This is a genomic window from Hoeflea sp. EC-HK425 (assembly GCF_902498795.1).
In the GTDB taxonomy this organism is placed as follows: Bacteria; Pseudomonadota; Alphaproteobacteria; order Rhizobiales; family Rhizobiaceae; genus Hoeflea; species Hoeflea alexandrii.
Genome location: NZ_LR701572.1, coordinates 2758099 through 2873441, shown reverse-complemented (window position 1 = coordinate 2873441; position 115343 = coordinate 2758099). Strand labels below are relative to the sequence as shown.

General features: G+C 62.1%; 99 protein-coding genes and 1 pseudogene (1 of these 100 running past the window's edge). 51 read left to right on the top strand and 49 right to left on the bottom strand.

Going from position 1 to position 115343, the window contains the following annotated elements:
- Window positions 1–150: 150 nt before the first annotated feature.
- Both ileS and SPHINGO391_RS16600 read left to right on the top strand, forming a co-directional pair.
- Window positions 151–3159, top strand: a complete 3009-nt coding sequence (ileS, locus tag SPHINGO391_RS16605; RefSeq protein ID WP_152009873.1) for an isoleucine--tRNA ligase — start codon at window positions 151–153, stop codon at window positions 3157–3159.
- A 180-nt stretch (window positions 3160–3339) separates the two neighbouring features.
- Window positions 3340–3993 carry a hypothetical protein gene (locus tag SPHINGO391_RS16600; protein WP_193217326.1) on the top strand — a complete coding sequence of 218 codons (654 nt, stop codon included), beginning with the start codon at window positions 3340–3342 and terminating at the stop codon, window positions 3991–3993.
- A 21-nt stretch (window positions 3994–4014) separates the two neighbouring features.
- Here SPHINGO391_RS16600 and SPHINGO391_RS16595 read toward each other — a convergent pair whose 3' ends face one another.
- Window positions 4015–4461 (bottom strand): nucleoside deaminase, encoded by a 447-nt coding sequence (locus tag SPHINGO391_RS16595; protein ID WP_152009872.1) that lies wholly within the window; start codon window positions 4459–4461, stop codon window positions 4015–4017.
- A gap of 201 nt (window positions 4462–4662) precedes the next feature.
- On the opposite strand from SPHINGO391_RS16595, the gene SPHINGO391_RS16590 reads away from it, so the two are divergent.
- The 3 genes and pseudogenes from SPHINGO391_RS16590 (at window position 4663) to SPHINGO391_RS16580 (ending at window position 7664) form a co-directional block, all read left to right on the top strand.
- Window positions 4663–6192, top strand: coding sequence for a pseudouridine synthase (locus SPHINGO391_RS16590; RefSeq protein WP_152009871.1), 1530 nt, complete (start codon window positions 4663–4665; stop codon window positions 6190–6192).
- Window positions 6173–6724, top strand: a pseudogene (gene rsmD, locus SPHINGO391_RS16585) (16S rRNA (guanine(966)-N(2))-methyltransferase RsmD); the annotation flags it as partial. The gene SPHINGO391_RS16590 and the pseudogene rsmD, both read left to right, overlap by 20 nt.
- 61 nt (window positions 6725–6785) lie before the next feature.
- Window positions 6786–7664 carry a patatin-like phospholipase family protein gene (locus SPHINGO391_RS16580; RefSeq protein WP_152009869.1) on the top strand — a complete coding sequence of 293 codons (879 nt, stop codon included), beginning with the start codon at window positions 6786–6788 and terminating at the stop codon, window positions 7662–7664.
- 2 nt (window positions 7665–7666) lie between these two features.
- Here the strand turns inward: SPHINGO391_RS16580 and SPHINGO391_RS16575 are convergent, their stop codons facing one another.
- Genes SPHINGO391_RS16575 through SPHINGO391_RS16565 form a run of 3 tightly spaced genes read right to left on the bottom strand, consistent with a single transcriptional unit; the run spans window position 7667 to window position 11372 of the window.
- Window positions 7667–9121, bottom strand: a complete 1455-nt coding sequence (locus tag SPHINGO391_RS16575) for an MATE family efflux transporter (protein WP_343200313.1) — start codon at window positions 9119–9121, stop codon at window positions 7667–7669.
- Entirely contained in the window at window positions 9118–9534 is a 417-nt protein-coding gene (locus SPHINGO391_RS16570; protein ID WP_193217325.1) for a VOC family protein, read from the bottom strand. The genes SPHINGO391_RS16575 and SPHINGO391_RS16570 overlap by 4 nt, the downstream gene beginning before the upstream one ends.
- 20 nt (window positions 9535–9554) lie before the next feature.
- On the bottom strand, window positions 9555–11372 hold the full coding sequence (locus SPHINGO391_RS16565) for a monovalent cation:proton antiporter-2 (CPA2) family protein (RefSeq protein ID WP_152009867.1): 1818 nt from the start codon (window positions 11370–11372) through the stop codon (window positions 9555–9557).
- A 102-nt stretch (window positions 11373–11474) separates the two neighbouring features.
- Between SPHINGO391_RS16565 and SPHINGO391_RS16560 the strand changes: the two genes are divergently transcribed.
- The 6 genes from SPHINGO391_RS16560 to lpxK all read left to right on the top strand — a co-directional run bounded on the left by SPHINGO391_RS16560 (window position 11475) and on the right by lpxK (window position 17091).
- Complete coding sequence (locus SPHINGO391_RS16560) at window positions 11475–12818, top strand: TldD/PmbA family protein (protein ID WP_152009866.1); 1344 nt, start codon at window positions 11475–11477, stop codon at window positions 12816–12818.
- Window positions 12818–13627, top strand: a complete 810-nt coding sequence (locus tag SPHINGO391_RS16555) for a 3'(2'),5'-bisphosphate nucleotidase CysQ (RefSeq protein WP_152009865.1) — start codon at window positions 12818–12820, stop codon at window positions 13625–13627. Before SPHINGO391_RS16560 ends, SPHINGO391_RS16555 begins: the two co-directional genes overlap by 1 nt.
- A 66-nt stretch (window positions 13628–13693) precedes the next feature.
- The gene (locus SPHINGO391_RS16550) at window positions 13694–13942 is read left to right on the top strand and encodes a DUF4170 domain-containing protein (protein WP_152009864.1); all 249 of its coding nucleotides are present in this window, start codon (window positions 13694–13696) and stop codon (window positions 13940–13942) included.
- A gap of 19 nt (window positions 13943–13961) precedes the next feature.
- The gene (locus SPHINGO391_RS16545) at window positions 13962–14729 is read left to right on the top strand and encodes a lysophospholipid acyltransferase family protein (RefSeq protein ID WP_152009863.1); all 768 of its coding nucleotides are present in this window, start codon (window positions 13962–13964) and stop codon (window positions 14727–14729) included.
- Window positions 14726–16069: a lipid IV(A) 3-deoxy-D-manno-octulosonic acid transferase gene (gene waaA / locus SPHINGO391_RS16540; RefSeq protein WP_152009862.1), complete on the top strand. Its 1344-nt coding sequence runs from the start codon at window positions 14726–14728 to the stop codon at window positions 16067–16069. Before SPHINGO391_RS16545 ends, waaA begins: the two co-directional genes overlap by 4 nt.
- Entirely contained in the window at window positions 16063–17091 is a 1029-nt protein-coding gene (gene lpxK / locus SPHINGO391_RS16535) for a tetraacyldisaccharide 4'-kinase (protein ID WP_152009861.1), read from the top strand. Before waaA ends, lpxK begins: the two co-directional genes overlap by 7 nt.
- A gap of 11 nt (window positions 17092–17102) precedes the next feature.
- On the opposite strand, the gene SPHINGO391_RS16530 is transcribed toward lpxK, so the two are convergent.
- Window positions 17103–17327 (bottom strand): DUF2093 domain-containing protein, encoded by a 225-nt coding sequence (locus SPHINGO391_RS16530; protein ID WP_152009860.1) that lies wholly within the window; start codon window positions 17325–17327, stop codon window positions 17103–17105.
- Between the two features lie 90 nt (window positions 17328–17417).
- Window positions 17418–19247: a DNA mismatch repair endonuclease MutL gene (gene mutL / locus SPHINGO391_RS16525; RefSeq protein WP_152009859.1), complete on the bottom strand. Its 1830-nt coding sequence runs from the start codon at window positions 19245–19247 to the stop codon at window positions 17418–17420.
- 297 nt (window positions 19248–19544) lie between these two features.
- Here mutL and SPHINGO391_RS16520 point away from each other — a divergent pair, with 297 nt between their 5' ends.
- Window positions 19545–21287: a response regulator gene (locus SPHINGO391_RS16520; RefSeq protein WP_152009858.1), complete on the top strand. Its 1743-nt coding sequence runs from the start codon at window positions 19545–19547 to the stop codon at window positions 21285–21287.
- A gap of 122 nt (window positions 21288–21409) precedes the next feature.
- Complete coding sequence (locus SPHINGO391_RS16515) at window positions 21410–22777, top strand: EAL domain-containing protein (RefSeq protein WP_152009857.1); 1368 nt, start codon at window positions 21410–21412, stop codon at window positions 22775–22777.
- Here the strand turns inward: SPHINGO391_RS16515 and SPHINGO391_RS16510 are convergent.
- A complete protein-coding gene (locus tag SPHINGO391_RS16510) occupies window positions 22767–23684 on the bottom strand; it encodes a LysR substrate-binding domain-containing protein (RefSeq protein ID WP_152009856.1) in 918 nt (305 codons plus the stop codon). The genes SPHINGO391_RS16515 and SPHINGO391_RS16510 overlap by 11 nt on opposite strands.
- Before the next feature lie 85 nt (window positions 23685–23769).
- Between SPHINGO391_RS16510 and SPHINGO391_RS16505 the strand changes: the two genes are divergently transcribed.
- Entirely contained in the window at window positions 23770–25341 is a 1572-nt protein-coding gene (locus SPHINGO391_RS16505; protein ID WP_152009855.1) for a trimethylamine methyltransferase family protein, read from the top strand.
- Between the two features lie 16 nt (window positions 25342–25357).
- Window positions 25358–27406 (top strand): NADH:flavin oxidoreductase, encoded by a 2049-nt coding sequence (locus tag SPHINGO391_RS16500; protein WP_152009854.1) that lies wholly within the window; start codon window positions 25358–25360, stop codon window positions 27404–27406.
- Between the two features lie 24 nt (window positions 27407–27430).
- Here the strand turns inward: SPHINGO391_RS16500 and SPHINGO391_RS16495 are convergent, their stop codons facing one another.
- The 9 genes from SPHINGO391_RS16495 to SPHINGO391_RS16455 all read right to left on the bottom strand — a co-directional run bounded on the left by SPHINGO391_RS16495 (window position 27431) and on the right by SPHINGO391_RS16455 (window position 37930).
- Window positions 27431–29404, bottom strand: a complete 1974-nt coding sequence (locus SPHINGO391_RS16495; protein WP_152009853.1) for a beta-galactosidase — start codon at window positions 29402–29404, stop codon at window positions 27431–27433.
- A 21-nt stretch (window positions 29405–29425) separates the two neighbouring features.
- A complete protein-coding gene (locus tag SPHINGO391_RS16490) occupies window positions 29426–30262 on the bottom strand; it encodes an SMP-30/gluconolactonase/LRE family protein (RefSeq protein WP_152011601.1) in 837 nt (278 codons plus the stop codon).
- Between the two features lie 50 nt (window positions 30263–30312).
- Window positions 30313–30951 carry a 2-dehydro-3-deoxy-6-phosphogalactonate aldolase gene (locus SPHINGO391_RS16485; protein WP_152009852.1) on the bottom strand — a complete coding sequence of 213 codons (639 nt, stop codon included), beginning with the start codon at window positions 30949–30951 and terminating at the stop codon, window positions 30313–30315.
- On the bottom strand, window positions 30948–31880 hold the full coding sequence (locus SPHINGO391_RS16480) for a 2-dehydro-3-deoxygalactonokinase (protein ID WP_280177929.1): 933 nt from the start codon (window positions 31878–31880) through the stop codon (window positions 30948–30950). The genes SPHINGO391_RS16485 and SPHINGO391_RS16480 overlap by 4 nt, the downstream gene beginning before the upstream one ends.
- Window positions 31877–32647, bottom strand: coding sequence for an SDR family oxidoreductase (locus tag SPHINGO391_RS16475; RefSeq protein WP_152009850.1), 771 nt, complete (start codon window positions 32645–32647; stop codon window positions 31877–31879). Before SPHINGO391_RS16475 ends, SPHINGO391_RS16480 begins: the two co-directional genes overlap by 4 nt.
- Window positions 32647–34779 (bottom strand): alpha-galactosidase, encoded by a 2133-nt coding sequence (locus tag SPHINGO391_RS16470; RefSeq protein WP_152009849.1) that lies wholly within the window; start codon window positions 34777–34779, stop codon window positions 32647–32649. Before SPHINGO391_RS16470 ends, SPHINGO391_RS16475 begins: the two co-directional genes overlap by 1 nt.
- Before the next feature lie 16 nt (window positions 34780–34795).
- On the bottom strand, window positions 34796–35644 hold the full coding sequence (locus SPHINGO391_RS16465; protein WP_152009848.1) for a carbohydrate ABC transporter permease: 849 nt from the start codon (window positions 35642–35644) through the stop codon (window positions 34796–34798).
- Window positions 35644–36576, bottom strand: coding sequence for a sugar ABC transporter permease (locus tag SPHINGO391_RS16460; RefSeq protein WP_193217324.1), 933 nt, complete (start codon window positions 36574–36576; stop codon window positions 35644–35646). The genes SPHINGO391_RS16465 and SPHINGO391_RS16460 overlap by 1 nt, the downstream gene beginning before the upstream one ends.
- Before the next feature lie 112 nt (window positions 36577–36688).
- Window positions 36689–37930 (bottom strand): extracellular solute-binding protein, encoded by a 1242-nt coding sequence (locus SPHINGO391_RS16455; protein WP_152009847.1) that lies wholly within the window; start codon window positions 37928–37930, stop codon window positions 36689–36691.
- Window positions 37931–37933: 3 nt separating this feature from the next.
- Between SPHINGO391_RS16455 and SPHINGO391_RS16450 the strand changes: the two genes are divergently transcribed.
- The 3 genes from SPHINGO391_RS16450 to ugpC all read left to right on the top strand — a co-directional run bounded on the left by SPHINGO391_RS16450 (window position 37934) and on the right by ugpC (window position 40243).
- Entirely contained in the window at window positions 37934–38194 is a 261-nt protein-coding gene (locus SPHINGO391_RS16450; RefSeq protein ID WP_152009846.1) for a hypothetical protein, read from the top strand.
- A gap of 160 nt (window positions 38195–38354) precedes the next feature.
- The gene (locus tag SPHINGO391_RS16445) at window positions 38355–39092 is read left to right on the top strand and encodes an IclR family transcriptional regulator (RefSeq protein WP_244615442.1); all 738 of its coding nucleotides are present in this window, start codon (window positions 38355–38357) and stop codon (window positions 39090–39092) included.
- A gap of 65 nt (window positions 39093–39157) precedes the next feature.
- A complete protein-coding gene (gene ugpC / locus SPHINGO391_RS16440; RefSeq protein ID WP_152009845.1) occupies window positions 39158–40243 on the top strand; it encodes a sn-glycerol-3-phosphate ABC transporter ATP-binding protein UgpC in 1086 nt (361 codons plus the stop codon).
- 82 nt (window positions 40244–40325) lie between these two features.
- Here ugpC and SPHINGO391_RS16435 read toward each other — a convergent pair whose 3' ends face one another.
- Window positions 40326–41954 (bottom strand): long-chain-fatty-acid--CoA ligase, encoded by a 1629-nt coding sequence (locus SPHINGO391_RS16435; protein ID WP_152009844.1) that lies wholly within the window; start codon window positions 41952–41954, stop codon window positions 40326–40328.
- Window positions 41955–42294: 340 nt separating this feature from the next.
- Here SPHINGO391_RS16435 and SPHINGO391_RS16430 point away from each other — a divergent pair, with 340 nt between their 5' ends.
- Window positions 42295–43005 (top strand): LuxR C-terminal-related transcriptional regulator, encoded by a 711-nt coding sequence (locus SPHINGO391_RS16430; protein ID WP_193217323.1) that lies wholly within the window; start codon window positions 42295–42297, stop codon window positions 43003–43005.
- A gap of 37 nt (window positions 43006–43042) precedes the next feature.
- Here the strand turns inward: SPHINGO391_RS16430 and SPHINGO391_RS16425 are convergent, their stop codons facing one another.
- The 3 genes from SPHINGO391_RS16425 to SPHINGO391_RS16415 are packed head-to-tail and all read right to left on the bottom strand — an operon-like array spanning window position 43043 to window position 47360.
- Complete coding sequence (locus SPHINGO391_RS16425) at window positions 43043–44692, bottom strand: CRTAC1 family protein (RefSeq protein ID WP_152009842.1); 1650 nt, start codon at window positions 44690–44692, stop codon at window positions 43043–43045.
- On the bottom strand, window positions 44689–46131 hold the full coding sequence (locus SPHINGO391_RS16420; protein ID WP_152009841.1) for a di-heme oxidoredictase family protein: 1443 nt from the start codon (window positions 46129–46131) through the stop codon (window positions 44689–44691). The genes SPHINGO391_RS16425 and SPHINGO391_RS16420 overlap by 4 nt, the downstream gene beginning before the upstream one ends.
- Window positions 46128–47360 (bottom strand): ROK family transcriptional regulator, encoded by a 1233-nt coding sequence (locus SPHINGO391_RS16415; RefSeq protein ID WP_152009840.1) that lies wholly within the window; start codon window positions 47358–47360, stop codon window positions 46128–46130. The genes SPHINGO391_RS16420 and SPHINGO391_RS16415 overlap by 4 nt, the downstream gene beginning before the upstream one ends.
- Window positions 47361–47727: 367 nt before the next feature.
- Here SPHINGO391_RS16415 and xylF point away from each other — a divergent pair, with 367 nt between their 5' ends.
- The 3 genes from xylF to SPHINGO391_RS16400 all read left to right on the top strand — a co-directional run bounded on the left by xylF (window position 47728) and on the right by SPHINGO391_RS16400 (window position 50921).
- Window positions 47728–48759 (top strand): D-xylose ABC transporter substrate-binding protein, encoded by a 1032-nt coding sequence (gene xylF, locus SPHINGO391_RS16410; RefSeq protein WP_152009839.1) that lies wholly within the window; start codon window positions 47728–47730, stop codon window positions 48757–48759.
- An 87-nt stretch (window positions 48760–48846) separates the two neighbouring features.
- On the top strand, window positions 48847–50148 hold the full coding sequence (locus SPHINGO391_RS16405; RefSeq protein ID WP_152009838.1) for a sugar ABC transporter permease: 1302 nt from the start codon (window positions 48847–48849) through the stop codon (window positions 50146–50148).
- Window positions 50145–50921: an ATP-binding cassette domain-containing protein gene (locus SPHINGO391_RS16400; RefSeq protein WP_210385788.1), complete on the top strand. Its 777-nt coding sequence runs from the start codon at window positions 50145–50147 to the stop codon at window positions 50919–50921. Before SPHINGO391_RS16405 ends, SPHINGO391_RS16400 begins: the two co-directional genes overlap by 4 nt.
- A 381-nt stretch (window positions 50922–51302) precedes the next feature.
- Here SPHINGO391_RS16400 and SPHINGO391_RS16395 read toward each other — a convergent pair whose 3' ends face one another.
- From SPHINGO391_RS16395 to SPHINGO391_RS16350, 10 genes are all read right to left on the bottom strand, one after another.
- Entirely contained in the window at window positions 51303–52196 is an 894-nt protein-coding gene (locus SPHINGO391_RS16395) for a LysR family transcriptional regulator (RefSeq protein ID WP_152009837.1), read from the bottom strand.
- A gap of 6 nt (window positions 52197–52202) precedes the next feature.
- Window positions 52203–53057: a formyltetrahydrofolate deformylase gene (gene purU / locus SPHINGO391_RS16390; protein WP_152009836.1), complete on the bottom strand. Its 855-nt coding sequence runs from the start codon at window positions 53055–53057 to the stop codon at window positions 52203–52205.
- 106 nt (window positions 53058–53163) lie between these two features.
- Window positions 53164–54591, bottom strand: coding sequence for a gamma-aminobutyraldehyde dehydrogenase (locus SPHINGO391_RS16385; RefSeq protein WP_152009835.1), 1428 nt, complete (start codon window positions 54589–54591; stop codon window positions 53164–53166).
- Between the two features lie 17 nt (window positions 54592–54608).
- Window positions 54609–55424 carry an ABC transporter permease gene (locus SPHINGO391_RS16380; protein ID WP_152009834.1) on the bottom strand — a complete coding sequence of 272 codons (816 nt, stop codon included), beginning with the start codon at window positions 55422–55424 and terminating at the stop codon, window positions 54609–54611.
- Window positions 55414–56373, bottom strand: a complete 960-nt coding sequence (locus tag SPHINGO391_RS16375; protein WP_152009833.1) for an ABC transporter permease — start codon at window positions 56371–56373, stop codon at window positions 55414–55416. Before SPHINGO391_RS16375 ends, SPHINGO391_RS16380 begins: the two co-directional genes overlap by 11 nt.
- Window positions 56370–57359 carry an ABC transporter ATP-binding protein gene (locus SPHINGO391_RS16370; RefSeq protein WP_152009832.1) on the bottom strand — a complete coding sequence of 330 codons (990 nt, stop codon included), beginning with the start codon at window positions 57357–57359 and terminating at the stop codon, window positions 56370–56372. The genes SPHINGO391_RS16375 and SPHINGO391_RS16370 overlap by 4 nt, the downstream gene beginning before the upstream one ends.
- A 139-nt stretch (window positions 57360–57498) precedes the next feature.
- Window positions 57499–58662, bottom strand: coding sequence for an ABC transporter substrate-binding protein (locus SPHINGO391_RS16365; protein ID WP_152009831.1), 1164 nt, complete (start codon window positions 58660–58662; stop codon window positions 57499–57501).
- Between the two features lie 191 nt (window positions 58663–58853).
- Window positions 58854–59369: an arsenate reductase ArsC gene (locus tag SPHINGO391_RS16360; protein WP_152009830.1), complete on the bottom strand. Its 516-nt coding sequence runs from the start codon at window positions 59367–59369 to the stop codon at window positions 58854–58856.
- 171 nt (window positions 59370–59540) lie between these two features.
- A complete protein-coding gene (locus SPHINGO391_RS16355; RefSeq protein WP_152009829.1) occupies window positions 59541–60263 on the bottom strand; it encodes a hypothetical protein in 723 nt (240 codons plus the stop codon).
- Between the two features lie 10 nt (window positions 60264–60273).
- Window positions 60274–62163: a VWA domain-containing protein gene (locus SPHINGO391_RS16350; protein ID WP_152009828.1), complete on the bottom strand. Its 1890-nt coding sequence runs from the start codon at window positions 62161–62163 to the stop codon at window positions 60274–60276.
- Window positions 62164–62268: 105 nt separating this feature from the next.
- Between SPHINGO391_RS16350 and SPHINGO391_RS16345 the strand changes: the two genes are divergently transcribed.
- Complete coding sequence (locus SPHINGO391_RS16345) at window positions 62269–62994, top strand: LuxR family transcriptional regulator (RefSeq protein WP_152009827.1); 726 nt, start codon at window positions 62269–62271, stop codon at window positions 62992–62994.
- Window positions 62995–63011: 17 nt separating this feature from the next.
- Here SPHINGO391_RS16345 and SPHINGO391_RS16340 read toward each other — a convergent pair whose 3' ends face one another.
- Window positions 63012–63920, bottom strand: coding sequence for a LysR substrate-binding domain-containing protein (locus SPHINGO391_RS16340; RefSeq protein ID WP_152009826.1), 909 nt, complete (start codon window positions 63918–63920; stop codon window positions 63012–63014).
- A 150-nt stretch (window positions 63921–64070) separates the two neighbouring features.
- Window positions 64071–64373, bottom strand: coding sequence for a hypothetical protein (locus SPHINGO391_RS16335; protein WP_152009825.1), 303 nt, complete (start codon window positions 64371–64373; stop codon window positions 64071–64073).
- Between the two features lie 389 nt (window positions 64374–64762).
- Between SPHINGO391_RS16335 and SPHINGO391_RS16330 the strand changes: the two genes are divergently transcribed.
- Together SPHINGO391_RS16330 and SPHINGO391_RS16325 are read left to right on the top strand one after the other, a co-directional pair.
- Window positions 64763–66160: an MFS transporter gene (locus tag SPHINGO391_RS16330; RefSeq protein WP_152011598.1), complete on the top strand. Its 1398-nt coding sequence runs from the start codon at window positions 64763–64765 to the stop codon at window positions 66158–66160.
- Window positions 66161–66329: 169 nt separating this feature from the next.
- Window positions 66330–68480 carry a DEAD/DEAH box helicase gene (locus SPHINGO391_RS16325; protein ID WP_152009824.1) on the top strand — a complete coding sequence of 717 codons (2151 nt, stop codon included), beginning with the start codon at window positions 66330–66332 and terminating at the stop codon, window positions 68478–68480.
- A 16-nt stretch (window positions 68481–68496) separates the two neighbouring features.
- Here SPHINGO391_RS16325 and SPHINGO391_RS16320 read toward each other — a convergent pair whose 3' ends face one another.
- Both SPHINGO391_RS16320 and SPHINGO391_RS16315 read right to left on the bottom strand, forming a co-directional pair.
- Window positions 68497–68715, bottom strand: a complete 219-nt coding sequence (locus SPHINGO391_RS16320) for a helix-turn-helix transcriptional regulator (RefSeq protein WP_152009823.1) — start codon at window positions 68713–68715, stop codon at window positions 68497–68499.
- Window positions 68716–68717: 2 nt separating this feature from the next.
- Window positions 68718–69251, bottom strand: a complete 534-nt coding sequence (locus SPHINGO391_RS16315; RefSeq protein WP_152009822.1) for a hypothetical protein — start codon at window positions 69249–69251, stop codon at window positions 68718–68720.
- A gap of 173 nt (window positions 69252–69424) precedes the next feature.
- Here SPHINGO391_RS16315 and SPHINGO391_RS16310 point away from each other — a divergent pair, with 173 nt between their 5' ends.
- From SPHINGO391_RS16310 to SPHINGO391_RS16290, 5 genes are all read left to right on the top strand, one after another.
- Window positions 69425–69937 carry a hypothetical protein gene (locus tag SPHINGO391_RS16310; RefSeq protein WP_152009821.1) on the top strand — a complete coding sequence of 171 codons (513 nt, stop codon included), beginning with the start codon at window positions 69425–69427 and terminating at the stop codon, window positions 69935–69937.
- Window positions 69938–70238: 301 nt separating this feature from the next.
- A complete protein-coding gene (locus SPHINGO391_RS16305) occupies window positions 70239–70706 on the top strand; it encodes a chemotaxis protein CheW (protein WP_152009820.1) in 468 nt (155 codons plus the stop codon).
- A 241-nt stretch (window positions 70707–70947) separates the two neighbouring features.
- The gene (locus SPHINGO391_RS16300; RefSeq protein WP_152009819.1) at window positions 70948–74304 is read left to right on the top strand and encodes a transglutaminase family protein; all 3357 of its coding nucleotides are present in this window, start codon (window positions 70948–70950) and stop codon (window positions 74302–74304) included.
- A gap of 3 nt (window positions 74305–74307) precedes the next feature.
- Window positions 74308–76707, top strand: coding sequence for a circularly permuted type 2 ATP-grasp protein (locus SPHINGO391_RS16295; RefSeq protein ID WP_152009818.1), 2400 nt, complete (start codon window positions 74308–74310; stop codon window positions 76705–76707).
- Window positions 76708–76709: 2 nt separating this feature from the next.
- Window positions 76710–77591, top strand: coding sequence for a transglutaminase family protein (locus SPHINGO391_RS16290; RefSeq protein WP_152009817.1), 882 nt, complete (start codon window positions 76710–76712; stop codon window positions 77589–77591).
- Between the two features lie 15 nt (window positions 77592–77606).
- On the opposite strand, the gene SPHINGO391_RS16285 is transcribed toward SPHINGO391_RS16290, so the two are convergent.
- The 5 genes from SPHINGO391_RS16285 to SPHINGO391_RS16265 all read right to left on the bottom strand — a co-directional run bounded on the left by SPHINGO391_RS16285 (window position 77607) and on the right by SPHINGO391_RS16265 (window position 83389).
- Entirely contained in the window at window positions 77607–78527 is a 921-nt protein-coding gene (locus SPHINGO391_RS16285) for an ABC transporter permease (RefSeq protein WP_193217322.1), read from the bottom strand.
- Window positions 78520–79527, bottom strand: coding sequence for an ABC transporter permease (locus SPHINGO391_RS16280; RefSeq protein ID WP_152009816.1), 1008 nt, complete (start codon window positions 79525–79527; stop codon window positions 78520–78522). The genes SPHINGO391_RS16285 and SPHINGO391_RS16280 overlap by 8 nt, the downstream gene beginning before the upstream one ends.
- Before the next feature lie 88 nt (window positions 79528–79615).
- Window positions 79616–81316, bottom strand: coding sequence for a peptide ABC transporter substrate-binding protein (locus SPHINGO391_RS16275; RefSeq protein WP_152009815.1), 1701 nt, complete (start codon window positions 81314–81316; stop codon window positions 79616–79618).
- Window positions 81317–81339: 23 nt separating this feature from the next.
- Window positions 81340–82377, bottom strand: coding sequence for a dipeptide ABC transporter ATP-binding protein (locus SPHINGO391_RS16270; protein ID WP_152009814.1), 1038 nt, complete (start codon window positions 82375–82377; stop codon window positions 81340–81342).
- Window positions 82370–83389, bottom strand: coding sequence for an ABC transporter ATP-binding protein (locus SPHINGO391_RS16265; protein WP_152009813.1), 1020 nt, complete (start codon window positions 83387–83389; stop codon window positions 82370–82372). Before SPHINGO391_RS16265 ends, SPHINGO391_RS16270 begins: the two co-directional genes overlap by 8 nt.
- A gap of 255 nt (window positions 83390–83644) precedes the next feature.
- Between SPHINGO391_RS16265 and argE the strand changes: the two genes are divergently transcribed.
- The gene (argE, locus tag SPHINGO391_RS16260) at window positions 83645–84805 is read left to right on the top strand and encodes an acetylornithine deacetylase (protein ID WP_152009812.1); all 1161 of its coding nucleotides are present in this window, start codon (window positions 83645–83647) and stop codon (window positions 84803–84805) included.
- A 7-nt stretch (window positions 84806–84812) separates the two neighbouring features.
- Here the strand turns inward: argE and SPHINGO391_RS16255 are convergent, their stop codons facing one another.
- Genes SPHINGO391_RS16255 through SPHINGO391_RS16240 form a run of 4 tightly spaced genes read right to left on the bottom strand, consistent with a single transcriptional unit; the run spans window position 84813 to window position 89054 of the window.
- A complete protein-coding gene (locus SPHINGO391_RS16255) occupies window positions 84813–86411 on the bottom strand; it encodes a 5-guanidino-2-oxopentanoate decarboxylase (protein WP_152009811.1) in 1599 nt (532 codons plus the stop codon).
- The gene (locus SPHINGO391_RS16250) at window positions 86411–87574 is read right to left on the bottom strand and encodes a pyridoxal phosphate-dependent aminotransferase (protein WP_152009810.1); all 1164 of its coding nucleotides are present in this window, start codon (window positions 87572–87574) and stop codon (window positions 86411–86413) included. The genes SPHINGO391_RS16255 and SPHINGO391_RS16250 overlap by 1 nt, the downstream gene beginning before the upstream one ends.
- 5 nt (window positions 87575–87579) lie before the next feature.
- Window positions 87580–88209, bottom strand: a complete 630-nt coding sequence (locus SPHINGO391_RS16245; protein WP_152009809.1) for a TetR family transcriptional regulator C-terminal domain-containing protein — start codon at window positions 88207–88209, stop codon at window positions 87580–87582.
- Entirely contained in the window at window positions 88206–89054 is an 849-nt protein-coding gene (locus tag SPHINGO391_RS16240) for an arginine deiminase family protein (RefSeq protein ID WP_152009808.1), read from the bottom strand. Before SPHINGO391_RS16240 ends, SPHINGO391_RS16245 begins: the two co-directional genes overlap by 4 nt.
- A 132-nt stretch (window positions 89055–89186) precedes the next feature.
- Between SPHINGO391_RS16240 and SPHINGO391_RS16235 the strand changes: the two genes are divergently transcribed.
- From SPHINGO391_RS16235 to SPHINGO391_RS16220, 4 genes are all read left to right on the top strand, one after another.
- Window positions 89187–89981: an ATP-binding cassette domain-containing protein gene (locus SPHINGO391_RS16235; RefSeq protein ID WP_152009807.1), complete on the top strand. Its 795-nt coding sequence runs from the start codon at window positions 89187–89189 to the stop codon at window positions 89979–89981.
- Window positions 89982–90027: 46 nt separating this feature from the next.
- Window positions 90028–90798 (top strand): transporter substrate-binding domain-containing protein, encoded by a 771-nt coding sequence (locus SPHINGO391_RS16230; RefSeq protein ID WP_152009806.1) that lies wholly within the window; start codon window positions 90028–90030, stop codon window positions 90796–90798.
- Between the two features lie 74 nt (window positions 90799–90872).
- Window positions 90873–91604 (top strand): ABC transporter permease, encoded by a 732-nt coding sequence (locus tag SPHINGO391_RS16225; RefSeq protein ID WP_152009805.1) that lies wholly within the window; start codon window positions 90873–90875, stop codon window positions 91602–91604.
- Entirely contained in the window at window positions 91604–92386 is a 783-nt protein-coding gene (locus SPHINGO391_RS16220) for an ABC transporter permease (RefSeq protein WP_152009804.1), read from the top strand. Before SPHINGO391_RS16225 ends, SPHINGO391_RS16220 begins: the two co-directional genes overlap by 1 nt.
- On the opposite strand, the gene SPHINGO391_RS16215 is transcribed toward SPHINGO391_RS16220, so the two are convergent.
- Window positions 92373–93389, bottom strand: coding sequence for a GlxA family transcriptional regulator (locus tag SPHINGO391_RS16215; protein WP_152009803.1), 1017 nt, complete (start codon window positions 93387–93389; stop codon window positions 92373–92375). The two genes, SPHINGO391_RS16220 and SPHINGO391_RS16215, sit on opposite strands and share 14 nt — an antisense overlap.
- Window positions 93390–93466: 77 nt before the next feature.
- Here SPHINGO391_RS16215 and SPHINGO391_RS16210 point away from each other — a divergent pair, with 77 nt between their 5' ends.
- From SPHINGO391_RS16210 to SPHINGO391_RS16180, 7 genes are all read left to right on the top strand, one after another.
- Window positions 93467–94384: a 3-keto-5-aminohexanoate cleavage protein gene (locus SPHINGO391_RS16210; protein ID WP_152009802.1), complete on the top strand. Its 918-nt coding sequence runs from the start codon at window positions 93467–93469 to the stop codon at window positions 94382–94384.
- A gap of 22 nt (window positions 94385–94406) precedes the next feature.
- Window positions 94407–95027, top strand: a complete 621-nt coding sequence (locus SPHINGO391_RS16205) for an HD domain-containing protein (RefSeq protein WP_152009801.1) — start codon at window positions 94407–94409, stop codon at window positions 95025–95027.
- Window positions 95024–96463 carry a carnitine 3-dehydrogenase gene (locus SPHINGO391_RS16200; RefSeq protein WP_152009800.1) on the top strand — a complete coding sequence of 480 codons (1440 nt, stop codon included), beginning with the start codon at window positions 95024–95026 and terminating at the stop codon, window positions 96461–96463. Before SPHINGO391_RS16205 ends, SPHINGO391_RS16200 begins: the two co-directional genes overlap by 4 nt.
- The gene (locus SPHINGO391_RS16195) at window positions 96460–97221 is read left to right on the top strand and encodes an SDR family oxidoreductase (RefSeq protein WP_152009799.1); all 762 of its coding nucleotides are present in this window, start codon (window positions 96460–96462) and stop codon (window positions 97219–97221) included. The genes SPHINGO391_RS16200 and SPHINGO391_RS16195 overlap by 4 nt, the downstream gene beginning before the upstream one ends.
- Before the next feature lie 4 nt (window positions 97222–97225).
- The gene (locus SPHINGO391_RS16190) at window positions 97226–98389 is read left to right on the top strand and encodes an acyl-CoA dehydrogenase family protein (protein ID WP_152009798.1); all 1164 of its coding nucleotides are present in this window, start codon (window positions 97226–97228) and stop codon (window positions 98387–98389) included.
- 191 nt (window positions 98390–98580) lie between these two features.
- Entirely contained in the window at window positions 98581–100626 is a 2046-nt protein-coding gene (locus SPHINGO391_RS16185; protein ID WP_152009797.1) for an acetate--CoA ligase family protein, read from the top strand.
- Between the two features lie 22 nt (window positions 100627–100648).
- On the top strand, window positions 100649–101431 hold the full coding sequence (locus SPHINGO391_RS16180) for a carnitinyl-CoA dehydratase (protein ID WP_152009796.1): 783 nt from the start codon (window positions 100649–100651) through the stop codon (window positions 101429–101431).
- A gap of 13 nt (window positions 101432–101444) precedes the next feature.
- Here the strand turns inward: SPHINGO391_RS16180 and SPHINGO391_RS16175 are convergent, their stop codons facing one another.
- Both SPHINGO391_RS16175 and SPHINGO391_RS16170 read right to left on the bottom strand, forming a co-directional pair.
- Window positions 101445–102146 carry a GntR family transcriptional regulator gene (locus SPHINGO391_RS16175; protein ID WP_193217321.1) on the bottom strand — a complete coding sequence of 234 codons (702 nt, stop codon included), beginning with the start codon at window positions 102144–102146 and terminating at the stop codon, window positions 101445–101447.
- Entirely contained in the window at window positions 102143–103507 is a 1365-nt protein-coding gene (locus tag SPHINGO391_RS16170) for a formimidoylglutamate deiminase (protein ID WP_152009795.1), read from the bottom strand. Before SPHINGO391_RS16170 ends, SPHINGO391_RS16175 begins: the two co-directional genes overlap by 4 nt.
- 74 nt (window positions 103508–103581) lie before the next feature.
- Between SPHINGO391_RS16170 and hutI the strand changes: the two genes are divergently transcribed.
- The 7 genes from hutI (at window position 103582) to SPHINGO391_RS16135 (ending at window position 112040) form a co-directional block, all read left to right on the top strand.
- Window positions 103582–104775 (top strand): imidazolonepropionase, encoded by a 1194-nt coding sequence (gene hutI / locus SPHINGO391_RS16165; RefSeq protein WP_152009794.1) that lies wholly within the window; start codon window positions 103582–103584, stop codon window positions 104773–104775.
- Window positions 104772–106313: a histidine ammonia-lyase gene (gene hutH / locus SPHINGO391_RS16160; protein WP_152009793.1), complete on the top strand. Its 1542-nt coding sequence runs from the start codon at window positions 104772–104774 to the stop codon at window positions 106311–106313. Before hutI ends, hutH begins: the two co-directional genes overlap by 4 nt.
- Complete coding sequence (gene hutG / locus SPHINGO391_RS16155) at window positions 106310–107110, top strand: N-formylglutamate deformylase (protein ID WP_152009792.1); 801 nt, start codon at window positions 106310–106312, stop codon at window positions 107108–107110. Before hutH ends, hutG begins: the two co-directional genes overlap by 4 nt.
- Window positions 107107–108789, top strand: coding sequence for a urocanate hydratase (hutU, locus tag SPHINGO391_RS16150; protein WP_152009791.1), 1683 nt, complete (start codon window positions 107107–107109; stop codon window positions 108787–108789). The genes hutG and hutU overlap by 4 nt, the downstream gene beginning before the upstream one ends.
- 37 nt (window positions 108790–108826) lie before the next feature.
- Window positions 108827–109915 (top strand): TRAP transporter substrate-binding protein, encoded by a 1089-nt coding sequence (locus SPHINGO391_RS16145; protein WP_152009790.1) that lies wholly within the window; start codon window positions 108827–108829, stop codon window positions 109913–109915.
- Window positions 109916–109980: 65 nt separating this feature from the next.
- Window positions 109981–110493 (top strand): TRAP transporter small permease subunit, encoded by a 513-nt coding sequence (locus SPHINGO391_RS16140; RefSeq protein WP_152009789.1) that lies wholly within the window; start codon window positions 109981–109983, stop codon window positions 110491–110493.
- Window positions 110490–112040 carry a TRAP transporter large permease subunit gene (locus SPHINGO391_RS16135; protein ID WP_152009788.1) on the top strand — a complete coding sequence of 517 codons (1551 nt, stop codon included), beginning with the start codon at window positions 110490–110492 and terminating at the stop codon, window positions 112038–112040. The genes SPHINGO391_RS16140 and SPHINGO391_RS16135 overlap by 4 nt, the downstream gene beginning before the upstream one ends.
- A gap of 27 nt (window positions 112041–112067) precedes the next feature.
- Here SPHINGO391_RS16135 and SPHINGO391_RS16130 read toward each other — a convergent pair whose 3' ends face one another.
- Both SPHINGO391_RS16130 and gntA read right to left on the bottom strand, forming a co-directional pair.
- On the bottom strand, window positions 112068–112658 hold the full coding sequence (locus tag SPHINGO391_RS16130) for an urea carboxylase-associated family protein (protein WP_152009787.1): 591 nt from the start codon (window positions 112656–112658) through the stop codon (window positions 112068–112070).
- A gap of 1 nt (window position 112659) precedes the next feature.
- A complete protein-coding gene (gene gntA / locus SPHINGO391_RS16125) occupies window positions 112660–113319 on the bottom strand; it encodes a guanitoxin biosynthesis heme-dependent pre-guanitoxin N-hydroxylase GntA (protein ID WP_152009786.1) in 660 nt (219 codons plus the stop codon).
- Window positions 113320–113472: 153 nt separating this feature from the next.
- On the opposite strand from gntA, the gene SPHINGO391_RS16120 reads away from it, so the two are divergent.
- Both SPHINGO391_RS16120 and SPHINGO391_RS16115 read left to right on the top strand, forming a co-directional pair.
- Window positions 113473–113754: a hypothetical protein gene (locus tag SPHINGO391_RS16120; protein ID WP_152009785.1), complete on the top strand. Its 282-nt coding sequence runs from the start codon at window positions 113473–113475 to the stop codon at window positions 113752–113754.
- Entirely contained in the window at window positions 113751–114836 is a 1086-nt protein-coding gene (locus tag SPHINGO391_RS16115) for an endonuclease/exonuclease/phosphatase family protein (protein ID WP_152009784.1), read from the top strand. The genes SPHINGO391_RS16120 and SPHINGO391_RS16115 overlap by 4 nt, the downstream gene beginning before the upstream one ends.
- Window positions 114837–114957: 121 nt before the next feature.
- Here the strand turns inward: SPHINGO391_RS16115 and SPHINGO391_RS16110 are convergent, their stop codons facing one another.
- On the bottom strand, window positions 114958–115343 hold the 3' end of the coding sequence (locus tag SPHINGO391_RS16110; protein ID WP_152009783.1) for an NAD-dependent succinate-semialdehyde dehydrogenase. It continues 1093 nt past the right edge of the window; 386 of the gene's 1479 nt are visible here — the last part of the coding sequence; the start codon falls outside the window, past its right edge; the stop codon is at window positions 114958–114960.

Genomic DNA, 115343 nt, shown 5'->3' with positions numbered 1-115343 from the left:
AGGCGCTCCGCCGATACGAATTATGGTCCCGGTTTCCCGCTGAGCTGAGCTCGCAGGGGACCGGGCAATCTGGCGCGCACACAGCGCCCGCTTTCGAATTCTCCGATACACTGTCTACCACGGGCCATCGGCCCAGAAGATTGCGACACCATGACCGACACCAACGACACGCTCGACTATTCCAAGACGCTTTACCTGCCGGAAACCGATTTTCCGATGCGCGGCGGCCTGCCGCAGAAGGAGCCCGAACTGGTTGCCCGCTGGCAAGAGATGCGGCTTTATGACCGGCTGCGCGCCAGCTCCGCCGGCCGCCCGAAATACGTGCTGCATGACGGCCCGCCCTATGCCAACGGCAACATCCACATCGGCCACGCGCTCAACAAGATCCTGAAAGACGTGATCACCCGCTCGTTCCAGATGCGCGGCTTTGACAGCAACTACGTGCCGGGCTGGGATTGTCATGGCCTGCCGATTGAATGGAAGATCGAGGAGGAGAACTACCGCTCCAAGGGCAAGGAAAAGCCCAACCTCAAGGAATCCGCGGCAATGCTCGAATTCCGCAAGGAATGCCGCGCCTATGCCGAGCACTGGGTGTCGGTGCAGTCCGAGGAATTCAAGCGTCTCGGCATCGAGGGCGATTTCGACAAGCCCTACAAGACCATGGATTTCCATGCCGAGGCGCGGATCGCCGGCGAACTGTTGAAGATCGCCAAATCCGGCCAGCTCTACCGCGGCTCCAAGCCGATCATGTGGTCGGTGGTCGAACGCACCGCGCTCGCCGAAGCCGAGGTCGAATACCAGCCCTACGAGAGCGACACGATCTGGGTGAAGTTTCCGGTGGTGCGGTACAGCGACCCTGATGGGACAATGGAAGCGGGTGAGGCATACCGCAAGGCGGTCATCGAACAGAACGCGGAGGGCGGCATCCTTGGCGACCTGCAAGGTTCATTCGTGGTAATCTGGACCACCACGCCCTGGACCATCCCCGGCAACCGCGCAATTTCATTTTCGGACCGCATTGCCTACGGGCTCTATGAGGTCACGGAGGCTGAGAATGATTTCGGCCCTCAGCCCGGCGAGAAGCTGATCTTCGCCGATGCGCTTGCCGAGGAGTGCTTCGCCAAGGCCAAGATTCAGTTCAAGCGCCTCTCGGACGTCAAGGCCATCGACCTTGAAGGTTTGGTCTGCGGCCACCCGTTGCGCGGCCTTGGCGGCGGTTACGATTTCGCCGTCCCGCTGATCGCCGGCGATCATGTCACCGACGACGCCGGTACCGGTTTCGTGCACACCGCGCCGGGCCATGGTCGCGAGGACTTTGAAGCCTGGATGGATGCTGCCCGCGATCTCGAGGCGCGCGGCATCTCCTCCGCCATCCCCTTCACCGTCGATGACGCCGGCTACTACACCAAGGACGCGCCCGGCCTCGGACCGGATCGCGAAGGTGGGCCTGCACGCGTCATCGACGACAAGGGCAAGAAGGGCGACGCCAACCAGGCCGTCATCACCGCGCTGATCGAGGCCGGGAACCTGTTTGCGCGCGGCCGGCTCAAGCATGAATACCCGCATTCGTGGCGTTCGAAGAAGCCGATCATCTTCCGCAACACGCCGCAGTGGTTTGTCCACATGGACAAGGATTTCGGCGACGGCACCACGCTGCGCACCCGCGCGCTCAAGGGCATCGACGACACCCGTTTTGTCCCTGCCTCGGGCCAGAACCGCCTGCGCGGCATGATCGAGGACCGTCCGGACTGGGTGCTCTCGCGCCAGCGCGCCTGGGGCGTGCCGATCTGCGTCTTCGCCGACACCGACGGCAATGTGCTTTTGGATGAAGCCGTCAACGCCCGCATTCTCGAAGCCTTCGAGACAGAGGGCGCCGACGCCTGGTTCGCGGAAGGCGCGCGCGCGCGCTTCCTCGGTAACCTCGCCAGCGATCCGAAATGGATCCAGGTCACCGACATTCTCGATGTCTGGTTCGATTCGGGCTGCACCCACGTCTTCACGCTGGAGGACCGTCCGGATCTCAAATGGCCGGCCGACGTCTATCTCGAAGGCTCCGACCAGCATCGCGGCTGGTTCCATTCCTCGCTGCTCGAAAGCTGCGCCACCCGCGGCCGCGCGCCCTACGACGCCGTCATCACCCATGGCTTCACCATGGCCGAGGATGGCCGCAAGATGTCGAAGTCTTTGAACAATCAGGTCTTCCCGCAGGATGTCATGAAGGAATCCGGTGCCGATATCCTGCGCCTGTGGGTGATGAACACGGATTACTGGGAAGACCAGCGTCTCGGCAAGACGGTGATCAAGACCAACATCGATGCCTACCGCAAGCTTCGCAACACCATCCGCTGGATGCTCGGCACCCTGGCGCATGACGGCGGTGACGCCATCGATCCGTCCGATATGCCCGAACTCGAGCGGCTGATGCTGCACCGGCTGAGCGAGCTCGATCAGCTGGTACGCACCGGCTACGACAATTTCGATTTCAAGCGCATCTCCCGCGCCTTGACCGATTTTGCCAATATCGAGCTGTCGGCCTTCTATTTCGATATCCGCAAGGATGCGCTCTACTGCGATGCGCCCTCGAGCCTGCGTCGCCGGGCTTCGTTGCAGGTCATCCGGAAGATCTTCGATTGCCTGGTGACTTGGCTCGCGCCGATGCTGCCCTTCACCATGGAAGAAGCCTGGCTATCTCACAAGCCGGATGCCGAATCCGTGCATCTCGAACAGTTTCCCGAGGTTCCCGGGGCCTGGCGCGATGAGGCGCTGGCCGCCAAGTGGAAGAAGATCCGCACCGTGCGCCGCGTCGTCACCGGCGCCCTGGAAATCGAGCGCCGTGAAAAGCGCATCGGTTCGTCGCTGGAAGCAGCACCCGTGGTCCACATCACCGATCCGGCGCTGGTCGAGGCCGTCGGCGACAGCGACTTCGCCGAGATCTGCATCACCTCGGGCGTTCGCATTGAAACCGGTGAAGGCCCTGACACTGCCTTCCGCATCGATGAGGTGAAGGCTGTGTCCGTGCTTCCAGCCCTTGCGAAGGGCGACAAATGTGCGCGGTCCTGGCGGATCACCGACGATGTCGGCTCCGACCCCGAGTTCCCGGACGTGTCGGCCCGTGATGCCGCCGCCTTGCACGAACTCAAGGCGCTTGGCCGGCTGTGACGGTCTGCCGGGCCCCTGACATGGGGGCCGGCGGGATTTGAACCGTGATCCTGCGGCAATTTTGCCGGGGTCAATTGCCCTGCCTGTCCCAATCCGGTAAAACCCTGCCTGAAAAAGGCCGGATTGTGCGGCAACAAGCAGTATGAAATCAAAGCGACTGTCCGAGACGGGATCCTGTGCATGACAATGAAGACCGAGTACCGCGCTGGCGTGACAATAGGCGCACTCATTGCCGCAAGCCTTGCGTTGTCTGGCTGCATGGGTCCGACCTATGGCACCGACAAGACATCCACCGCGCAGTTGATTGACGATCTCGGCAACATCGTGACGATCGGCTCCACCCGCAAGGGCGCCGATATCGAGTACAAGCCGCGTCCAGCCATCGTGAAACCGACGGAGACCGCCGGCCTTCCGGCACCGCAGGAGAACGTGACCGAGAACAACCCGGCATGGGTGGAGTCACCGGAAGAAACCCGCGCGCGGCTTCTGGCCGAGGCTGACGCAAATTCAGGCAACTCCGCTTTCAGCTCTCCGCTCGCAAAGCCCGAGATCACAAAGCGCACCACTTCTCTTGGCTCACCGCGTGCCGCAGAAGCCGCACCACCTGTGACCGGTGCGGCTCAGCGCCAGGCCTTTCAGCAAGCGCGCAAGGTTCAGTCAGGCGCCTATTCCGATCGGCGCCGGTTCCTGTCTGATCCACCGCTGGCATACCGCCAGCCCGCCGCGACCGCCCCAGTGGGTGAACTTGGCGAATCGGAGCGGGAAAAAGAGAAGCGCTGGAAGGAAGAGGCCGCGAAGGAAGGCACCGGCAGGCGCAAGTGGTGGCCCTGGTAAGGGAAGACTTCTTTCCCTGTGTCAGCGCTTTTCCCTGAAGAACCCCTTGAGCAGATCCATCGCGTCGGCTGATGCAATGTCCGGGTAGATCTCCGGTGCGTGATGGCATGTCGGCTGGTTGAAGAATCGCACGCCGCTCGTCACTGCGCCGCCTTTTTCGTCTTCCGCGCCGAAATAGAGACGTCTCAGCCTGGCAAACGAGATCGCGGCGGCGCACATGGTGCAGGGTTCGAGCGTGACGTAGAGATCCGCATCGGTCAACCGCTCGCTGCCGAGCTTTTCGGCGGCCTGCCGGATAGCCAAAATCTCTGCATGCGCGGTCACGTCGTTGAATTCCCGGGTTCGGTTGCCTGCGCGCGCCAGCACCAGGCCGTCGCGAACGATTACAGCGCCCACCGGCACTTCGCCGCGAGTGGCGGCAGCGCGGGCTTCCTCAAGCGCCAGGTCCATGTATCCATTGCTGATCATCAAATGTCCCGCGGTCGAAAGACCATGCATGAAACCTCTTAACCCGGCCCGTCCAACCTGATAGACAGCGATTTAAGCGGCCATACCCCATGACAACAGAACCGATCTGTCGAACGACGTATCGCCAAACCAAACATGTTACAGTGCCCGTGCGATCCTGAAGGAACGTGGGAACGCGCTGTAGAGGCAGGCAAACTACAAATGACAGAACAAGACAAGCCCAAACACGGCAAACAACAGCCCGCCAACAAGTCGCCGGACACGGCGGACAGCGCCACCGAAAGCGGCCGTATCGCCAAGATCCTGGCGCGCGTGGGCGTCGCGTCCCGCCGGGATGTCGAGCGGATGGTTGCCGAGGGCCGCATCAAGGTCAATGGCAAGACCCTGGAAAGCCCGGCAGTTGTTGTCTCCCTCTCGGATCGCATCGAGGTTGACGGTGAGGAAATCGCCGGCATCGAGCGGACCCGGCTGTGGGTCTATCACAAGCCCGCGGGCCTGGTGACCACCAACAAGGATCCCGAAGGCCGCGAGACAGTGTTTGACAGGTTGCCCAGGCACCTGCCGCGTGTTCTGACTGTCGGTCGGCTTGATATCAATACCGAGGGACTGTTGCTTCTGACCAATGATGGCGGCCTGGCAAGGACGCTGGAACTGCCGCAGACCGGCTGGCTCCGTCGCTATCGTGTCCGCGCCTATGGTGACATCGATCAGGCAAGGCTCAATGAACTGAAGGACGGCATCGCCGTCGAGGGCGTGCTCTATGGCGCCATCGAAGCGACGCTGGACCGCAAGCAGGGCCACAATGTGTGGATCACCATGGGTCTTCGCGAGGGCAAGAACCGCGAGATCAAGAATGTGCTCGGCGCCCTCGGTCTCGACGTCAACCGCCTGATCCGGATCTCCTTCGGTCCCTTCCAGTTGGGTGATATTCGCGAAGGCGAGGTTGTCGAGATCAAGAGCAAGACGCTACGCGAACAACTCGGCGAACGCATGATCGAGGAATCGGGTGCCAATTTCGATGCGCCGCTGAGCGAGCATCTCGCCAAGCCGAAGCCAGAAGCCAAACCCAAGCCGGCCGCCAAGCCGGCTCAGCGCGAATGGATTTCAAGTTCGGAGAAAACCGAGCGCGCCCGCGCCCGTCTCGATACCAAACCGGGCCGTCCGGGACGCGATGGCAAGGGCTTTGGCAAGGATCGTGATCGTGCTCCCGACCGTGACCGCGACCGCACCGACCGCAAACCTTTCGGTGCCGCCGCTAAAGCCGACAGGCCCGGCGGCCGAAACGAGGAACCTGGTGGCAAGCCCGCCAAGCGTAGCTTTGTCCAGCGCAGCCGCGCCAGCAATGTCTGGATGGCGCCCGGCGCACGCCCGGTCAACGAAAACCGCAAGGACGATGCCGTGCCCGCAGCCGAACGGCCCGCGCGAAAGCCTGCCAAGGCGGATGACCGCGCCGATACGCGCCGCGGCAGTTTTCCCAAGGGGCGGGCAAAGCCTCGCCCTCCACGTGAGGCCGATGAGGCAAGGCCGGGAGCCGAGGCCAGAAAGCCCGGCGGCAAACCGGGCGGCAAGCCCGGCATGAAACCTGCCGGAAAACCGGGCCGTGGCAAATCGTTTGACGGACCTCCAAAGGACAGCGGCAGACCAACGGGCGGACGGCCTTCATCGGACAAGCGGAGCGGCAAGCCTGCTTCCGGAAAGGGACGGGGCCCCGGTGCGGATCGTCGGCGGTGAGTTTCGCGGCCGCGGACTGGCCGCTCCGAAGTCAAACGCCATCCGGCCGACCACCGACCGGAGCAGGGAAAGCCTTTTTAACATTCTGAGCCACGCCTATCCCGAGGCGCTGGCGGAAACGCGGGTGCTCGATCTTTTCGCCGGTACCGGAGCCGTCGGCATCGAAGCCCTGTCGCGAGGATGCCGGACCGCGCTGTTTGTCGAAAGCGGCGTCGAGGGGCGCGGCTTGATCCAGAAGAATATCGAGACCTTTGGGCTGCAGGGCCGTGCGCGCATTTTCCGCCGCGATGCCTGCAAGCTTGGTGCCGCCGGCACGATGGGTCCGTTTGATCTGGTCTTCGCAGACCCGCCCTATGGCAAGGGACTGGGAGACAGGGCGCTGGTGTCCGCTGCTCGCGGCGGCTGGCTCGCGGATGGCGCTCTCGTTGTCCTTGAAGAGGAAGCTTCAGCCGAGCCTGATCCGGGGCGTGGCTTCCAACTTCTCGACACCCGTGAATTTGGCGACACAATCATGCGCTTCTTCCGCTATGATGCTTCAGGGTTGCCTGATAACGCAGTGATGGCAGAGGGAACCACTGAAACGGGGTTCAGGAATGACTGACACAATGCATGCCGAACCTGAGACCGCGTCGCGATTTTCCGAACCTACGGTCGCCGTTGCCTTTGGCGGCGGAGGAGCGCGCGGAATAGCCCATATCCATGTCATCGAGACTCTCGATTCCATGGGTATCAGGCCGGTTGCGATTGCCGGCTCCTCGATTGGAGCCATCATGGGGGCTGCGATGGCCTCGGGCATGACCGGCGAGGAGATCCGCGCCCATACGCTCGACACCATCGGCAAGCCGGCCAGCGCGCTCAGCCGGATGTGGAAGGCAGCGAGGCCCCGGGGCGTCAAGGACGCCATGGAGGGCGGGCTCAGGCTCGGCCAGTTCAATGTCGAACGGATCCTCGAAGGATTTTTGCCCGAAAAGGTCGCGCGGCGTTTCGAAGACCTGATCATTCCGACAAAAATCATGGTCACCGATTACTATGGCCATGCCGAAGTGGCCTGTTCGGAGGGGGATCTGCGCCAGGCGATTGCCGCATCGGCAGCCATACCCGCAGTGTTCCGTCCGGTGATGCTCGACGGCACCATCATGATCGATGGCGGCATCTTCAATCCTGTGCCGTTTGACCAATTGGCCGGACTGGCCGACATCGTCATCGGCGTCGATGTCGTCGGCCTGCCGTCGGGCGTTCCCGGCCAGCCGCCGACGACCATCGACATGATGTTTGGCGCCAGCCAGCTGATGATGCAATCGATCATAGAAATGAAGCGGCGCGCCCATCCCCCGCAGATCCTGCTCCGTCCAGAGGTGCACCAGTACCGGGTGCTCGATTTCCTCAAGGCCAAGGAGATCCTTGTCGGCTCCGAGAGTGTCGCAGAGCAGCTCAAGCGCGACCTTGACGCCGCCTTTGCCTTTTTCAAGTAGCGCTACAGCGTTGACGCCTTGCCGCTGGTAAAGGCCGACTGCCCTGCGGGTGGCGTCCGTACAACGAGCTCGTCCGGCCCGCCGCCATCGCGGTCCTCGATTTTCACAATCACCCGGAAACAGACGACGATCGATGCCAGACCGAACACCACGGCTCCCAGGCCATAGCCAGCAAGGGCCCCCTGAGCGCCGTACCAGTGAGAGCCGAGCCAGACGAAGGGTATGACACCAAGCGTTGAGCGGCTCCAGTTGAACACCGTCGAGTAGAGCGCATAGCCCAGATTGTTGAAAGCCGCGTTGGCGACAAACAGCATGCCGTTGAACACGAAGCTGCCGGCCACGAACAGGCAGAAGAAGACGATGACGTCGCGCGCCTCTCCGGTCGCGCCGAAGAGATCGGCGATCTGGTTTCGAAACAGCGCCAGCACTGCCCATGTGACCAGTGTGTAGAGCGTGATGAACACCAGGCTGTCACGCATCGTCGATATCAGCCGGTCATACCGCCTGGCACCGTAGTTCTGGCCGAGGATCGGCCCCACCGCGCCGGACAGGGCGAAGAGCGCCCCGAACGCGACCGGAATCAGCCGTCCGACCACCGCCCAGCCGGCAACGGCGGCATCTCCATGTTCGGCCATGGTGGCGGTGACGAAAGTGTTCCCGACAGGCGTTGCGATCTGCGTCATCAGCGCCGGCAGTCCGATCGCCAGAAACGGCCGGAATTCGCGTCCGATGATGGTTCTCGAGGGCATGGCGACAAGGTTGTGGATCCGCAACAGCGAGTAGAGACCGATACCAACCAGTGCAAAGCGCGAGATCACCGTGGCGATCGCCGCGCCGTGGATGCCGAGGTCGAAGCCGAAGATGAAAATCGGATCCAGCACCGCAGTCAGCGCCCCGGCGCCCAGCGTCACATACATTGCCCGCTTGGCATCGCCCACGGCACGCAGCAGGGCTGACAGGCACATGCCTGTTCCCAGAACCGGCAGCGACGGCAGCACGATCTGCATGAACTCCGTTGCAAGGTCTGCAGTCTGCCCCCGGGCGCCCATCATCAGCACCATGTCTCCCAGGAACGGATAGGCGAGCGCCACCGTACTGGTCATGATGATGATCATGTAGAAGAGTGAAGCGCCGGCGATCTCGCGCGCCTCGCTGCGGTTTCCCCGCCCCAGTGCGCGTGCGGTCAGCGCCGTTGCGGCAATCGACAGGCCAATGGCGATTGAGGTCGAAAAGAACAAAAGCGTGCCGGCATAACCGATCGCCGCTGCGAGTTCCTGTTGCCCCAAAAGCGAGATGTAGAACAGGTTGAGGGCGTCGACGATGAACACCGCAACAAGCCCGATCGAGCCGGTTGCCGTCATCACCACAACGTGCCGCATGGTCGAACCGGTGACGAATTTCGCCGGCTCGCTTTGCCGGGCAGACGGCGGCGCGGCCGCCGGTCTCTGTTCGCTCACGAGGCGAAGACCTGGCCGAGATCGGTAAAGCCCTTGAATTCGAGCGCATTGCCGGAAGGATCGCGCAGAAACAGCGTCGCCTGTTCGCCCGGCTGACCTTCAAAGCGAAGCGTCGGCTTCATGATCCAGTCAATTCCGTCTGCTGCCTCAAGCCTGGCCGCGAGTTCCTTCCACTGCTCCATTTGCAGCACGGCACCGAAATGGGGGATCGGCACCGAGTGCCCGTCAACCGCGCCCGAAGCGGCGCCGGTACCGGCATCCGGCCTGACATGCCCGGACATTTGATGGCCGAACAGGTCGAAATCGATCCAGCTGTCGGTGTAACGCCCCATCGGGCAGCCGAGCAGTTCGCCGTAGAAGCGGCGTGTCTCGTCAATATCTCTGATCGGGAAGGCGAGGTGAAATGGCGTCATGATGTTTTTCCTTCAACCTGTCACGCGGGATCAGACAGGGTGATATCGTCTTTCAGCGGTTTGTCCAGACGTTCGGATTCGCGCTTGGGTTTGACCAACGGTTCCGGCGTGACAGGCCTGGTGTGCAGCTTCTCGCGTCCGGCGAGAAGCCCCTCAACCGCCTGGATTGCCAGCCGCTCCTCGTCGCGGTGGCGCACATCCTCGCTGATGGCCGCCGCCTGATCTTCCGACGTGCCCAGCGCCTCGAGTGTTTTGCGGCCGAACAGCATCCCGGATTCAAACGTTTCCCGCGCCTCGTAATCCACGCCGCGGGCGCGCAGCGACAAGGTGTGGGTCCGGTCATACGCCCTGGCGAAGATGCGTGCGGTCGGAAAATCGGCCTGGATCAGGTCGACGATCCTGTCGGTGATCTCCTGCTTGTGCGTGCAGACCGCAACGATCTTGGCCCGCTCGATGCCAGCCGCCACCAGCACTTCCTTGCGGGTCCCATCTCCGAAATAGATCTTGAAGCCGAATTTCGAGGCGGATCTGATCCTGTCGGCGGACTGGTCGATGATGGTTACATCCGAGCCGCCTGCGAGCAGGATCTGCGAGGCGATCTGGCCAAAGCGCGAAAAGCCGACCATCAGCACATCGGAACCGGCGCCGGCGAAATCCTCGTCCATCTGCTCGTCGGCCGCCTCCCGCATCAGCCGGTTGGCCACAAACGCGGCCAGCGGCGTCAGGGCCATGGAAATGGTGACGATCGCCACCAGCAGAGACGCGGTCGCCTGGGCGAATACGCCTGCAGCCGCCGCCGCACTGAAAATCACGAAGCCGAATTCGCCGCCCTGCGGCAGAAGTCCCGCGATCTGCACACTGTTGTTGTGTGTTGACCCAAAAGCCCGGCAGGCGCCGTAGATGACCAGTGCCTTGATGATCATCAGCACCGGCACGGCAATGAGAATGACGACGATGTTGTCGGCGATCACACTAAGATCGAGCGACAGGCCGACCGCCATGAAGAATAGACCCAGCAGGATGCCGCGGAATGGCTCGATGTCGGCTTCGAGTTCGTGCCTGTAGGAGGATTCGGCCAGCATCACGCCTGCGATAAAGGCACCCAGCGCCATCGACAGGCCGGCAAACTGCATCAAGGTGCCTGACGCCAGAACCACGAAAAGGGCTGCCGCGATCATTGCTTCCTTGGCACCGGTTCCGGCAATGACTTGAAACAGCGGATTGAGAAGGTACCGGCCGGCAACCAGCAATGCCAGGATGGCTCCGACCGTAATGGCGATATCGGTGACAATCGAGCCGCCGCCGTCGCCAGTAGCGGGCGCGACAAGCGGAACGAGAGCCAGGATCGGCACGATTGCGATGTCCTGGAACAGCAGGATCGAGAAGGATTGCTGCCCGTAGCGCGTGTTCAGATCGCCGCGTTCGTTGAGGATCTGGACGCCGAACGCCGTCGACGAGAGCGCCAGTCCGAAACCGATAACGATCGCCGCTGTCCAGGGCTGACCGGCAAGCGACCATGCGACACCTATGATTGCCAGTGCTGATACCATGACCTGCACCAGCCCGAGCCCGAAGATGTCGCGCCGCAATTGCCAAAGCCGCGACGGCTTGAGCTCAAGCCCGATAATGAACAAAAGCAGCACCACGCCCAGTTCGGCGAAATGCAGGATTTCCTCGCCGTCGGTGATGATCCGGAGCAGGGGGCCGATGACAATGCCGGCGGCAAGATAGCCAAGAACCGTTCCGAGCCCGATTTTCTTGAACAGCGGCGCCGCCACGACCGCTCCGCACAACAGCACAAGGCCTTCGGTGTAAAGGGTGCCATCGACTGCAGCCATTCATTGCGCTCCTTTGACGTTAAACCGCCGGCTTGAGCCATGACGGGCTTGATGCTTGACCGTGGCGACAATACATGAGAGCCAAGCGAAAGGCCAAAAAACATGAGTGATACACAACAATCTAAAGGCTTGCTGGCGACGGCTGAGCGTCTCATCGGGCGAGCCCGGGCAGCTGGTGCCGACCAGGCAGATGCGCTGGTGGTTCGCAGCCGTTCACGCTCGGCTTCCGTGCGCAATGGCGAGGTGGAAAACACCCAGTCCGCCGAATCAGATGATTTCAGCCTCAGGGTTTTTGTCGGCCAGAAGGTCGCGACGGTCCACGCAGGCCAGGGAGCCGATGAAACCGCACTTGCCGAGCGCGCGGTGGCAATGGCACGGGTTTCTCCCGAAGATCCGCATGCCTGCCTCGCCGACGTAGAGATGCTGGCCAAATCCTGGCCCGACCTTGAACTGTACGACTCCACTGAACCGTCCGCGGAAAGCCTGATCGAGGCTGCGACTGCCGCTGAAACGGCTGCGCTGTCGGTACCGGGTGTTTCAAGCTCGGTCGGTGCAGGCGCGGGAACAGGTCTGTTCGGCATGGTGCTGGCGACCTCGCACGGCTTCTCCGGTACCTACGAAAGGTCCGGTTTCTCCCGCTCGGTCAGCGTCATTGCCGGCGAGGGTGTCAAGATGGAGCGCGATTACGACTTTGACAGCCGCGTGTTCTTCGCCGATCTCGATGAAGCCGAGGCAATCGGCCTCCGCGCCGGGGAGCGTGCCGCCGCGCGTGTGAACCCGCGCAAGGTCAAGACCGGTTCCAACGTCACTGTGGTGTTTGACCCGCGGGCCGCCCGTGGACTGATCGGGCACATGGTTTCCGCCATCAACGGCGCGTCGGTCGCCCGCAAGACCAGTTTTCTCAAGGACATGATGGGCAAGAAGGTGGCGATCGACGGTCTCACGCTGATTGACGACCCCTTTGTCCGGCGTGGCTCTGGTTCACGGCCGTTTGACGGCGAGGGCGTCTCTGTCGGTCCACTGACCATGGTTGAAGATGGTATCCTGCAACAATGGTACCTTACCACCGGGGTGGCACGGGAACTGGGTCTCACGTCTAACGGCCGCGCCGGTCGCGGCGGCGGCGTTTCGCCGTCTTCCACCAATGTGATCGTCGCTCCGGGTCAGCAATCGCCTGAGGATCTGATCGCCTCGGTCGGCACCGGCTTCTATGTCACCGAGCTTATCGGGCAGGGGGTCAATCCGGTGACCGGCGAATACAGCCGCGGCGCTTCAGGGTTCTGGATCGAAAACGGCAAGCTGAGCTTTGCCGTGTCCGAAGTGACCATCGCTTCCAACCTCAAGGACATGTTCAAGCGCATGACGCTTGCCAATGACATCGACGCCAAGTTCTCGATTGCGGCTCCCACGATAGCTGTCGAAGGTATGACCCTTGCAGGCGAGTAATGGGGTCTGAGGCGACACTTTTTTCCGATGATCTGGCGCTGATGCTTGAGGCGTCGCGCTTGGCGGCGGACATTGCCATGTCGCATTTCCGTCAGGACCCGGAAGTCTGGTACAAGAATGGCGGCCGTTCTCCGGTGAGCGAGGCCGATATCGCGATCGATGAACTCTTGAAGAAGCTTCTGCTTGCCGCCCGTCCCGATTACGGCTGGCTTTCGGAGGAGGCAGAGGACAGCGAACACCGTCTTGCCTACAAACGGGTGTTCATCGTTGACCCGATTGACGGCACGCGCGCCTATGTCGCCGGCCGACCCGATTGGTGCGTGAGTGTTGGCCTGGTGGAAGACGGAAGGCCGGTGGCAGGCGTTCTGGCAGCGCCGGCGCGGGGCGAAATCTGGCAGGCCCAGGCTGGGGGCGGCGCTTTCCTGAACGATGTCCGTCTTCCTGCAGGCATGTCGCTGTCTGGTGAAGCGCGATTGCGTGTGGCGATCCCCGACATGGTTGCCAAAAAGATGCTGCCCAAGGCCGAAAACGGTCTCGACAAGGTGGCCGGCGGACCTTCTCTTGCCTTGCGGGTTGCCGCCGTGGCGCGAGGCGAGCTCGACGCGGTTTTCGTCCGTCCCCACGCCAGCGAGTGGGACCTGGCCGCGGCCGATACGCTGCTTGCCGAAACCGGGCACGTTCTGGTCGATCAGGCAGGTGGCCGCATGCACTACAATCGGCCGGATCCATCGCGCGGGCTTCTGCTCGCCGCCTCCAGCGGGCATGTGCCGCAGTTGCTGGCGCTGCTGCAGACTGCCGACGGGCATTGACCTTTTAATCGAATTGCCGCAAACCGCGCTCTGATAGGTAAGTCCGTTTAATCTTGGAGTGATCCCATGGCGGAAGGCAACAACAAACAGCTTTTGCACCTTGTATTCGGCGGCGAGCTTGAGAGCTTGGAGTCAATGAATTTCCGCGACCTCGATGCGCTGGATATTGTCGGCATCTATCCCAATTACGCATCGGCCCATGAGGTTTGGAAATCCAAGGCGCAGATGACGGTGGACAACGCCCACATGCGTTATTTCATCGTGCACATGCACCGCATGCTCGATCCCAACAGCGAAAGCAAAACCGCCTCCTGAGGCGCAGGCGAAAGACGAGATGATCAAACCGGACGCCGACACCGCGCCGAAGCCGAGGCTTGGCGAGACGTTCAACAGGCGGCGTCTGGGCAAGAAGCTGTTGCGATCGGAACTGGTGCAGAGCGCAGGGTCCGCGCTGATCGGCTGGACCCTGTCCGCGATCTGGCGGTCGAACCGGGACAATGGCACATCGACCGATTGGGAAACCCTGTTGCAGGGTGAATGGCCGGCGATCTTTGCGCTCTGGCACGGCCAGCATTTGCTGGTTCCCTATGCAAGCCCTTCTGACAGAAGGTTTACTTCGCTGGTCTCGCGCAGCGCTGATGCTGAAATCAATGCCCGCGTGCTCGCCCGCGCCGGCATCGATGTGATCCGCGGATCGGGCGGACGTGAATCTTCGCGCACCGATACAGGCAAGGGCGGCGTCAAGGCGCTGCTGTCGATGCGAAAAGCGCTTCGGGATGGGGTCAACGTTGTCATGATCGCCGATATCTCCAAGGGCCAGCCGCGTCAGGCCGGCGAGGGGGTTGTCACCTTGGCGAAGATTTCAGGCCGTCCCATCGTTCCTGTCGCGCTGGCGACCAGTCGCCGCAAGGTGCTTGAGAAGACCTGGGACAAGACAACCATCAATCTTCCGTTCGGAACTCGCAGCGTCAGGCTCGCACCGCCGATCTATGTCGAGCCAGGGGCCGATGAGCAGCAATTGGCAGTTGCCCGCAAAAGGGTGACCGCGGAACTCAACAGGGTCACGGACGAGGCGATGCGGGCCGTCGGGGAGAGCACATGAGCCGTGGTTGGGCACGAGCGGCGCTCGTCGGATATCGATGGTTCGGTGCGGGAATCTACCCGCTGCTGGGACCGTATCTCGCCATTCGCGCCGCCAAGGGCAAGGAAGAGCGATCCCGGCGCAACGAGCGTTACGGCCGGTCGCGGATTCCCCGTCCGGACGGGCCGCTGGTCTGGTTTCACGCCGCGAGCGTCGGTGAAACGACCGCTGTTGTGCCTTTGATCAATGAAGTGCGCCGCCGCAACATTGCGGTGGTCCTGACCACCGGCACCGTGACCTCGGCAGGCGTGGCCCGTGAACGTCTCGGCGACACGGTCATCCACCAGTACGTGCCGCTTGATCTCAAGCCCGCCGTCTCCCGGTTTCTCGATCACTGGAAGCCCGATCTGGCAATCATCGCCGAATCCGAAATCTGGCCGATGACCATTCTCGAGCTCGGCGCCCGGCGGACACCGCAGGTGCTCGTCAATGGCCGGCTTTCCGACCGCTCGTTCGCGCGTTGGAGTAAACGCCCGAGCCTCGCCGACGCGCTGTTTGAAAACCTGTCCCATGTGGTTGCCCAGTCCGATCTCGATGCCGAACGCTTTCTCGCTCTCGGCGCCCGTCCCGTCTCGGTTTCCGGCAATCTCAAGGTCGATACCACGGCGCCGCCCTGGGATGCTGAAGAGCTTGCCAGGCTCAAGGAGCAGATCGGCAGTCGCAACACCTGGGCGGCCATCTCCACCTTTGAGGGCGAGGATGAGATAGCGGCGGCCGTGCACCGCGCGCTCTATCAGCGCCACAAGCAGCTGACCATTCTGGTTCCACGCCATCCCGACCGCGCGGATGCGATCGAGACCATGCTGGATCAGCGTGGCCTGAAAGTCGCCCGCAGGTCCCGGGGCGATCAGATTGACCCGTCGACGGATGTCTATCTTGGCGATACGATCGGCGAGATGGGGCTCTATCTCAACCTCACCGAAATCGCCTTTGTCGGCAAATCCCTGAAGGGTGGCGGCGGACAGAACCCGCTCGAACCGGCGATGCTCGGCTGCGCGGTTCTGTCCGGCAGCAATGTCGAGAATTTCCGCGAAAGCTACGCACGTCTGCTCAAGAACGGCGGCGCGCGTTATGTGCGTGATGGCGAGATGCTGGCCAAGGCCGTGCATTTCCTGTTGTCCAATCCTCAGGCACGGCAGGCCATGGCTGAAGGCGGCCAGAAGACATTGCAGGATATGCGCGGCGCATTGAAGGCCACCATTCGCGCGCTTGAGCCCTACATCAATCCCCTGACCGTCAAGGCCCGGCTTCTGCCGCGCGAGAACGAGAGTTCGGAGAGCCGCGGAGGCGGGCAATGGTAAGCGAAGCGCCACCCTTCTGGTGGCAGCCGCATGGCATCCAGTCCGCCTTGCTGTCACCTTTCGGCTGGGTCTACGGCCGGGTGGCCCGCCGTATCCTCGATCGCAGGGTGCGCAAGGCCGTCGATGTGCCTGTCATCTGCGTTGGCAATTTCACGGTCGGCGGTTCCGGTAAGACCCCCACAGCGCTGGCGCTCGCTGATGCCGCGCTCGCGCGCGGCCTCAAGCCGGGCTTTCTCTCCCGGGGATATGGGGGCAGTGTCCATCATGCGGCCCTCGTGGATCTTGCCCGGGACACCGCCCGGCTTGTCGGTGACGAACCGATGCTGCTGGCCGCAAAAGGACCGACCGTGGTTTCGCCCAACCGGGTGGAAGGCGCCGAAATGCTGGTCAGCGAGGGCGTCGATCTGATCATCATGGATGATGGTTTCCAGAGCGCCCGGCTTGTTTTCGATCAGGCGCTTCTGGTGGTCGATGCCCGCCGCGGTGTTGGCAATGGCTGCGTTTTTCCCGCCGGACCGGTGCGGGCACCGGTGATCGATCAGGTGCGTCATGCCGACGCTCTGATCGTGGTCGGTGAGGGCGACGGCGCCGATCCGATGATCCGGCTTGCAGCCCGCGCCGCAAAGCCGATCCACCTGGCCCGGTTTCAGCCGCGCAATGCTGCGCAGTTTCTTGGAAGAAATTGCCTCGCATTCGCCGCGATCGGCGATCCGGAGAAATTCTTCAGGACGCTTGAGGAAGCCCATATCCGTCTTGCTCGCTGCCAGGGCTTTCCTGATCACCACCCGTTCACCGATGACGAGATCAAGGATCTGCTCACCGAGGCCGAACTCTACGGTCTCGACCTGATCACCACCGCAAAGGACCATGTCCGGCTGCGGGCGGGCCACGGACGGGCACAGGAGTTGCTCGAAAAGACCTCCGTTCTGGAAATCGATCTTGCCTTTGACAGTCCCGATGTGCCGGCCGTGGTCGTCGAAGCGGCGCTCAGTGCTTTCCAGAGGCGCCGGAACGGGGCCTGAGTGCTGCCGCGCTATTTCGTGGGCAGCAGACCGGCGCGCTGCTCTGCAGCGATCGAGGCATGAACATCGACATAGGCCTCCTGCCGCGCCACGCTCCAGTATTTCAGTTCTTCGACCGGGATGATATCGCCGGTCACCGCGCAGACCACATGGTTGCCCGGCATAATGATCTGAAAATCACCGTCGAGATAGCGTATTTTGGCCGGCCGTTCGCCGGGGCCTTCAAAACGATTCATGGCAAATGCTCCGGTTTCGGTGTTGCTGTTCTATGCCGTCTCGGCACCAAATAGCAAGATTTGGCGCCAGAACCGCGCATCGACGCACGATCAGCGGCGCGAGAACAGTTTCTCGATATCAGTGAGTTTCAGCTCGATATAGGTCGGTCGGCCGTGATTGCACTGCCCCGAACCTGGTGTCCGCTCCATCTCGCGCAAGAGGGAATTCATTTCTTCTGTCACCAGCCTGCGTCCGGACCTCACGGATCCATGGCAGGCCATCGTCGAAGCCACCGCTTCCAGCCGGTCCCTGAGTGCTGACGAGCTGTCCCATTCCGCTATTTCGTCGGCCAGGTCCCTGATCAGGCCGCCAATGTCGGTTTCACCGAGCATGGACGGGGTTTCTCTGACCGCGATTGCGCCCGGGCCGAACCGCTCGAGCACCAGCCCGAGTTCGGCGAGATCCTCGGCGCGCTCCGCCAGCCTGTCGCAATCATCCTCCGGCAGGTCGATGATCTCGGGCAGCAACAGGATCTGCGAGGCGACCTTGCCTGCTCTCAGTGCTGTCTTGAACCGCTCGAACACCAGCCGTTCATGGGCCGCGTGCTGATCGACGATCACCAGTCCGTCGCGGGTCTGCGCCACGATGTAGTTTTCGTGGATCTGCGTCCGTGCTGCGCCAAGCGGGCGCTCGACAATGGACGGGTCGGCTTCGGCCTGCTCCATCCGCGCCGAAGGCAGAACTGTCTCGGTAATTTCGGATTGGCCGGTTTCGGCAAAACCGTTCGCCAAACCGGCGAGCGGTCGCGAGGGAGATGCTCCCATCTGCCAGCCGCCATGAGCGACCGCGCCGGTGGGACGGAAGTGAGTGGCGCCGGCTTGGGACACTGCGCTCGCGAACTGCGGCGACCGGAACGCCTCCGCCAGCCCGGTGCTGGCCGATGGTGAGGCGCGGTCTCCTTCCGCAAGCAGCGCCTGCCGGATGGCGCCGACGATCAGCCCGCGCACAAGCCCCGGATCTCGAAACCGGACGTCTGACTTGGCCGGGTGCACATTGACATCCACCAGCGCCGGATCGAGCGTTATCCAGAGCACGGCCACGGGGTAGCGCCCGCGCGGCAAGGTGTCTGAGTAGGCGGCTCGGATTGCAGAGAGGATCTGCTTGTCCTGCACGGGCCGGCCGTTGACGAAGGCGTATTGCGAAAGCGAGTTTGCCTTGTTCCAGGTCGGCAGCCCGATATGGCCGGCAAGGCCGACATCCTCCCGGGCCGCGTCCACGGCGATGGTGTTGGCGGCGAATTCCTCTCCCAACACCTGGGCGATGCGCGCCAGCCTGTCCTCGTCGGTTGATGGCAGGTCGAGGGTCGACCGGTCCGGTCCCGACAGGGTGAAGCGGACCGAAGGAAAGGCTATGGCGATGCGGCGAACGGTTTCGGTGATCGCGGCGGTTTCCGCGCGATCGGACTTGAGGAATTTCAACCGTGCCGGGGTTGCGAAGAACAAATCCCGGACTTCCACCGTTGTTCCCTGGTTGGCCGCCGCCGGTTTGAGCGGTGCAGGAATTCCTCCGGCCAGCGTGACCTCGTTAGCGTGGGGCGCGTCCTGCGGGCGGGACCTGATGGTCAGCCGCGCCACCGAGCCGATCGAGGGCAGGGCCTCGCCGCGAAACCCAAGCGTGCTGATGTCATCAAGCCGCTGATCGATCTTTGACGTGCAGTGTCGGCGGATGGCCAGCGTCAGGTCTTCGGCGTCCATCCCCCGGCCGTCATCGATGACCCGGATCAGGGCCTTTCCGCCGGCCGCAGTCGCAATCTCGATCCTGCGCGCGCCGGCGTCGATCGCATTCTCGACCAGTTCCTTCACGACGCTCGCAGGCCGCTCGATGACTTCACCGGCGGCGATCTGGTTGATCAGGGTTTCTGGCAGTTGGTGGACGCGCATGGTGCCATGTTGAGGGATTCGGTGTTGAGCGCAATGTTTGCCGGGCAATTCAAGCAGGAAAATGTCGGCCGGTCGCTGTCATGTTGGCTCCCGAACCTGCTTGGTCTTGCCGAGACCGCCGATCGCCTCGCCAATCGTGGTTAATCGAGGCTTAACCCTCGCATGGCATATTTACGATACATGTCGCACCTGTCCCCTGTCCCCTGTCACTGGAGCAAGTGCTTGAGAAAAAAACTGCCACGAAATGTGGCCTCCAAGTGGTGCCTGTCGAGAGTGTGGGTATCGGATTGAAGTAGAATGGCGTTGAACGACACCGAAAATCCACGCCGTTGGGGCGAAATCAAGAATATCGAATGTCTGGCTTCAGCACTGGACATCGGCATCATGGTCTACGACCGTGACGATCGGTTGATCGCGGCAAGTTCTCAGTTTTTGCGTTTCTTCGATGTGCCCCGCGAGTTGCTGAAACCCGGTGCGCGATTGCGCGATCTCTTCAACGCCACCTATGATGCCGGCGCCCGCGTGCTTGGTTCCCTGGACGGCAAACCGCGCTATGTCTCGCGCGAGGACTGGGTCGCCGAGCGGATCGCCATCCACTGGCGGGAGCGTTACGAAAGTGTCGAGAGGCTGGCTGACGGCCGCTGGGTGCGATTGTGCAAGCGGCGTATGCCCGACGGAATTCTGCTTGCCACCATTCAGGACGTCACCGACCAGAAGCGCAAGGATGAGGAAATGGCCGAGGTCTTGAAGAAGGCCGAACTCGTCCAGCTCATTCTCGACAATCTGGCCACACCGGTGGTGGTCAAGGATTCCGAGCTTTGCTACATCATGGTCAACGACGCCTTCTGCCGGATTGCAGGGCTGCATCGCAAGCAGATTCTCGGAAAGAAGGCGGTCGATCTCGTCAATCCGGAACTCGCCGCGCGGTTCGAGGCGGTGGAAAAAAAGGTGCTTGAAACCGGCGTTGCCTATGAAACACCCGAGGACATTTTCAGTTGTGACGGAACCGTCATACCCGTTGTTACCCGCATTCGACGCTCTGGAGCTTCGGGAAATCGCTACGTAACAATCTCGTTCGACGACGTCAGCGCTGTGACTGTTGGGAACAAGGTCGAGGCGGACTATCGCAGCGGCCCGAAGCCCGCAGCCGTCACTGGACCCTCGACGCCGTTCGAAATGGATGCCCAGGAGCCGCCAGCACCACAGGCATGCAAGGGGCGCATTCTGGTGGTCGATGAAGACCGGCAGCGCTCGGAAGCTCAGGTGGCTGCGCTTAAACGCGGAGGCTTCGATGCGGTCGCTACAGCAGGCGTCGGGGAAACATTCGCCTTCCTGGAGGCGGCGCGGGAGATGAAGCTCGCAATCAGCGAAGTCAGGATTTCCGCCAGGCTATCGCAGATGATTTCCATGGATGCCGCCCGGAGCCACCCCGTCCTTGAGCAGGCCTTGCGTGCAGCATTGCCCGCACCAACTTCGGTCAGGAACGCGCCGGAAAAAACCGCTGATGCTCCGTTGCCATCCCTGGTCGCTGCATCACGGAATTCCGAAGAAGCGGTTGTTGCATCCGCCCGGACTACAGTCTTGCCTCCCCGGAAACTGGCGTCTCAGGAACGGGCATCGTCACCGGTCCGTGGCCGTATCCGGGTGCTGGTCGCCGAAGACAATGACGTGAACCAGATCGTCTTTGAACAGATCCTCGAAGCCATGGATGTGGATTTCCGCATCGTCGCCAACGGGCAAGAGGCCGTTGCTGCCTGGACCGCCGCAGCACCGGACCTAATCCTTATGGATGTTTCCATGCCCGTCATGAACGGTCTGCAGGCTACCCAGGCAATACGCGACGCGGAAGCAAAGGCCGGCAACAAGCCGCACCCAGTGCCCGTGATTGCTGTCACAGCCCATGCCATGACCGGTGATCGCGAACGCTGCCTCGCTGCCGGAATGAACGATTACCTCTCCAAGCCAGTCAGTCCCGAAAAGCTGGAGGCGATCATCGCAAAATGGGTCAATGGTCCACAGCTGCTGAAGGCCGCTGGCTGAACCTCCATCCTGCTGAAAATCCGGAGTATTTTCTAGTCGGTCCCGTTATAGGACAATCTTAAGACATCTGCCGCATTTTGTTTCTGGAAGTTACATTCATTTTTGCGGACCAGTTTTTGTTAATGGCGCCTGAAGACACAAACAGCGACGCTTTGTCACCCAATCCCAACACCGTGTCCTACACCGACCCGTTGACGGGACTGGGCAATCGGCGCCGGTTGATGGACAAGATCCGCAAGCTGGCGTCCGAACGTGCGGATGATCCTGCGCCCTTCACCATCGGTATCGCCAATATCGACGGCTTCAAGCCGATCAACGATCTCTTCGGTCACGCCGCCGGCGATGAAATCCTGTGCCAGGTGGCACACCGGTTGCGCGCTTGCCTGCCTGACGGCGGCTTTGTCGCCCGGATTGAAAGCGACGAGTTTGCCTTCATCCTGCCGCTGGTCTTCGAGAAGAAGGGTGCGGAAAAGATTGGCCGGATGTTCAAGGATGTCCTGTCGGCGCCCTACGACCTTGGCGACCGCAACGTCCGCCTGTCGGCCTCCTTCGGCTTTGCCGTCTATCCATTCGCAGGCGAGCAGTTTGCCGAATTGCTCAAGAGCGCCGACACCGCACTCTACCGGTCGAAGCGACGGGGCCGCGGCCAGATAACGGTCTACTCGGAGGAAATCGCCGAGGAAATGCGCCGCGGCACACAAATCGAGCAGGCGCTGCGCAGGGCCATCATCGCTGATGAGGTGGCTGTACATTTCCAGCCGATCGTCGATCTTTCCGACGGATCCATCCAGGGGTTCGAAGCGCTTGCACGCTGGACCGACAAGGAACTCGGTTTCATCTCGCCGGGCCTTTTCATTCCGCTCGCCGAAGAACGCGGCTTTATCGATTCTCTCACTGAAACACTGCTCAAGAAGGCCGCTGAAACAGCCAGGCACTGGCCGGCAGGGGTCTTCCTGTCCTTCAACCTGTCTTCTGCCCAACTGATTGACCCGGCCACGGCCTTCAACGTGCTGGCGGTTATAAACAGGGTCGGACTCGACCCACGCCGTCTGGAACTCGAGATCACCGAGACCGCGATGATGAGCGATCCCGAGGTCGCCGCCAAGGTCGTTACCGAACTGCAAAGCGTCGGCATCCGTGTGTCTCTCGACGACTTCGGAACGGGACAGTCGAGCCTCGGCCGTCTGCGCGACTTTGCCTTCAACAAGGTCAAGATCGACCGCAGCTTCGTCAGCGAAATCACCGTGGACAAATCCGCCGAACATATCGTGCGGGCCATTCTCGCAATGTGTGAAGGCCTCAACCTCAAGGTGATCGCCGAGGGAATCGAGACCGAGGAACAGGCGCTGAAGCTTCAGGAACTCGGCTGCAAATCGGGGCAGGGCTGGTTCTATGGCAAGGCAGTCGACGCTGCGACAACCTTTGCCTTGATCGAAGCCGAGGAATTTGCCCGAGCCGGCGCCGCACGCCAGAACCTGGTCATTCGCTGACCTCGCGCCCCTCGTCTGCAAGCCAGTCCAGAACCAGTTTTGATTGTGATGAGAGCGGCCGTCCTTTTGGCCAGATCACATGGAACGCGGCCCCGGTAACCAGCCGGTGATCCGTTACCTTGCGCAGCAGGCCTGAAGCGACCAGCCGTTCGGTAAGATGCTGCCAGCCCAGCGCCACGCCCTGACCTTCCATCACCGCCTGGATCACCAGGACATAGTCGTTGATGGCCAGTCCCCGGTTTGCAGTCACTCCATTGATGCCCGCACTCGTCAACCACTGCCGCCAGTCGCAGGCGCTGCGAAACGGTTCCTCAAGATGTATCAGCCTGTGCTGGGTCAGATGGGCGACAGATTCCGGCATGCCGTGCTTGTCGAGGTAGGCGGAACTTGCCACCGCCCAGATCACTTCAGGCGCGATCAGCGCACTCTCGTAATCCGGCCAGTCTTCAGGCCGCCCGCCGCGCACGCCCAGTTCGATGTTCTCGTTGCGGATATCGATATCGCGATCGGCGGTCTGGATGCGCAGATCGATGTCGGGCAGGTCGTCCCGCAACCGGTGCAGCCGTGGCAGCATCCAGAGCGAGGCAAATGCGGTCGACGCGGCCAGCGTCACCGTGTTGGCCCGGCCGCGCGCTCGCATGTCCTCGGCCGATCTGCGAATATGGCTCAAGCCGAGACTGACGTCGGCATGAAAGCGTCGGCCCGCCTCTGTCAACGTCACGGCCCGGTGCGCCCTGTGAAACAGCGTGGTTCCGAGCTGGCTTTCGAGCGACCGGATCGCGTAGCTGACCGCAGCCTGGGTCATGCCCAGTTCCTGCGCCGCCCTGGTGAAGCTGAGCTGCCGCCCGGCCGCTTCAAAGACAATGAGATTGCCCGCCGAGGGCAATAGATGCCGAAGGTTGTCCATAAGCTCACCTTATCCAACACACATGAATTTTCCAGCATTACATTGCTTGGCAATGATCCTAGACTTGCCGTGCGGAGGGTTGAGCATGGATACTGCAGATATCGCGGAACCGAGGGGGTCAAGAGGGCAGCGGCGGGAGCGGGCCGGCGGACGCGACGGCCGCAGGGCTGGACAGAGCGCGCAGCCTCTGCACCATAAGGCACCCTATATCATCCGCAATATTCCCACCTACGACATCATGGGTGAGGAAAGCCTTCTCCGGATCGAGGATACCGCAGACCGGATCCTTGCCGAGATCGGCATCGAGTTCCGCGATGATCCTGTCGCGCTTGAGCACTGGAAATCGGCCGGTGCCCATGTCGATGGGCTGTTGGTGAAATTCGAGCCGGGCATGCTGCGCGAGATCCTCAAATCAGCACCGGCGAGCTTCACACAACATGCGCGCAATCCCGCCAACAATGTCGAGATCGGCGGCAAAAGCGTGGTCTTCGCTCCGGCCTACGGTTCGCCCTTCGTGATGGATCTGGACAAGGGCCGCCGCTACGGCACGATCGAGGATTTCCGCAACTTCATAAAGCTGGCGCAATCAAGCCCCTGTCTGCATCATTCCGGCGGCACGATCTGCGAGCCGGTGGATGTGCCGGTCAACAAGCGCCATCTCGACATGGTCTATGCCCATCTGAAGTATTCCGACCGCTGTTTCATGGGATCGGTCACCGCCGAAAACCGGGCCGAGGAATCGATCGAGATGGCGCGGATCGTGTTCGGCCGTGATTTTGCCGACCGCAACTGCGTCATCCTGGGCAACGTCAACGTCAACTCGCCGCTGGTCTGGGACGGAACCATGACCCACGCGCTCAGGGCCTATGCCCGCGCCAACCAGGCCGCCGTCATCGTGCCGTTCATTCTGGGCGGAGCTATGGGGCCGGTCACCAATGCCGGCGCGATCGCCCAGTCGCTGGCCGAAACCATGGCTGGCTGCGCGCTGACCCAGCTCGAGCGCAAGGGCGCGCCGGTGATCTTCGGCAACTTCCTCTCGTCCATGTCGCTGCGTTCGGGTTCGCCCACCTTCGGAACGCCCGAACCCGCCATCGGTTCGATGGTGATCGGGCAACTGGCCCGGCGGCTGAACCTGCCCCTGCGCTGCGCCGGCAATTTCTCCAATTCCAAGCTGCCCGATGCGCAGGCCATGAACGAGGGCACCATGTCGATGCTTTCGGCGGTGCATTGCGGGGCAAATTTCATCCTGCATTCCGCCGGTTTTCTCGACGGGCTCTTGTCGATGTCCTACGAGAAATTCGTCATGGATGCCGATTTCTGTGGTGCGCTGCATTCCTATCTGGCCGGCGTGGTGGTCGACGACAACACGTTGGCGCTCGATGCCTTCCGCGAAGTCGGGGTCGGCAAGCATTTCCTCGGTTGCGCCCACACAATGGAAAACTACCAGACCGCCTTCTGGGACTCGGCGATCGCCGACAATGAACCATTCGAGAAATGGGACATCGCCGGACGCACCGACGCTGCAAGCCGTGCCAACAAGCGCTGGAAGCAGACGCTGGCCGACTATGAGGCGCCGCCCATGGACGAAGCGACAGACCAGGCGCTTTTGGAGTATATGGAGCGCACCAAGGCCGCTCAGGCCGACGCCTGGTACTGACAAGAAAGGGGGATCCATGGCAACCCTGAACGACCCGCTGCTGCAACCCTATCAGCTCAAGCACCTGACGCTGAAGAACCGGATTATGACCACCAGTCACGAACCGGCCTATCCGGAAGACGGCATGCCGAAGGACCGCTACCGCGCCTATCATGTCGAACGCGCCAGGGCTGGTATAGCCATGACCATGACGGCAGGCTCGGCGGCGGTCTCGAAAGACAGTCCGCCGGTGTTCAACAATGTGCTCGCCTACAAGGATGAAGTCGTCGGCTGGATGAGAAAGCTCACCGACGAGTGCCACGAGCATGGCTGCGCGGTGATGATCCAGCTGACCCATCTCGGCCGCCGCACTCACTGGAACAAGGGCGACTGGCTGCCGGCACTGTCGACCAGCCACCAGCGCGAACCGGCGCATCGGGCGTTTCCCAAGAAGATGGAAGACTGGGACATCGCGCGCGTCATCACCGACTATGCCGACGCGGCCGAGCGCATGGCCGCGGCCGGGCTCGATGGCATCGAGCTCGAATGCTATGGCCACCTGATGGACCAGTTCATGTCGCCGCTTACCAATGAGCTCGACGGACCCTATGGCGGCAGCCTTGAAAACCGCGCCCGCTTCGCGCTCGATGTTGTGGCTGCGATCAGGGCAAGGGTTGGAGACAAGCTGCTCGTCGGCATCCGTTACACCGCCGACGAGACGGCCAAAGGCGGGATCGACGAGGAAGAGGGCGTCGCCATCGGCCACATGTTCAAGGCGTCAGGCCAGGTCGATTTCCTCAATGTTATCCGCGGCCAGATCCACACCGATCCGGCGATGACCGATGTGATTCCTGTGCAGGGCATGCGCTCGGCCCCGCATCTCGATTTCGCCGGCCGCATTCGCGCCGAGGTCGGGCTGCCGACCTTCCACGCAGCCCGGATTCCCGATGTGGCCACCGCGCGCCATGCGATCGCAAGCGGCAAGCTCGACATGATCGGCATGACCCGGGCGCATATGGCCGATCCGCATCTGGTCAGGAAGATCATGGAAGGCCGCGAGGACGACATAAGGCCCTGCGTCGGCGCCACCTATTGCCTCGACCGCATTTATCAGGCGGGAGATGCGCTTTGCATCCACAATCCCGCCACTGGTCGCGAGCTGACCATGCCCCACACAATCCCGCGCGCCGAGACTTCGAAGCGCGTCGTGATCGTTGGGGCAGGGCCTGCAGGCCTTGAGGCGGCCCGTGTCGCAGCCGAGCGCGGGCATAAGGTCACGGTGTTCGAGGCGCAGCCCGATGCGGGAGGGCAGATCCGGCTCACCGCCCAGAACCAGCGCCGCAAGGAGATGATCGGCATCATCGAATGGCGCATGGCGCAATGCGCCGCCCGCGATGTCGAGTTCCGTTTCAACACCTGGGCAGAAGCCGAAGACGTGATCGCCGAGAATCCGGACGTGGTGATCATCGCCACCGGCGGTCTGCCGCACACGGAAGTTCTGGAAGCGGGCAACGATCTGGTGGTCTCCAGCTGGGACCTGATCTCGGGCGATGTCAAACCGGGAAAACAGGTGCTGATCTATGACGACGCCGGTGACCATTCAGGGCTGCAGGCGGCTGAAGTGGCAGCTCAGGCCGGCGCCTCGGTCGAGATCATGACCCCCGACCGCAGCTTCGCGCCCGACGTGATGGCGATGAACCTGGTCCCCTATATGCGCTCGTTGCAGGACAAGGAGGTGACCTTCACCGTCACCTACCGTCTGACCTCCGTGGAGCGCGACGGCAACCGGCTCAAGGCCACCATCGGCAGCGATTACATGCCGCTCGCCAAGACCCGCAATTTCGATCAGATCGTCATCAATCACGGCACGCTGCCGCTCGATGAGCTCTATTTCGAGCTCAAGCCGCACTCGAGCAATCTCGGCCAGGTCGACTACGACGCCTTCATTGCAGGCAAACCGCAGACACTGAATGGTGGCCCCTCGGATGGTCCGGGCTTCCAGCTGTTCCGCATCGGCGACGCGATCGCAGCTCGCAACACCCATGCTGCCATCTATGACGCGCTGAGGCTGGTGAAGGAGATCTAGGCTAGTGTCAGGGCCTCCTGTGGATCAGTACCCGGCGTCTGATAGCTGCGTGACAGCGACGCCCGAGGGCTCGAGCCTGCGACTGCCTAGCAAAGGCTCCCGGCTCCAGCCTAAATCGGTAAGGTCGAATGGTGTCGCGCCATAGTTGAACGCGAAGACATGATGGCCGTGCCGCCGCAGCCGAACCTCGTCAGGCAGCTCCCGTACGGAGAGGCCTGCATTGGCGGACAGCCCTTGAAGGATTTCCAACAGCAAGTCAGCATCCGGCCAGCCGCCAAGATAGTGGCAATTTCCCTTGGCCACGAGTGCCGGAACCCCATCCTTGGCGGACAGGATAGTTTCGGTCTCAGCATTCACCTCGAGGTACTCACGCCAGAACTGGAAGGTTCCGCCGCCCTGTATGGGAACCGGCGTATCCGCCCGCAATGTCTCGATCCGGGCGACCCGTACCCCGAGTAGATCATCGGGCAATGCCGGTGGCAGGCCTTGGGGAATGGCAAAATCCGCCGTCTTCGAGCCGGACCGGGGACCGATCAGCACATGTCCGTCATGCGCCTTGATCGCTTCGAGCAGGGCCGGCGACCAGGTGAACAGGCCGGGGATCACGACAAGCCTGTAGCCTTCTAGACTCGGCGTATCGCCTGGCACGAAGTCGACCGAAAGACCAAGCCGCCGCAGGCTGCGGTAGAAGTCGAACACCAGCCGGAAATAGTCGAACTCACGGCCCTGCGGCTGGATCTCCCAGGCCCAGGCGGAGGGATAGTCGAAGACGATCGCCACATCGGCAAGCCCGGCCTTGTCGTCAAGCTCGCCCTCAAGTTCGCCAAGTTCCTTCGCCACCTGCGCCGCCTCGAAATAACCCTCGGCCTCGATCGAGTCCGGCCGCAGCAGGCCCGCATGCATCTGCTCCTGCGCGAAGGGCGCCTGGCGCCAGCGAAAATAGCTCACCGTTTCGGCGCCGTGGGCAAAGGCCTCCCAGCTCCACAGCCGCACCATGCCGTCGCGCGGTGCGGGATTGTGAGGCGCCCAGTTGACCGGTCCGGGCTGCTGTTCCATCACCCACCAGCGTCCCTTCGAGGTGGCGCGGTAGAGATCGTGGTGGAAGGCCTGGAAATCCGGGTCGCCGGCGCGGGCGAACTGACGCTTCCAGTCATCATTCTGGTCGGAACGGTCTTCGAGAAACCCGAGCGGATAGGAATCCCAGCTTGAAATATCGAGGTCAGCGCCAACAGCAAAATGATCGAAGGCCAGCGTTCGGCCCATGAAGTTGTGGATCACGTCCCGGCCCGGCGAATGCGCCCGGATGATATCGGCCTGCGCCTTGTTGAAGCGCACCACCATGTCCGAGGCGTAGCGGCGGAAGTCCATCACATGCGCCGGATTGGCTTCGGTCACCGTCAGGTTCGGCAGTTCGACCTCGCCGAAATCGGCCACCTCCATCGACCAGAACACCGTACCCCAGGCACGGTTGAGCGCATCGGGAGACTGGTATTTTCGTTGCAGCCATGCCTGGAAACCGGCGCGCGCCGCAGCAGAATAGGACAGCGTGGTGTTGTGGCAGTCATATTCATTGTCGGTCTGCCAGGCGGCAATGCCGGGATGCTCCCCAAAGGCCCTGGCGAGTGCAAGCGTAATGCGCTTGCATTCTTCCAGATAGCCGTCATGGGAAAAATCATAGTGACGGCGCGAGCCGAACCCGCGCACCGAACCATCCGCGCCGACCGGCAGCATGTCCGGCATCTCGTCCACCAGCCATTTTGGCGGCGTGGCGGTCGGCGTCCCCAGGATCACTTTGAGAGCCGCGCCATGCAAGGTGTCGATGGCGCGGCGCAGCCAGTCGAAATCGTAAGCGCCGCGCCTGGGTTCAAGCCGCGACCAGGCGAACTCGCCGATGCGGACATGGGTGAGGCCGAGCCTGGCCATCCGCGCGGCGTCGTCCGCCCATTGGGTTTCCGGCCAGTGTTCCGGGTAATAGCAGACACCGAGCGTACGGTTCATATGGGCAGGCTCCGCGTGAGGTCAGAGAATATAGTCGGGCTCGAACCGGCCCTTGACCGGATGATCGAGCAGGAATGTCGAACCGGCCTCGGGATCAGCGGCAAGAGCTTCGTCCGACAGGCCTTCGCGCGCCGATGTCACCAGCAACCGATCAGCATCGGGACCGACAAAGGCCGGGCAGCTCGACTGGCTGGCAGGCACCTTGAGCGAGAGGATCCGCTCGCCATCCGCGGAGTATCCATCGATGCATCCGGCGCCCCAGCGGGCGTTCCAGATCATCCCGTCACGGTCGCACACCGCGCCATCGATCCCCCCGTCGCCGCCGCGGTGATCGAAGAAGATCTCGGGTGAACCGGTGGGAAGGGCGGTTGCCGGGTCAATGGCCACGCGCATCAGCTTGCCGGACATCGTGTCGGTGAAATAGGCGATCGCGCCGTCGGGGGAGAAGCAGATCGCGTTGGGGATGGTGATGTCGGGAAACAGCGTTGTCACCTTGCCGCGCGCCACATGGTAGATCGCGCCGGCGTGTTTTTCGGCGTTCTTGCCCATGGTGCCGAACCACAGGGCGCCGCAGGGATGCACCCTTCCGTCATTCGACCGTGTTATCACGTTGTCCGCCTCGATCAGCGTGATCAGTTCCAGTTCGCCCGTCGCGACATGGCGCAGGTGCAGGCCGGTCTCGGTTGCAAGCACCTGTCGGTCATCATCAATCCGGGCCAGGACGCTGCCCATCACCGGCAGGTCGTGGACTTGGAGGGCATCGGAGGCGAGCCTGTATTCAAACAGCTTCCGCCCAAGGATATCGAACCACCAGGCCGTGCCGGTATGGGGGTCATAGGTGGGGCCTTCACCCAGCATGCAGGCGGGCGCATTCAGCCTTGTCCCCGAGAATGTGATCTCTTTCGCGCTCACGTTCCGCTCCCCTCAAGTGCATCATATGCGGCAATGGCCGCGCGACCGCGGCGCGCAACCTCGTCTGCCGGCATTCCCGCCTTGTAGAGGCTGGAGCCGAGTCCGAAAGTTCGAACGCCGACCTTTGCGTAGGCAGCGAAATCCTCGTTCGACACACCGCCGACCGCCCCGACCGGAACGTCCTTGGGAAGAACCGCGCCAATGGCGCTGATGCCCGATGGACCCAGGACACTGGCCGGAAAGAACTTTAGCGCCGAGGCGCCCGCAGCACAGGCCGCCAGTGCCTCGGTCGGCGTGAAAACGCCGGGCATGGTCACCATGCCGTGCGACGCCGCCTGCGCGATCACCTCGCGGTCGACATTCGGGCTGACCATCAGCCGTCCGCCGATGCTCTCGAGGCGGTCGACATCCTCGATCGACAGCACTGTCCCGGCGCCGATCAGCACCTCTTTCGGCGCGCGCTTGACAGCGATCTCGATAGAGCGGAACGGCTCGGGCGAGTTGAGCGGGATCTCGATGGCCGTGAAACCGGCTTCGACAAGACCGTCGACGATCCCGGCTGTTTCATCTGGCTTGATGCCGCGCAGGATCGCGACCAGGCCGCGCTTCATCGAAGGAAACTTGATCCGCATCATCGGCTTTGCACATCCCCGTTGGTGGTGGAAAAACGCTGCCAGGATTCCAGCAGCCCGCGACGCACGGCCACGTCAGCGTCAATGTCGCGAACCTGCACCCCGCATTCGGCCAGCGCCGCGTGATAGAGCCGCTGCAGCGCGCCGCTCGCCACCAGGCCGATCTGTTCGTCGCCCCGGATGCCGGCCCCGGCGAACTCGGCGCCGATCAGCAGGCCAGACAGCCGGGCCCGGTTTTCGCCTGCCTGATGATCGTAAAGCAATTGTCCGGCACGGATCGAGAAGAGGTGATGCGTTGTCTTCGCCGGCTGGGTCCATCCGTCGCGGACGCCCGTCAGAAACGCCGGGTCATTGGCGTCGACGTTGCCATCGCCGCCGGTGGAATGCTTGAGGATCGTCTTGCCGCTGATGACCGAAAACAGTTCTCCGGTCATGAAGGTTTCGAACCCGGTGACGATCGAGCCGTCCATGCTGACCCACTTCGAATGCGTCCCCGGCATGCAGTAGCGCTCCCCGCCGGGCATGTCGAAATGCGCACCGAGCAACTGGGTTTCTTCCCCGCGCATCACGTCCGGTTCGGCATCCGACCGCACCGCCAGTCCCGGAATGATGATGATCTGCCGCGCCGTGCCGGGCACGATGGTCGCCGTCTCGCCGATAGTGGTGACATCGGCCGGCGTATCGATGTAGCCCGCCTCGACCCATCCCTGCCGCGATCCGGCCATGCCGCAGATGACCACCGGCAGATGCTCCGGCGCCGAGAGCGCTTCGAGATGGGTTTCGAGCACGGCCTCGAATCCGCGCCCAGCAACCTCGCTCATGCCCTCGTGGCTGCGGTGTTCGGCCAGCACCGTTCCGTCCGCCGACATCAGCCAGAGCCGGAAGCTCGACGTTCCCCAGTCGACGGCAACGAGGGCGGGTGTGGTACTCACATCATGCCTCCGTCGGCGATCAGGACCTGCGCGGTGATCATCGCCGAGGCGCTGGACGCCAGGAACAGGCAGGGTCCGACCATGTCGTCCGGTTCGATCGGGCGTTTGAGACATTGCCGGTCGATCATCGCGGCAAGGCCTTCCTCGGTGACCCAGAGCTGCTTCTGCCGTTCCGTCATCACCCATCCCGGCGCGATGGCGTTGACGCGGATGCCGTCCGGGCCAAGCCGCCCGGCGAGCCCCTTGGTGAGACCCACGATCCCCGCCTTCGCGGCGGTATAGGCCGGCATCGAGCCGATGTTGAGCATGTAGGACGTCGAAGTGAAATTGACGATCGCGCCGCCGCCGGCCGCGATCATGCCCGGCGCCACGGCCTTGGCGGTAAACGCCACCGGCCGCAGGTTGATCGCGTGGTTGGCGTCCCAGTAGTCGCCGGTGATCTCGAGGAGTTCATGCCGGTCGTCGAGCGCCGCATTGTTGATCAGCACCCTGGCCGGACCGTGTGTACTTTCAGCCTGCGCAACAGCCTGCTTGAGGGCCTCAAGGTCCGTGAGATCGGCTTGGATGAACAGGGGCGCGTGCCTGCTTATGCCGGCCAGACGGTCGGCTAACTCCCGACTTGGCGCCCCGGCGACATCGATGAACGCTACCTTGGAGCCCTGCGCCGTAAAGCCTTCGGTCAACGCCGCGCCGATGCCGCTGCCGCCACCGGTGATGAGAACAGCCTTGTCCTTGAGATCTGGGAATGTCGGTACAGGCTCGCTCATCACTGGTCCTCCGGCTCGATTCGCTGTCCTTCGAGAACAGTCATGGAGGCCGGAACTGCATTGGGCAAGCGCAGGCCGTGGCTCATAAGGAAGGCTCCGGACAGCTGCATCGTTCCCCCATTTGCAAGGGTGTTGACCATCCGGCGGTTTGCAAGCGGGCTCACATCTTCCGGGTTCACCAGCCGGATCTCGTAAACCGCATCGGGATCGAGCCCAGCTGCAACCAGGGGCCGCCGGTAGATCTGCTCCGAAGCACCGGCCTGACCGGCAAACAGGATGAACCGGTCTGCCGCCCCGTCCACTGTCATCTCGGCGAACACCTCCGCATCGTCGCTTTCCAGCCGATGCAGAGCGCCCGAGAACAGGAAATCCCGGTTCTGCTTCCACCATGTGGTGACCCGGCGCAGCGTCTGGCTTTCGTCAGCTGTGAGTTCGCGTGGATCCATTTCGAAGCCCATGTGCCGCTGTGCGGCCACCCAGGCCCGGAACGGCATCGACAGCACCCGACCCGAAGTATGGCAATGGCGCGGGCCGACATGCGACCCCTGCACCTCCGGCGCGATCCAGCGGCTGGCCTCGTGCTGCATCCTCAGCCGCTCCAGCGCGTCATTGGAATCCGACAGCCAGACCCGGTTCGCGAGCTCCAGCACGCCGAAATCGATGCGCCCGCCGCCCGAGGAGCAGCTCTCGAAATCAACACCCGGGTGGGCCAGCACAAGGTCGGACAGCAGCATCATGAAGCCGCGCGCCTGGTCGGGGTCTCCGCCGGTCAGCGGGCGGTTGTGATCCCATTTGACGTAGTCGATCTCGTGCGAGGACAGGATCGCGTCGATCTGGCCGAACAGGTGCGCGCGCACCTCGGGTCTGGCTATGTCGAGCACATGCTGGTTGCGGCCGCTGGGCTGGTCGTCCGGCCCGAGCATGTAATCGGGATGCGCCCTGAACAGATCGCTGTCGCGGTTGACCATTTCCGGCTCGAACCAGAGCCCGAAGCGCATGCCCTCGCCGTGGACATGATCGATCAGCGGCGCGAGCCCATCCGGGAACTTGGTTTTGTCGATCTCCCAGTCGCCCAAACTTGAAGTGTCGTCATCGCGGCCGCGGAACCAGCCGTCATCGAGCACGAAGCGCTCTGCGCCAAGCTCGGCGGCCAGCGAGGCGATTGACTTCAACTCGTTAAGGTCATGGCGGAAATAGACCGCCTCCCAGCAATTGTAGTGCACCGGACGAGGTTCGCGTTTGCGGCGCGCATTAACCGGCGCCTGGACGGCGCGAAGATGCCCATGGAAAGCCCGCGACACGCCGTTGAAGCCGTCACCCGACCATGACAGCAGCATGGTGGGGGAGGCGACCTCGGCGCGCGCCAGAGCGTCGTCCAGGACACCGAACTGCACCTGCCGCCGCCCGTCGGGCAGTTCCTCGGCCAGCATCCGGTGACCGCCGCTCCAGGCAAGCGTGACGGCGAGACAGGCGCCTGTATGTTCACCGGTGGCAGGCGTCGCCAGCGTGACGCCGGGGAAATGCGCGTGCCCGGTGCGCCCCTCGCGGCTCTCCCGGCTGTGCGCGCCGGTCCTGAATGGCACTTCCTGCCGCTGGAACTCGCCGCACCAGCGGCCGGAATGGTCGATGATCCGGCTCATGCCGGTTGAAACCGGAACGGCAGGCGCAGCAAGCCAGCTGCAGCTCCAGCCGTCGGGTATGGTCACCGTCTGCCTGAGCTGCAGGATGCCGGTGCCCGGATCGAGCCGGGCCGAGATGACGAGCTTGACCCCGTCCGGCTTGCCACGGTCGAGAAGTGTGAATCGGATGCCGTCCGCACCATCGCTTTCGGTCTCGACAAGCTGCGGATTGGCAAGATAATCCCGGCCATCCGCCGTCTGCAGAATCATGCCTGGATGGCCCTGCCAGCCGGTGATGGCCAGCGGGCACAGCGTCAGCGGCAGGAACGGATCGATCTGCCCGGCCCCGACATTGGGTATGGTGGCGATTGCCAGCGTCGCAAGGTCGTCCGTCCGGGCCAGAGCCGGACCGAAATGGATCAGGCATGGCACGCCCTTGTTGAAGCTGGCGAAGGCGGCCGTCCGCCCGCCTCCGTCAAGCCGGCACACATCGCTGACGGCAAAGTCTGGCATGTCGGGGCGTGTCATCTTATCCCTTTGTCGCGCCGAGCGTCAGGCCGGCAATGAAGTGCTTCTGCATCAGGAAGAACATCAGCACCGGTGGCATGGCCGCGATGATCGACCCGGCCGATACCAGTTGCCACTGCGCGATCCATTGTCCGTTGAGCGAATAAAGGCCTGCGGTCACCGGCTGGGTTTCGGCGCTGGTGGTCAGCACCGTGGCCCAGAAATAGTCATTCCAGATGAAGGTGAAAACCAGCACCGAGAGCGCCGCGATCGCCGGCCGCATCAAGGGCAGCACGATGTACCAGAAGATACGGAACTCGGAGACGCCCTCGACGCGCGCAGACTCGATCAGTTCGAACGGCAGCCCCTTGATGAAATTGCGCATGAACAGGGTGCAGAAGCCGGACTGGAAGGCGATGTGGAACAGCGCGAGCCCGGTGATCGTGTTGTAGAGCCCGGTCGAGACCGTCAGGTCGCGGACCGGCACCATCAGGATCTGGAACGGCACGAAATTGCCCGCCACGAACAGGAAGAAGATCAACAGGTTCATCCGGAACCGGTAGACTGCCAGCGCGAAACCCGACAGGCAGGCAATCGCCACCGCGCCGATCACGGTTGGGATCGTGACCTTGAACGAATTGAGGATGTACTTGCCGATCGGCGAATTGTTGAACACGTCGGCATAGTTCGAAAACGCGATCTGGCTCGGCAGCCCGAAATAATTGCCCGCGGCAAGGTCGCTGGAAGGCTTGAGCGAGGTCATCGCCACCCCGAGCAGCGGCAGCAGCCACAAGATCAGGGCAATCGGTAACGCCACCTTGTAAAGGAGCTGGGTGGCTGGCGCTGTGTGTTCGATGGGACGTGGAAACATCACAGGCCCCTTTCGTCGCGGACCATCTTCCAGATGAACCCGGAGATGAAGATCATCATGATGGCAAACAGCACGACGGCGATGGCAGCGCCATAGCCCATCCGGAAGCCGTATTCCGACAGCGCCTGCTCATACATGTAGAACGACAGCACCCGGCTCGAGCCGTAAGGCCCGCCATCGGTCATGATCGAGACCAGGTCGAACGATCTCAGCGCACCGATCACCGTGACGACGACGGCGATAAAGGTCGCGGGTCGCAGTTGCGGCAGGATGATGTGCCAGAGCATCTTCCAGCCCCTGGCACCATCAAGCCGGGCGGCTTCGATCTGGTCGGGCGCGACATTGTTGAGGCCGGTCAGGTAAAGGATCATGCAGTAGGCGATTTGCGGCCACAGGCCAGCGGCGATGATGCCATAGGTCACGTAGCGGTCGTCTGCCAGCACGGCGATGCCGGTGCCGGTCAGCCACTCGATCATGTTGTAGAACAAGCCGAAATTGGGTGCGTAGAACCAGGAGAAGATCAGTCCGACAACGACCTGGCTGATGACGAAGGGGAAGAAGAACAGCGATTTGTAGATGCGGATCCCGGTGACGGTCTGGTTGAGAAACAGCGCCACGAACAGCCCGGCCGGAACCGCCAGCATGTAAAGAACCAGCCAGATGATGTTGTTGTACAGCGATGTGTAGAAGGCCTCGTCATCAAACAGCTCGACATAGTTGTCCAGGCCGAGCCAGGTCTTGGTGCCAAGTCCGTCCCAGTCGTAAAAGCTCAGCCACATCGAGGCGATGATCGGGTAAATGACATAGAGCGCGAACATCGCGATGCCCGGCGCAAGAAAGATCCAGGGCGCCCATGCACGCTGGTTCCGTTTCCAGATCCCGGGTGTGTTTGCTTGTGTTGCGGCGATGGCTGTGGTCGCTGAACCCGTCATGGCTGCCCTCCCGAATGCGCCGGCGATGGGCGGAGAGATCGATCTGCCCGCGCCCGGTTGTCAGGTCGTCTTGGAATGACCGGGCGGCAGCTTGGCCGCCCGGTCATGAGGCTTACTTGTAGATACGCTGGCGGGCTTTTTCGAGCCGTTCAAGGATCTTGTCGAGGTTTTCAGGCCTGACCATGAACTCCTGGAAGCCTTCCATGCCGACCTTTGCCATCTCCGCCGGCGCGTCGCGGTCGAAGAACTGGGCAATCCCGCCATCGGCCGTAGAGAGCATTTCAAAGCCCGCCTGCAGGAACGGATCATCACCGACCTTGGACTGGTTGTTGATCGGCAGCTGACCGAGGGCTTCGTTCAGCTTGGTCTGGACATCCGCAGTAGCGATGAAAGCAAGAAACTTCTTGGCGTCATCGACATTCTTGGCTCCGGCCGGAATATGGATCGTGTCGGTCGGAGCTTCCTCACCCCTGGGCAGGCCCGGCGTGATTTCCGGGAACTGCATGAAACCCAGCGTGTCGTTGGTCATGCCGCCATCCTTGAACACGGCCACGGCGAAGTTGCCCATGACATAGTTCGCGGCTTTGCCCTGGATCAGCAGCGATGCGGCATCCTGCCAGTCAAGCGCTGCGTGGTTGGCGGTTACGTAGCCGGGTTCGACCAGCTTGGCCCACTCGGCAAAGGTATTCTTCACCCGGTCATCGGTCCAGGCCACCTTGCCGGCGGTCAGTTCCATGTGGAAGTCATAGCCGTTGGTGCGCAGATTCATGTAGTCGAAGATGCCGGCTCCGGGCCACAGCGCCTTGGTGCCGGTGGTCACGCAGTCGATGCCGGCTTCCTTGAACTTGGCGCAATTGTCGATGAACTCAGCCCAGGTGGTCGGCACTTCGACACCGGCCTGCTTGTAAGCGTCCTTGTTGTAGTAGATGCCCCACTGGTAATAGGTGTAGGGCACGCCCCACTGCTTGCCGTCGATGGTCATCGAGCCCTTGGCCGAAGCCAGGCTTTCGCCGAGATTGTTGTCGGTCCATACGTCGGTGATGTCCATGAACTGGCCGGCATTGACGAAGGGCGCCATGCGGTTGCCGGCATACCAGTTGGCAAGGTCCGGAGAATCCGCCGACAGGAAGTTGCGGATCGCCGTCTTGTATCCTTCGTGGTCGAAATTCTGCAGCACGACGTCGATGTCAGGATTGGCGGCTTCGAATTCGGCGATCGCGGCCTCGAAGGCGGCCAGCGGCGCCGGATCGAAATCGGCGTAATATTTCAGTGTGCGTTGCTCGGCCACAGCCTGCGTTGCCATCAGGGCAAATGCAGCCGTGCCGAGGAGCGCGGATTTGCGTGAAAGCTTCATTGCGTGATCCTCCCGGTTGTTGACGAACCTGCCGTTCCCTCGGTGTATCCCGTCAAGGCGGGATCTCTACACCTGCCGGGCGGGCAATCCTCCAAGACCACCCCGGCAGCATCAATTGATGTTCCATTATTTGGAACTCAATTTGACTATTTAGAATTATCGATCTATGGTGTAGAAGTTGTCAAGCTGGAAAAGCGCGGCATTCGCTCGTTGACCGGCAAGATGAAATGCAAGTGTTTGGTTTTGGGAGAGCCAACCGTTTGAACAAACGACCGTTTTGCGGCGCACCGTGTGACCGGGCCGCAGGGTGGAGAGGGGAGGGGTTTTGGACAATCCGGGAGACGAGGCTGTTGAGGCCCCGCCGCAAGTTGATGAGACCGCGAGCGGACGCAAGCACGCCGACACGGGCACCCTCGGCAAGGCCATAGCCGTGCTCGATATTGTCGCTTCTGCTGATCAGCCAATGCGGTTTACCGATATTCTGGCGGTCTCCAGCCAGCCCCGTGGCACGTTGCACCGGCAGCTGTCCAATCTGGTGGAGGAAGGCCTGCTTTCGCTCGGTCGCGATCATTCCTATTCCGTCGGCATCCGCCTGCTCAAGTTTGCCGCCAGGGCTTGGGCCGGCAACCAGTTCCGCGCCATTGCCGAGCCGCATCTTCGCAACCTCCACGATCTCACCGGCGAAACCGTGCATCTGGGTGTGCTTCGGGGCAACGAGGTGATCTATCTGGACAAGGTCGAAAGCCGCCAGGCGGTGCGGATGTATTCGCAGATCGGCAACGCTTCGCCGGTCTATTGCACCGGTGTCGGAAAGGCCGGTTTGTCGGCTTTGCCCGATCCGGAGCTAAAGGCAGTCGTGGCGAGCATCAAGTTCCACCGCTTCACCGACAGCACGCTCGCCACGCCCGAGGAGCTGATCCGAGAGATCGGGGAAATCCGCGCCAGCGGCAACGCCTATGACCGGGAAGAGCACGAACCCGGCATCCGCTGTGTCGCCGCGCCAATCTATTCGGAAGATCGAGGTTTCGTCGGCGGGCTGTCGGTAACCGGTCCGGCCTACCGGATTTCTCCGGAGCTGCTTGAAAGCTGGGCGGTGCTGGTGCGCAACGCGGCAGACGCGATCATGGAAGATATGGGCGCACGGCTGGGTCCGCGCACCTGAATGTGGAGGCGGTGACCGCAGGATCACCGGGAACCGGCCAAGCCGGGATTGGAAGAGGGAATGTCATGGCAGGTCTTGAACTGCATCAAGTGAAGAAGTCCTTTGGCAGCGTTGACGTCATACACGGTGTTGATCTGACCGTCGATGATGGAGAATTCACCGTGTTTGTCGGCCCCTCCGGCTGCGGCAAGTCCACCTTGCTCAGGCTGGTCGCCGGGCTGGAAGCAACCACCGGCGGCAGTCTGTCCATCGGCGGCAAGGACGTCACCAATGTCGAGCCGGCCGACCGCGGTGTCGCCATGGTGTTCCAGTCCTATGCGCTCTACCCGCACATGACGGTCGAGGAAAACATGGGCTTCGGCCTGAAGATGACAGGTCATCCGGCGAGTGAAATCAAAGAACGAGTCAGCCGCGCCGCGTCGATCCTGCATCTCGAGCCGCTGCTGCAGCGCAAGCCGAAAGCCCTGTCGGGTGGCCAACGCCAGCGCGTCGCCATCGGCCGCGCCATCGTCCGGCAACCCGAAGTCTTCCTCTTCGATGAGCCCTTGTCCAATCTCGACGCCGAACTCCGGGTGCAGATGCGGCTCGAAATTGCCAAGCTGCACAAGGAGCTCGGCGCCACCATGATCTATGTGACGCACGACCAGGTCGAGGCCATGACGCTGGCCGACAAGATTGTCGTGCTGCGTGCCGGCGTCATCGAGCAGGTCGGCTCGCCGCTCGCACTTTATGATGATCCCGACAATGCCTTCGTTGCCGGCTTCATCGGCTCGCCGCGGATGAATTTTCTTCCCGCTTCGGTCGTTGCCTCCGATGGCGAAACGCTGACGGTACGGCTTGATGATCTTGATGGCATCGAGGTGCCGATGGCAATTCGCGGCACACATCCCAAGCCGGGAACGCAATTGCAGCTCGGCATTCGCCCGGAACATTTTGATGCCGCCGGCAGCGTTCAGGTCTCGATGCCGATTGATGTCATCGAGCACCTGGGTGGGTCGTCCTTTGCCTATTCACGGTCCGAAATGGAACTGCCGCTCACCATCGAGATTCGTGAAAACCGGAATGTCCGGGAAGGCGAAGTCCTTGAGACCGGCTTCAATCCGGAACGAGCCTTCCTGTTTGATGCCGGAACGGGCGCGCGCTTGCGCTGATTTTTCCCCCGGCGAGGAACGACAAAGGCCCGGACGCGCCAGGCGTCCGGGCCTTTTTCGTTCGCCGCGACCGGTTCAGCGATCAGGCGGTCGGCAGGCGGTAATCCTTGAGCGTCTCGCGCAAGGCCGTTTTCTGGATCTTGCCGGTTGCCGTGTGCGGGATTTCGTCAATGAACATCACGTCGTCCGGCATCCACCATTTGGCGATCTTACCTTCCAGGAATTCGAGAATGGATTGCTTGCTTGGCGAGCGTCCTTCCTTGACAACAACAACCAGCAGCGGCCGTTCGTCCCATTTCGGGTGGGCGACACCAATCACTGCGGCTTCCGCCACATCGGCATGTCCGACTGCCAGGTTTTCGATGTCGATCGAGGATATCCATTCCCCGCCGGACTTGATGACGTCCTTGGCGCGATCTGTGATCTGCATGTAGCCGTAGGGATCGACATGGGCGACGTCGCCGGTGTCGAACCAGCCCTCCGTGTCGAACTGCTCGGCCCCGCGGCCCTTGTAATAGGAGGACGAGACCGCCGGTCCGCGAACCTTGAGCCTGCCGAAGGTCTTGCCGTCCCACGGCAGCTCGTTGTTCTCGTCATCGGTGATCTTCATTTCCACGGTGAACGGCGGGTGGCCCTGCTTGGCCTGAAGGTCGAGCTTTTCGTCACCGGCAAGATGGCTGTATTCCGGCTTGATGGAACACAGGGTCCCCAGTGGGCTCATCTCGGTCATGCCCCAGGCATGAATGACCTCGACGCCGTAATCGTCCTGGAAGGCCTTGGTGATGGCGCGCGGGCAGGCCGACCCGCCGATCACCACCCGCGATAGCTCCGGAAGGTTGCCGCCTTGTTTTTCCATGTGCTGCAGCAGCATCAGCCAGACCGTGGGCACGGCGGCCGTGATCGTCACTTTTTCCTGTGTGAGGATCTCGTAGATCGAGGCCCCGTCCATGCCCGCGCCAGGCATGATCATCGAGCAGCCGCACATCGGGCCCGAGAAGGCCGTCGACCAGCCATTGGCGTGAAACAGCGGAACAACCGGCATCAGCCGGTCGCGCGACGCGAGGTTGAGCATGTCCGGCTGGAGCGCTGCCATCGCATGCAGGACGTTGGAGCGATGCGAATAGACCACGCCCTTCGGATCACCGGTGGTCCCCGACGTGTAGCACATTCCGGCCGCGGTTCGTTCGTCGAACTCCGCCCAGGTGAAATCGCCGTCGGCTTCCGCGAGGTAGCTTTCGTAAGACACCGCGTTCTTGAGCGATGTTTCGGGCATATGCGCATCATCGGTCAGGATCACCACGCGTTCCAGGCTCGGAACTTTTGGCGCGATCATCTCGACCAGTTTGACAAAGGTCAGGTCGACGAAGAGCATCTTGTCTTCGGCATCATTCATGATCCAGGCGATCTGGTCGGGAAACAGGCGCGGATTGAGCGTATGGTAGACCGCTCCGATCCCGAGGATCCCGTACCAGGTTTCCAGATGCCGCCAGGTGTTCCAGGCCATGGTCGCGATCCGGTCGCCGACACCGCAACCATCACGTTCCAGGCGCTGCGCCAGCTTCAGCGAGCGGGCGCGGATTTCGGCGTAGTTCGTGCGGTGAAAGGGCCCTTCGATCGAGCGGGATACGACTTCTCTCTGGCCGTGATAAATTGCCGCATGATCGATGACCTTGTGGCACAGAAGCGGCCATTCCTGCATCATTCCAAGCATATGATCCCCTTTGGATTTTCTCCTCGTCCAGCCACAAACACTAGCGCCATCAGGGGAGTTCAGACAACCTCAAATTATTGCCAATTAGGCGTTTTGCATATGAATGAATTTAGTATAGTCTTAAATAAAGTTTGGCAGATGCGGGTCTATCAAAGCCGAATTGCTTGTCGGGTTCTTTCTCAATGAAAGGTTGTTTTAACAAGCGCATGAATTGGGGGGCTACAGTGATAATCGACGGCTTTGCAGGCGAGCATAATTCCGCGAAGAGCCATCATCTTTCCTTGTCAAAGGTCTGTATGCTGGGACTGTGCCACGTATGACCGTTGATGGTCACAAGAAAATGGGTGATTTTAGCCTGAGTGATCAGGTGGTGAACTGCGAGACACAGTTCGACGTCCTCAGGCTTCTGCGCGAAGTCACCAAGGGGTTTGGCTACCAGTATTTTTTTGTGGCCGGCAGTCCTTCGGCAGAGGTCAAAACCTTCGCTGAAGCAATTGTCATCACCTCAGCACCGTCCGAAATGGTGCAGAAACAGGATGCCAGCCAGCCGCCGCCAAGCAATCCGCTGACTGGCGTTCTTCGCCAGTTCAGTGCACCTTTCGAGTTCAGGCTCGATCAACCGGACCAGACTGTCCCGGCTAACTTCAAGGATTTTGCCGAACGCGTGGCGGCCAGCTACGGTCTTGAGTGCTCATTTGTCGTTCCTGTCTATCATCCGGACCATGGCCCGGCCGCGCTTCTGTTCATCGGCAAGCGGGCGCCCCTGAGCTTTGTGGAAGCCGCAGAACTGTCGCACTATGGCCAGCTGCTGCACGAGAAACTGCGTCACGTTTCGGCAAGGCCGCCGAAACCCGATTCTCCACTGACCGAGCGCGAGCGGGAGTGTCTCGTCTGGACCTCGGTCGGCAAGACCTCGATCGAAATCGCGCAGATTCTCAACCTCTCGGAACACACGGTCAACCACTACCTCAACAATGCGGCCCGCAAGTTCAATGCCGTCAACAGGACCCAGGCCGTGGCTCACGGCCTGCGCTTTGGCTTCATAGACTGATTGCCTGGCGTCAGGTTTTTGCCAGACTGCGCCGGCGCTACTGTGCCACCGGGTACCAGTAGCGCGCATTGGCCTCCCCGCGGATGATCCTTACATGCTGATTGGCGAAGACCCGGTAGGGATGGCTCCACTCGCCGTCCGGCCATTGCACCCGGATGGTTGCGCGTTCGGAGACGCCCAGGCCCAGATGGACGAAACCGGTTTGCCCCGAAGCATGCCCGCCGCCGATCTGGATCCTGCGGGTCTGGGTGCGCGTCCCGGTGCGCACCGAGATCAGCGATCCGACGGCGGACGGATTGATCTTGCCGTTGTCGAGTTCGATCTTGATCCAGTTGCCGAGCGCCCGCTGCCCCCAGTCCGTTGCCACGCCCAGGTTACGGAAAAGACTTGCCGGATGCTCCCGGTTGACCACAAGCAGATCCAGCATGCCGTCCATGTTGAAATCTTCGACGATCGCACCACGGCCCCTTGTGTTCAGGGCGATACCGGCCTCCATACCTTTTTCGTGGAACGTGTCGTCAAACCCGCCCAGCAAGAGATTGTCCGGGTCGAAACTGGCGAAATCGGGCATCGCCTGCACGTTGCCCTTGGCAATGAAGAGATCGGTCTTGGTGTCATTGTTGAAATCGGCAAACTCGCTGTGCCAGCCGGTTGAGGGTTTCGAATCCCCGCCGGCATAAGGCCGGTGGGCGGTGGCACCCTTTTCGAACGCGATGTCGCGATATGTCGGCCGATCCTCGCCGGCTTCCTCGTCAAGCTTCTGCAACTTTGTGTCGCCCATCGAGGTCAGCGCATATTCGGGCAGACCATCGGCATCAAAATCCGTTTCGGCGATTCCCATGCCCCATACGGTCAGCCTCTGCCAACCCTGCGAGGCGGTGTAGAGCCGCGGTGGTCGGCCCTGGTTCATTTCCCAAAGCTGTTCCTGTCCACCGCGGTAATATTGCCGGTCATTGGTGATCCTCAGATCAGGCTCGCCCGAGCGGTTCCAGTCTGTAAACAGCAGCGATAGCGCACAGTGGCCGGGCTCTAGCCTTAGGGCATCCGAGTAGTCGGGCACGTCGCCGGGGCGTGGTCGAAGCAGCTGGTTCGGCTCGCAGGTACCAAATGGGGTTCCCGGTGCCGAGCGATCCACATAATTGCCGATCGCTATGGTCGGAAAACGGTTGCCCTTTTCCCATATTGCCGACATGCCGGTCGACCACGCCCGGCCCCCGTCGATCGAGAAGCTCCTGTTGGCTTTCTCGAAACGGCAATCGGGGCCGCCCTTGAGCACCAGGTTGCGCCCGAGCCGCAGCAGCACCAGGTCCGTATGCCGGTCATTGTCGATATCGAGCGGATAGGCTCCCAGTACACCGGTGAGATCCTCCGCCTTCAATCCTGTTTGCATCGGTTTGAACGCCAGCGGGCCGCCGGTCATACTTTCGTTGACGAAGAACTTCGCTGGTGCGGATCCGCCTGCAATCAGCAGATCGGGAAGGCGGTCCCCGTTACAATCGAAACTCGCCGCACCGCCGCCGACAAAAAACTCCCATCCGCCGGTGTAGCTTTGATCGATGCCCGCGCTTGCCGCCTCCTCATGAAGGGTCGGCACGTCGGCGGTAAAGGCTGTCTGGGCGCTCGCGGATTGGCCAAGGGCCGCGAGCCACACCGCGCTGATGGCGAGCAGGGTAGAGATGGTCTTCATGGGACAATCACCAGGGTCTTGAGAAAGGCGATCAAGGCTGATTTCTCCGATTCCGATGCCGCGGCATAGGCATCGCGGGCCTCCCGGCCATTGCCGCCATGGGCGAGGATGATCTCGTCAAGCGTGGTGAAATCATTGCGGTGTCCGTAAGGCTGTGTGGAGCCCACGCCCCACAGCTCCGCCGTCATGAAGATGTTGCGGTCGACGAAACGCTGTGAAAGCAGTTCATTGCCTAGCACATCGATCTGGTTGTCGGTCATCATGTGCCGCTTCAGATCGCCAAACAGCGGCACCAGCACCCGGCCGTCCTCATCGCGGGGAAGGCTTTTGGCCCAGTCCAGCAGCGCAATGTCGTAGATCGCACTGGCGCTGACCTGGCCGTCATTGAGCGTGCCGGCCTGATCGAAGGGCCCCGGATCGGTAAAGGAGAGTGTCTCCAGCGGCAGGGCAGGGCGGTGGCAGGATGTGCATCCGAAATCGGAAAAGCTTGTTTCTCCCTGCGCCGCGGCTTCGGCCCAGCCGCTGGCTGCGGGGATCAACTGAACCGGCGCCGGCAATGTCGCTTGCCAGGCCACGAGAGCGGAGACATCGGCGGAGGAAATCTCCGCCGATTTGCCGTCGCCATCAAAGTCATCCGACCCGGTCCAGCGAGGGCCGAAACGTTCGTCTGCCTGCATGCCGTGATGGTGGTTGAGCGCGTTGATGGTGAACTGCCTCAGCGATGTCATCACCCCCTTCTGCGTGAAAGGCCGGATGACAAGGTCGGTGTCGATGCCATCGAGTTCATCGAGATTGACCGACCCGTCCGGATCCGCCGATACATGTCCGAAATCGACACCCTTGGCTTCCAGCGGCAACCGGACCGTCGTGCCGCTGGACCGTGCTTCCGAAAGCGCCCGGGTCCGGATCGACTGCAGCTCATCGCTCATTTCGCGGGCCAGCAGCTCCACCAGCCCCGCGCCGAAGAGATGGTTGGTGCCCCGCTCACTGGAAAACTGCGGGTCGAGCGAATCGAAATCCGCGCTTTCAAAACCTTCCGAGGCAAACACGTTGGCGACGAAGTCGCCGGAGCCGCCGGTGGCAGGCTGGTTGTGGCAGGCGGCACAGGATCCCGCGTCGGGGCCTGCGGTTCTGAAAAACACCTGCTCGCGCGGATGCCTGCGTCGTGTCGGATCGATCGCCTGTGTCGCCTCAGGCCGGCCGACACCGTCAAGCGTGGTGAAATGCGCTTCGAACAGGTCCTTGCCGGTATTTGTCAGAACCTCGAGCTGGTCCTTTGAAAGCGGGCCGCTCGGCATCGTCTCCGTGGCGCCGAGCGCCCGTGTTCGCTCCGCCCATGGCTCGTCGGCGGCCACCGCAGCTGCAGCCAGTCCCACTTGCAGGACCGCGACGGCTGCGATCCGGCAGCTCCAGCGCGTTCTTTGAGCCCGGTGATTCATGCTGTTCCTCCCTGAGCAAGGATCTTGGGTGCGATCACGTCACGGTCGATCGCCGACATGGTATGATTGAGGTGGCCTTCGAAGACGAGGCGTTCTTCATCTGGCGAGGCCGACATTTCGGGCGGGCCTTCGATCTGAACACCGAGCGAGGCGGAAAGGCCTTCGTCGATTCCCGGCCGCATGAGGTCAAAGAACCGGACGCCCGGGCCGGTGAAGACGATCGGCATTTTGCCGTGAAGACTGATCAGCCGCGCCAGCCCGTTGCCGATGGCCGTGCCGGCGTCGCGAAAGGCGGTCTTGGCCATGCGGTCGCCGCCGCGCGCAAGCACCGCGATCCTCTCGATTTCGACAAATGGCACGAAATGCGCCGGCAAGGTGTTTGGCGGAACCCTGAAGGCTGCGCGCAGGATGGCGTAGGAGCCGGCATAGGCCTCGATGCAGCCTTGCGAACCGCAGCGGCAAAGTGCGCCGCCATGGCTGTGTATCATGTGTCCGAAGCCTGGAGCCCGGGCCCGCGGAGATTCATAGCCGTCGGCATGGACCACTCCCAGGCCGATCGAATGGCCGAGCGACAGGGCAGCCAGCCGTGGGATAGGCTTGCCCGCCTTGCGGCTGAGCGAGGTGTGCAGCGCGCTGGCCACCAGCAGGCTCTCGTGGCTGAGCGTGATCGTGGCCTGCCAATCGGGCTCGAGCGTCTTGTGCATGTCGATCTGCTGGCTGCCCAGCACGGAAGACCACAGCAGCGTCCTGTTGTCGTCGGCGACGAGACCCTTCGACGAGATCGAGATGGCTTTCAGAGCATGATTCGGGATTCGGGATTTCTCCGCGAGCCGTCCGAGAGCAGCCCGGATGTCGGCGGCAAATGCATCCACCTTCTGCCCGGCATTGTCGCGCTTTTCCTCGATGCGGTAGATCAGGGTGCCTGAATAGTCGACCATGGAATACTGCAGTACATCGGACGATATCCGGACAAAGGCGGCATAGGCCGCCGAGCGGCGCTGCTTGAAAAGGATTCGCGGCCGGCCGCGTCCACCGGCCGGCGCCGCCACCGTGCGCTCGATGACGTTCTCGTTCTCCAGTTCCTGCGTGATGGCAGTCACCGTTGCCGAGGCGAGCCCGGTCTCGATGGCAAGCTCCGTATGCGACTGTCCGTTCTTGCGTCGCAACGCCGCAAGGATGCGGGCGCGGTTTTGCTGGCGGATGAGCTCGGTGCTCGACTTCGTCAGCATTTTCGCTGCCGCCAATTCATTGCTGCAAATCCACTTCCGTTCCTCACTGCATGAGGGACAGGCTCTCCCGGCCGTTCCTCCCACGCCTCCCTTGTCATTCCGGCTCTTGACCCATGATACCGGCCGCCGGTTTGCCTGTCTTCAGCTTCGCCAGGGTTTTCCCCTTGCAGGCGATGCCGTTGCAGGCAGTGCGGTCTCGATCGGGCTGGTCCGGCGCTTGTCTTGCCCGTGTTGACAGCCTGAGTGAAGCCTGACATTAATTTTCTCGACTGTCGAGAAAAAGCTCGCCACCGAGCTGCGGGTCGTGCAGTTGAACAGTGACCGGACTGGAACACTCCATCCGATGTGAATTTTTTGGGAGGACTACATGAAATCGATTATCCATCTTCTGGCCGGATCGGCCCTTGCTCTGACCATGTCCACAGCCGCTTTCGCGAAGGACATGGTGATTGGCGTATCCTGGTCGAACTTCCAGGAAGAGCGCTGGAAAACTGACGAGGCAGCAATGAAGGCTGCGATCGAAGCGGCTGGCGACACCTATGTCTCCACCGACGCGCAATCGTCTGCCGCAAAGCAGCTTTCGGACATTGAAAGCCTGATGGCCCAGGGCGTCGATGCGCTCATCGTTCTGGCGCAGGACACCCAGGCGATCATTCCCGCCGTCCAGGCGGCCGCCGACGAAAATGTGCCGGTCATCGCCTACGACCGTCTCATCGAGGACAGCCGTGCCTTCTATCTGACCTTCGACAATGTCGAGGTTGGCCGCATGCAGGCCCGTGCGGTGCTCGCCGCTGCGCCGAAGGGTAACTACGTGATGATCAAGGGTTCGCCCACCGATCCGAACGCAGACTTCCTTCGTGGCGGCCAGCAGGAGGTCCTGCAGTCGGCCATCGATGCCGGCGATATCACCATCGTTGGCGAGGCCTACACCGACGGTTGGCTTCCGGCCAACGCCCAGCGCAACATGGAGCAGATCCTGACTGCCGAAGACAACAAGGTCGACGCTGTTGTGGCCTCCAACGACGGCACCGCCGGCGGTGCAGTGGCTGCGCTGACGGCGCAGGGCATGGAAGGCATTCCGGTCTCGGGCCAGGACGGCGACCATGCCGCCCTCAACCGCGTTGCCAAGGGCACGCAGACCGTCAGCGTCTGGAAGGATGCCCGTGCGCTCGGCAAGGCTGCCGGTGAAATCGCTGCCCAATTGGCCAGCGGCACCGCCATGGCCGACATCGACGGCGCTTCCGAATGGACCTCGCCTTCCGGCACCACGATGACCGCGATGTTCCTCGCACCGGTTCCGATCACCAAGGACAACCTCGCCACGGTTGTCGATGCTGGCTGGATCAGCAAGGAAGATCTGTGCCAGGGCGTCTCCGGTGGTCCTGCTCCCTGCAACTAAGGGTTCGACCTCAGTCGCTTGAATTGTGAACAGTGTCCCCATCCTTCGGGGTGGGGGCGCATCTTTGCATCTATCCGGAAGACGGCCATGACCGATACGCCCCCTGCTGCGAGCGCGCCGCCGAAGCCGCGAAACTTCTTCTCCGCCCTGGAAATTGACACACGTCTGCTCGGCATGATCGGCGCTTTCGTGGTGATCTGCCTTGTCTTCAATTTCCTCACCGAGGGGCGTTTCATGACCCCGCGGAACCTCTTCAATCTGACGATCCAGACCGCCTCTGTTGCCATCATGGCGACCGGCATGGTGTTCGTGATCGTCACACGCAACATCGATTTGTCAGTGGGGTCGCTGTTGGCGACCTGCTCGGCGATGATGGCGATGACCCAGACCTGGTTCGTTCCCGACTGGCTCGGTTTTGGGCTCAACAATCCCGCCACCATGCCCATTGCAGTCGTTGTCGGCATCCTGACAGGCCTGCTCATTGGCGCCTTCCAGGGCTGGTTGATCGGCTATCTGGCCATCCCGGCCTTCATCGTCACGCTGGGCGGTTTTCTCGTCTGGCGAAACGTTGCCTGGCACCTGACCAAGGGGCAGACCATCGGGCCGCTGGATGAGAACTTCCAGTTGTTCGGCGGCATCAACGGAACGCTCGGGGAGACCTGGAGCTGGATTTTCGCCGTCGTTGCCATCATTGGCTCGCTCTACGCGCTGATCCAGTCCCGGCGTACCCGGGTGGCGCACGAGTTTCCGGTCAAGCCGGTGTGGGCGGAAGCGCTCATAGGCGCAATCATGGCGGCTACGATCATCGGCTTTGTCGCGATTCTCAATGCCTATGAAATCCCCACTGCACGCCTGCAGCGTATCTACGAGGCCCGAGGCGAGATCCTGCCCGAGGGCACGATCGCAGGGTATGGTATCCCGATATCTGTCCTGTTGTTGATCCTTATCGTCATCGTCATGACCATCGTTGCGCGGCGCACCCGGCTGGGACGCTACATCTTTGCCACCGGCGGCAATCCGGAAGCCGCGGCTCTGGCGGGTATCAACACCCGTCTGCTGACGGTCAAGGTCTTCGCCATCATGGGCATGCTGTGCGCCATTTCGGCCATTGTCGCCTCGTCACGCCAGACCTTCCATTCCAACGACATCGGCACGCTCGATGAGTTGCGGGTGATCGCGGCAGCTGTGATCGGCGGTACCGCTCTGGCGGGCGGTATGGGCACGATATATGGCGCCGTGCTGGGTGCCCTGATCATGCAAAGCCTGCAATCGGGCATGGCAATGGTGGGTGTCGACGCGCCCTATCAGAACATGGTCGTGGGTTCCGTCCTTGTTCTCGCCGTCTTCATCGATATCCTCTACCGCCGACGCACGGGAGACAGGACATGACCGCACCACTCGTTGAAATGCGTGACATGGTGAAGTCGTTCGGCGGCATCAAGGCTGTCGATCACGTCACCATCGACCTCTACCCTGGTGAAGTGGTCGGCGTGCTCGGTCACAACGGTGCTGGCAAGTCGGTGCTGATGAAGATGCTGTCGGGTGCTCTGCAGCGCGACAGTGGCGAGATCTACATCAACGGCGAGAAGGCTACGATCAACAATCCGCGCGACGCGCGCAATTACCAGATCGAGACCATCTACCAGTATCTCGCGCTCGCCGACAATCTGGACGCGGCGTCAAACCTCTTCCTTGGACGTGAGCTGATGAGCCCGACCGGTTTTGTCAATGACGCCCAGATGGAAGCCGAGACCCGAAAGATCCTTGCCCGCCTCAACCCGAACTTCAGGCGCTTCCATACGCCTGTTGCCGGACTGTCCGGAGGCCAGAGGCAATCGGTGGCGATCGCCCGCGCGGTCTATTTCAATGCCAGGATCCTGATCATGGATGAGCCGACCGCGGCGTTGGGCGTTCAGGAAACCCAGATGGTGGCGGAACTGATCGAACAGCTGAAGTCGGAAGGCATCGGCATCTTTCTGATCGACCATGACATCCACCAGGTCAAGATGCTGTGTGACCGGGCCAATGTCATGAAGAACGGACAATTGGTCGGGACCGTGAAGGTCGACGAGGTCAGCGAGGATGACATGCTCGGCATGATCATCGCCGGCAAGTGTCCCGCCAACGCGATCCCCGGACCCGGGGCGCTGCAAACCGCCTGACAGACCGAACAAAACCGGGGCCCAAGGCCCCGGTTTTTTGTTGCGGCGCGATAATTTCTCCATTCGAGCTAGCCAAGTAAGGGCTGTAGCCTGAGAAAACACGATATATTACAAATAGTTCTGCAAGTTTATCGGATGATAAATTTTTTCGGATTTTCCTATTGCAATGCAGCATAAACTGTTCCATATATCAATCAACGCCACGCCGAACTCCTCCTCCTCCCAATTCGGCATGGCAGTAGTCGGGGCGACTAGGCCGGGATCCTCCTCCCAAGCACCGGTCCGAGCGTCACGACGAAGTACAAACGCCTGCCTGGCTCCGCCCGGCAGGCGTTTTGTTTTTCAGGCCTCAGAGCAACGTTGCCACAGATGGCGATTTCCTCAGCCTCGTTCGGGGAAGAAAGATGCCCTGTGCTCCTGAGCTACGGCGGAGATGTGATCTGCCACGGTTCGCACCCGCGCCAGGTCGCGGGCTGATTCATGATAGACCATGAAATAGGACCGCTCGATGCGGTGGTGCGGCAATACCCGCACGAGGTCCGCATCAAGCCCGGCGATGTAATCATGCAGAACGGCGATGCCCGCGCCCGAGCGCACAGCCTCGGTCTGCCCGGTGGCGCTCGATATCTCGAACTGGGCTGTCCAGTTGCGCAGGATTTCCCGAGTGAACTGTAGCGAAGGTGAAAAGATCAGATCCTCGACGTAACTTATCAGCCGGTGCTGCTTGAGATCGTCGGCAGTCTCAGGCGTGCCGTGTTCGGCCAGGTAGGACCGCGCGGCATAGAGCGACAGTGAGTAGTCGACCAGCTTGCGCGCAACCAGCCGTCCTTCCGCCGGACGTTCGACGGTGATCGCGATATCGGCTTCGCGCTGCGGCAGCGAAAAGCTGCGCGGCACCGGCACCAGCTGCAGCCTCAGGTCGGGATGGCGGGCAATCAGCGCGCCCAGCCGGGGCGCCAGGAATGAGACCCCGAAACCATCCGGCGCGCCGATCCGCACCGTGCCCGAGATGGCGCTGTCGGTGCGACCGAGATTGGCCTGCGCCGCCAGCATCTCGGCTTCCATGCGCTCGGCATGAACCAGAAACGCCTCGCCTTCGCCGGTCAGCCCGCAGCCATTGGTGCGGCGGACCACCAGCTGAGCCCCGAGGTTGGTCTCAAGCGAGGTGATCCGGCGCGCGGCGGTTGCGTGGTTAATCCCCAGCCGCCGGGCGGCGGCAAGGATCTGCCCGGAGCGGGCGACAGCAAGAAAGACCCTGATGTCGTCCCAGTTCACCGCCACTTATCCGAAGACAACGGTCTTGTGACCGTTGAGCATGACACGGGATTCAAGGTGCATCTTTACTGCCCGCGCCAGCACCCGGGCTTCGATGTCACGGCCTGCGGCTACGAAATCATCCGCGGTCATGGCGTGCGTCACGCGCTCGGTTTCCTGCTCGATGATCGGACCTTCATCGAGGTCGGCGGTGACGTAGTGCGCGGTCGCGCCGATCAGCTTGACGCCGCGTTCGTGCGCCTGGTGATAGGGCTTGGCCCCCTTGAAGCTCGGCAGAAAGGAGTGGTGAATGTTGATCACCTTGCCGAACAGCCGGCGCGACAGGGTGTCTGACAGCACCTGCATGTAGCGCGCCAGGATCACCAGATCGGCGCCGCTCTTGGTGGCGAGATCAAGCAGTTTTTCTTCCTGAGCGGTTTTGGTTTCCTTGGTCACCGGCCAGTAGTGGAATGGAATTCCCTCGATCTCCGCTGTTCGGCGGCTGTCCTCGTGATTGGAAACAATGCCGACCACCTCGGCATCGAGCCAGCCGACACGGATCTGATAGATGAGATGCAGCATCGCATGGTCGAATTTCGACACCATGATGATGATCTTCGGGCGCTTGGCGACCGTGTTGATATCGAGCCGCATCTCGAACCGCGCCACCGGCGCCTGCAGCGCCCGCTTGACCGCCTCGGCATCGACGCCATCCGGCGTTTCGATCGCAATCCGCATGAAAAACCGGTTGGTCTGGCGATCCCAGAACTGGCTTGATTCAGCAATGTTGGCGCCAATGGCCGCAAGTTCGGTGGTGATCGCCGCGACGATGCCTGGTTGGTCGGCACAGGCGATGGTGATGACAAAATGCGGATGCGCCATGGAAGTCTCCGGTTTCAAATGGCCCCGGTTTCCGGCCACCTTCCAGCGGCTTTGCAGCATCCTCCCGGGACGGTCAAGCCCGTCCCGGGATCGGGTGTCCGGCCGTTCAGCCGTGGGCGATCATTACATGCCGCACTGCAGTATAATCCTCAAGGGCATAAAGCGACATGTCCTTGCCATAGCCCGACTGCTTGATGCCGCCATGCGGCATCTCGTTGACCAGCATGAAATGGGTGTTGATCCAGGTGCAGCCATACTGCAGCCGCGCAGCACAGGTCATCGCCTTGGAAATATCCTTGGTCCAGACCGAGGAGGCGAGGCCATACTCGGAATCATTCGCCCAGGAGACTGCTTCCTCTGCCTCGGTAAAGCGGGTGACGGAGACCACCGGGCCGAACACTTCGCGCTGGACGATCTCGTCTGACTGAAGTGCGCCTGCAATCAGGGTCGGCTGATAATAGAAGCCGTTGCCGTCGCCGGGCTTGCCGCCCGTGGTGATTTCCATGTGCTTCATTTCCGAGGCGCGCTCGACGAAGCTCGCGACCCGGTCACGCTGGCGCTTCGAGATCAGCGGGCCGATCTCGTTTTCGGCGTCGTCGCCATGGTCATACTTGATGCTCGACACCGCGCTCGACAGGCTGGCGACGAGCTTGTCGTAGATTTTCGGACCCGCATAGATCCGGCAGGCGGCGGTGCAGTCCTGTCCGGCATTGTAGTAGCCGAACGCGCGGAGCCCATCGACAACCGCATCCAGATCGGCGTCGTCGAACACGATCACCGGCGCCTTGCCGCCCAGTTCCAGATGCGTGCGCTTGACCGACTTGGCGGCCGCCTGCAGCACCTTCTTGCCGGTGGCGACGTCACCGGTGATCGAGACCATGTTGATCTTGGGATGATTGATCAGCGCGTTGCCGACGCTCTCGCCACGGCCGAGTACGACGTTGACGACGCCTTCGGGCAGGATGTCGGCGAGGATCTTGGCAAACTTCAACGCCGTCAGCGGCGTCTGCTCGGAAGGCTTGAACACAACCGTGTTGCCGCCGCCGATCGCCGGTGCCAGCTTCCACGCCATCATCATCAGCGGATAGTTCCAGGGTGCGATCGAGGCGATGATGCCGACAGGATCGCGGCGGATCATTGAGGTATGACCTTCCATGTATTCACCCGCCGCCTGGCCCGGCATGCAGCGCACGGCGCCGGCGAAGAACCGGTAGCAATCGACGATGGCCGGGATTTCGTCGTTCTTGACGGCATTGATCGGCTTGCCGCAATTGAGCGCCTCAAGCGCTGCGAACCCGTCCGCTTCCGCTTCGATCCGGTCGGCTATCTGAAGCAGATAGGCCGAGCGTTGCGCAGGCGTGGTCCTCGACCATGTGGCAAATGCCTTCTCGGCGGCGTTGACCGCGGCCTCGATCTGGATCGAGGAGGCTTCGGGAAGGTTGAGAATGGTCTCTCCGGTGCGCGGATTGAAGATCTTCTCTTCCGCCTCCGTCCCGGCTTCGAAGCGGTTGCCGATCAGCATTTGGGTGTCCATGGTGTCTCTCCCGTGTGTTATTTGCCCTGTCCGGAAATCTGGTCTCCGTCCCGGGTCAGGTAATAGGCGGCAAGGATAGGCAGGAAGGTGACCAGAACGACCACCATCGCCACCACATTGGTAACGGGGCGTTGGCGCGGCCTGACCAGTTCCTCAAGCATCCAGATGGGCAGCGTGGCTTGCTGTCCGGCGGTAAAGGTGGTGACGATCACTTCGTCGAAGCTGAGCGCGAAGGCCAGCATTCCGCCAGCCAGCAGCGCCGTGCCGATATTGGGCAGGATGACATGGCGGAAGGTCTGGAACCCGTCGGCGCCGAGATCCATTGAAGCCTCGATCAGCGAGCCCGAAACCCGCCGGAACCGCGCCACAGCGTTGTTGTAGACCACGACCACGCAGAAAGTCGCGTGACCCAGTACGATGGTCCAGAACGAAAACGGGATCTCGGCGAGGTTGAAAGCGGACCTGAGCGAGATGCCGGTGATGATGCCGGGCAGGGCGATCGGCAGGATCACCAGCAGCGAGATCGCCTCGCGCCCGAAGAACTTTGTCTGCGAGATGGCGGCTGCGCAGAGTGTGCCGAGCACCAGCGCCACCACGGTCGAAATCGAGGCGACGCGGACCGACAGGCTGAGCGCCTCCCAGACATCGGGCCGGTTCCAGGTCACCGCCAACCATTTGAGCGTCAGGCCCGGCGGAGGGAACTGGTAGCTCTTGTCCTCGGTGGTGAAGGCGTAAAGAAAGATCAGCAGGATCGGCAGGTGCAGGAAGGCCAGGCCGATGCCCGCGGCGATCTTCAGTCCCATCGGGGTGCGGTTTTGCTTGTCAGAGCGCATTGAAGGCTCCCGCACGTTTGGCCAGCCACAGATAGATCCCCATGATCACCACCGGCACCACGGTGAAGGCTGCGGCAAGCGGAATGTTGCCCGCCGTGCCCTGATGCGCATAGACCGCCATGCCGATGAAACGGTGCGATGTGCCGATGATCTGCGGGATGATGTAATCGCCCAGCGTCAGCGAGAAGGTGAAGATCGAGCCGGCGATGATTCCCGGCAGCGCCAACGGCAGCAGCACATTGACGAAGGTCTGCCGCGGCGAGGCGCCAAGATCGGCGGAGGCTTCGAGCAGATTGCCGGGCACCCGCTCAAGCGCCGCCTGCACGGGCAGGATCATGAACGGCAGCCAGACATAGACGAAGACCAGGAAAGTGCCAGTCAGGCTGACCGACAGCGAGTTGCCGCCGACCACCGGCAGCGCCAGCCATCCCTCGATCAGGAAGGTCAGGTGAAGCTTGTCGAAGATCCAGCTGAGGATCCCCTCCTTGGCCAGGATCAGCTTCCAGGCATAGACCTTGACCAGATAGCTCGACCACAGGGGCAGCATCACGCCGAGATAGAACACCGCTTTCCAGCGCCCTTTCGCGTAACGGGCGGCGAAATAGGCGATCGGAAAGGCGATGATGGCGGAGGCGATGGTCACCAGCCCTGCCATGGTAACGGTGCGGACAATGATGTCGAGATTGGAAGGGCGCAGCAGTTCGCCATAGGTCTTGAGCGTGAACTCGCGCACCACAAGACCGGAGAATTCATCGATCGAAAAGAAGCTCTGGATGAGGAGCGCGAACAGGCTGCCGAGATAGATGATGCCGAGCCACAAAAGCGGCGGCGTCAGCATGACGAACAGCAGCAGTTTCGGATTGCGCCAGAAGGCATCCGAAAGCGCCCCGCCGATGCCGCCGCGCCCGGGCAGCATGGCTGCGGACGGAGCGCTTGCAGCAGAACTCATGCCCCGGCTCCCATCAGGTGCAGGGTGTTCATGTCCCAAGAGAAGCGGACGCTTTCACCCTGTGAAGGCACCGGCGCGCCCGAAGGCAGCAGCACGTTGATCTTCTCCCCCGAAACATCCAGCGTAACGCGGGTGGCACTGCCAAGGAAACTGGTTCCGGTAACGGTGGCGTCATGTCCGCTTTCGCCTCCAAGCCGGATGTCTTCGGGCCTGAGGCTCGACCATTCCGCCACGCCTGCGAGCCTCTCGGTGAGTTGCGGCGAAAGCACGTTGGAAGAGCCGACAAAGTCCGCGACAAAACGGGTTCTCGGACGGCGGTAAATGTCTTCTGGCGTGCCGGTCTGCATGATCCGGCCTTCGTTGAAGACGGCGATCCGGTCCGCCATCGACAGCGCTTCGCCCTGGTCGTGGGTGACGAAGACAAAGGTGATGCCGAGCGCCTTTTGCAGAACCTTCAATTCTTCCTGCATCTGTTCGCGCAGCTTGAGGTCAAGCGCGCCGAGCGGTTCGTCCAGCAAAAGCACTTTCGGTTTGTTGACCAGGGCCCGTGCCAACGCCACGCGCTGCCGCTGGCCGCCCGACAATTGCCCGGGCTTGCGCGCGCCGTAACCGGGCAGCTTGACCATTTCGAGGGCTGCTTCAGCCTCGCGGGTGCGTTCGGCCTTGCCGGCGCCGCGGATCATCAGCCCGTAGGCGACATTGTCGGCCACGTTGAGATGCGGAAACAGCGCATAGTCCTGGAACACGGTATTGACGTTGCGCCGGTAGGGCGGAACGCCTTCCGCGGTCTCGCCAAAGATCTCGATATGCCCGGAGGTTGGCTGCTCAAATCCGGCAATCAGCCGCAGACATGTTGTCTTGCCCGATCCCGACGGCCCGAGCATGGCGAAAAACTCGCCCGCTTCGATCTCCAGATCGACGGCGTCGACAGCGCGAACGGTTCCGAAGTGTCGGGAGACCTGTTGAAATGAGACAGCATACGGCATGGAAATTCCAAATCAGTCCTGATGTGCCCTGCAAGAGGGAACCGGTCCGGACGAGAGTACATCACGATGGTGTGGCGAGGCACCGGTCTCCCTCTCCGGATCGGAGAGGGAAAGGTTTTTTCAGGTTACGGTCGCCGGATCAGCGGCCGCCGATAACGCCGATGTAATCGGAGACCCAGCGATAGTAGGGAACGCACTCGCCCTGGCTTTCGCACTTCGAAACCGGTGTGGTCCAGAAGTTGATCTTCTCGAAATCATCCAGGCCGTTGGCGGTGCAGCCTTCAGCGGTCTGCATGCCGCGGCCGTCAGTGCAGGCCGCGGGAACGGCGGGGTTGGCGCCGAACCAGACCGAGAGATCGGACTGAAGATTCGAGGCCAGCGAATGCTCCATCCACATGTAGGCGCAGTTGGGGTTAGCGGAGTCCACATGCATCATCGTGGTGTCGGCCCAGCCGGTGGCGCCTTCCTGCGGGATGGTGGAGGCCACGGGCTGGTTGTCGGCCTTCAGCAGGTTGACCTGGAACGGCCAGGTGCCCGACGCCACCACGCCTTCATTCTTGAAGTCGTCGATCTGGATGAAGGCGTCATGCCAGTAACGTCCGACAAGCGTGCGCTGCACCCGGAGCAGGTCGAGTGCTTCCTTGTACTGGGCATCGTTGAGCTCATAGGGGCTCTTGATGCCGAGTTCCGGCTTGTGGAACATCAGGTACTGCGCAGCGTCGGCGATGTGGATCGGGCCGTCATAGGCCTGAACCCGGCCCTTGTTGCTCTGGCCGTCCGGGAGATCCATTTCCTCAAACACGACGTTCCAGGAAGTCGGAGCTTCCTTGAAGACTTCGGTGTTGTACATCAGCACGTTCGGGCCCCACATGTAGGGGGTGCCGTAATGCACGCCGTCGACCGTGTGCCAGGGCGCGTCCTTGAGCCGGTCGTCGACCGTTGACCAGGACGGGATCAGATCGATGTTGATCGGTTGCACCCGCTTGCCTGCGATCAGGCGCAGCGAAGCGTCGCCCGATGCGGTGACGAGGTCGAAGCCGCCTTCGTTCATCAGCGCCACCATCTCGTCGGATGTGTTGGCGGTCTTGACATTGACCTTGCAGCCCGAGGCTTCCTCGAACTTGGTCACCCAGTCGAAAGCCTTGTCGGTTTCCCCGCGCTCGATGTAGCCTGCCCAGGCAACGATGTTGACCTGGCCTTCACCGGGTCCGACCTCGGTCATCATTTCAGCCGATGCCAATCCCGGCGCCATCACCGAAAGCGCCATCGCCATCGCCGTGCATGTATTCAAGATCTTTTTCATTGCTTGAGCTCCCACCGTTGGTGGCCGCCGAAATGGCAGCCAGCGTCGGGAGCCAAGATTGATGCGGCCCGTGTGACTCCGCAAATTCTTTTATCAGAATGATGATATCGGAAAAACCGATAGCCTATGCAAGTCCACGTCGGTGCGTATCGCGGCGATTGAGGCCGCTTGGCTGCAATCCGAAGGACTGATCAGGCGGCACCATCCATGTCGGACGTCCGGCCAATGGCATCAAGCCGCTTTTGCAATGCAAGCCTATCGATGCTTTGCAATGGCAGGCTGGTGAAAATCGAAATCCTTGCATTGAGCATCCGGTATGCTTCCGAGAATGCCAGATGCTTCTCGGCTTCCGTTCCTTCGGCGGCGGCTGGGTCGGGCACGCCCCAATGGGCGGTCATCGGTTGACCGGGCCAGACCGGGCAGCTTTCGTTGGCGGCGTTGTCGCAGACGGTGAACACGAAATCCAGTTCCGGCGCGCCGGGCAGGGTGAATTCGTCCCAGTCCTTCGATCGGGCGAAGCCGGTGTCGAAATTCATCTGCCGAAGCAGATCCAGCGTGTAGGGATGGACTTCCCCTTTCGGCTGGGAGCCGGCCGAATAGGCCTTGAACCGGCCCTGTCCGACCCGGTTCATGATCGCTTCCGCAAGGATCGACCGGGCCGAATTGCCGGTGCATAGAAACAGGACGTTGAAGACCTTGTCTGCCATGGTTCTCTCGCTTCTCTGATAATCGTGAACTTGAAGTGCATCCCTGTCGCGGGCACATTAAATCAATATATCAAGAATACTAGATAAAAATGATTTGGCAAGGCTGTACTTTGTATCCGCGGCATTGAAACGATGAAGTGGTGGAAAGCGTGCTTCCAGGCACTGATCGATTCAGTCGCCGATCCAGGTCGAAACCGAATCCGTGATCACGCGGCAGTCGCCGGAGATGTTCATGACCTTTTGTGCGAACTTTGGCAGTGTCATCTTGACCGAGCCGGAGGTGCGGATCTCCGTCTCAGAGACCAGTTCCATGGTCAGGCGAACATCCGTTTTCTGTGCTCCCTCCGCACCGTAATCGATGCCTTGCGTGAAGATCGAAGCGGTCCAGCGATTGTTGCCTGCGGCACTCCAGCTGTGGCCGGGATTGAAATCCCGCGGCAGCTTGTTGGGATCGAAAGGTTTGGGGAAGCTGACACGCCGCGTTGTCGTTTCCGGGCCCTTGTTCTGAGCCGCCATCGCGCTTGCCAGCATCTCCGGACATCCTTCCATGCGCGTGGCCTTGACCACCGTGCGCCAGTTCCCGTCGCGCGGCTGCAGCCCGCCGGGGAACAGTTCGACCTCCTCCTGTCCCTGTCCGCCGCACTCCCGGTCGATCTGCCTGCGGGAGGCCGTTGACCATTCCGGCTTGCGCCCGGCGCCGATGATCAGGATCCCGCCGGAGGCCGATGGAAGTTCCGTACCCGCTGCCACCGACGCCTCGTCAATGGTCAGATCGGAGAGAAAGAAGCGTGCGCCGTTTCCGGTGCATTCGGCGACCAGCGCCTTTTCTTCAGCCATGGCCTGAGAAGCCACACCGCAAGCGATGGTGGCCGTTGCCAGAAAGATCTTCCACATGGTCTCGTCCTCAATTGGCAGGTTTGCGGTTCGGAACGAGCCGGTCGAGCAATTCGGCAGCGCCTTCCTCGGTCAGGGGACCGCCGGGATCAGATCCGGGTTCGGGCGCCAGCCCGATCTCGAACACATTCGGGCCTTCCGCGGTGATCTCGACATCGCCGGCAAACTGCAAGTCGCCGGCATCTCCGGTCACCCGGTAGCGCCCAGGCAGGAAGGAGCCGCTCATGCTCGGCGCGAAGTCGCTCGGCGCCCAGGCATCGAGCGGCAGGCTGTCATCAAGCGGGATCGCCGACCATTGCACCTGAAAGCTCTCAAACGCCTCTCCGACTTTGAACGTCGCCTCGACCTCGCCCGATGGCGATGGCGGGCTTGGGGGTGTCGCTTGCTCCTCCGGTTGCGCCGGCAAGGCATTCAATGTCCCGACCTGAAACGGGACACGGGCTTTTTCGACCTTGTCGTTGCCCATCTCGTAGACGAGTTCGTACGAGCCGGTCTCTTGCGGGGCAATCACCGGATTGCCCTCGGCGATGCTTCCAAGCGTCAATGCCCAGCCAACGGCGACGCCGTCCTTGTAAGCGCTGATGTAGTCGCTCGAGCCCTGGCCGCCAAAGCTTTCGAACGCGATTTCCGCACCTAGAGCGACGACCGACGGCACGACAAGACGAACCGCGGGATCAGCCTGGCTTTCGATGCGGGTCGAGCCGACGATCGTTCCATCGCCGCGTTCGAGCGTGACGATGAATTCGCCCGGCTCGGATGGCAGGGCCAGTGCATTGGCTTTCCTGCCTGCGCTGCCGCTGACATAGGACCAGGTGATCGCCGCACCGTCGGGGTCGCCGTTGGGCTTAGCCTTGTAGAGCGTCAACTGGAAATCGGCGCCGCCGACGTTCAGCCCTTCGCGGTTGATGGTCAGATCGATCAATGCGTTGTGCCCGGCGAGATAGGGTCCGCGATTGATCAGGCTGATATCGGGCAGGTCACCTGCGAGGGCCACCTCGATGGACCTGGCTTCCGGGTCCCTGATCTCGAAACCGGTTTCTCCCGAGCCGTTGGCGGTCGACAAGAGAGCCGTGTAGCGGCCCTGGTCCAGATTGAGGACAAAGGGCGAGTACCGCGCATCGCCGGTCAGTTCCGCAAGTTCGGTCACCGTGCCGGTATCCTCATTCCGGAGCGACCAGCTGTATCGCTCCGGCATGCTGTTGTTTCCAAGCAGGATGAACAGCTTAACCTCCGCAGAAATGGCAGGCTGCTCCACCGGAGCTTGCGCTTCCGTCTGTCTCAACGCGTCAGCCAGTTCTTCGCCGGTCGTTGGGCGCAAGAGCTTGCCGCCGGTCCTGTCCGGGATGCAGGCAAGAGTATTCGCCTCGGCTTCCGACAACCCGAAACCAACCACGTGCGCCCGTATCTTGATGCCTGACTGAGCGAGTTCATCCGCAATCGCGCAGACATCCGGAACGCAGGTTTCGATGCCGTCGGTGATCAGGACGATATCGGCCTCCTCGGCCGTACGCGGGACCTGTCGCGCGGCCTCCCGGAGTGCGCCGCTGATTGGCGTCTTGCCTTTTGGGTTGAGCGCGTTCAGGCGGGCAGAGACATCGTTCGCCGCGTAGACGCCCGACGGAAACAGGGTTTCGATATCTCCACAATCGCCCCGTCTTCGGTGCCCATAGGCGACAACACCGAGTGGTCGGCTCATGTCACGCCCGGCAAGATAATCGCCCAGAACCTCGCGGGCGACCTCGATACGGGTGCGGCCCTCGAGCTCCGCCCACATCGATCCCGATCCGTCGAAGACGAGGATGGTCGCGCTGTCCTCCTGAGCCTTGGCCGGCGGTTGCAGCAACAGCAGGAGGCCGGCGGCCAGTCCCAGGCCGTATCGCGAAGAGAGATGACGAAGCATGATCAAACCCGGTTGTGTTTCTTGCGCCGGATGGTTGCCAAGCTTGGTCCACTTGGCAATATATGGAAATCCTTAGGTGTGGCCCCGGTGTGACAGGAGCAGTCTATGCAGGCCAACGCGGTGGAAGACCTCCTGACATCGATGCAGACCGCGAAGGGCACGCCGGCGGTATGGGAAACCGCCGCCGCCTTTTTTGATGCCTGTGGTTTCGACCGGATCATCTATCTCGACATGGGCCCGGGCAGGGACAGGGTGATGGCCACCATGCCGGACGCCTGGATGGCCCATTACACCGAGCGCAATCTTGCCCGCATTGACCCGTTCATGCGCTATTGCGCGGCCTCGCTTATGCCGGTCGGCACCGGGGTCGACTATCTTGAGGAGCATTCCTACCTGGACCCACGCGAACGCGGCTTCATCCGCGAAGCCGCGGAGACCGGTTTTCGCTCGGGCATGAGCTGCATGATCCGTGTGAAGGGGCCGATGGGCGCTGCGGGCTGGAACCTGGGATCAACCATGCCGCGCCATCAACTAGAGAAGGTCTTCGCCCGGCAGGGGGACGTTATCCGCCTGGCCGCGCATTTCAGCCATGAAAAACTCGCGCAGTCAGACGGGGCCGCTGAGACGGCAAGGGTCGAGCTTTCGCCCCGTGAAACCGAATGCCTGCATTGGCTGGCGGCCGGGTTGCGGACCAAGGAAATCGCGGACCGGATGGGAATTCGGCCGATTACCGTCGAGCTGCATCTTCGCAATGCGCGAACAAAGCTTGGTGCCCAGACCCGCGAGCAGGCGCTTGCGCGCGCCATCGCGGCCGGTCTCCTGGCGGTCTGATCAGTGGATTGAACTGCTTAGCGTTGCCGGATGGCTCTTTGAGCCTGCGACAGGTCAATGAAGTCCCGCGCGGCCTGGTTCATCTGGCTGCCGCGACGCCAGGCGACGCCGACCTGCACCATCGGCAGGCTTCCCGACACGTCACGGCTTTCGATCCGGTCGCCTTCGAGCGACCAGGGCCGGTAGACCAGATCCGGCAGCAACGCCACGCCGGCCCCGGTTGCAACAAGGCTGCGCACCGCTTCGACCGAGCGCGTTCGGAAAGCGATTTTCGGGCGGGATCCGATGGCGTTGAGCAGCTTGGCCGTACTTTCCTCGATTTCGTCAATCGTCAGCATGATCACCGGTTCCTCGGCGACGTCCGAGACGTTGATGCTTTCAGCCGATGACAGGCGATGGCCCAGCGGCAGCCACAGCCGGTAGGGCGAGACTTCGAGGATTTCGGTCTGCAACGCCATGCGGTTGCGCAGATTGGAAATCACGATCACTGCCACATCGAGTTCGCCGCCGATCAGCAGATGTTCGAGATAGTCCCCGTTGTCCTCGATCGCTGAAACCGTCACGCCTGGAAACGCCCGCCGGTAGCGCGCCAGCAGGTCGGACAGCACATAACCGGCGACCAGTGACGTCACGCCGAGGTTGAGGGTTCCCGTGATGTTTTCCTTGTCATCCGAGAAGGTGCGACGCGCGTCGGAGACGTCCGACAGGATCTTGGTGGCATGGCGCAGGAACTGGTGGCCTTTGTGGGTGATGGTCAGCCCGCGCGAATGGCGGTCGAACAGCTCTACCCCGAGGTCGCCTTCGAGCTCCTTGATCGCTTCGGTCACCGCCGATTGGGAAATCGACAGGTTCTGCGCTGCCCCGGAGACTGTGCCCTGGGCGGCGACGGCGACAAAATACTGCAATTGGCGGAGCGTGAAGGCCATGCCGCATAACAATCAGCATTCTGTGCGGCTGACAACCGGGCTAACCGCCCGGATGGCGGGCAAGGCCTATCTGGGGCGAGCAGATGGCACCGTCAGCTGAATGCCGGCTCGGTGTGCTGGTTGCGCCAGTCGCGTGAACCGGAGGATGGTTTAAAGCCCCGCGGTTTCAACGCGATTGAGGCATTCTGACGGATAGTACGGCCAGTATGCAGCGTCACATGAGTTCACCGAGGCGATGCCCGGGGCAACAAGGCGCACCTTGCGCTCGATGGGTTGATGCGCAAGCCGGGCGCCGCGAACCGGTGCGGCAATCGGGCTTTCTGCCGGCGTCAAGGAGGCTTCGACAGCCAGGCTCGAAGTGGTCGAAAGCTCGGACATGCTGTCCGCGTCGGCGGCAATGGAAGCCGCGCCCAGAGCGAGGACAGATGCGGATATGATGGCGATCTTTTTCATGCCACATCAACGCCGCAGAAGCGCCTTGGTTCCCGCCATGGCGAGGGTTGCAGCGTCTGAAACGGTTCCCGATGCATCCGCCATGTCTATGGTTTCGCGTCGCAGCTCCTCTGTTTTAGGAAATCTTTTCAGTGGTTTGAGATACGACTTCGGTAAGATTGCACCACTCTGAACGAAGGGTCTGACGCGGGCCCCCAGTCTCCCGTGCTCGAGGGCCGCCATCCTGTTTTGCGGGCACTGTCATCGTGCCATTGCGGTCGCTGGGCGGCTTTCTTTTTTCAGCGATCAGCCCTAGGTGTTGCTGACCGAACCGGAGCAAAGATCCAATGAACGTTGCAGCCAGGACTGACGGGAGCCGCCATGAACATCATGAGCGGCGCTGGATCGCAATGGCGATCTTGCTCATCGCCGGCTTCATGAACCTGATCGACGTCACCATCGTCAACGTGGCGCTGCCCAGTCTGCAGTCCGGCCTTGGTGCCACGAGCGCCGAGATCGAATGGGTCGTTGCCGCCTACATCATGGCCTTCGCGATCGGTCTCCTGCCGTTCGGCCGTCTCGGTGACATGCTCGGCCGCCGCAGGATTTTTCTCTTGGGTGTCGGCGCCTTCACCATCGCCTCGGCGCTTTGCGGTCTGGCTCCCGGGATCAACACGCTGATTGCTGCCCGCGTGTTGCAGGGCATCGGCGGAGCGATGATGACGCCGCAGACGCTGGCCATTGCGCAAGTGATCTTTCCACCAAAGGAGCGCGGCCTCGCCTTTGCGCTGTTCGGTGTCACCGCTGGTCTGGCCGCCGTTTCCGGCCCGTTGATCGGCGGGTTGTTGATCGATGCCGATATCTTCGGCCTGAGCTGGAGGCCGATCTTCCTGGTCAACATCCCGGTCGGGCTCTTCGCCATCCTTGCAGGGCTGAAATACATTCCGGCCATGGAAGGCAACCGGGATGTCGGCATCGACATCGGCGGGATCGCGCTTGCAGGGCTGACCTTGCTCCTGGTCGTCTTTCCGCTGATCGAAGGACGTGAACTGGGCTGGCCAGCCTGGATCTTCGCCCTGTCAGTCGCAGCAATTCCGGCGGGTTGGCTCTTCGTCCGGTGGCAGCATCGTCAGGCCGATGCGGGCGGGCCGCAGCTCCTGCCGGTGACCTTGATGACAAATGCCAGCTTCATGGGCGGCGTGCTGACAGCGAGCCTGTTCTTCTCGGCCGTTCCCGGTTTCTTCATGGTGTTCGCGGTGTTCCTGCAGACCGGTTTCGGTCTGACCCCGCTGCAGTCCGGTCTGACCACGGTTCCCTTCTCCGCGGGCGTCTTTCTCGCCTCGATGCTGTCGGGAAGGCTTGGGCCGCGCTGGCAGCGTCAAAGGATTTTCATCGGCTCGGCCATGCTGTTCTCCGCCATGCTCTGGTTGCAGTCCCTTGTCGGAGGACTGGGGACGAGCGTGCATTCAAGCCTCTTCCTGCCGCCATTTCTCATTGCCGGCCTTGGTCTGGGAACGGCGGTGTCACCCTTGTTTCAGCTCGCGCTGTCCAGCGTGCCCGACCGTGATGCCGGATCGGCTTCGGGCGGAGTGCAATCGTTCCAGCAGGTGGGGGGAGCCTTGGGCGTCGCAGTCATGGGCCAGCTGTTCTTCGGCCGGCTGATGTCGGGAACTGTGCCGGGTGCAGATTACCCGACCTACATCGATTCACTCTACCATGCCCTGTTCTATCCGGTCTTCGCCTTCGGCTTGACCGCGCTGGCAGTGTTCTTCCTGAAGCCGCAAGCTGCCCAGCACAAACCTGGCTGACAGGAAACGGCCTCAGGCAGATTTACCTCAAAGCAACTTTCTTGCCTGGCCCCGTTTCTTCTTGCTGCAATGTGCTTTATGTAGGCCCCAAAGAAAGCCGTGGCCCGACGGTGACCCGCGCCCGGCGCCCGCTCCAGCGGGCCTAAACACGAAGTCCGAAAGACCCGACATGACAGACCTTGCGACCATCCAGCCGGCGATAGCCCGGGCTCTGGCCAAACGCGGCTATGAAACACTCACTCCGGTTCAGGAAGCCGTGCTCGCGCCGCAACTGCGCGATGCCGATCTGCTGGTCTCCGCCCAGACAGGGTCCGGCAAGACGGTGGCCTTCGGCATTTCGCTTGGACCGACACTGATGGGTGACGAGGAAGCGCTGCCGCGGGCCGAGGCGCCCCTGGCGCTCGCCATCGCTCCGACCCGTGAGCTGGCGCTGCAGGTCGAGCGCGAACTGGCCTGGCTGTACGGCGAAGCGGGTGCCCGGATCGCCACCTGTGTCGGCGGCATGAACATGATGACCGAACGCCGCACGCTTGAACGCGGCGCCCACATCGTCGTGGGAACGCCCGGCCGCTTGCGCGACCACATCGAACGCGGGTCGCTCGATCTGTCGGCCATTCGCGCCGTGGTGCTCGATGAAGCCGATGAAATGCTGGATCTCGGCTTTCGCGACGATCTGCAGTTCATACTTGATGCCGCGCCGGACCAGCGCCGCACGCTGATGTTTTCGGCAACCGTGCCATCCGGCATTGCCAATCTTGCCAAGCGCTACCAGAACAAGGCGGTCCGGGTGACCACCGCGGGTGACCAGAAACAGCATCTCGACATTGAATACCGGGCGCTTTCGGTGGCCCCCAATGACCGCGAAAACGCTGTCATCAATGTCCTGCGCTATTACGATGCCAAGAATGCCATCGTCTTCTGCAGCACCCGCGCCACCGTCAATCACCTGACCGCGCGGTTCTCCAACCGTGGTTTCTCGGTTGTCGCGCTGTCGGGCGAATTGAGCCAGAACGAGCGCACCCACGCTCTTCAGGCCCTGCGCGATGGCCGGGCCAAGGTTTGCGTTGCGACTGATGTCGCCGCTCGCGGTCTCGATCTGCCCGATCTCGAACTGGTCATTCACGCAGACCTTCCGAAGACTCCGGAAACCCTGCTGCACCGCTCCGGCCGCACCGGGCGCGCTGGCCGCAAGGGCGTTTCGGCGCTGATCGTTCCCTACAATGCCCGCCGCCGGACCGAACGTCTGCTCTCGGATGCCCGCATTGCCGCTGCCTGGGCGCGCCCGCCTTCGGCGGATGAGATCCTGGCGCGCGATGATGAGCGGCTGATGGCTGATCCGTCGTTCGAGGCTGAGATCGGTGAAGACGAGAAGGCCATGGTGACGGCTTTGCTGGAGAAGCACGGCGCGGAGAAAGTGGCGGTTGCGCTGATGCGCATGCACCGTGCCGGCCGCTCCTCGCCTGAAGAACTGATCGAGCAGGGACCCGTCTCCGCGCCTGGTGGAACCTACCCGGAGCGCGCGCCGCGCGAACATGTTCCGCTCAAGGATGCGGTCTGGTTCTCGTTGTCGCTCGGTCGCAAGCAGTCCGCGGAGCCGCGCTGGCTGCTGCCGATGATCTGCCGTGCAGGACACATCACCAAGACCGAAATCGGTTCGATCAAGATCCACGATCTGGAAACCCATGTGGAAATCTCCGGAGCTGCCGCCGACAAGTTCGAGGCTGCCATTGGTCCAACCCGCAAGATCGAGAAGAACGTCACCGTCACCCGCCTCGATGGCGTGCCCGAGATGCCGGCCCGTTCCCCGCGTCCGCCCAGGGCCCGCGACGAGTTTGCAGCAGCGCCGGCGCGCGCGCCAAAGGAGGAATGGCCCTCCACCGATGAACGTCCCCGGGAAAAGCCAAAACCGGATTACGCCAAGAAGCGGCCCTTTACCGGTGGCAAGAAGCGTGATGACCGTCCACCGCGCCAGAACGCCTATGCCGACCGCAAGCCCTCGGACCGCGACGACCTGCCGGCAAACGCAACGCCGGGTGTCTGGCCCTATGATGATTTGCCGCCCGCGCCGAAAGCAGGGTCCGACAAACCCAAGGCGGCTGCGAAACATGGCAAGCCCGTCAGGGAGCAGACGAGAGCGGATGCCAGCGATTCCCGGCCCGCCTTTGCCAAGGACAAGAAGCCGAAACGCGACAAGCCCGGCTTCAAGGCGGCCGCCAAACCGGCCAAGCCGCATCGCAAGGGTCCGCCGTCCGACGCCGCCAGATCGGACACCGGGTCCGAAGGTGGCAAGGGCGGCTTGAAGCGCAAGCCGAAAAGCTAGGCAATTCCGAGCCGTTTCAATCTTGGTCTTGTTCGGGCTCGAAAGTCAGCAGGTCACCGGGCTGGCAGTCGAGCTCGGCGCAGATCCGTTCCAGCGTTTCGAAACGGATGCCCTTGACCTTGCCGGATTTCAGCAGCGACAGGTTCTGTTCGGTAATGCCGATCCGAGCTGCAAGCTCCTTTGACCGCATCTTTCTCAGTGCAAGCATGACGTCGAGGCGAACGATGATGGCCATGGTCACACGATCTGCCGGTTGTCATCGCGCACTTGTGCTGCGAGTTCCTGGATGCTTGCGACCGCATAAAGTACAAGCGAGGCAAGTACGCCGCTGGCGTGGCTGGTGCTCAGGCCCAAGGCAATAAAGCGGGCGCCCTCAGGCTGGTTCAGGCTGGCAACAAGGCTCGCGGGGATCTGCGCCACCATAGCATAAAGTGTCGCGGCCAGCAGCCAGCGACTGGCCCGCCGCATATGCGCGGCGGCCTCGAGGCTGAGCGGTTCCTCGCCCGAAACGCTGCTGAACATCCGCGCCAGCCACCACAAGGCAATCGTGGTCAGGCCCAGTTGCGCCGTCGCAAGAAGCGCGAGCAGGACCACCTGCCACTCCGACACATCGGTGACTTGCGGATACACATTGCGTATCCACCCCTTCCAGAGCTCAGGCGCCAGCACCGATCCTGCCAGCAGCGCCAGACCGGCAACAAGCGCCAGAATCACCACCGCCCGCAACAACAGCGCCAGCTTCTGGCTTGTGCGGGTCACCTTGGTTGACATCGAATACTCCATTGCCGTCTCTCCAAAAATAAACTATGAGGACTATAAATTATCGTAAAACAGTAAAAAATCAAGGAGAAAATGAAATGGCGCGAATCCGTTCCCTTCTGCTGGTCCCCCTCGTTGTGCTGCTTTCCGGCTGTCTGTCGGTGACCCCACGTGGTCTGGTCGCAATGGCAGGTTTCAATCCCCTGCAAATGAACCCCGCGGAGCTTGGTGCTGGCCTCGGTGTGCCTCAATCCATCCGTCTTGCGGATGGCGACGCGATGATTGCAATGACATGGCAGGTCCGGGGTGAAGCGGCCCCCAGGGTCAATGAGAGGTTCTTGCTGCAGATATCGGATTCGTCCGAGATTGTCGGAATGCCTCCGCCCCTCCGCGGCGAGCGGATCTATGTCGGACGCCTCTCTAGGCTCGATTCCGTTCGCATGAGGGATGTGCAAGAGCGCATTCTTCGCCACAAGTCGGAGGGACTGGTAGGGCAGGGCAGTTTCTCGATCAACCTGCGCGGCGGCTGCACCACGGCCTCGCCGCTCACGGAACTTCCCTTCCGTACATTTGTGAAGACCGGTTCAGACAGTTCCTGGATCGAAACGACCCGGCGTTCGGACTTTGTCGCTACCCTTCCGGCGCATGAACGGAAAGAGTTTCTGCAGTCAGTTCGGATCTGCAACGGAACGGGATAGATCCGCAGCCTCTGCCCGGAGTGAATATCGCCGCATGGTGGCTGAAAAAGTGCAATATTGGGTGGTTTACTGTGGTCACTTGTTTCCGTATTCTTAACGAAAGCATGTTTAAAGTCGAATATGGGAAGGGGTTTGGCCCCATGCATGATGCGTTTCCCGTCGCGGCCAGGCGCTGCAAACGGCACATGCCTTCTTTCGAAAGGTGCCGCGTTCCAAACAGATTAACCGGTTAGGCCGGTCCGGAAGACTGAAGGCGCGTGTGCGTCCGGTCGCGGAAAGGCCAACTTGACGCGAGGACAAGATGAACGAGACGCAAACCGGCAATAAGACTTCAGGTCTTGAAATTATTTCGTTTTTCCTCGGCGAACAGGTGTTCAGCGTGAACATCATGTCGGTCAGGGAAATCCGCGGCTGGGCACCTGCGACGCCGCTGGCACACGCACCGAGCCACGTTCTGGGTGTTATCAACCTGCGTGGAACGGTGATCCCGGTCATCGACATGGCACTGCGGCTGGGTCTTGAAGCGATTGATCCGACCGAGCGGTCGGCAATCATCGTTGCCAGCATCCGCGGGCAACTGGTCGGCCTGCTGGTCGACAATGTTTCCGACATGGTCACCGTCACCGAAGATGAAATCCAGTCGGTGCCCGAAGTTGGCGCCACCGAAGTGCAGCGGATGACCACGTCGATCATCGCCAAGGACAAGCAGATGATCTCTCATCTGGACCTGGACTCGTTGCTCGACGAAGAAGGCGAACTCGCCGCCTGAGATCTGTCCCCGGACAGTCAGAATCTCGAAAACAGGCGTTCCGGCTCGCCCCGGCGCGCCTGTTTTGTTATGGTTGCGCGCGGTCCGGCCGCTCACGGTCGGAAAGGCCGCGGTTCCTTGCCGGGCTGGGGTCTGCATGCGGATGTTAATGTGTGCACCGCATCATCGACTGTGGACATGACCGCCCCCGCCATGCATGTTGACGGGTGCCGAAAGGCCGCCCGATCAACGGATATCTCTCATGGCGATTCTGGCAAGTGTCCATCATCTGACCCACTACAAATACGACCGTCCGGTTACCCTCGGCCCGCAGGTCATCCGGCTCAGGCCGGCGCCGCACAGCCGAACACGGGTGGTGTCGCACTCGCTCAAGGTCAGCCCGAAACAGCACTTCGTCAATTACCAGCAGGACCCCTATGGCAACTGGATGGCGCGGTATGTGTTCCCCGATCCGGTGATGGAACTGAAGATCGAAGTGGATCTGGTCGCCGATATGACCGTCTACAATCCCTTCGATTTCTTCGTCGAGGAATCGGCCGAAAAATGGCCGTTCTCATATCCGGAGGACATTGCCCCCGATCTGGTCATCTACCGGACTCCCGAACCCGCAGGCCCGCGGCTGCAGGCCTTTCTCGATGCCGTCCCGCGCGATGAAACCGGCACGGTGGATTTCGTGGTCGGCCTCAATGCGCGGCTTGCCAACGAAATCGGCTACGTCATCCGCATGGAGCCGGGTGTGCAGACGCCGGAGGAAACATTTGAGACCGGCAAGGGATCGTGCCGCGACACCAGCTGGCTTCTCGTGCAGGCGCTCAGGCATCTCGGCTTTGCAGCCCGCTTTGTGTCCGGTTATCTGATCCAGCTCAAGCCGGATCTGGTGGCGCTCGACGGCCCTCCCGGCACGGATCATGATTTTACCGACCTGCACGCATGGGCCGAAGTCTACCTGCCCGGTGCCGGCTGGATCGGTCTTGACCCGACCTCCGGTCTGCTGACAGGGGAGAGCCACATTCCGCTGGCCGCCACGCCGCATTTCCGCAATGCCGCGCCGATTTCGGGTCTTGCCAGCTATGCCGAGGTCGACTTTGCCTTTGACATGCGGGTTGACCGCATGGCCGAGCATCCACGCATTACCAAGCCGTTCAACGAGGAATCCTGGGCAGCGCTTGACGCCCTCGGCAAGGACATCGACGCCAAGCTGAAGGAAGGTGACGTCAGGCTCACCATGGGCGGCGAGCCGACCTTCGTTTCGATCGATGATTTTGAAAGTGAGGAGTGGAACACTGCCGCTGTCGGGCCGCAGAAACGTGAAGCGGCCGACAAGCTGATCCGAAGGCTGCGCAACCGTTTCGCACCGGGAGGCTTCCTGCATTACGGCCAGGGCAAATGGTATCCTGGCGAGACATTGCCGCGCTGGACCTTCTCGCTCTATTGGCGGCGCGACGGCAAGCCGATCTGGTTTAATCCCGAACTCATCGCAGAAGAGGGCAAGGACACCGGTCAGGCAACGCCCGAAACCGCCAAGGATCTGCTCGCTGCCATTGCCGACAATCTCGGCATAGAAGACAACCATGTGGTTCCGGCTTACGAGGATCCGGCGGAATGGATCCTCAAGGAAGGCAACCTTCCCGACAATGTGACACCGGACAATTCGAAGCTTGAAGACGCCGAGGAGCGTCACCGGATCGCCACCGTGTTTTCACGCGGGCTTGCGACCCCGTCCGGTTTCGTGCTGCCGGTCCAGCGCTGGCAATCGAAGGCCGCCGGTCATGGCTGGCGCTCTGAGAAATGGAAGACACGGCGTGGCCATGTCTTTCTGGTCCCGGGCGACAGCCCGGTCGGATACCGCCTGCCGCTCGGTTCGCTGCCGCATGTCCCGGCGTCCTCCTATCCGTTCGTCAATCCGTCCGATCCGACAGAACCCAAAGGCGATCTGCCGGATCCGGCCCGCAAGGCTCTCGATGATGCCCTGGCAGACTCGCGTGCCGCCGATGCTGCGTCGCAGGCACGCGCCCAGTTCACCGCCGCCGAGGCCACGCAGCAGCGGGTCGAGCAGACCATCGGCGATCTCGACGGAGCGGTGCGCACCGCGATTTCCGTCGAGCCGCGAGATGGCCGGCTGTGCGTCTTCATGCCGCCGGTCGAGAAGGTCGAGGACTATCTCGAACTGGTCTCGGCCGCTGAAGTTGCCGCCGACCGGCTTGGCCTGAAAGTCCATATCGAAGGCTACGGCCCGCCGCATGACCCACGCCTCAACGTTATTCGGGTTGCACCCGATCCCGGCGTGATCGAAGTCAATGTGCATCCCGCCACCAGTTGGGAGGAATGCAAGGCGATCACCGAAGGGGTCTATGATGAGGCCCGCCAGACCCGTCTCGGCGCCGACAAGTTCATGATCGACGGACGCCATACCGGCACCGGCGGTGGCAATCACGTGGTGGTCGGCGGTGCAACCCCGCTCGACAGCCCGTTTCTCAGGCGTCCGGATCTGCTCGCTAGCCTTATCCTGCACTGGCAGCGGCACCCGAGCCTGTCTTACCTGTTTTCCGGCCTGTTCATCGGCCCGACCAGCCAGGCGCCGCGTATCGACGAAGCCCGTCACGATGGCCTTTACGAGCTCGAGATGGCGCTCGAGCAGATCCCGCATCCCGATGCTGGAAATCCGCCCTTGCCCTGGCTCGTCGACCGCCTGCTGCGCAATCTGCTGACCGACGTCACCGGCAACACCCATCGCGCCGAAATCTGCATCGACAAGCTCTATTCGCCCGATGGCCCGACGGGTCGCCTCGGCCTGGTCGAATTCCGCGGTTTCGAAATGCCGCCCGAACCGCGCATGAGCCTCGCGCAGCAGGTGCTGATCCGCGCCCTGATTGCCCGGTTCTGGCAGAGCCCGGCCAAGGGGCGCTTCACCCGCTGGGGCACCAGTCTCAACGATCGTTTCATGCTGCCGCATTTCATCTGGGAGGATTTCCTCGATGTGCTGCGGGATTTGCGCGATCACGGCTTTGACCTGCGCTCGGAGTGGTACGAGGCTCAGTCCGAGTTCCGTTTCCCGTTCTGTGGCGAGGTGAGCTACGAAGGCGTCCGGCTGGAACTTCGCCAGGCACTTGAGCCCTGGCATGTGCTGGGTGAAACCGGCGCCATTGGCGGCACCGTGCGCTACACCGACAGCTCGGTCGAGCGTCTGCAGGTCAAGCTCGAAACCGCCGATCCGTCTCGCTACATGGTCGCCTGCAACGGTCGTCCGGTGCCCCTGGCTGAGGCCGGAAAAGCCGGAACCGCTGTTGGCGGCGTGCGCTACAAGGCGTGGCAACCGGCTCTGGCGTTGCATCCGGTGCTGCCGGTCGATGCGCCGCTCACCTTCGATATCTTCGACACATGGTCGGGCAAGCCGCTGGGCGGTTGTGTCTACCACGTCGCCCATCCCGGTGGACGCAGCTACGATACGTTTCCCGTCAACGGCAACGAGGCGGAAGCACGGCGGCTGGCCCGTTTCGAACATCGCGGCCATACGCCGGGCGCCACCACGCCGGTGCCGGAAACACCGCATCCCGAGTTTCCCTTCACGCTCGATCTGCGCCGCAAGCCGGGGATCTGATCCGTGCCTGGTTCAGCAACGGCCAAGCCCCCGGGCCGCTCAAGCATACTGACCGGCTATTCGGCCCTGCCAGGCGTGCCCGATGAGCTGCTGCGCGACGACGGGACGGTCAGGCCGGAATGGGTCAGCCTGATTGCCCATCTTGACGGCTTGAGCCCCGAGGAGCGGGAACGCGCCTTCGCCCGTGGCGCACAATATCTGCGCGACGCCGGCGTCTTCGTTCGTCATTACGGCGAGGAGAAAAGCCCGCGTGACTGGCCGCTGAGTCCGGTGCCGGTGATCCAGCCCGCCAGCGAATGGCAGGCGCTGGGCGAAGGCCTGGCCGAACGGGCTGAGCTGCTCGAATCGATCGTCGCCGATCTCTATGGTGAGAACCGGCTGGTTGAGGAGGGTCACCTTCCCGCAGGCCTGATCGCGTCCAATCCGGAATGGCTGCGTCCGCTTATCGGGGTAAAGCCTGCTTCCGGTCACTTCCTGCATTTCCTCGCCTTTGAAATCGGCCGCGGCGCCGATGGCGGCTGGTGGGTGCTGGGCGACCGGACCCAGGCGCCGTCGGGCGCCGGTTACGCGCTGGAAAACCGGGTCGCCTCGGTCCGCGCCTTTCCTGGCTATTACAGTGGCTCAAATGTCGAGCGCCTCGCGGGCTTTTTCCGCAGCTTCCGCGACGGCCTGAACGCCATGCGGCGCGAGGATGGCAGCAGGGCAGGGATCCTGACGCCTGGCCCGATGAACGACACCTATTTCGAGCACGCCTACATTGCCCGCTATCTCGGCATGATGCTGCTTGAGGGCGATGATCTGGTGGTCGATGACGGGCGGCTGATGGTGCGCACGGTTTCGGGGCCGAAGCCGATCAGCGTGCTTTGGCGCAGGCTGGATGCGGCCTGGTCCGATCCGCTCGAGCTCGAGGCGAGTTCGCGTCTGGGCACGCCGGGACTTCTGGGCGCTGTCCGCTCGCAAGGCGTCACAATGATCAACGCCCTTGGCGCTGGCGTGCTTGAAAGCCGCGCCTTTCTCGCCTTCCTGCCGCGCCTGTCGGAAGTTCTGCACGGCAAGCCGCTTGCGGTTCCGAACATCGCGACATGGTGGTGCGGCGGTGAGGCCGAGCGGGACCATGTTCGCGCCAATGCCGCTGCAATGCTGATCGGTCCGGCCAATTCGACACGCCTCCCGCTGGAGCCTGAACCCGGAGCGGTTCTCAGGGGAGACATGTCGGGCGTCGGCCTCGATCTCGGATCCTGGCTTGAGCGGGAAGGGCGCAATCTGGTTGGCCAGGAACTGGTGTCGCTGTCGACCACGCCTGCCTGGGAAGACGGCAGGCTGGAACCCAAACCGATGCGGATCCGCGTGTTCATGGCACGCACCCGCAATGGCTGGAAACTGATGCCCGGCGGCTTTGCCCGGTTGGCGGCAACAAGCCAGGATCCGTCGGCGGTGTCCTTGCGCAGCGGCGGAACCGTGGCTGATGTCTGGGTTGTTTCCGACGAGCCGGTGTCAGAAGACACAATGCTCAGCCACACCGACGAAGTCTTTGTCAGGACATCGCCAGGGCTGTTGCCCAGCCGTGCCGCCGACAACCTGTTCTGGCTCGGTCGCTACGTCGAGAGGGCGGAAGGCCAGATGCGCCTCACCCGGGCCTATATGAGCAGGCTTCCCGAAACGCCGGCCGGCGGTACACCGCTGATGAGCCGGCTTGAAACCTATCTTGATGCTGAAGGTCTTGAGATCACCGAGGGTGTTTCCGCAACCGTCGAGCGGACCATTGCAATGGCCGTCAATGCTGCCAACCAGGTGCGCGACCGGTTCTCGGTCGACGCCTGGGCGTCGCTGGCCGATCTTGAGCGCACGGTCGGCAACATGCGCAGGACGGTGGTGCCGGGCGATGATGCGGCTTCGGCCATGGGCGTGTTGTTGCGCAAGATCAGCGGCTTTTCAGGTCTGGTGCATGAAAACATGTACCGCTTCAGCGGCTGGAGGTTCCTGACCATCGGCCGGTCGCTGGAACGGGCCATCGCCATGGCCGATCTGCTCTCGGCCTTTGCGGAGTGGTCGGGCCCCCATGGCGGTTTCGAGTTGTGCGTCGAGGTTGGTGACAGCGTGATGACCCACCGCCGGCGCTATCCTGTCGCAGCCAGCCGTGAAACGGTGGTTGATCTCCTGGCGCTCGATCCGCTCAACCCGCGCTCGATCGCTTTCCACATCGACGAAATCCGCGATCAGGTGAGCCTTCTGCCGGGCGCCGATGTCAACGGACAACTCTCCGAGTTCTCGCGGGCGGTGCTGCGTGTGCAGGCCGAGCTGTCGGTCAACACGCCGCAAAGTCTCGATCAGTCCAAGCTGGTCGAACTGCGTGAAGCGATCGGACGGTTGACCAACGACCTCCACACCCAGTTTCTCGAGTGACGATGCTCTACGACATCAAGCTCAGCATCGAATACTCCTTTCAGGCGCCAGCGGCCGGCGCCCGCCAGATCCTGCACGCCATGCCATTGACCATCGCTGGCCGCCAGCGCCTGATTGCAGGCAGCATAGATATCGATCCGTCACCAGCAATGCGCCGGGAGCGGGAAGACTTTTTCGGCAACCGGTTGAGCGATATCGCTTTCAACGATCCGCACAGCAAGGTCGTGATCCGGCTCAAGGCCAGGGTTGAGGTCACCGGAGGTGCCGAACCCGCGGCAGCTTCGGTCGACCTGCGAGCGCTTCGCCACGCGCTTGATGCGACGACCGATCTCGGACCTCGCACGCCGCTGCATTTCCTGCCGGCCTCTCCTTATGCGAAGCCAGATCCGGCGATTGCGGATTGGGCTCGGTTACAGTCCGGGCCGGATCGGCAATGCGGTGAGATCGTGAGCGATTTGGGCCTCGCCCTGCATCGGGAAATGCGGTTTGACGCGGACGCCACGACGGTGGAAACGCCTGCCGCCGAAGCATTCGCCGCCCGTCACGGCGTCTGCCAGGATTTTACCCACATCATGATCATTGCGCTCAGAAGCCTCGGCATTCCGGCGGGTTACGTCAGCGGCTATCTGCGAACCCTGCCGCCGCCCGGACAAGAGCGGCTCGAGGGCGCCGATGCGATGCATGCCTGGGTGTCGGCCTGGTGCGGTCCCGGTGTCGGCTGGGTGGAATATGATCCCACCAACGCAGTTTTTGCCGGCACCGATCACATAGTTGTCGCCTATGGCCGTGACTATGCCGATGTCGCGCCGGTGCGCGGTGCCATGCGCACGGCAGGTGGCCAGACCAGCAATCAGTCGGTCGATGTGGCGCCGGTTGGATCGTAGAACCGTTGCCGGGAGTCAGCGTCCGCGGATGCGCGGGTCGAGCGCGTCGCGCAGGCCGTCACCGATATAGTTGACGCTCAGTACAGTCAGCGAGATCGCAAGACCCGGCCAGAACACCCGCTCTGGATACTGCTGCAAATAGTCGATCGCATCAAACAGCAGACGGCCCCAGGTCGGGAAATCCGGCGGAAAACCGAGACCAAGGAACGAAAGAGCCGATTCGGTGATGATGGCGGTGGCGATCCCCAGCGTGGCCGAGACCATGATCGGCGACAGCACATTGGGCAGGATGTGGCGCAGGATCATGCGCCGCGACGGCGTGCCGATAGAGCGCGCGGCAAGCACGAATTCCCGCTCCTTCAGCGCCAGCACCTCGCCGCGCACGATGCGTGCGGTCTGCATCCAGCTTGTCACGCCGATGGCGGACACGATCAGGATGAAGGTGCCCATCTCCGGTCCGAAGCTGCGCGACAGGGTCTCGCGGAACAGCATCACCATGACCAGCAGCAGCGGCAGCAGCGGCAGCGCCAGGAACAGGTCCGTCAGCCCCATCAGGACGCCGTCAAGCCGTTTGAAAAAGCCGGACACAACACCGATCAGGGTACCAAGCAGGACGCTGATCAGCATTGCGGTGAGGCCAACGGCGATCGAAACCTGTCCGCCCGCCATCATCCGCGCCATGATGTCCCGGCCCAGTTGGTCGGTGCCGAACGGATGCGCCAGCGAGGGCCCGGAGTTGCGGGCACGGATGTCGATGAAGGTCGGCTCGATGGTCCATAACAACGGTCCGATGGTCACCGCCAGCACGATGAACAGGAACACCGCCGCACCGAACAAGGCGCCCTTGTGTGTCTTGAATTGGTCCCAGACATCCCACCATTGCGAGCGTCCCGAGGTGTCGGGCTTTACCGGTTCCAGCATCGGAGCGTCAGTCATAGCGGATCCTCGGATCAAGCAGGCCGTAGAGCACGTCGGCGATAAGGTTGCACAGCACGATCAGCACCGCGAAGATGAAGGCCAGCGTCTGCACCATCGGCAGGTCGTTCGCGTAGATCGCCGTGATCAGCAGTTGCCCCAGTCCGTTCACCTTGAAGATCTGCTCGGTGATGATGGCGCCACCGAAGATTGACGGGATGCCGAGCGCGATCACGGTGACCACCGGGATCATCGAGTTGCGCAGCACATGCACCAGCAGCACAACTTTCTCGGTCATGCCCTTGGCCCGCGCTGTCCGGACATAGTCATGATTGAGGTTGTCGAGCATCGAGGCGCGCATGAACCGCGACAGTTGCGCCGTCGTCTGCAGCGCCAGCACCATCACCGGCAATGTCATCTGGCGGATCTGCTGGCCGAAACTCTCGAAATCGTTGACCACCAGGGTGGTGTCGTAGATCGACGGGAACCAGGGCAGCATGATCGCGAAAAACACGATCATCAGAACGCCGGAGAAGAATGGCGGTACCGAGAAACCGATCATCGAAATGAAGGTTCCGATCTGGTCGAACCAGGAATACTGCTTGTAGGCCGAGATGATGCCGATCGGCAGCGCAATCATCACCCCGACCAGATAGGCAAGTCCGACAACCCACAGGGTCTGCGGCAGGCGCTGGATGATGATGTCGAAGACCGGTGCGCGGAATTGCCAGGAGACGATCCGCTGCATGCCTTCGGAGAAACTGGTGCCCGCCACCCAGTCGACGAAGACCAGCGGCTCGACCCAGAAGAACTGTTTTGCCCAAAGCAGGTAGCGGACATAGGCCGGGGAATCGAGACCCAGCGCGTCGCGCATCTTCTGGCGCACTTCAGGCGGGATGCTCAACGGCTGGTCGGCAAGCGGATCGCCCGGTGCAAGGTCGAGCAGCAGGAAGATGATCAGACTGATGAGCACAAGCGTCGGTATAGCCAACAACAATCGTCGGAATGTAAAAGTCAGCATGGGCGACGCCTCGGTTCAGCAGCTTGGCGAGGGAAATGTGCAGGAGAAGGGAATGGCCCCGCCGGAGCGGGACCATTCATTGTCTGCATTACTTGACGCGGTACCAGTCCGCGACGTTCCAAAGCTCGGAATCCCAGGTGTTGAGCACAACACCACCGAGGCTGGTGGCATGAGCCGAAACCCGGCCACGATCGACCAGCGGTACGATGGTCATCGTGTCCTTGGTGATCATGTCGTTGAGCTTCTTGGCGATTTCGGCGCGCTTGGAGATTTCGCCGGTCTTGCCGAGTTCGGCAACCAGTTCATCATAGGCCGGATCGCAGAACCGGTTGATGTTCTCGCCCTGCCACTGTGTTTCCGGCCGGGGAGCCTTTTCACAGGTGTACTGACCCAGATACTGCTCCGGATCGGTGCCGTCGAAGTTGTTGGCGTACATTTCAACGTCCGCGTAGAACTTCTGGAAAGTGTCCGGAGAAGCCGGATCGCCGCCGAAGAACACCGATGCGTCGATGTTTTTCAGTTCGGTTTCCACACCGATGTCAGACCACCACTGCTTGATCAGCGCCTGGAAGTCCTGACGCACGGCATTGGTCGAAGTCTGGTAGAGAAGCTTGAGCTTCATCCCGTCCTTTTCACGCACGCCATCGGCGCCGACAGCCCAGCCGGCTTCTTCAAGCAGAGCCTTCGCGCCTTCCACGTCCTGCGTCAGGCAGTCGGTGTTGTCGGAAGCAAAGAGTTCGGGTGCCGGGACCAGGTTACAGGTCGGACGGCCGGCCTGGCCGTAACCGATTTCGACCAGCAGATTGCGGTCGATCGCCATCGAAAGTGCACGGCGTACCTTTTCATCCGAAAGGATCGGATGCGGATGCTTGGCCGTTGCACGCTCGCCTTCCGGCAGATCCGGCGACGGATTGGTCATGTTCATCTCGATGCGCTCAACCAGTGTGCCGAAGCCGGAAACGGGCGTGCCCTTTCCGCCTTCTGCCATCTTGGCAATCACGTCGGGTGCCAGCTGCAGGTTCCAGGCGTAGTCGTACTCGCCGGTTTCCATGACAGCGCGGCCAGCGGCCGCAGCGTCGCCGCCGCCCTTGAAGGTCAGCGTGGCGAATGCCGGCTTGGCCGGATCACGGTAGTTCTCATTGGCCTTCATGGTGATCACGTCGTTCGGCTTGAAGTCTGTGACGACGAAGGGGCCGGTGCCGACCGGGCCGAAGTTGGCCGAGGTGCATTCCTGAGCCTTGGCGCCGAGGCAGTTCTCGAACTGGGCCTTCTGGATGACCGGTGACTGCGCGCCGACAAAGGCTGCGTAGGGAACAGGCTTAGGACCTGTAAAGTTGACGACGACGGTCAGGTCGTCCGGCGTATCGATGCTTTCGACACCGTCGAACTTGGCGCTCTGCGCACAGCCACCGTCAGGCGCCATGCAATAGTCGGCGGTAAACTTGACGTCGGCCGAAGTCACGGGAGTGCCGTCAGACCACTTCAGGCCTTCCTTCAGCTTCCAGGTGATCGAGGTCAGGTCAGCAGCAACGCCGCCGTTTTCGACCGTCGGGATCTCGTCGACGAGGAAGGGAACCAATGCACCCTTTTCATTGAAGCGGGCCAGCGGCTCAACGATCAGCGACGAGGCCTCGATGTCCTTGGTACCGCCCGACAGATACGGATTGAGGATCGAAGGCGCCTGCCAGTAGATGATCTTGACCTCGCCGTCCGCGCCACGCTCGGCGTGTGCGACAGGTGCGATCGCCATGGCGGCGACGGCACCCATCAGAATAGTTCTCAGTTTCATGGCTGTCTCCTTGTTGATTTTTTTCAGTTTTTTATTTCGCCGGCGGTTGGTTCCGCGGTCGTTGTCATGTTCTCGGAATAAAGGTGGCAGGCCACCTGTCTCCCACCGCCGAAATCGTGGACCGCGGGCTCTATCTGCCTGCAGATGTCCATGACCTTGGGGCATCGGGTCGAAAAATTGCAGCCCTTTGGCGGATTGGCTGGCGAGGGCACGTCGCCCTGCAGCACGATCGGCTTGCGATGCCGCTCGGATTCGGGATCGGGCTCCGGCACCGCCGAGAGCAGCGCCTGCGTGTAGGGGTGAAGCGGCTCGTCAAACAGGGTCTCCCTGCTTGCCACTTCCACGATCCTGCCCAGATACATCACGGCCACCCGGTCAGCGATGTGGCGGACCATCGACAGGTCGTGGCTGATGAACAGGTAGGTCAGGTCCAGCCGGTCCTGCAGTTCCTCAAGCAGATTGACCACCTGCGCCTGGATCGACACGTCGAGCGCGGCAATCGGCTCGTCGCAGACGATAAATTTCGGATTGAGAGCCAGCGCTCGGGCAATGCCGATGCGTTGCCGTTGGCCGCCGGAGAACTCGTGCGGGTAGCGTTTGGCAAACGCCCGGTTGAGCCCCACCCAGTCCATTAATTCGTAGATCCGCGCAAGCCGTTCACTGGGGGTGAGCTTCATGTGCTCGTCAAGCGGTTCGCCGATGATGCTGGCAACCGTCATCCGCGGATTGAGGCTTGCCTGCGGATCCTGGAAGATCATCTGCATCATCGGCCGCTTGGAGCGCAGGCTGTCGCGATCGACATGGGCAATTTCCGACCCGTTGATTTCAACGGTGCCGCCTGTGACATCGTAAAGACGCAGGATCGAGCGGCCGACGGTCGACTTGCCGCAGCCCGATTCTCCGACCAGGCCAAGCGTTTCGCCTGGCATGATGTCGAAGCTGATGCCGTCCACGGCCTTGATGTCGCCGACATGGGTCCGGAACAAGCCGGCATGGATCGGGAAATACATTTTAAGATCCCGCACCTTGACGAGCGGGCTTACGGATTCGGTGTCAGCCATCGACGGCCTCCGGCTCTGGGGTCGAGGCCTTGTCCAGCAGGAAACAGGCGGCGCGGTGGCCTGGTGCCGATATCTGCGTCAGGGCCGGGTTTTCCTGCGAGCAGCGGTCGAAGGCGAACTGGCATCTGTTGCGGAACGAGCAGGCGACGGGTGCCTCGTACATGATCGGCGGCTGGCCCTCGATCACCTCCAGCTTTTCGGCACGCGCACCGCGCACCGCCGGGACGGTTTTGAGAAGCGCCTGGGTGTAGGGATGTTGCGGATCGCTGAAGATTTCCTTGACCGGACCTTCCTCGACCACCTGGCCGGCATACATCACCATGACCCGGTCTGCGATGCCGGCGATGACGCCAAGATCATGCGTGATCCAGATGATCGCCATCCCCAGCTTCTGCCGCAGTTCCTTCACCAGTTCGATGATCTGCGCCTGAATTGTCACATCAAGCGCGGTCGTAGGCTCGTCCGCAATCAGCACCTTCGGGTCGCAGGCAAGTGCGATAGCGATCATCACGCGCTGCCGCATGCCGCCTGAAAACTGGTGCGGGTAATCCTTGAGCCGCCGTTCCGCATCGGGAATGCCGACAAGCTTGAGAAGCTCGATCGAACGGGTTCGCGCCTGTGACCTGGACATGCCCATATGTGCCCGCAAGGGCTCGGCCAGCTGAAAACCGACGGTGTAGACCGGATTGAGTGATGTCATCGGGTCCTGAAAGATGAACCCGATCTTTGAGCCGCGTACCTGCCGCAGCTCTTCCGGACTGATCTTGAGCAGGTCCTGACCGTCAAACATCACTTTCCCGTCCCGCATCTCCGCGGGCGGAGATGGCAAAAGACGAAGCAGCGACATCATGGTCACGGATTTTCCGGATCCGCTTTCCCCGACAACGCCGAGCAATTCGCCCGGACGCAGATGGAAATCTACGGAGTTGACCGCGTGAACTTCACCGCCGCGGGTGCGGAAAACCGTTTTAAGCCCATTAACATCCAGAATTGGCATGGCCGTGTCTGGCATACTGTACCCCTCGGGAGATGTTTTCCCGTTATTTTTGTTGCCGGTCTGATCTCGCGACCGCCGGTGGCCATACTATTGACCAATTTCTCGCTGGTTGACCAGTGGGCTTTTTCAAATTGAGTGATAAGTGCCTGAAGCCGCTATTGCCCGAAAGAAAATTTCCCGCAAAACCGGCACTGGACAAGTGCTGTTCACGTCAACAAAAGTGTGGAAACCGGCATGAAGTTGCCGATTCCAACCGATTTGAGGTCCTTCATGGAAGACAATTCTAACGTTCGAGAGATTCTGGAAAAACTGGTTTCATTTCCCACCGTAAGCCGCGACACCAACCTGCCGCTTGTCGAATGGGTTGAATCCTATCTTTCGAGCCACGGTATCAGTTCCGAAAGGGTGACAAGTCCGTGCGGCATGAAGGCACATCTTTACGCCCAGGTCGGACCGGAAACCGATGCTGGTGTCATCCTTTCCGGGCACACCGACGTGGTGCCGGTCGACGGTCAGGCCTGGACGACCGATCCCTGGACCCTCACCGAACGAGAGGGAAAGCTTTTCGGCCGCGGCGCCTGCGACATGAAGGGGTTTGACGCGCTGGCGCTTCTGGCCATGGCGCGCGCGGCAAAGCTTCCGCTCAAGCGCCCGCTGCAACTTGCCTTGTCATTCGACGAGGAGGTTGGCTGTGCAGCCGTTGTCGATCTCGTCGAGGCAATGAAGGGCGAATTGCCAAGGGCCCGCGAAGTCATTGTCGGCGAGCCGACGATGATGCGGGTGGTCACAGGCCACAAGGGCGGCCTGGCCTATCATGTTCACGTCCGCGGCTTCGAGGTGCATTCGTCACTCCTGCCTTACGGAGTGAGCGCCATCATGCAGGCGGCGAAACTGATCGACTGGGCCAACCAGCGCAATGCGGAAAACGCCGCGAAGACTCCGTCCGAACTGGCTGTCCCGTTCGATCCGCCGTTCACCACGCTCCACGTCGGCAAGATTGAAGGCGGCACCGCGCACAACATCACCGCGAAGGATTGTCGCTACTTCATGGAGTTCCGGTTTGTGCCGGGTGAAAGCCCTGAAGACTGGGCGAGGGCATTCGAGGCAAAGGCGGCTGAACTTTCAGCCGAGATGCAAAAGATCCATCCCGACACCGGGATCGATCTCACGCCGGGTTTCGCGTTGCCGGCGCTGGCGCCCGAGACCGATGGTGCCGCTGAAACGCTGGCGCGCCGCCTGACCGGCGACAATGGCCGGCATGTCGTCAGTTATGGCACCGAAGGCAGCCAGTTCCAGGTCCGCGGCTACTCCACCGTGATCTGCGGACCGGGAGATATCGCCCAGGCGCATCAGCCCGATGAATTCCTCTCGCTTGCGCAACTCGCCGCCGGTGAGGCCTTCATTGACCGGCTGCTCGATTCAATGTGCTGATAGCTGCTCAGTGGTCCTCGGTATCGAGATACTCGATCAGGCAGGGCCGCGGCATCTGCTTCAGAGCTGCAATCAATTCGTCGCGGCTGCGAACCTGCCGCGCAGTCAGTCCATAAGCGGCCGCCACCATCGAAAAGTCGGGCGCCGATGGTGTCACTCCGATCGGGGTGATGCTGGAGCCGGTCATCGAGGTTTCGATTTCCCGGTAGCCGGCATTGTTCCACACCAGGAAGGCCACGTCGGCGCCGCAGTCGCGCGCGCTGCCGAGTTCTGAAAGCGTGAACTGGAAGCCGCCATCGCCGAGCAGCGCCACCGCCGGGCGGCCGGGATGTCCGAGTGCTGCACCGATCGCCGCCGGCGCGGCATAGCCGAGCGTGCCAAAGCCGGTGGCGGAATTGAACCAGGCCGTTTCCCGGGGAGCATCGACAAACATGTTGCCGGCATAGACCAGCTGGGTCGAATCTCCGACCAGCGTGGCATCCGGCAAGGCGTCCCAGATATCCTGCAAAAGCTCGATATGTCCAAGATAGGCCTCGCCGATCTCGGACCTTGCGCTTTTGCGAACTGTATCTGCGCGTGTTCCCCCTTCGCCCGGGCCCTGTTGTGTCCACGTGCGGGCCTCGGCGAGCATGTCTTCGATGAAGGCGCCAAGTCCTGCCTTGATCGCCAGTTCCGGCTTCAGGCTACGTGCCAGCTGGTTGGCGTCGATGTCGACCCGGATCAGGTTGGACGGAAGCTTGAAGCCGCCATCCTCATACATGTCATAATCGGTTGGCCCGAGCTCCGTCCCCAGCGCCAGCACAAGGTCCGAGCCGGCCAGCATTTCGCGGACGCAAGTGAGACTGGGGCTGGCCGGCACATCGAGCGGGTGGCCAGACATGATCCCGCGGGCATTGGTGGTGCTGATCACCGGCGCGTCGAGCGCTTCGGCAAACCGTCGAACAGCATCGCCAAGCCGGACGGCACCGCCACCGATCAGGATGGCAGGCTTCCGTGCGCCGGCACACAACTCTGCGGCTGCGGCCAGTTCCGCAGATGTCGGGCGCTGCGGAATGGAGGCAGGAACCTCGAACGCCTGGTCCGCCGCCGGCAGTTTCATAACGTCGGTCGGAATCTCGATATGGACCGGGCCGGGGCGGCCGCTGGTCATGGTCGCAAAGGCTTTCTGCAAAACCGAACCTAGTTGTGAAGGGTCGGTCAGCATGTGCGACCAAAGCGCCACGCTGCTTGCCAGTGCCGCCTGGTCGGGCAACTCATGCAGATGCCCGCGTCCCTTGCCCAGTGTCGTGGTGGCGTTGACGCCGGAAATCACCAGCATGGGGATGCTGTCGGCGCGCGCCTGTGCCATGGCGGTCAGCGTGTTGGTCAAGCCCGGCCCGGTGATCACGAAACACACCCCCGGGCGTCCGGTGACGCGGGCATAGCCGTCAGCCATGAACCCCGCACCCTGTTCGTGCCGCGGTGTGACATGGCGAATGGAACTGGCGGCGAGGCCGCGATAAAGCTCGATGGTGTGGACACCGGGTATGCCGAACACGGTGTCGACGCCCGCCTGTTCCAGCATGGTCACCAGCGCTTCACCGACGGTGGGGGAATGAGTGGCCATCACAGCCCCTCCACGAAACGCGCGATACGATCGCAGGCTTCCACAACCGATTCATCCGGCACCGTAAGGCTCAGCCGCACCAGTTTGCCGGCGTTGTCGCCGAATGACGAGCCGGGCATCACCGCGACTCCGGCTTGGAGCAGGCGCCAGGCAAAGTCCTCGCCACCGAGCCCGGTTCCGGACACGTCGAGAATGATGAACATTCCCGCCTGCGGACGATAGGCTGTCATGCCCTCAAGCTTCTCGAGCCGGTCGGCAAACAGGCTGGCCCGGTGCTTGTAGGATTGCCGCATCCGCGCCGACGTCGGCAGATCCGAATTCAGCGCAAAGGCCGTCATGTCGGCGATGAACGGCTGATTGCCGAACAGCATGGTTTCGGACAGTGGCAGCAGTCTCTCGCAGAATTCATGCGGACCAACCGCCCAGCCGCTGCGGAATCCCGGCGCTGCATGGGATTTGGAGATGGACGAGACCGCGATCACCCTGTCGGCAAGGTCCGGGCTGTCGAACGGCGAGGCGAAGTCGCCCTCAAACACCAGCTCCTCATAAACCTCGTCCGCCACGATCCAGAGGTCGTGTTTCTGGCAGACAGCGCCGATACTCGCGATTTCATCAGCCGTAAGCACCGCTCCCGTCGGGTTATGCGGTGAATTGAGCAAGAGCACGCGGGACTGTGGCGTGATCGCCGCTGCGAGATCGCCGGCGGTGAGCCGGAATCCGTTCTCGGGTCTCAACGGAACAGATTCGCGATGGGCACCGCTGGCGCGGATAACCCCCTCATAGGTCGCATAGAACGGATCGCCTACAAGCACCCCATCACCGGGGCCGGTCAGCCCCATCATCGTCGCAAACAGAGCGGTCTGGGTTCCTGGAAAACACATCACATTGTCGGCATCGACGTCCGGTCGCCGCCGCATGTAGCGTGCGGCAATCGCTTCGAGCAGTTCCGGTTCGCCACGTCCGCTGGAATATCCGGTGCGTCCTGCCAGCATCGACTGGTGGCAGACCTTGAACAGCTGCGGGTCCGGTGGCTGGTCCGGTTCCCCGATGGTCAGTTCGATGATGTCTGCGCCTTGCGCCTTCATCTCACGGCAGCGCTGGTGAATGGCCCATTTCGCTCCGCCCGTATCGGCCAGCCGCTCGGTAATTGCCGCATATTTCATGATGTTCATTCCCTGAATTCAGCCGGGTCGATGCCAAGCAGTGTCGCTGTTGAATCGAGTGCGATCCGGACCACGTCAACGCGCGAGAAATCGTCGCCGCCCATGGAAATCTCGATCCACAATCCGTCGAGCAGCGCGTTCAGCACAATCGCTTGCTGGCGAACGGTCTGTTGTGAAGTATCCGTGCCCCCTTCGCGCAGGCATTCGCCAACCAACTGTTCGACCAGGTCACGGAAAGCCTGGTAGCCCTCGCGGTGAACCTCGGCCATCACCGGGTCGGAATTGACCGTTCCAATGAAAGCAGCCCAGATCGACAGAGTCCGCCCGTCTGCCACCGGAGCCGTGACGCTGGCACGGATCAGGCCGGCAAGTCGGGTATGCGCGGGACCGTCACCGCATCCGGCCGCTGCCGTTTCGATCAGGTCGGCGATGAATGTCCGATAGGCGGCGGCGACCAGTCGTTCCTTGTTGTCGAAGTAGCGTCGGATCAGGCCCGGCGTCACGCCGGCCCGGTTAGCGACTTCGCGCACGGTTGCCCCGGCAAGTCCCAGCTCCGCCACACTGTCGAGTGTTGCCGCGATCAGGTCGTTCTGCCGAACCGCCTCGGGTTCACGATGGAATGTCCGCCGCGTCATTCCCGCCACACGGGACGGGTCAGGCAGGTCGGTCCGCCTTCGCACGGAATGCACAGCGCGTCGGCGTTGAAGCTGGTGACCTTGCAGCCGGCCTGTTCCATCAGCACGCGTGTTTTCGGAAACCCGTCGACCATGATGACCTCGCCGGGCGTCAGCGCCAGCACATTCAGATTGAGCCCGTTGGACGCGGCGAACTCATCGTCCGGGGCTTCGACAAGGGTGTAGCCACGATCCTTCAGCAATTGCCAGAAAGCGACGGGAAGCATCGGCGCATAGACCAGCGCCAGTTTTTCGGCGAGCGGCGAAACAACCGACATCAGATGTAGACAGGCATCGGCACCGTTTCCGAGCGGAAGGTCGAAGCCGAGTACGCTCACGCCAAGCGGAGCGAGGATTTCGCCCAGCTGCTCGATGCCAGCCTGGTTGGTCCGCACACCGCGACCGACCGCCAGCGTGGTCGCGTCGACCCACACGCAGTCACCGCCCTCGACAGAGCCGGGCGCTTCGATCCGCCCGAGGATCGGAATGCCCGCAGCCTTGTAGGCGGCCTCATGCAGATCGGGTTCAGCCATTCGGCCCGGCTTGCCCATCCTGAGAATGACCGCGCCCTTGTCGGTGACAAGCGAAGGATCATGGGTAAACATCGCGTCCGCCAGGCCGTCGCCCGAATCCTCGATCCAGATGATCTCGGTGCCGCTGGCCGAGACGAGGCCGGCGAAGATACCGAACTGTTCGATAGCGCGATTGCCGTCGAAGCCGGGACCGTAGTGCCAGTCCTCGGCCTTGGCCTGCCGCAGGCTGTCGCCGGGCGCGCGCATGATGACGCGCTTGAGCGGGGGAGTCATGGATTGGGATCCGTATGTCATGGAGGGGTCCGTTCTGGGGAGAGCAATTTCTGAAATTATACACTTGATTAATTACTGCGCAAGGGTCACGATTGGCTCCTGCCGCTCCATCAGGAGCAATAGAGGAAGCGTATGAGCAGTCGAGAAACCGGCGAAACAGCAGTCCCGCCAGCCGTCGAAGTTACCGGTCTTCACAAGAGATTTGGTGACCTGGAAGTGCTCAAGGGTGTATCGCTTTCCGCCGGCAATGGTGATGTGGTTGCCATCATCGGCGGATCGGGATCCGGCAAATCGACAATGCTCCGCTGTATCAACATGCTGGAACTGCCGAGCGGCGGGTCCATCAGCATTCAGGGCGAAGAAATCGAAATGAAACCGGATGGGCGGGGCGGTCTTCAGCCCGCCAATTCTGCCCAGCTCCGCCGCATCCGCACCCGGCTCGCCATGGTGTTTCAAAGCTTCAATCTGTGGCAGCACATGACTGTGCTCGGCAATGTCATCGAGGCGCCGGTGCAGGTCATGGGCGTGCCGCGCGACGAGGCCATTGCCCGTGCAGAGAAGCTGCTCGAGCGCGTGGGACTGTCTGACAAGCGGGATGTCTACCCGGCGTTTTTGTCCGGTGGTCAGCAGCAGCGGGCGGCCATTGCCCGGGCACTCGCTGTGGAGCCGGAGGTCATGCTGTTTGACGAGCCGACCTCGGCATTGGATCCCGAACTCGTCGGCGAAGTGCTGGCGGTGATCGCCGATCTGGCGCGCGAAGGCCGCACCATGCTGCTGGTGACACACGAAATGAAATTCGCCCGCGAGGTTGCCAATCACGTGGTCTTCCTGGCCGATGGCGTGATCGAGGAGGAAGGCTCTCCGGATACCATCTACAACGCTCCCAGGTCGGAGCGTTTGAGAAAATTCCTTGCGACTGTTCAATAGTCCGAGGTCCAATGGGCAAAGCCCGAACTCTTAACAGGGGAAAAACATGAAGAACAAAATCATCACCACAATCGCCGCTCTCGGTCTGTCGCTTGCTGCCAGCGCGGCCTCGGCTGAAACCGTCCGTGTCGGCGTCGCCGCCGAGCCTTATCCGCCGTTCACCGAACCGGATGCCGCTGGCAACTGGACCGGTTGGGAAATCGAATTCATGAACGCCGTCTGCGCCGAGGCCAAGCTCGATTGCGTCGTCACCCCGGTTGCCTGGGATGGCATCATTCCGGCGCTGACCTCGAACAAGATCGACGCCATCATCGGATCGATGTCGATCACCGAAGAGCGCATGAAGACCATCGATTTCTCCGACAAGTACTACAACACACCGTCGGTGATCGCGACGTCGAAAGGCTCCGGTATCACGCCTGACGCAGCCGGGCTCAAGGACAAGATCATCGGCGTTCAGGTCTCGACCATCCACCAGGATTACGTCACCACCCATTTCGGTGACGTTGCCGCCGAGGTGAAGGAATACCAGACCCAGGACGAAGCCAACCAGGACCTGGCCGCCGGTCGCGTCGACGCCATCATGGCGGATTCTCTGGCGCTTGACGCCTTCGTAAAATCGGATGCGTGCTGCGAAATCGTCGGTGCGGTCGAGGACGATCCGGCCATTCTCGGTGCCGGCGTCGGTATCGGTCTGCGCAAGGGTGACGACGAACTGCGCGAGAAGTTCAACACCGCCATCGCCGCGATCCGCGACAACGGTACTTATGCCGAATTCTCGAAGGCCTATTTCGACTTCGACATCTACGGTCAGTAACATGCCTGAAACGGCGCTACGCGCTTTGACTGGTCCGGCGGGGAAAACCCGCCGGACCGGATCGGGCATGACCCATGCTTGAGTGGATCGCGGGCCTGGCCTCGTGGGAACTGCTGGCGCTTGAGCCGCCCGGCTGGGGAGGGGTGTTGCTCGGCGGTCTCGCCGTCTCGCTCCAGGTCGCTATCGGCGGCTATCTGCTCGGGTTTCTCATTGGCGTCGGTGGCGCCACCGGCAAGCTCTATGGCGGCCCCATCCTTCGTGACCTGCTTGATGTCTACACCACGCTGGTGCGTGCAGTGCCGGAACTGGTGCTGATACTGCTGCTTTATTATGCCGGCACCGATGCACTCAACCAGTTGATGCTGCTGATCGGCGCCGAGCGCGTGGACATCAGCGGACTGGCCGCCGGCATCTTCGTTATCGGCGTGGTCCAGGGCGCCTACCAGACGGAGGTGTTGCGCGGGGCCTTCAAGGCCGTGCCGCATGGCCAGATCGAGGCCGGGCGGGCCTATGGCATGACGTCCTTTCAGGTGCTTCGACGCATCACGCTTCCCGGCATGCTGCCCCACGCGGTTCCAGGCCTGGCCAATCTCTGGCTCATCGCCACCAAGGATACGGCACTTCTTGCAGTCGTCGGCGTGGCCGAACTCACGCTGGTCACGCGCCAGGCCGGCGGCACCACCAAATCCTATTTCCTGTTCTTCTGTGCAGCGGGTCTCCTCTACCTGCTGGTGACGCTCATCTCCAATGTCGGTATCCGCCGCATTGAACGCTATGCCCGCCGTGGCATGCCGGCGGTGCGCTGATGGGTCCGGAAACCCGAAGCTGGCGGGAGCCGCACCGGCTGGTGCTGCTGGCCATCGGTATCGGCATAATCGTCTTCGCAGCGGTCAACATGCGCTGGGACTGGCTGCCGCGCTATTCGGGCCGACTTGTCGAAGGCGTCGGCACCACGCTCTGGCTATTGTTTCTCACCAGCGTTCTGGGTTTTCTGCTTGCCGTGCCGCTTGGTCTTGCCCAGGCGGCAGGACCGGTCTGGCTGTCGGCGCCGGCGCGCATGTTCTGTACGGTCATACGCGGCACGCCGCTGCTGCTGCAGCTTTGGCTGCTCTACTACGGCCTGGGTTCACTGTTCGCCTACTGGCCGGAGATCCGCCAGTCCTGGGCCTGGCCCTATCTCCGTTCGGCCTGGCCCTATGGCGTGCTGGCGCTGACGCTCTCCTTTGCGGGTTACGAGGGGGAGGTGATGCGCGGGGCTTTTGCTGGCGTGCCCAAGGGCGAGCTGGAGGCGGGCCGCGCCTATGGCATGTCGCCCTTGACCGTGTTCCGGCGGATCTGGCTGCCGCGCGCCATCCATCGCGCGTTGCCGACGCTGGCCGGTGAAACCGTGCTGCAGCTCAAGGCCACACCGCTGGTTGCCACCATCACCGTGGTCGATGTCTACGCGATCATCTCGCGGGTCCGACAGGACACCTACCTGACTTACGAGCCGCTTCTCCTGCTTGCGCTGATCTACATGATCCTGACCGGGATACTGGTGCTGGCGTTTCGCTGGCTCGAGGCCAAGGTTCCTGTCAAGGGCGGCTGACACCGGCCACCTTCTGCGCTGTTGACGGTTGCTTCCGGCTGGCGCGGGGCGGCAGGCCAAACTGGCGGCTGAAGGCGCGCGAGAAGGATGATTCCGAGGAAAACCCGGTGCGCGACGCGATATCGGTCATGCTCAGCCGCGTGTCATTGACCAGCCGTCGCGCCGCCGCCAGCCTCAGCGACAGGAAATAGGCGCCGGGCGTCTGCCCCAGCTGCCGGGAAAACAGCTGCTCCAGGCCGCGCGCCGACATCGACACCCGTCTGGCAATTGCCGCGATGCTGACCGGTGTATCGATATGGGTTTCCATGATCCGGATCGAACGGACCAGTCTCGGGTCGTGGTTTGCATCGCCCAGGGTGACGTTGACCTGCGGGTCGCCCGCAGCCCGCAGATCGTCGTGCACGAAGCTGCTTGCCACGTCCAGCGCCGCCGGATGGCCCAGTACCTGCCGCACCAGGTCCACCATCATGTCGAAGGTTGGTGATGCCCCCGATGTGGTGATGAACCGCCCGTCAACCACATAGCGGTCAGGCCTCAGATCGACATTCGGGAAGGCTGCCGCGAAATCCTCGAAGTCTTCCCAGTGGGTTGCCGCGCGATGTTCATCAAGCAGCCCGGCGCGGGCCAGCAGCCACGGGCCGGATTCGATGCCCATGACGATCGTGGCATTGCGCGCCGCCCGGTAAACATGGCCGACCAGCCGCCGGTCAGTCATTTGCGCCGCGCCAAACCCGGCCACGACAGCAAGCACATCGCAGCGCGAGGCGGGATCGTGCCGCCCGGACACCGGCCATGCAATCCCCGAGGATGTGACTGGCCCATCCCCGTTCACCGACACGAAGCGCCAGTCGAACACCATGCGCCCGGATTGCCGGTTTGCGGCCCTCAACGGTTCGACGGCGCTGGAAAGCGTCAGCAGCGAGCTGCCTGCCAGCGCCAGCAGATCCACCATTATGGGTCGGCCCGCATCCAAAATCGCCGACAGAGCTTTGTTTTGTGTCATGTTTCCTTCGTAAATGGAAAGGCATGTCGCTTCAAGCCGGTCATCATTGCCTGATCAGAAAGAGGAGGACAGTCCGTATGCCCTTGACCATGAACCGCGAGGTCTTCATCACCTGCGCCGTCACCGGATCCGGCTCCACCCAGGACCGCAGCCCGCATGTGCCGCGTTCGCCCGAGCAGATCGCCAACTCGGCGATCGACGCGGCCAGGGCCGGCGCGGCAATCGTCCATTGCCATGTCCGCGATCCCGAAACCGGCACACCGCGCCGCGATGTGGCGCTCTACCGTGAAGTCACCGAGCGCATCCGCGAGGCCGAGGTAGATGTGGTCCTTAACCTGACCGCCGGAATGGGCGGCGACATCACCTTCGGATCGACCGAAAAGCCGCTTCCGCTGAATCCGGTTGGCACCGACATGGTCGGCGCGTCCGAGCGCATGAAGCACATTCTAGAATGCCTGCCGGAAATGTGCACGCTGGATTGCGGCACCATGAATTTCGCCGAGGCCGATTACGTGATGACCAACACGCCGGGCATGCTACGCGCCATGGGCGGCATGATGACCCAGCTCGGCGTCAAGCCGGAAATCGAGGCCTTCGACACCGGCCATCTCTGGTTCGCCAAGGAACTGGTCAAGGAAGGTGTGCTTGCGCCCGATGCGCTGGTGCAGCTTTGCATGGGCGTTCCCTGGGGCGCCCCCGACGATCTCAACACCTTCATGGCGATGGTCAACAACGTGCCCGCCGACTGGAACTGGTCGGCCTTCGCACTTGGCCGAAACCAGATGGCCTATGTCGCGGCCGCCGTGCTGGCAGGCGGCAATGTCCGCGTCGGGCTCGAGGACAATCTCTGGCTTGGCAAGGGCCAGCTTGCCACAAACGCCCAGCTGGTCGAGCGTGCCGTGACCATCGTCGAGAACATGGGCGCGCGGGTGATCGGTCCGCAGGAAGTGCGTGAACGGCTGAACCTGACCAAGCGCGCGCCTGCATCCGCCTGACAACGCTCCCGGGGAGGGGATCATGGACAAGGTCAAGTTCACCGCCATGAAGGATGGCGACCGTGAGGACTACGAGTTCCTCACCGAGCACGAAATCGAGTATGCTTCCAAGACCGCCGAGCGGCTTCTCGGCGCCATGGTGGAACTCGATGAGAGCCTGTCGGGTTACCAGGTCACAAGGCTTGGTCATTCGCTGCAATCGGCCACCCGTGCCTGGCGCGATGGTGCGGATGTCGACTGGGTGGTCTCGGCGCTGCTGCATGATATCGGCGACATTTACGCGCCCTACAATCATGATGAATATGCCGCAGCCATTCTCCGCCCCTTCGTGCGCGAGCAATGTGCATGGGTGGTGGAAAAGCATGGCGACTTCCAGAAGCTCTATTACGCCCATCATGTCGGCGGCAATCCGCACGCGCGCGATGCCTACAAGGGCCATGCCTACTTCGATGATTGCGCGACATTCTGCGAACGTTGGGACCAGAACAGCTTCGACCCAGACTATCCGCATGAGGGCATCGAATTTTTCCGGGGAATGGTCGAAGAGGTCTTCGGCCGAAAAGCCTACGATCCTGCCGTGATCCGGGCTGGTGAGCGGGTTTCCCTGACCGATCCAACCACTGCCGAAGGGCGAAACGCATGAGCGAAACCAAAACAGCCGCCATCATCGGTGGCGGCGTCATCGGCGGCGGCTGGGCTGCTCGCTTTCTTCTCAATGGCTGGGATGTAATCGTCTCCGATCCTGATCCCGAGGTTGAACGCAAGGTCGGCGAGGTTCTCGCCAACGCAAGGCGCTCGCTACCGGCCCTATCTGATGTCAGCGTGCCGAAGGAAGGCAGGCTCAGCTATGCCGCTTCCCTTGCCGAGGCCGTGGCAGACGCCGACTGGATCCAGGAGAGCGCGCCAGAGCGCCTCGACATCAAGCATGTCATATTCGCGGAGATCCAGAAGCACTGCCGCCATGACGCGCTGATCGGCTCTTCGACCTCCGGCTTCAAACCCTCCGAGCTGCAGCAGGGCGCGGCACGCCCCGAGCAGATCTTCGTCGCCCACCCGTTCAACCCGGTCTATCTGCTGCCGGTGATCGAGCTTGTCGGTGTCGAGGCGACGCTTCTGCGCGCCCATGATGTGCTCGACGGCATCGGCATGAAGCCGCTGATCGTGCGCAAGGAAATCGACGCCCACATCGCCGACCGCTTCCTGGAAGCCGTCTGGCGCGAGGCGCTGTGGCTGGTCAAGGACGGCATCGCCACCACCCAGGAAATCGACGACGTCATCCGCTACGGCTTCGGAATGCGCTGGGCGCAAATGGGCCTGTTCGAAACCTACCGCATTGCCGGCGGCGAGGCAGGCATGCGCCACTTCATCGCCCAGTTCGGTCCCTGTCTCAGCTGGCCCTGGACCAAGCTGATGGACGTGCCGGAGCTCACCGATGAGTTGACCGACATGATCGCCGATCAGTCCGACGCCCAGTCGGGCATGCATTCGATCCGCGAACTCGAGCGCATCCGCGACGACAATCTGGTGGCGATGATGCGCGCCTTGAAGGGCCGCAACTGGGGCGCCGGCCAGCTGCTCAACGCCCAGGATGCACGCATCAAGCCGCCGCTGCCCACCGATATCGACCAGCCGCTTGAAACACTCAAACGGGTCATTCCGATCGACTGGATGGATTACAACGGCCACATGAACGAAAGCCGCTACGGCCAGGTGTTTTCAGATGCCGGCGACGTGGTGATGGGAATGGTCGGCGCCGACCAGGAATACATCTCCGGCGGTCTGTCCTATTTCACCGTCTCCAACGAGATCGGCTATCTGAGCGAGACCCATCTGGGCGACGTCATTCATGTCCGTACCCAGGTGCTCGAAGCCCGCGGCAAGAAGCTCCGGCTGTATCACGAGATGATCCGCACCGCCGATGACGAACTGCTGGCCACCTGCAACCAGCTGCTTCTGCATGTCTCGCTCGAAACCCGCCGCACCTGCGAGCCGGAAGGCGAGGTTCTGGCAAGGATCACGGCCCTCGGGGAAGCCCAGTCGAAGCTGCCCAAGCCTTCCAGCATGCGGGACAAGGGATGAGCCAACGCGTTCTCATTACCGGCGGCGGATCGGGCATCGGCAAGGCCATGGCCGAGAGTTTTGCCGCTCAAGGCGCGCGTGTATTCATCACCGACGTCAGCGAAACAGTTCTGGCCGAGTGCCCGGAGAACTGGCTGAAGATGACCGGTGACGCGAGCGATCCGGTTCATATGCGTGACGTCTTCGCGCGCATTGCCACCGAATGGGGCGGCATCGACGTAGTCTGCGCCAATGCCGGCATCGCCGGTCCCACGGCCCTGGTCGAGGATGTCGAACCGGAGGATTTCCGCCGCTGCCTCGCCGTCAATCTCGAAGGCGCTTTCCTGGCTGCCAAATACGCGGCCCCGATGATGAAGGCACAGAGATCCGGCGTGATCCTGATCACTTCCTCCAACGCAGGGATCAACGGCTTCCCCAACCGCGCGCCCTATGCGGCGGCGAAATGGGCGGAGATCGGGCTGATGAAGACGCTCGCCATGGAGCTCGGGCCGTTCGGCATCCGCGCCAACGCCATTGCGCCGGGATGCGTCGAAGGCCCGCGCATCGACGGCGTCATCGAGCGCGAGGCGAAGGCCAAGGGAACCACGCCGGACGTGATCCGTGCGGGTTACGAGGCGGGCGTGTCGATGCGCTCCTTCGTCACCGCCCAGGATATCGCCAACATGGCGGTCTTTCTCGCCTCCGACGGCGCCCGGCTTGTTTCCGGCCAGGTGATCCCGGTCGATGGCCATACCGAAAACCCAGATCCAAAGGTGTGAAACAATGGACTTCGGACTGACCCAGGAACAGGAGATGATCGTCGAGACCACGCGGTCCTTCGTCGAGAACGAGCTCTATCCGCACGAGGCGCAAGTCGAACGAACCGGCCATCTCGACATCGATCTGGTGCGCGAGATCCAGGGTAAGGCGATCGCCGCGGGTCTCTACGCCGCCAATATCCCCGAGGAGTTTGGCGGCGCCGGCCTCGATACACCGACCTGGCTGCTCTACGAGAAGGAACTCGGCCGCGCCAATTACGCGCTGCACTGGACCTGCGTCGCGCGCCCCTCCAACATCCTCTGCGCCGGCACGCCCGAGCAGCGCGCCCGTTATCTCGAGCCCTGCGTGGCTGGCGAGAAATGGGATTGCCTGGCCATGACCGAACCGGGTGCGGGCTCCGACCTGCGCGGCATGAAGGCCAGCGCCAAGCAGGATGGCTCCGATTGGGTCCTGAACGGCACCAAGCATTTCATCTCCCACGCCGACATTGCGGACTTCACCATCACCTTTATGGCCACCGGCGAGGAGGACACGCCGCGTGGGCGTAAGAAGCTGATCACCGCCTTCTTCGTCGACAAGGGGACGCCGGGATATGCCGTTCGCGACGGCTACCGCAATGTCTCTCACCGCGGCTATACCAATGCCATTCTCGAGTTCGACAATTGCCGCATTCCGGCCGAGAACGTGCTGGGCGAAGTCCACAAGGGCTTCGAGGTCGCCAACACCTGGCTCGGCGCCACCCGGCTGCAGGTCGGTGCCACCTGTCTTGGCCGCGCCGATCGTGCGTTCCGGCACTCGGTCGAATGGGCAGCGACGCGCGAGCAGTTCGGCCAGCCGATCGGCAAGTTCCAGGGCGTCTCCTTCAAGCTCGCCGACATGGCGATGGAAATGAAGGCGGCCGAGCTGATGATCCTGGAAGCAGGCTGGAAATTCGATCGTGGCGAGGCGTCGGACGCCGACATGGCCATGGCCAAGCTCAAGGCGACCGAAATGCTCGCCATGGTCGCCGACGAGGCGATCCAGATCCATGGCGGCATGGGCCTGATGGACGAACTGCCTCTCGAACGCATCTGGCGCGACGCCCGGATCGAGCGCATCTGGGAAGGCACATCGGAAATCCAGCGCCACATTATTTCTCGTGCTTTGTTGAGGCCGTTCGGTGCATAGGCAGATACCCCCCTCTGCCCTGTCAGCCATCTCCCCTGCAAGGGGTGAGATCGGATGGGGCAAGATCGCGCAACCCCTATCTCCCCCCTTGCGGGGGAGATGTCGCGAAGCGCCAGAGGGGGGTAATCCCGCCTCAAGGTCGTCGGCACTTTCAGAGTGGAAACTTGCAGAACCTACGCGGGACAACACCCATGCGTGACCTCTCCCGCCTCCTGCGCCCCCGGTCGATTGCGCTGTTCGGTGGCGGCTGGGCCGTCAATGTTGTCGCGCAGCTGAAGAAATCCGGCTTTGACGGCGACATCTGGCCGGTCAATCCGAAACGCGCCGACATTCTCGGCGTGCCCTGCCTGGCCTCCATTGACGATCTGCCGTCAGCCCCCGATGCGAGCTTCATCGGCGTTAACCGCGACGCGACCATCGAGGTGGTGCGACGGCTCAGTTCTATGGGCGCGGGCGGCGCCACCTGCTTTGCCTCGGGCTTTCTCGAAAGCGAGGCCGAAACCGCCGGCGGTGCGGACCTGCAGGCGCGGCTGATTGCGGCGGCAGGCGACATGCCGATCCTCGGGCCCAATTGCTACGGCCTGATCAACTATCTCGACAACGTCACGCTCTGGCCCGACCAGCATGGCGGGCTCAAGGTGGAAAGCGGCGTGGCGATCGTCGCGCAATCCTCCAACATCGCCATCAACATGACCATGCAGGCGCGCGGCCTGCCGATCGCCTATGTGGTTGCAGCCGGCAACCAGGCTCAGGTTGGCGCCAGCGACATCGCCTCCGCACTGCTCGACGACGACCGCGTCAGCGCCATCGGTCTCTATCTCGAGGGCTTTGGCGATATCCGCGCGCTGGAAGCCTTTGCCGCCAAGGCGCGGGCAAAGGGCAAGCCGGTGGTCGCCATCAAGATCGGCCGCTCCGACAAGGCCCGCGTGGCGACCATGACCCACACGGCGTCGCTCGCCGGAAGTGCGGCCGCCGGGTCGGCCCTGCTCAGGCGACTCGGGATCATCGAGGTTGAGACCATCGCGGTGTTCCTCGAAACATTGAAACTGCTGCACGCCATCGGCCCGCTGCCGGGTGCATCCATTGCCTCCGTCAGCTGTTCTGGTGGCGAGGCCAGTCTGATGGCGGATCTGAGCAACACGACGCAACTGGATTTCGCTGATTTCGCGCCCGCCCAGCGGGCGGCTCTGAAAGCCGAGCTTGGGCCTATCGTCACCATCGCCAATCCGCTCGACTATCACACCTTCATCTGGGGTGACACGGAGCGAATGACCCGGGTGTTCTCCACGGTGATGGAGCAGACATTCGATCTCACGGTCTTCATTCTCGACCTGCCGCGGGCTGATCGCTGCGATCCGTCGAGCTATCAATGCGCGGTTGATGCGATCATTGCTGCAAAGGCGCGAACCGGCGCCAGGGTCGCGGTGCTGGCAAGCCTGTCCGAAAACATCTCGGAAGGTTTTACCAGCGCTTTCATGAAAGGCGGCGTCGCGGTTCTGCATGGCATGGCGGAAGGTATCCTGGCGATCGAGGCTGCAATTGCTGCCGGGCGCCTTGTTGAGTCGGATCCGCAGCCTCTGTTGCTGGCTTTCCCGAACGGCAGGACAGCAACCATTCTCAGCGAGGCCGCCTCAAAGGAGGCCCTTTCCGGATTTGGTCTTCGGATCCCGAGATCGATCCAGGCGCAATCCATCAATGAATTGATCGGGGAGAGTGCCGCCCTTTCTTTCCCGGTGGTGTTGAAAGGCACCGGTCTGGCGCACAAGAGTGAGGCCGGTCTGGTTGCTCTCGATATTGAAGATGAGCCCAGCCTCAGTGCCGCCGCCCGGAAGATGCAAACCGTTACCTCGGAGTTCCTCGTTGAGGAAATGGCGGTCGGCGGACTTGCCGAGGTTCTTGTCGGAATCACCCGGGATCCGACGGGCGCCTTTCTACTCACTTTGGGTGCCGGCGGTGTGCTCACCGAGATACTGGGCGATACGGTCAACCTGCTGTTGCCCGCAAGCCGCTCCGGGATCATGCTGGCATTCGCCGAGTTGCGGATCGGCCGTTTGCTCGAAGGCTATCGTGGCAAGCCTGCTGCCGATATGGAAGCACTGGCCGATGCGGTGATCGCGATCTGCCATTATGCCGAGGCCCATGCCGGCCGGTTGCTCGAACTTGAAGTCAATCCGCTGATCGCCCGCGTCGGCGATGCGGTTGCTGTCGATGCGCTGATCCGCCTCGACGATGCCTGAAGCAGAAAAAGGAATCTGAACCATGACCGGACCCGTCAAGACCCGCATTGTCGGACACGTTCTCGAAGTCACGCTCGACCGGCCTAAGGCCAACGCCGTTGATCTTGCCACCAGCCGGATCATGGGTGAGGTGTTTCGTGATTTCCGCGACAACCCGGATCTGCGCGTCGCGATCCTGACCGGCGCCGGCGAGAAGTTCTTTTGCCCCGGCTGGGACTTGAAGGCCGCCAATGATGGCGATGCGGTCGACGGCGACTACGGTGTCGGCGGTTTCGGCGGCCTGCAGGAACTGCCCCATATGAACAAGCCGGTGATCTGCGCGGTCAACGGCATCTGTTTTGGCGGCGGGCTCGAGATTGCGTTGTCCTGCGACATCATCCTGGCGGCGGAGCATGCCAGTTTCGCGCTGCCCGAAATCCGCTCGGGCACGGTGGCCGACGCCGCTTCGATCAAGCTGCCCAAACGGATTCCCTATCATATCGCCATGGAGATGCTTTTCACCGGGCGCTGGCTTGATGCCGAGGAGGCGCACCGCTGGGGCTTTGTAAATCACATCCACAAGGCGGACGAACTCATGGCGGAAGCCTGGAAGATGGCCGAGCTTCTGGCCTCCGGCCCGCCACTGGTCTTCGCCGCCATCAAGGAAGTGGTGCGCGAGGCCGAGGGCGAGAAATTCCAGGACACCATGAACAAGGTCACCAGACGGCAGTTGCGCACGGTCGATACGCTCTATGGCTCGGAAGACAATCTCGAGGGCTTTCGCGCGTTCACAGAAAAACGCGACCCGGTCTGGAAGGGCAGATAGGGGTTCGGAACACTCAGATCTGCGTGTGCATCCGGTAGCCAGGTGCGAATGTCAGGCGCACAGAGGTGATCACATGGCTCTTGTTCCATGTGCTGCGCTCGATCACGAAAAGCCCTTCGCCTTCCTTGCAGGCCAGGATCTCGGCTTCGCGTTTTCCCGCGGTCATGGCTGAGAACGAAAAGTCTCCGCCCTCAAAAGGAATGTTGGCCACCAGCCATTCATTGGCGCTTTGTGCCGACAGGTCCGCCTTCTCGATTCCCGGTACGGCGTCCGGGTTGATCCAACGGTCGCCAAACACATACGGCTTGCCGTCCGCCAGATGCAGCGTCACCAGGTGGAGTAGTTTGACTCCTGTCTGGGTTTGCATTCTCGCCCTGATGCCGGACGGGGGCACCATCCGTTCCTGCGACAGGACCGAGTGGCGATAGCTCTGCCCCTTGCCTTCGATCTCGTAGCGAATCACCGGAATGTCCAACGTTGCCTTGCGCACCGGGTTGAGCGCCACCCTGGTGCCGGCCTTTCGTCGCCTGTCCAGCAGGCCCGATTCCGCCAAGCCGCGCAACGCCCGGTTCACTGTTGCCCGTGCGCAACCGAATTCAACCGACAGTTCGGACTCGTTTGGAATGAAGTCCCCGGGCTTCCATTCCCTGGCATTGATCCGGCGCAGGACTTCCGCCTGCACCGACTGCCAGCTTTTGAACTCTCCTCCGCTCAAATAGCCTCTCCAAGCTCCTTCATTGTCCTGGCATAGGCCGAGACAATGGCCTCCTGTTTGACATGCCGGCCTCCTGCTACCATGTGCCGGCCAGCCGACCAGACATCCTCTACCATGCGGTCGTCGCCTGCGAACATATAGCAATCGAGAATGGTGTCGCCGCTTCTTCCGATCAGATCCACAGCCCCCGCATCGAGCGCCATCATGTCGGCGAGCTTCCCCACCGCCAGGGCGCCATTGTTGCGCCCCGAGGATTTCGCTCCGCCGTCATTGACGGCGTCGAACAGCCGTCTGCCGGTGGAGTGTTCAGGCGTCGCCAGCGCTGCGCGGGAATGGTCGCGAAGGCGTTGCGAGTAATCGAGCGTCCGCAGCTCTTCCGAAAGCGAGATGCGGATGTTGGAATCGGAACCGACAGCAATGGCTCCATTAGCTGCAAACCAGCGCACGCCGTCGAAGATACCGTCGCCCAGGCTCGATTCGGTGATCGGGCAGAGCCCTGCCACGGCGCCGCTTCTTGCAAGCCCCTCGGTTTCATGCGGCAGCATCTGCGTACAGTGAATAAAGCAGCGTCGCGCGTTGAGCTCCATCCTGTCGAGCACGAACTCTACAGGACGCTTTCCATAGGCCGCTTCGACTTCCTCCACCTCGGCGATCTGTTCGGCCAGGTGCATGTGCAGCGGAGTGTCTCTCGCGAGCTCGGCGTAGTGGGCAAGGTCTTCCGGCGCCACTGCCCGCAGGCTGTGCGGGGCGACACCGATCCTGGCGTCGCCGGGAAGCAGGCCGATTGTCTCGGCCGACCGGGCATGCAGTTCCGCATAGGCATCGAGCGTATTGCCGAAGCGGATCTGCCCGGGGCCGAGCGGACGCTTGTCGCAGCCGCCATACTGGTAGTGCACCGGCAGCAATGTCAGTCCCATGCCGCTCAGCGCGCTGGCCGCAGCGATCCGTTCGGCCATCTCGGCGATATTGGCGTAGGGGCTGCCTCCAGGCTGATGATGCAGATAGTGGAATTCGACATTCGCCGAATAACCGGCTTCCAGCATCTCCATCTGCACGAATGCGGCGATCGCCTCGACATGCTCCGGCGTCAGCCGGTCGAGAAAACGGAACATCAGCTGCCGCCATGTCCAGAATGAGTCCGAGGCGTCAGGCCCTCGCTTTTCGGTCAGCCCCGCCATAGCGCGCTGAAACGCATGGCTATGGCAATTGGCTGGTGCCGGGAGCATGATGCCTGTTCGGTGTCCTTCAGCCGGGGCGCCCGTTTCGATCTTGCTGATCAGGCCATCAGTCCCGGCTTCGATCCGCACGGCTTCCGCCCATCCGGTATCCAGCAACGCTTTTTCCGCCCAGACAATCGTCATCGTATCGCACCTCTTGACAGGTTTTTATGTATATACTTATAGTTCAATGACACGGACATAACAACGGCGAAATGATGCTTCTGATCAACGCGACATTGGCGACGATGGATGGTTCGCCAGCTTACGGGCTGGTGGAGCAGGGGGCTGTGGCGATCGAGAACGGCGTCATCGCTTGGGCAGGTCCGGGCCAAACTGTTCCGGCACGGTTCGATGCCGGCGAAGTGATCGATCTCGATGGCCGGCTGGTCACGCCGGCGCTGATCGATTGCCATACCCATGTTGTTCACGGCGGCAACCGTGCCCGCGAGTTCGAGATGCGGCTTGAAGGTGCGTCTTATGAGGAAGTCGCCCGGGCAGGTGGCGGTATTGTGTCCACCGTCGCCGCCACACGTGCCGCAACGGAAGATGAACTCGTCGCTAGCGCCCTGACCCGTGTTGATGCGATGATTGCCGAGGGCGTATCGACCCTTGAGATCAAGTCCGGCTATGGCCTCGACACTGCCAACGAATTGAAGATGCTGCGTGCCGCGAAGGCGGTTGCCGCGCAAAGACCAGTCCGGGTCAGGACCAGTTTTCTCGGCGCCCATGCGGTGCCGCCCGAATACAAGGGTCGCGGGGACGCCTATATCGACGAGGTCTGCATCACGGCACTCGAGGCAGCCCACGCCGAAGGACTGGTCGATGCTGTTGACGGTTTCTGCGAGGGCATCGCCTTTACGCCGGAACAGATCGCCCGCGTCTTCGAAAGGGCGAAAGAGCTCTGCATTCCGGTCAAGCTTCACGCCGAGCAGCTCTCCAACCTCGGTGGCGCAAAGCTGGCAGCCGAATACGGCGCGCTGTCCGCCGATCATCTCGAATATGCCACGGCGGACGATGCAGCAGCCATGGCGAAAGCCGGCAGCGTGGCAGTCATCCTGCCCGGCGCGTTCTACACATTGCGGGAGACCGTTGCTCCTCCAATCCAAGCCTTCCGCGAAGCCGGTGTCCCGATGGCAGTCGCGACTGACTGCAATCCCGGCTCGTCGCCAATGTCGTCGCTGCTTCTGAGCATGAACATGGCCTGCACCCTGTTCCGGATGACGTCGGAAGAAGCGCTCGCCGGCGTAACCCGAAACGCCGCCCGCGCACTCGGCCTGGATGACATCGGCATGATCGCACCCGGCCTGCGCGCCGACCTCGCCATCTGGGATGTCGAGCACCCGGCCGAACTGGCCTATCGCATTGGATTCAACCCGCTCTACAAGCGGATTTTTGGAGGCGCATTGTGACGCTCACCCTTCTGCCCGGCCAGGCCACACTTGACCAGCTCGAACAGATCTGGCGCACCGGTATTGCCGTGGTTCTTGATGACAACGCCCTGCCGGGCATCGAGGCTGCGGCGGCGCTGGTTCGCAAGGCGGCGGAAGGCGACGAGGCGGTCTATGGCGTCAACACCGGTTTTGGTAAGCTGGCCAGTGTGCGGATCAAGCCTGGTGACACGGCACAGCTTCAGCGCAACCTGATCCTGTCGCATTGCTGTGGCGTCGGTGAACCGCTGGATGTCGCCTCCACAAGGTTGATGATGGCACTCAAGCTGCTCTCTGCAGGGCGCGGCGCGTCCGGCATCACCTGGAAGACGCTCTCCGTCATTCAGAACATGCTGCGCCAAGGCGTCACGCCGGTGATCCCCAGCCAGGGCTCGGTCGGCGCATCGGGCGATCTGGCGCCGCTGGCCCACATGGCCGCAGCGATGATCGGTGAGGGCGAAGCGATCTTTGGCGGCGAGCGCATGCCGGCTGCCGAGGCACTTGCCAAGGCCGGCATCGAACCCGCCGTGCTTGCTCCGAAGGAAGGCCTTGGCCTGATCAACGGCACGCAATTCTCCACCGCCTGTGCGCTGACCGGCTATTTCGGCGCGATCCGCAATCTCGAAGCAAGCGTGGTCTCGTCCTGCCTCTCGACCGATGCGATCATGGGGTCGACCGCGCCGCTTGAGGAAGGCATTCACGCTTTCCGTGGGCACCGTGGTCAGATTGACGTTGCCCGCGCCATGCGCGCGGTGATGCAGGGCTCGGTGATCCGTGAAAGCCACCGTGACGGCGATACCCGCGTGCAGGATCCCTATTGCATCCGCTGCCAGCCGCAGGTCGCAGGTGCCGCGCTCGATCTGCTGCGCTATGCCGGCCAGACGCTCGAGATCGAGGCCAATGCGGTGTCCGACAATCCGCTGGTGCTGGTCGCCGAGGGCAAGATCGTTTCGGGCGGAAACTTCCACGCCGAGCCTGTGGCCTTTGCCGCCGACCAGATTGCCCTCGCCATTGCGGAAATCGGCGCGATCGCCCAGCGTCGCGTTGCATTGATGGTCGATCCCACCCTTTCCTTCGATCTACCGCCATTTCTGACACCCGAGCCGGGACTCAATTCCGGTTTGATGATTGCGGAAGTCACCACGGCCGCCCTGATGAGCGAGAACAAGCACCTCGCCAATCCCTGCTCGACGGATTCCACGCCCACATCGGCCAACCAGGAAGACCATGTCTCCATGGCCGCCCACGGCGCACGGCGGCTCAAGCGCATGAACGACAACCTCAACGTCATCATCGGTGTGGAGCTGCTTTGTGCCGCGCAGGGCGTCGAGTTTCGCGCGCCGCTTGTCACCAGCCCGGTCCTGCGGGGCGCGGTGAGCCTGGTGCGCTCCAAGGTGGCGGCGCTGACCGATGACCGCTTCATGGCTGGCGACCTCGCCGCCGCCGCCGCGATCGTGGCGGGCGGCCGCATCCAGTCGCAATGCGATGTCGCCGGCCTTTTGGCGGGAGCGGCGGCATGACCCCGGTCGACGTCAGGCGCGGCGACAGCCCGCTGGTCCTGGGGCTGCCGCACACAGGCACCTTCGTGCCCGATGACATCTTCGCGCGGCTGACACCGCTCGGCCAGACGCTGGGCGATACCGACTGGCACGTCGACCGCCTCTATGACGGCCTGCTCGATGGCGTCACCACCGTCCGCGCCAACTTCCATCGCTACGTCATCGATGCAAATCGCGATCCGTCAGGTGCAAGCCTCTACCCGGGCCAGAACACCACCGGGCTGGTCCCGGTAACCAACTTCGATGGTGAGCCACTATGGCTTGAAGAGCCGGACGCCGCCGAGATCGAGGCGCGCAGACTTGCCTGGCACGCGCCCTATCATGCGGCGCTTGAGCTCGAACTCGAAAGGGTGCGTGCCATTCATGGTGTCGCCATCCTCTATGACTGCCATTCGATCCGCTCGAACATCCCGTTCCTTTTTGATGGCACGCTTCCTGACTTCAACATCGGCACCAACAATGGCGAGACCTGCGCCCCGGTGATCGAGGCTGTGGTGGCCGGAATCTGTGCCGGCGCGGAAGGCTATTCCAGCGTGCTCAACGGCCGCTTCAAGGGTGGCTGGACCACCCGCCATTACGGTCGGCCCGGCGAGAACATCCACGCCATCCAGATGGAGCTGGCGCAAAGTACGCATCTGGCCACCGAGGAGCTTCCCTTCGCCTATGACGAGACGAAGGCGGAGCGGCTGCGCGTTCATCTCAAGACAATTCTGAATTCAGTTGCTGACCTTGCAGCATCAATGGGAGGCCAATCATGACCAATCCGAGACACAACCAGCGCGACATCTATCCGCCGACCGGCACCGAGATCACTGCCAAGAGCTGGCTCACCGAGGCGCCGATGCGCATGCTGATGAACAATCTGCATCCCGACGTGGCCGAAAACCCGCACGAGCTGGTGGTCTATGGCGGCATCGGCCGGGCGGCGCGCACCTGGAAGGACTTCGACATGATTGTCGACAGCCTGAAGAAGCTCAACGAGGACGAGACACTTGTCGTGCAGTCGGGCAAGCCGGTCGCCGTTGTCCGCACCCATGTCGATGCGCCGCGGGTGCTGATCGCCAATTCGAACCTGGTGCCGCACTGGGCCAACTGGGACCATTTCAACGAGCTCGATAAGCGCGGGCTTGCCATGTACGGCCAGATGACCGCAGGCTCCTGGATCTATATCGGCACACAGGGCATCGTTCAGGGCACCTTCGAGACCTTCGCCGAGGCTGGCCGCCAGCATTATGGCGGCGATCTCAAGGGCAAGTGGATCCTAACCGGCGGTCTTGGCGGAATGGGCGGCGCCCAGCCTCTGGCCGCCGTCATGGCCGGCGCCTGCTGTTTAGCCGTCGAGTGCGACGAGACCCGCATCGATTTCCGACTGCGCACCCGTTACGTTGATGCCAAGGCCCATTCGCTCGACGAGGCGTTGGGCATGATCGATCAGTGGACCAAGGCGGGCGAGGCCAAGTCGGTCGGTCTGCTCGGCAATGCGGCCGACATCTTCGTCGAACTGGCCAAGCGCATGAAGGACGGACGCCTGCGTCCGGACATTGTCACCGACCAGACCTCGGCCCATGATCCGCTGCACGGCTACTTGCCGCAGGGCTGGAGCGTCGCCGAATGGCGCGAGAAGCAGGAAAGCGACCCCAAGGCCGTCGAGAAGGCGGCCCGCGCCTCAATGAAAGCCCATGTCGCGGCCATGGTCGATTTCTGGAACGCCGGGGTGCCGACGCTCGACTACGGCAACAACATCCGCCAGGTCGCGCAGGATGAGGGCCTGGAGAACGCCTTCGATTTTCCGGGTTTCGTCCCCGCCTATATCCGGCCGCTGTTCTGCCGCGGCATCGGCCCGTTCCGCTGGTGCGCGCTCTCGGGCGATCCGGACGACATCTACAAGACCGACGCCAAGATGAAGGAACTCTTCCCCGAGAACACGCATTTGCACAACTGGCTCGACATGGCCCGTGAGCGCATTGCCTTCCAGGGCCTGCCGGCGCGCATCTGCTGGATCGGTCTTGGCGACCGCCACCGCGCCGGTCTCGCCTTCAACGAGATGGTGGCTTCGGGCGAACTCAAGGCACCGATCGTCATTGGCCGCGATCACCTTGATTCCGGCTCCGTTGCGTCACCCAACAGGGAGACCGAATCCATGAAGGATGGCTCCGATGCCGTCAGCGACTGGCCGCTCTTGAATGCGCTGGTCAACACCGCCTCCGGGGCAACCTGGGTCAGCCTGCATCATGGCGGCGGAGTCGGCATGGGGTTCTCCCAGCATTCCGGCATGGTCGTCGTCGCCGACGGCACCGACGCCGCAGCCCGCAGGCTCGAGCGGGTACTGTGGAACGATCCGGCTTCCGGCGTCTGGCGTCATGCCGATGCCGGTTACGACATCGCGCTCGATTGCGCACGCGAGCACGGGCTCAATCTGCCCGGCATACTGGGGTGAGAACAACAAGGTAAACTCGAAACAGAGAGGAACTGACATGCAAAGACGTAAATTCCTGAAAGCCGGCGTTGCCGGTGCAGCCGCGGCTGCGACACTCGCAACACCGGCCATCGCGCAGGACAAACGCGAGTGGAAAATGGTCACCGCCTGGCCAAAGAACCTGCCGGGTCCCGGCGTCGCCGCCCAGCTTCTGGCTGATCGCATCACCACGCTCTCGGGCGGCCGTATCGAGGTCAAGCTCTATGCCGCCGGCGAAATTGTTCCCGGACCTGGCGTGTTCGACGCCGTCTCCGAAGGCACCGCCGAGCTCTACCATGCCGTTCCCGCTTATTGGGGTTCCAAGTCAAAGGGCATCCTGCTGTTCGGCTCCCAGCCCTTCGGCCTGCGCGCCGACGAGCAGTTCGGCTGGATGCAGCATGGTGGCGGCCAGGCACTCTATGACGAGATGTACGGTCGTTTCGGCGTCAAGCCGTTCCTGTGCGGCAATTCAGGTCCGCAGTGGGCCGGCTGGTTCCGCAACGAAATCAACTCGGTCGAGGATCTCAAGGGCCTGAAGTTCCGCACCACCGGTCTCGCCTCGGAAATGGCCACCAAGATGGGCATGGCGGCAGAGGCCATGGGCGGACCGCCGATGTTCCAGGCGCTGCAGACCGGAGCGCTCGACGCCGGCGAATTCATCGGCCCGTGGACGGATTCGGCGCTTGGTTTCTACCAGGTCGCCAAGAACTACTACTGGCCGGGCGTCGGCGAGCCGTCCTCCGCGGAAGAATGCGGCGTCAACGCGGCTGCGTACAACGAACTTCCGGCCGACCTGCAGCAGGTTGTCTCGCTCGCCTGCGAAAGCCTCTACAATCCGGTCTGGACCGAATACACCACCAAGCATGCCCAGTCGCTCAAGACGCTTGTGTCCGAGCATGGTGTGATGGTCCGCAAGCTGCCTGACGATGTCATCGTGGCCATGGGCAAGGCGGCCGAAGAGGTTGTTGATGAGTTGCGCCAGAACGATGATGAACTGGTCAAGCGCATCACCGAAAGCTACATTTCCTACCGCGATCTGGTGGGCGGCTACATGACTTATGCCGATAATGGGCAGATGAACGCCCGCGCCTCCGTCATGGGCTACTGAGTGCAATGAACCGTCCGGCGCGGGTGTCGTTTCCGCGCCGGACAGCTTTGGCGAGAGGGGACCGCATGCTGCGTCTGGCCGACAGTCTCGATATGATCAGCCGGTTGACGGCGAGCGTTATCCGCTGGCTGGCGCTCGTCATGGTGCTGGTGCAATTCGGCATTGTCGTGGGCCGCTATGTGTTCGGCTACAACATCATTGCCGTGCAGGAAAGCGTGCTTTACATGCATGCGACGCTGTTCATGCTTGGCGCGGGCTACACGCTCCTGGTCGACAAGCATGTCCGCGTCGACGTGTTTTATGCCAAGGCCGAACCTCGGACCCAGCGCCGCATCGATGTTTTCGGCCATGTCTTTCTGCTGATCCCGTCTATGCTGGTGATCCTCTACTGGTCCTGGCCTTCGGTACGCAATTCCTGGAAGATCCTCGAAGGCCCGATTTCCGTGGGCGGCATCGAGGCGGTGTTCCTGCTCAAATCCCTGATACCCGCATTCTGCATTCTTCTGGTGATCCAGTCCCTGTCCTTGCTGATCCGGCTGTTGTTGCCTGAAACCTCCAGGCCCGAGGCCAAGGCATGAGCGAATATCTTGATCTCATCATGTTCGTGGCGCTGGTCGGGGCCATTCTGCTTGGCTTTCCGGTATCATTCTCGATTGCCGGTGTCGCCGTCGCGTTCGCCTATCTCGGATGGGTCATGGGCGCCATGGACATCACCCTGATGGGGGCAACCGGGCAGCGTATCTTCGGTCTGATTTCCAATCAGGTGCTGATCGCCATTCCCCTGTTCGTGCTGATGGGGGCGGTGCTGGAAAAGAGCCGCATTGCCGAGGAGCTGCTCGACACGATGGGTCGGCTGTTCGGGCAATTGCGCGGTGGTCTTGGCATATCCGTCGTTCTGGTCGGCGCGCTGCTGGCAGCCTCCACGGGGATCGTCGGCGCCACTGTCGTGGCGATGGGCATGATCGCGCTGCCGACCATGTTGCGCTCGGGCTACGATCCGCGGGTCGCGTCCGGCATCGTCTGCACCGCAGGCACCCTGGGGCAAATCATTCCGCCTTCGACACTGCTGATCATTCTCGCCGACGTCATGTCCAACGCCTATCAGCAGGCGCAGTATGAACAGGGCAAGTTCTCGGTGGAAGCCCTGTCGGTCGGCCAGTTCTTCGCCGCCGCCATCATTCCCGGCCTCATGCTGGTGGTGCTTTATCTGGTCTACATCCTGGTGCGCGGTTTCCTGCGTCCGCAGGACATGCCGCCCGCGACACTCGACACACCAAGGCCCGACCGGCTTGAAATCATCTCGGCGATCTTGCCTCCGGTGCTGCTGATTTTCGCGGTTCTGGGCGCCATCCTCGGTGGCGTTGCCACACCAACGGAAGCCGCCGCCGTCGGCGCCATCGGCGCCTTGCTGATGGCGGGGATCCGGGTCGGGATGCACCCGCGCCTCATTCTGTTCGGCACCGCGGCCCTGGTATGCCTCGCAATCCTTGCCGGCCTGTTTCCGGTCCGCTTGCAGCGTAGCGATCTCGAGTTCATGTCTCTGGCCGCCGGGGGGCTGTACATCGTGCTGACCATAGTCGGTGCGGTGGCGATCATTGCGGCGCTCTACGCGACGCTTCGGACGAGGAGCCTTCACGGTGCTGTCGATTCAACGCTCACCATGACGGCGATGATCTTCGCCACCATACTGGCGGCGGGCATGTTTTCGCTGGTCTTCATCGGCTTGGGCGGGGAGGAACGGGTGGCTCACATCCTGACCAACATGCCGGGCGGACCGATGGGCGCGCTGCTGTTCTGCATGGCCTTCGTCTTTGTGCTTGGCTTCTTCCTCGATTTCGTCGAGATCTCGGTAATCGTGCTGCCGTTGATTGCCCCGACGCTGATCGTCATGGGCCACGACCCGATCTGGCTTGGCGTGCTGCTGGCGGTCAACCTGCAGACCAGCTTCCTCACCCCGCCCTTCGGCTTTTCCCTGTTCTACCTGCGCGGTGCCGCTCCGCCCGAAATCGCCACCGGGCAGATCTATGCCGGCGTTATTCCCTTCATCGGCCTGCAGATAATCGGCATCTCGCTGGTCTGGATGCTGCCGCAACTCGCTACCTGGCTGCCGGGGGTGATCTTCTAGGCCGGGCCAGGGGTGTTAAGCCGCGTGTCAGGCTGCGTCGCTGACACGGTAGTCGATCGGCTTGTAGCGGAAGTTGTTCGACTGGCCGGCGGAACAGGCGGTCATCGCCACGACCAGGTCCATTTCTGCGCGGAACACGGTCTTCTCACCCGGCTTGCTCTTCGGCGGCAGCACCTTGATCTCGCCACTGTCACTGTCCACCGCCACATGCATGAAGACATTGAACGCAATCGGGATTGCGTCCGGGCCTATGCCGTAGGGTGCCAGTGCCATCTCGAGATTGCCCTGGCAGCCATGGTGCGGATCCTCGTCTCCATAAATGATGCTGAAAGTCTCGCGCGAGCACGGCGTAAGGCTGAAATCATGGCGGCCAACTTCGTCCTCGACAATGGTCAGCATCGGCACAGACCGGTTTGAATAGAGGATGTCGTCCGTGCTCAGGAACATCCTTCCGGCGTAGTCGATCGATCTGCCGGAAGAGAGATACTCGCGCCTATCATGCGCGTTGAAGGCCACAAGGTCGGAGACCTGTTCGCCTTCCGGGTCGAAAACGGTCAGCAACTGACCTTTCTTCAGTTCAAACGCGGTGCCGCTGCGGGGTGGGATACGAATGGTCATTTCAGGCGATTTCCTTGTGTGCAAATGGACATTTCCATTCGGGTTCGACGGCGCGCCCGCTGTACTGGCGGGCTTCCGAGGCTTCGCCATGATCGCTGAGCATCGGGTTTATGCTGCCGGCGAGCGCTTCGTCGCGGTTGCGGATGATTTCCTTCATCTTGTCGAACCGCCCGTCTGAGCGGAGCTTCTCGAACTGCAGATGAGAGTTGAACACCAGTGCCGGCTTTTCGAAACGGCGCGCTGGCCGCGAAGCATTTGGATGCAATCCGATGACGAAGAACGGCTCACCGCCAACACTGAGCGAAAAATGCGGAGACTTCGGATCGTGGTCGACGGCCTGGTTCCATGGCTGGCCGCAGACGACATCAAGATTGTGCAGGCTTTGCAGCCGGTTCCACAGCGCCTTCTCGAAGGCTTCTTCATCAAGTCCGTCGGGGCCATCGAAGATGACGACGAAGGAACGGACTATCGGGCTCTGGTGATCAAGGCCGTCGCTGTATTCACGCAGTGCGCGGTGGATCTCGACATCATCTGTCGCGCCGTCGATCTGGCCGGCCGGCAATATCGACAAGGCGTCGCGTGCGAGCGCCGACTTTGCGCCGACACACGGAAAATCTGCACTGCGGATGAAGTGGTGAAAAGAATTGGAAATGTCGCTCATCGGTACTCGCTCTCCACAAGCCACAACAGGCAGGCTGCCCGGCTAAACGGGCAGCACGCGCGGAAGTTCCCAAGCCTCGTATGCGCAGTCGAGGGAACAAGCCGGAGCATGATGCGTTGATAGGCACACGCAAAAGGCACCGGAGACAAAACGATGAACGAGCCCTTGTTCGAAATCGAAAACTGGCGAGGCGGCTGGTATTACAAGCTCGGCAGTCGTTACACGGGACCGTTCAGGCGTCGCGACAATGCAGTTGCCGCGGCGCAGTCGGAAGTTGAGCCGCTGAAGGAGCCCACGAACGCCAGCCTGCGCGTCTCGCTCGCAAGCAGGCGCCCCGTCGACACAGAGCATGAGGGCGTGAGCCATGAGGGATACCGGCGCCAGATGCTGCTCGGGATGGCTTTCCGGATTCCCGGCGTGGGAGACTACGCGTGATCGCAACGCTGCTCTTTTGCTTGGCGCTGGTCTGCCTGCTGGCAAGCCTGGTGCCGCTGCTGCCGTTTGGGCACGGCATCGTGCGTTCGTTCGATTTCGGGCGCCTGCAGGCCATCGCTGTCTCGTCACTGGTGATTTTGGCAACCATCATCGCCGGCTTGAACAGCACCATCCTGATCGCGGCTCTCTCAATGGCCGCTATCGCTCTCCTCATTCAGCTCGTCTTCGTCATCCGCTTCACTCCGCTTTGGCCGGTACAAACAAGGGGATTTGATGGTGACAGGCAGAACACGCCAACGGTGTCTGTCCTCGCCTGCAACATCAAGCAGGGTAACCATGACTATCAGAGCGTCATCGAGCTGATCAGGCAGCGCAAGCCCGATATCGCCGTGTTCATGGAGACAGATGAGAACTGGGCGGAAGCGCTCCGCCCCTGCCTTTCGGAGTTTCATGAAACGATCGAGCAACCGCAGGAAGACAGTTACGGCATGATCTTCGCAAGCCGCCTTCCGCTTCGGGAAGGCCAGGTGCGTTTTCTGCTCAACGAGGAAGTGCCGAGCGTGTCATGCATCGTCGAATTGCCCGGTGGCCGCGATATCCGGGTCGTTGCGCTTCACCCCGAACCGCCATTGCCGAACCGCGACACGCTCGGACGCGACGCCGAAATCCTCGTGGCGGCCAAGATCGCCCGGGACGAGCCCCTGCCGGTCATTGTCACCGGGGACCTCAACGACGTGGCGTGGTCGCGCACCACCCGCCGGTTCCTGCGGATTTCAGGGCTGCTCGATCCGCGGCAGGGCCGCGGCATGTTCAATTCGTTCGACGCGCGCTACTGGTTCCTTCGCTGGCCGCTCGACCACATCTTCCACTCGCGGGACTTCGAATTGATATCGATCGAGCGCCAGGAATTTGTGGGCTCCGATCATTTTCCGATGTTCTACCGGCTGGCGCTGACCGACAGAGACCGCAACGATCCGCCTCCGTCACCTTCCGGCAATGACATTGCCGAAGCCGAAGAGGCAATCAAGGTCGAGAAAAACCGTGACCGGCCCCCGGCAGGAACAGACTGGGAAGAGGCTTGATCCTGCCAGACGGCTGCCCCCGGCTGACGGCTTAAAAGCCACTTCTGCAATGCCGGCTTTCACCATACGGTTCCGGAGCGCGATGTAGGTCGAACCCCGGAACCGGTTTGGTGGGCAGTCCTCAGATGCCGCCGAGGCAGAGATACTTGATCTCCAGATAGTCATCGATGCCGTACTTCGAGCCTTCGCGGCCCTGGCCCGACTGCTTCACGCCACCGAACGGCGCCACTTCCGTGGAGATCAGGCCGGTGTTGACGCCGACCATGCCGTATTCCAGCGCCTCCGCCACGCGCCAGACCTTGGTCAGGTCGTTGGCGTAGAAATACGACGCCAGGCCGAAGATCGTGTCGTTGGCCTGCTCGATGACGTCTTCCACCGTGTCGAACTTGAACAGCGGAGCCACCGGGCCGAAAGTCTCGTCGCCGGCCACCTGCATGTCGCGTGTGACCCCGGTCAGGATCGTCGGCTCGAAGAAGGTACCGCCGAGCGCGTGGCGATTGCCGCCGG

Coding starts and splice junctions, on each gene's coding strand:
- SPHINGO391_RS16425 (WP_152009842.1), bottom strand. CDS start 44,692: ATGAAGACCATCTCTACCCTGCTCGCCATCAGCGCGGTGTGGCTCGCG.
- SPHINGO391_RS16285 (WP_193217322.1), bottom strand. CDS start 78,527: ATGACTGACGCTCCGATGCTGGAACCGGTAAAGCCCGACACCTCGGGA.
- SPHINGO391_RS16320 (WP_152009823.1), bottom strand. CDS start 68,715: ATGGCCATCATCGTTCGCCTCGACGTCATGCTTGCACTGAGAAAGATG.
- SPHINGO391_RS16230 (WP_152009806.1), top strand. CDS start 90,028: ATGAAGAACAAAATCATCACCACAATCGCCGCTCTCGGTCTGTCGCTT.
- waaA (WP_152009862.1), top strand. CDS start 14,726: ATGAGCCGTGGTTGGGCACGAGCGGCGCTCGTCGGATATCGATGGTTC.
- SPHINGO391_RS16350 (WP_152009828.1), bottom strand. CDS start 62,163: ATGCTTCGTCATCTCTCTTCGCGATACGGCCTGGGACTGGCCGCCGGC.
- SPHINGO391_RS16370 (WP_152009832.1), bottom strand. CDS start 57,359: ATGCCGTATGCTGTCTCATTTCAACAGGTCTCCCGACACTTCGGAACC.
- SPHINGO391_RS16310 (WP_152009821.1), top strand. CDS start 69,425: ATGGCAGGTTTCAATCCCCTGCAAATGAACCCCGCGGAGCTTGGTGCT.
- SPHINGO391_RS16505 (WP_152009855.1), top strand. CDS start 23,770: ATGGATACTGCAGATATCGCGGAACCGAGGGGGTCAAGAGGGCAGCGG.
- SPHINGO391_RS16245 (WP_152009809.1), bottom strand. CDS start 88,209: ATGACGCGGCGGACATTCCATCGTGAACCCGAGGCGGTTCGGCAGAAC.
- SPHINGO391_RS16375 (WP_152009833.1), bottom strand. CDS start 56,373: ATGAGTTCTGCTGCAAGCGCTCCGTCCGCAGCCATGCTGCCCGGGCGC.
- mutL (WP_152009859.1), bottom strand. CDS start 19,247: ATGCGCGTCCACCAACTGCCAGAAACCCTGATCAACCAGATCGCCGCC.
- SPHINGO391_RS16490 (WP_152011601.1), bottom strand. CDS start 30,262: ATGCTGGGTGAAGGCCCCACCTATGACCCCCATACCGGCACGGCCTGG.
- SPHINGO391_RS16460 (WP_193217324.1), bottom strand. CDS start 36,576: ATGACGGGTTCAGCGACCACAGCCATCGCCGCAACACAAGCAAACACA.
- SPHINGO391_RS16255 (WP_152009811.1), bottom strand. CDS start 86,411: ATGGCCACTCATTCCCCCACCGTCGGTGAAGCGCTGGTGACCATGCTG.
- SPHINGO391_RS16235 (WP_152009807.1), top strand. CDS start 89,187: ATGAGCAGTCGAGAAACCGGCGAAACAGCAGTCCCGCCAGCCGTCGAA.
- SPHINGO391_RS16545 (WP_152009863.1), top strand. CDS start 13,962: ATGATCAAACCGGACGCCGACACCGCGCCGAAGCCGAGGCTTGGCGAG.
- SPHINGO391_RS16190 (WP_152009798.1), top strand. CDS start 97,226: ATGGACTTCGGACTGACCCAGGAACAGGAGATGATCGTCGAGACCACG.
- SPHINGO391_RS16485 (WP_152009852.1), bottom strand. CDS start 30,951: ATGATGCGGATCAAGTTTCCTTCGATGAAGCGCGGCCTGGTCGCGATC.
- SPHINGO391_RS16600 (WP_193217326.1), top strand. CDS start 3,340: ATGACAATGAAGACCGAGTACCGCGCTGGCGTGACAATAGGCGCACTC.
- SPHINGO391_RS16555 (WP_152009865.1), top strand. CDS start 12,818: ATGGGGTCTGAGGCGACACTTTTTTCCGATGATCTGGCGCTGATGCTT.
- SPHINGO391_RS16530 (WP_152009860.1), bottom strand. CDS start 17,327: ATGAATCGTTTTGAAGGCCCCGGCGAACGGCCGGCCAAAATACGCTAT.
- SPHINGO391_RS16280 (WP_152009816.1), bottom strand. CDS start 79,527: ATGCTGACTTTTACATTCCGACGATTGTTGTTGGCTATACCGACGCTT.
- SPHINGO391_RS16135 (WP_152009788.1), top strand. CDS start 110,490: ATGAGCGAATATCTTGATCTCATCATGTTCGTGGCGCTGGTCGGGGCC.
- SPHINGO391_RS16565 (WP_152009867.1), bottom strand. CDS start 11,372: ATGGCTGCAGTCGATGGCACCCTTTACACCGAAGGCCTTGTGCTGTTG.
- SPHINGO391_RS16120 (WP_152009785.1), top strand. CDS start 113,473: ATGAACGAGCCCTTGTTCGAAATCGAAAACTGGCGAGGCGGCTGGTAT.
- SPHINGO391_RS16315 (WP_152009822.1), bottom strand. CDS start 69,251: ATGTCAACCAAGGTGACCCGCACAAGCCAGAAGCTGGCGCTGTTGTTG.
- SPHINGO391_RS16275 (WP_152009815.1), bottom strand. CDS start 81,316: ATGAAACTGAGAACTATTCTGATGGGTGCCGTCGCCGCCATGGCGATC.
- SPHINGO391_RS16400 (WP_210385788.1), top strand. CDS start 50,145: ATGACCGCACCACTCGTTGAAATGCGTGACATGGTGAAGTCGTTCGGC.
- SPHINGO391_RS16340 (WP_152009826.1), bottom strand. CDS start 63,920: ATGGCCTTCACGCTCCGCCAATTGCAGTATTTTGTCGCCGTCGCCGCC.
- SPHINGO391_RS16225 (WP_152009805.1), top strand. CDS start 90,873: ATGCTTGAGTGGATCGCGGGCCTGGCCTCGTGGGAACTGCTGGCGCTT.
- SPHINGO391_RS16170 (WP_152009795.1), bottom strand. CDS start 103,507: ATGACGATTGTCTGGGCGGAAAAAGCGTTGCTGGATACCGGATGGGCG.
- SPHINGO391_RS16305 (WP_152009820.1), top strand. CDS start 70,239: ATGAACGAGACGCAAACCGGCAATAAGACTTCAGGTCTTGAAATTATT.
- SPHINGO391_RS16195 (WP_152009799.1), top strand. CDS start 96,460: ATGAGCCAACGCGTTCTCATTACCGGCGGCGGATCGGGCATCGGCAAG.
- SPHINGO391_RS16570 (WP_193217325.1), bottom strand. CDS start 9,534: ATGACGCCATTTCACCTCGCCTTCCCGATCAGAGATATTGACGAGACA.
- SPHINGO391_RS16215 (WP_152009803.1), bottom strand. CDS start 93,389: ATGACACAAAACAAAGCTCTGTCGGCGATTTTGGATGCGGGCCGACCC.
- SPHINGO391_RS16430 (WP_193217323.1), top strand. CDS start 42,295: ATGGGTGATTTTAGCCTGAGTGATCAGGTGGTGAACTGCGAGACACAG.
- SPHINGO391_RS16510 (WP_152009856.1), bottom strand. CDS start 23,684: ATGGACAACCTTCGGCATCTATTGCCCTCGGCGGGCAATCTCATTGTC.
- SPHINGO391_RS16520 (WP_152009858.1), top strand. CDS start 19,545: ATGGCGTTGAACGACACCGAAAATCCACGCCGTTGGGGCGAAATCAAG.
- SPHINGO391_RS16420 (WP_152009841.1), bottom strand. CDS start 46,131: ATGAATCACCGGGCTCAAAGAACGCGCTGGAGCTGCCGGATCGCAGCC.
- hutI (WP_152009794.1), top strand. CDS start 103,582: ATGCTTCTGATCAACGCGACATTGGCGACGATGGATGGTTCGCCAGCT.
- hutG (WP_152009792.1), top strand. CDS start 106,310: ATGACCCCGGTCGACGTCAGGCGCGGCGACAGCCCGCTGGTCCTGGGG.
- SPHINGO391_RS16145 (WP_152009790.1), top strand. CDS start 108,827: ATGCAAAGACGTAAATTCCTGAAAGCCGGCGTTGCCGGTGCAGCCGCG.
- purU (WP_152009836.1), bottom strand. CDS start 53,057: ATGGCGCATCCGCATTTTGTCATCACCATCGCCTGTGCCGACCAACCA.
- SPHINGO391_RS16265 (WP_152009813.1), bottom strand. CDS start 83,389: ATGCCAGACACGGCCATGCCAATTCTGGATGTTAATGGGCTTAAAACG.
- SPHINGO391_RS16590 (WP_152009871.1), top strand. CDS start 4,663: ATGACAGAACAAGACAAGCCCAAACACGGCAAACAACAGCCCGCCAAC.
- SPHINGO391_RS16455 (WP_152009847.1), bottom strand. CDS start 37,930: ATGAAGCTTTCACGCAAATCCGCGCTCCTCGGCACGGCTGCATTTGCC.
- SPHINGO391_RS16560 (WP_152009866.1), top strand. CDS start 11,475: ATGAGTGATACACAACAATCTAAAGGCTTGCTGGCGACGGCTGAGCGT.
- SPHINGO391_RS16240 (WP_152009808.1), bottom strand. CDS start 89,054: ATGACTCCCCCGCTCAAGCGCGTCATCATGCGCGCGCCCGGCGACAGC.
- lpxK (WP_152009861.1), top strand. CDS start 16,063: ATGGTAAGCGAAGCGCCACCCTTCTGGTGGCAGCCGCATGGCATCCAG.
- SPHINGO391_RS16210 (WP_152009802.1), top strand. CDS start 93,467: ATGCCCTTGACCATGAACCGCGAGGTCTTCATCACCTGCGCCGTCACC.
- SPHINGO391_RS16415 (WP_152009840.1), bottom strand. CDS start 47,360: ATGCTGACGAAGTCGAGCACCGAGCTCATCCGCCAGCAAAACCGCGCC.
- gntA (WP_152009786.1), bottom strand. CDS start 113,319: ATGAGCGACATTTCCAATTCTTTTCACCACTTCATCCGCAGTGCAGAT.
- SPHINGO391_RS16270 (WP_152009814.1), bottom strand. CDS start 82,377: ATGGCTGACACCGAATCCGTAAGCCCGCTCGTCAAGGTGCGGGATCTT.
- SPHINGO391_RS16335 (WP_152009825.1), bottom strand. CDS start 64,373: ATGAAAAAGATCGCCATCATATCCGCATCTGTCCTCGCTCTGGGCGCG.
- SPHINGO391_RS16385 (WP_152009835.1), bottom strand. CDS start 54,591: ATGGACACCCAAATGCTGATCGGCAACCGCTTCGAAGCCGGGACGGAG.
- SPHINGO391_RS16515 (WP_152009857.1), top strand. CDS start 21,410: ATGGCGCCTGAAGACACAAACAGCGACGCTTTGTCACCCAATCCCAAC.
- SPHINGO391_RS16325 (WP_152009824.1), top strand. CDS start 66,330: ATGACAGACCTTGCGACCATCCAGCCGGCGATAGCCCGGGCTCTGGCC.
- SPHINGO391_RS16475 (WP_152009850.1), bottom strand. CDS start 32,647: ATGAGCGAGCCTGTACCGACATTCCCAGATCTCAAGGACAAGGCTGTT.
- SPHINGO391_RS16330 (WP_152011598.1), top strand. CDS start 64,763: ATGGCGATCTTGCTCATCGCCGGCTTCATGAACCTGATCGACGTCACC.
- ileS (WP_152009873.1), top strand. CDS start 151: ATGACCGACACCAACGACACGCTCGACTATTCCAAGACGCTTTACCTG.
- xylF (WP_152009839.1), top strand. CDS start 47,728: ATGAAATCGATTATCCATCTTCTGGCCGGATCGGCCCTTGCTCTGACC.
- SPHINGO391_RS16595 (WP_152009872.1), bottom strand. CDS start 4,461: ATGATCAGCAATGGATACATGGACCTGGCGCTTGAGGAAGCCCGCGCT.
- SPHINGO391_RS16365 (WP_152009831.1), bottom strand. CDS start 58,662: ATGAAAAAGATCTTGAATACATGCACGGCGATGGCGATGGCGCTTTCG.
- SPHINGO391_RS16180 (WP_152009796.1), top strand. CDS start 100,649: ATGACCGGACCCGTCAAGACCCGCATTGTCGGACACGTTCTCGAAGTC.
- SPHINGO391_RS16205 (WP_152009801.1), top strand. CDS start 94,407: ATGGACAAGGTCAAGTTCACCGCCATGAAGGATGGCGACCGTGAGGAC.
- argE (WP_152009812.1), top strand. CDS start 83,645: ATGGAAGACAATTCTAACGTTCGAGAGATTCTGGAAAAACTGGTTTCA.
- SPHINGO391_RS16405 (WP_152009838.1), top strand. CDS start 48,847: ATGACCGATACGCCCCCTGCTGCGAGCGCGCCGCCGAAGCCGCGAAAC.
- SPHINGO391_RS16250 (WP_152009810.1), bottom strand. CDS start 87,574: ATGAAATATGCGGCAATTACCGAGCGGCTGGCCGATACGGGCGGAGCG.
- SPHINGO391_RS16500 (WP_152009854.1), top strand. CDS start 25,358: ATGGCAACCCTGAACGACCCGCTGCTGCAACCCTATCAGCTCAAGCAC.
- SPHINGO391_RS16355 (WP_152009829.1), bottom strand. CDS start 60,263: ATGTGGAAGATCTTTCTGGCAACGGCCACCATCGCTTGCGGTGTGGCT.
- SPHINGO391_RS16200 (WP_152009800.1), top strand. CDS start 95,024: ATGAGCGAAACCAAAACAGCCGCCATCATCGGTGGCGGCGTCATCGGC.
- SPHINGO391_RS16345 (WP_152009827.1), top strand. CDS start 62,269: ATGCAGGCCAACGCGGTGGAAGACCTCCTGACATCGATGCAGACCGCG.
- SPHINGO391_RS16360 (WP_152009830.1), bottom strand. CDS start 59,369: ATGGCAGACAAGGTCTTCAACGTCCTGTTTCTATGCACCGGCAATTCG.
- SPHINGO391_RS16220 (WP_152009804.1), top strand. CDS start 91,604: ATGGGTCCGGAAACCCGAAGCTGGCGGGAGCCGCACCGGCTGGTGCTG.
- SPHINGO391_RS16550 (WP_152009864.1), top strand. CDS start 13,694: ATGGCGGAAGGCAACAACAAACAGCTTTTGCACCTTGTATTCGGCGGC.
- SPHINGO391_RS16185 (WP_152009797.1), top strand. CDS start 98,581: ATGCGTGACCTCTCCCGCCTCCTGCGCCCCCGGTCGATTGCGCTGTTC.
- SPHINGO391_RS16140 (WP_152009789.1), top strand. CDS start 109,981: ATGCTGCGTCTGGCCGACAGTCTCGATATGATCAGCCGGTTGACGGCG.
- SPHINGO391_RS16435 (WP_152009844.1), bottom strand. CDS start 41,954: ATGCTTGGAATGATGCAGGAATGGCCGCTTCTGTGCCACAAGGTCATC.
- hutU (WP_152009791.1), top strand. CDS start 107,107: ATGACCAATCCGAGACACAACCAGCGCGACATCTATCCGCCGACCGGC.
- SPHINGO391_RS16290 (WP_152009817.1), top strand. CDS start 76,710: ATGCTCTACGACATCAAGCTCAGCATCGAATACTCCTTTCAGGCGCCA.
- SPHINGO391_RS16580 (WP_152009869.1), top strand. CDS start 6,786: ATGACTGACACAATGCATGCCGAACCTGAGACCGCGTCGCGATTTTCC.
- SPHINGO391_RS16300 (WP_152009819.1), top strand. CDS start 70,948: ATGGCGATTCTGGCAAGTGTCCATCATCTGACCCACTACAAATACGAC.
- SPHINGO391_RS16495 (WP_152009853.1), bottom strand. CDS start 29,404: ATGAACCGTACGCTCGGTGTCTGCTATTACCCGGAACACTGGCCGGAA.
- SPHINGO391_RS16470 (WP_152009849.1), bottom strand. CDS start 34,779: ATGCCAGACTTTGCCGTCAGCGATGTGTGCCGGCTTGACGGAGGCGGG.
- SPHINGO391_RS16380 (WP_152009834.1), bottom strand. CDS start 55,424: ATGCGCTCTGACAAGCAAAACCGCACCCCGATGGGACTGAAGATCGCC.
- SPHINGO391_RS16130 (WP_152009787.1), bottom strand. CDS start 112,658: ATGACCATTCGTATCCCACCCCGCAGCGGCACCGCGTTTGAACTGAAG.
- SPHINGO391_RS16465 (WP_152009848.1), bottom strand. CDS start 35,644: ATGTTTCCACGTCCCATCGAACACACAGCGCCAGCCACCCAGCTCCTT.
- ugpC (WP_152009845.1), top strand. CDS start 39,158: ATGGCAGGTCTTGAACTGCATCAAGTGAAGAAGTCCTTTGGCAGCGTT.